76 protein-coding genes, 1 tRNA gene and 4 pseudogenes (2 of these 81 cut by a window edge) are annotated in these 115343 nt (G+C 55.9%); 34 read left to right on the top strand and 47 right to left on the bottom strand.

Annotated elements, in window-relative coordinates; translation table 11 throughout:
- Positions 1-2246, top strand: partial view of an aconitate hydratase AcnA gene (acnA, locus tag ACU6TU_RS02030; RefSeq protein ID WP_447142936.1) — the 3' portion only. It extends 490 nt beyond the left edge of the window; the window shows 2246 of its 2736 coding nt (coding positions 491-2736); its start codon lies beyond the left edge, outside the window; it ends in the stop codon at positions 2244-2246.
- Between the two features lie 58 nt (positions 2247-2304).
- Here the strand turns inward: acnA and ACU6TU_RS02025 are convergent, their stop codons facing one another.
- A complete protein-coding gene (locus tag ACU6TU_RS02025) occupies positions 2305-3984 on the bottom strand; it encodes an NAD-dependent malic enzyme (RefSeq protein WP_447142935.1) in 1680 nt (559 codons plus the stop codon).
- A gap of 383 nt (positions 3985-4367) precedes the next feature.
- Here ACU6TU_RS02025 and ACU6TU_RS02020 point away from each other — a divergent pair, with 383 nt between their 5' ends.
- The 4 genes from ACU6TU_RS02020 to ACU6TU_RS02005 are packed head-to-tail and all read left to right on the top strand — an operon-like array spanning position 4368 to position 11039.
- Positions 4368-6044 carry a GAF and HD-GYP domain-containing protein gene (locus tag ACU6TU_RS02020; protein WP_447142934.1) on the top strand — a complete coding sequence of 559 codons (1677 nt, stop codon included), beginning with the start codon at positions 4368-4370 and terminating at the stop codon, positions 6042-6044.
- Between the two features lie 13 nt (positions 6045-6057).
- Positions 6058-6831: a 3',5'-cyclic-nucleotide phosphodiesterase gene (locus ACU6TU_RS02015; RefSeq protein ID WP_447142933.1), complete on the top strand. Its 774-nt coding sequence runs from the start codon at positions 6058-6060 to the stop codon at positions 6829-6831.
- A 12-nt stretch (positions 6832-6843) separates the two neighbouring features.
- Entirely contained in the window at positions 6844-8268 is a 1425-nt protein-coding gene (locus tag ACU6TU_RS02010; RefSeq protein ID WP_447142932.1) for an outer membrane beta-barrel protein, read from the top strand.
- An 11-nt stretch (positions 8269-8279) separates the two neighbouring features.
- The gene (locus tag ACU6TU_RS02005; protein ID WP_447142931.1) at positions 8280-11039 is read left to right on the top strand and encodes a FecR family protein; all 2760 of its coding nucleotides are present in this window, start codon (positions 8280-8282) and stop codon (positions 11037-11039) included.
- 47 nt (positions 11040-11086) lie between these two features.
- On the opposite strand, the gene ACU6TU_RS02000 is transcribed toward ACU6TU_RS02005, so the two are convergent.
- Positions 11087-13303 (bottom strand): CHASE2 domain-containing protein, encoded by a 2217-nt coding sequence (locus tag ACU6TU_RS02000; RefSeq protein ID WP_447142930.1) that lies wholly within the window; start codon positions 13301-13303, stop codon positions 11087-11089.
- 499 nt (positions 13304-13802) lie between these two features.
- Between ACU6TU_RS02000 and ACU6TU_RS01995 the strand changes: the two genes are divergently transcribed.
- From ACU6TU_RS01995 to ACU6TU_RS01985, 3 genes are all read left to right on the top strand, one after another.
- Entirely contained in the window at positions 13803-15539 is a 1737-nt protein-coding gene (locus ACU6TU_RS01995) for a diguanylate cyclase (protein ID WP_447142929.1), read from the top strand.
- A 237-nt stretch (positions 15540-15776) separates the two neighbouring features.
- Positions 15777-16490 (top strand): transglutaminase-like cysteine peptidase, encoded by a 714-nt coding sequence (locus tag ACU6TU_RS01990; RefSeq protein WP_447142928.1) that lies wholly within the window; start codon positions 15777-15779, stop codon positions 16488-16490.
- Positions 16491-16582: 92 nt separating this feature from the next.
- Positions 16583-18478 (top strand): EAL domain-containing protein, encoded by a 1896-nt coding sequence (locus tag ACU6TU_RS01985; RefSeq protein ID WP_447142927.1) that lies wholly within the window; start codon positions 16583-16585, stop codon positions 18476-18478.
- A 126-nt stretch (positions 18479-18604) separates the two neighbouring features.
- Here the strand turns inward: ACU6TU_RS01985 and ACU6TU_RS01980 are convergent, their stop codons facing one another.
- The 25 genes from ACU6TU_RS01980 to ACU6TU_RS01860 form a co-directional block, all read right to left on the bottom strand.
- Entirely contained in the window at positions 18605-18931 is a 327-nt protein-coding gene (locus ACU6TU_RS01980) for a tryptophan synthase subunit beta like protein (protein WP_447142926.1), read from the bottom strand.
- Positions 18932-19068: 137 nt separating this feature from the next.
- Positions 19069-39840: an Ig-like domain-containing protein gene (locus ACU6TU_RS01975; RefSeq protein WP_447142925.1), complete on the bottom strand. Its 20772-nt coding sequence runs from the start codon at positions 39838-39840 to the stop codon at positions 19069-19071.
- 312 nt (positions 39841-40152) lie between these two features.
- Entirely contained in the window at positions 40153-40809 is a 657-nt protein-coding gene (locus ACU6TU_RS01970) for a response regulator transcription factor (RefSeq protein ID WP_447142924.1), read from the bottom strand.
- Positions 40809-42239, bottom strand: coding sequence for an HlyD family type I secretion periplasmic adaptor subunit (locus ACU6TU_RS01965; RefSeq protein ID WP_447142923.1), 1431 nt, complete (start codon positions 42237-42239; stop codon positions 40809-40811). The genes ACU6TU_RS01970 and ACU6TU_RS01965 overlap by 1 nt, the downstream gene beginning before the upstream one ends.
- The gene (locus ACU6TU_RS01960; protein WP_447142922.1) at positions 42239-44407 is read right to left on the bottom strand and encodes a type I secretion system permease/ATPase; all 2169 of its coding nucleotides are present in this window, start codon (positions 44405-44407) and stop codon (positions 42239-42241) included. Before ACU6TU_RS01960 ends, ACU6TU_RS01965 begins: the two co-directional genes overlap by 1 nt.
- A gap of 119 nt (positions 44408-44526) precedes the next feature.
- Positions 44527-46752: a TolC family outer membrane protein gene (locus tag ACU6TU_RS01955; RefSeq protein WP_447142921.1), complete on the bottom strand. Its 2226-nt coding sequence runs from the start codon at positions 46750-46752 to the stop codon at positions 44527-44529.
- Positions 46753-47194: 442 nt separating this feature from the next.
- Positions 47195-48421, bottom strand: a complete 1227-nt coding sequence (locus ACU6TU_RS01950; protein WP_447142920.1) for a YeeE/YedE family protein — start codon at positions 48419-48421, stop codon at positions 47195-47197.
- A gap of 331 nt (positions 48422-48752) precedes the next feature.
- Positions 48753-49775, bottom strand: a complete 1023-nt coding sequence (locus ACU6TU_RS01945) for a tryptophan--tRNA ligase (protein ID WP_447142919.1) — start codon at positions 49773-49775, stop codon at positions 48753-48755.
- A gap of 189 nt (positions 49776-49964) precedes the next feature.
- The gene (locus ACU6TU_RS01940; RefSeq protein ID WP_447142918.1) at positions 49965-50471 is read right to left on the bottom strand and encodes a pilus assembly PilX family protein; all 507 of its coding nucleotides are present in this window, start codon (positions 50469-50471) and stop codon (positions 49965-49967) included.
- Entirely contained in the window at positions 50468-51013 is a 546-nt protein-coding gene (locus tag ACU6TU_RS01935; protein ID WP_447142917.1) for a PilW family protein, read from the bottom strand. Before ACU6TU_RS01935 ends, ACU6TU_RS01940 begins: the two co-directional genes overlap by 4 nt.
- A 2-nt stretch (positions 51014-51015) precedes the next feature.
- Positions 51016-51432 (bottom strand): type IV pilus modification protein PilV, encoded by a 417-nt coding sequence (gene pilV, locus ACU6TU_RS01930; protein ID WP_447142916.1) that lies wholly within the window; start codon positions 51430-51432, stop codon positions 51016-51018.
- Positions 51433-51494: 62 nt separating this feature from the next.
- On the bottom strand, positions 51495-51932 hold the full coding sequence (locus ACU6TU_RS01925; RefSeq protein ID WP_447142915.1) for a type IV pilin protein: 438 nt from the start codon (positions 51930-51932) through the stop codon (positions 51495-51497).
- Positions 51933-52016: 84 nt separating this feature from the next.
- Complete coding sequence (ispH, locus tag ACU6TU_RS01920) at positions 52017-53006, bottom strand: 4-hydroxy-3-methylbut-2-enyl diphosphate reductase (RefSeq protein WP_447142914.1); 990 nt, start codon at positions 53004-53006, stop codon at positions 52017-52019.
- Positions 53007-53051: 45 nt separating this feature from the next.
- Complete coding sequence (fkpB, locus tag ACU6TU_RS01915; RefSeq protein WP_447142913.1) at positions 53052-53495, bottom strand: FKBP-type peptidyl-prolyl cis-trans isomerase; 444 nt, start codon at positions 53493-53495, stop codon at positions 53052-53054.
- 62 nt (positions 53496-53557) lie between these two features.
- Complete coding sequence (gene lspA / locus ACU6TU_RS01910; RefSeq protein WP_447142912.1) at positions 53558-54097, bottom strand: signal peptidase II; 540 nt, start codon at positions 54095-54097, stop codon at positions 53558-53560.
- A complete protein-coding gene (gene ileS, locus ACU6TU_RS01905; RefSeq protein WP_447142911.1) occupies positions 54090-56921 on the bottom strand; it encodes an isoleucine--tRNA ligase in 2832 nt (943 codons plus the stop codon). The genes lspA and ileS overlap by 8 nt, the downstream gene beginning before the upstream one ends.
- A 7-nt stretch (positions 56922-56928) precedes the next feature.
- Positions 56929-57966, bottom strand: a complete 1038-nt coding sequence (gene ribF / locus ACU6TU_RS01900; protein WP_447142910.1) for a bifunctional riboflavin kinase/FAD synthetase — start codon at positions 57964-57966, stop codon at positions 56929-56931.
- A gap of 124 nt (positions 57967-58090) precedes the next feature.
- On the bottom strand, positions 58091-59668 hold the full coding sequence (murJ, locus tag ACU6TU_RS01895; protein ID WP_447142909.1) for a murein biosynthesis integral membrane protein MurJ: 1578 nt from the start codon (positions 59666-59668) through the stop codon (positions 58091-58093).
- A gap of 109 nt (positions 59669-59777) precedes the next feature.
- Positions 59778-60044 (bottom strand): 30S ribosomal protein S20, encoded by a 267-nt coding sequence (gene rpsT / locus ACU6TU_RS01890; RefSeq protein ID WP_447142908.1) that lies wholly within the window; start codon positions 60042-60044, stop codon positions 59778-59780.
- Positions 60045-60321: 277 nt separating this feature from the next.
- Positions 60322-61077, bottom strand: coding sequence for an amino acid ABC transporter ATP-binding protein (locus ACU6TU_RS01885; protein ID WP_447142907.1), 756 nt, complete (start codon positions 61075-61077; stop codon positions 60322-60324).
- Positions 61074-61742 carry an amino acid ABC transporter permease gene (locus tag ACU6TU_RS01880; RefSeq protein ID WP_447144161.1) on the bottom strand — a complete coding sequence of 223 codons (669 nt, stop codon included), beginning with the start codon at positions 61740-61742 and terminating at the stop codon, positions 61074-61076. The genes ACU6TU_RS01885 and ACU6TU_RS01880 overlap by 4 nt, the downstream gene beginning before the upstream one ends.
- A gap of 121 nt (positions 61743-61863) precedes the next feature.
- Positions 61864-62634, bottom strand: coding sequence for an amino acid ABC transporter substrate-binding protein (locus ACU6TU_RS01875; protein ID WP_447142906.1), 771 nt, complete (start codon positions 62632-62634; stop codon positions 61864-61866).
- A 251-nt stretch (positions 62635-62885) separates the two neighbouring features.
- On the bottom strand, positions 62886-65489 hold the full coding sequence (locus tag ACU6TU_RS01870) for an EAL domain-containing protein (RefSeq protein WP_447142905.1): 2604 nt from the start codon (positions 65487-65489) through the stop codon (positions 62886-62888).
- Between the two features lie 91 nt (positions 65490-65580).
- Entirely contained in the window at positions 65581-66252 is a 672-nt protein-coding gene (locus ACU6TU_RS01865; protein WP_447142904.1) for a glutathione S-transferase, read from the bottom strand.
- A gap of 164 nt (positions 66253-66416) precedes the next feature.
- Positions 66417-66644: a DUF2835 family protein gene (locus ACU6TU_RS01860; RefSeq protein ID WP_447142903.1), complete on the bottom strand. Its 228-nt coding sequence runs from the start codon at positions 66642-66644 to the stop codon at positions 66417-66419.
- Positions 66645-66735: 91 nt separating this feature from the next.
- Here ACU6TU_RS01860 and ACU6TU_RS01855 point away from each other — a divergent pair, with 91 nt between their 5' ends.
- On the top strand, positions 66736-67527 hold the full coding sequence (locus tag ACU6TU_RS01855; RefSeq protein ID WP_447142902.1) for a putative metalloprotease CJM1_0395 family protein: 792 nt from the start codon (positions 66736-66738) through the stop codon (positions 67525-67527).
- Here the strand turns inward: ACU6TU_RS01855 and ACU6TU_RS01850 are convergent.
- The 5 genes from ACU6TU_RS01850 to ACU6TU_RS01830 all read right to left on the bottom strand — a co-directional run bounded on the left by ACU6TU_RS01850 (position 67524) and on the right by ACU6TU_RS01830 (position 72839).
- Positions 67524-68306, bottom strand: coding sequence for a PAS domain-containing protein (locus ACU6TU_RS01850; RefSeq protein ID WP_447142901.1), 783 nt, complete (start codon positions 68304-68306; stop codon positions 67524-67526). The genes ACU6TU_RS01855 and ACU6TU_RS01850 overlap by 4 nt on opposite strands.
- Before the next feature lie 154 nt (positions 68307-68460).
- Entirely contained in the window at positions 68461-70413 is a 1953-nt protein-coding gene (locus ACU6TU_RS01845; protein WP_447142900.1) for an alkaline phosphatase family protein, read from the bottom strand.
- Between the two features lie 9 nt (positions 70414-70422).
- Complete coding sequence (locus ACU6TU_RS01840; protein ID WP_447142899.1) at positions 70423-71790, bottom strand: ATP-binding protein; 1368 nt, start codon at positions 71788-71790, stop codon at positions 70423-70425.
- On the bottom strand, positions 71787-72461 hold the full coding sequence (locus tag ACU6TU_RS01835) for a response regulator transcription factor (protein WP_447142898.1): 675 nt from the start codon (positions 72459-72461) through the stop codon (positions 71787-71789). Before ACU6TU_RS01835 ends, ACU6TU_RS01840 begins: the two co-directional genes overlap by 4 nt.
- 24 nt (positions 72462-72485) lie before the next feature.
- Positions 72486-72839 carry a PepSY domain-containing protein gene (locus ACU6TU_RS01830; RefSeq protein ID WP_447142897.1) on the bottom strand — a complete coding sequence of 118 codons (354 nt, stop codon included), beginning with the start codon at positions 72837-72839 and terminating at the stop codon, positions 72486-72488.
- Positions 72840-73000: 161 nt separating this feature from the next.
- On the opposite strand from ACU6TU_RS01830, the gene ACU6TU_RS01825 reads away from it, so the two are divergent.
- Together ACU6TU_RS01825 and ACU6TU_RS01820 are read left to right on the top strand one after the other, a co-directional pair.
- A complete protein-coding gene (locus ACU6TU_RS01825; RefSeq protein WP_447142896.1) occupies positions 73001-73471 on the top strand; it encodes a PepSY domain-containing protein in 471 nt (156 codons plus the stop codon).
- A 102-nt stretch (positions 73472-73573) separates the two neighbouring features.
- Entirely contained in the window at positions 73574-74629 is a 1056-nt protein-coding gene (locus ACU6TU_RS01820) for a DUF1853 family protein (RefSeq protein ID WP_447142895.1), read from the top strand.
- Positions 74630-74662: 33 nt separating this feature from the next.
- On the opposite strand, the gene proB is transcribed toward ACU6TU_RS01820, so the two are convergent.
- From proB to rplU, 4 genes are all read right to left on the bottom strand, one after another.
- Positions 74663-75796 (bottom strand): glutamate 5-kinase, encoded by a 1134-nt coding sequence (gene proB / locus ACU6TU_RS01815; protein WP_447142894.1) that lies wholly within the window; start codon positions 75794-75796, stop codon positions 74663-74665.
- 130 nt (positions 75797-75926) lie between these two features.
- A complete protein-coding gene (gene cgtA / locus ACU6TU_RS01810; RefSeq protein WP_447142893.1) occupies positions 75927-77114 on the bottom strand; it encodes an Obg family GTPase CgtA in 1188 nt (395 codons plus the stop codon).
- Positions 77115-77263: 149 nt separating this feature from the next.
- A complete protein-coding gene (gene rpmA, locus ACU6TU_RS01805; RefSeq protein WP_447142892.1) occupies positions 77264-77521 on the bottom strand; it encodes a 50S ribosomal protein L27 in 258 nt (85 codons plus the stop codon).
- Between the two features lie 43 nt (positions 77522-77564).
- Positions 77565-77876 (bottom strand): 50S ribosomal protein L21, encoded by a 312-nt coding sequence (rplU, locus tag ACU6TU_RS01800; protein ID WP_447142891.1) that lies wholly within the window; start codon positions 77874-77876, stop codon positions 77565-77567.
- Between the two features lie 288 nt (positions 77877-78164).
- On the opposite strand from rplU, the gene ispB reads away from it, so the two are divergent.
- From ispB to ACU6TU_RS01785, 3 genes are all read left to right on the top strand, one after another.
- Positions 78165-79181: an octaprenyl diphosphate synthase gene (ispB, locus tag ACU6TU_RS01795; protein WP_447142890.1), complete on the top strand. Its 1017-nt coding sequence runs from the start codon at positions 78165-78167 to the stop codon at positions 79179-79181.
- A gap of 98 nt (positions 79182-79279) precedes the next feature.
- Positions 79280-79356: transfer RNA gene (locus ACU6TU_RS01790), tRNA-Pro, on the top strand.
- Between the two features lie 256 nt (positions 79357-79612).
- A complete protein-coding gene (locus ACU6TU_RS01785; protein WP_447142889.1) occupies positions 79613-79966 on the top strand; it encodes a hypothetical protein in 354 nt (117 codons plus the stop codon).
- Between the two features lie 254 nt (positions 79967-80220).
- Here the strand turns inward: ACU6TU_RS01785 and ACU6TU_RS01780 are convergent, their stop codons facing one another.
- Positions 80221-80457 (bottom strand): YdcH family protein, encoded by a 237-nt coding sequence (locus ACU6TU_RS01780; protein WP_447142888.1) that lies wholly within the window; start codon positions 80455-80457, stop codon positions 80221-80223.
- Positions 80458-80719: 262 nt separating this feature from the next.
- On the opposite strand from ACU6TU_RS01780, the gene hsdR reads away from it, so the two are divergent.
- The 5 genes from hsdR to ACU6TU_RS01755 all read left to right on the top strand — a co-directional run bounded on the left by hsdR (position 80720) and on the right by ACU6TU_RS01755 (position 92066).
- Positions 80720-84259 (top strand): type I restriction-modification system endonuclease, encoded by a 3540-nt coding sequence (gene hsdR / locus ACU6TU_RS01775; protein WP_447142887.1) that lies wholly within the window; start codon positions 80720-80722, stop codon positions 84257-84259.
- A 65-nt stretch (positions 84260-84324) separates the two neighbouring features.
- Positions 84325-85509 carry an AAA family ATPase gene (locus tag ACU6TU_RS01770; RefSeq protein WP_447142886.1) on the top strand — a complete coding sequence of 395 codons (1185 nt, stop codon included), beginning with the start codon at positions 84325-84327 and terminating at the stop codon, positions 85507-85509.
- 295 nt (positions 85510-85804) lie between these two features.
- On the top strand, positions 85805-87466 hold the full coding sequence (locus ACU6TU_RS01765) for an N-6 DNA methylase (protein WP_447142885.1): 1662 nt from the start codon (positions 85805-85807) through the stop codon (positions 87464-87466).
- A complete protein-coding gene (locus tag ACU6TU_RS01760; protein ID WP_447142884.1) occupies positions 87463-88821 on the top strand; it encodes a restriction endonuclease subunit S in 1359 nt (452 codons plus the stop codon). The genes ACU6TU_RS01765 and ACU6TU_RS01760 overlap by 4 nt, the downstream gene beginning before the upstream one ends.
- A complete protein-coding gene (locus ACU6TU_RS01755) occupies positions 88818-92066 on the top strand; it encodes a DEAD/DEAH box helicase (protein ID WP_447142883.1) in 3249 nt (1082 codons plus the stop codon). The genes ACU6TU_RS01760 and ACU6TU_RS01755 overlap by 4 nt, the downstream gene beginning before the upstream one ends.
- Before the next feature lie 51 nt (positions 92067-92117).
- Here the strand turns inward: ACU6TU_RS01755 and ACU6TU_RS01750 are convergent, their stop codons facing one another.
- The 3 genes from ACU6TU_RS01750 to ACU6TU_RS01740 all read right to left on the bottom strand — a co-directional run bounded on the left by ACU6TU_RS01750 (position 92118) and on the right by ACU6TU_RS01740 (position 95526).
- Positions 92118-92348 (bottom strand): hypothetical protein, encoded by a 231-nt coding sequence (locus tag ACU6TU_RS01750; protein WP_447142882.1) that lies wholly within the window; start codon positions 92346-92348, stop codon positions 92118-92120.
- Positions 92349-92766: 418 nt separating this feature from the next.
- Positions 92767-94065 carry a 4-aminobutyrate--2-oxoglutarate transaminase gene (gabT, locus tag ACU6TU_RS01745; protein ID WP_447142881.1) on the bottom strand — a complete coding sequence of 433 codons (1299 nt, stop codon included), beginning with the start codon at positions 94063-94065 and terminating at the stop codon, positions 92767-92769.
- Between the two features lie 9 nt (positions 94066-94074).
- Complete coding sequence (locus tag ACU6TU_RS01740; protein WP_447142880.1) at positions 94075-95526, bottom strand: NAD-dependent succinate-semialdehyde dehydrogenase; 1452 nt, start codon at positions 95524-95526, stop codon at positions 94075-94077.
- 233 nt (positions 95527-95759) lie between these two features.
- On the opposite strand from ACU6TU_RS01740, the gene ACU6TU_RS01735 reads away from it, so the two are divergent.
- The 7 genes from ACU6TU_RS01735 to ACU6TU_RS01705 all read left to right on the top strand — a co-directional run bounded on the left by ACU6TU_RS01735 (position 95760) and on the right by ACU6TU_RS01705 (position 102738).
- On the top strand, positions 95760-97187 hold the full coding sequence (locus ACU6TU_RS01735) for an aminotransferase-like domain-containing protein (protein WP_447142879.1): 1428 nt from the start codon (positions 95760-95762) through the stop codon (positions 97185-97187).
- Positions 97188-97645: 458 nt separating this feature from the next.
- A complete protein-coding gene (locus tag ACU6TU_RS01730; protein ID WP_447142878.1) occupies positions 97646-98737 on the top strand; it encodes an alpha-hydroxy acid oxidase in 1092 nt (363 codons plus the stop codon).
- A 23-nt stretch (positions 98738-98760) separates the two neighbouring features.
- Positions 98761-99273, top strand: a complete 513-nt coding sequence (locus ACU6TU_RS01725) for a VOC family protein (protein ID WP_447142877.1) — start codon at positions 98761-98763, stop codon at positions 99271-99273.
- Between the two features lie 57 nt (positions 99274-99330).
- Entirely contained in the window at positions 99331-100251 is a 921-nt protein-coding gene (locus tag ACU6TU_RS01720; RefSeq protein ID WP_447142876.1) for a phytanoyl-CoA dioxygenase family protein, read from the top strand.
- A gap of 3 nt (positions 100252-100254) precedes the next feature.
- The gene (locus tag ACU6TU_RS01715; protein ID WP_447142875.1) at positions 100255-101592 is read left to right on the top strand and encodes an aminotransferase-like domain-containing protein; all 1338 of its coding nucleotides are present in this window, start codon (positions 100255-100257) and stop codon (positions 101590-101592) included.
- Positions 101589-102482, top strand: a complete 894-nt coding sequence (locus ACU6TU_RS01710; RefSeq protein WP_447142874.1) for a DMT family transporter — start codon at positions 101589-101591, stop codon at positions 102480-102482. The genes ACU6TU_RS01715 and ACU6TU_RS01710 overlap by 4 nt, the downstream gene beginning before the upstream one ends.
- Positions 102483-102531: 49 nt before the next feature.
- A complete protein-coding gene (locus ACU6TU_RS01705; protein WP_447142873.1) occupies positions 102532-102738 on the top strand; it encodes a tautomerase family protein in 207 nt (68 codons plus the stop codon).
- A gap of 13 nt (positions 102739-102751) precedes the next feature.
- On the opposite strand, the pseudogene ACU6TU_RS01700 reads toward ACU6TU_RS01705, so the two are convergent.
- The 4 genes and pseudogenes from ACU6TU_RS01700 to ACU6TU_RS01685 form a co-directional block, all read right to left on the bottom strand.
- Positions 102752-103147: pseudogene (locus ACU6TU_RS01700) on the bottom strand (transposase); the annotation flags it as partial.
- Positions 103148-103198: 51 nt separating this feature from the next.
- Positions 103199-103828: pseudogene (locus ACU6TU_RS01695) on the bottom strand (transposase); the annotation flags it as partial.
- Between the two features lie 64 nt (positions 103829-103892).
- Positions 103893-105314, bottom strand: coding sequence for a group II intron reverse transcriptase/maturase (ltrA, locus tag ACU6TU_RS01690; protein ID WP_447142872.1), 1422 nt, complete (start codon positions 105312-105314; stop codon positions 103893-103895).
- A gap of 393 nt (positions 105315-105707) precedes the next feature.
- Positions 105708-106642: pseudogene (locus tag ACU6TU_RS01685) on the bottom strand (transposase); the annotation flags it as partial.
- A gap of 132 nt (positions 106643-106774) precedes the next feature.
- On the opposite strand from ACU6TU_RS01685, the pseudogene ACU6TU_RS01680 reads away from it, so the two are divergent.
- The 5 genes and pseudogenes from ACU6TU_RS01680 to ACU6TU_RS01660 all read left to right on the top strand — a co-directional run.
- Positions 106775-107041: pseudogene (locus ACU6TU_RS01680) on the top strand (transposase); the annotation flags it as partial.
- A gap of 56 nt (positions 107042-107097) precedes the next feature.
- A complete protein-coding gene (locus ACU6TU_RS01675; RefSeq protein ID WP_447142871.1) occupies positions 107098-107280 on the top strand; it encodes a hypothetical protein in 183 nt (60 codons plus the stop codon).
- 243 nt (positions 107281-107523) lie between these two features.
- The gene (dctP, locus tag ACU6TU_RS01670) at positions 107524-108543 is read left to right on the top strand and encodes a TRAP transporter substrate-binding protein DctP (protein WP_447142870.1); all 1020 of its coding nucleotides are present in this window, start codon (positions 107524-107526) and stop codon (positions 108541-108543) included.
- Entirely contained in the window at positions 108536-109078 is a 543-nt protein-coding gene (locus tag ACU6TU_RS01665; RefSeq protein ID WP_447142869.1) for a TRAP transporter small permease subunit, read from the top strand. Before dctP ends, ACU6TU_RS01665 begins: the two co-directional genes overlap by 8 nt.
- Before the next feature lie 71 nt (positions 109079-109149).
- On the top strand, positions 109150-110469 hold the full coding sequence (locus tag ACU6TU_RS01660) for a TRAP transporter large permease (protein ID WP_447142868.1): 1320 nt from the start codon (positions 109150-109152) through the stop codon (positions 110467-110469).
- A gap of 106 nt (positions 110470-110575) precedes the next feature.
- Here the strand turns inward: ACU6TU_RS01660 and ACU6TU_RS01655 are convergent, their stop codons facing one another.
- Both ACU6TU_RS01655 and ACU6TU_RS01650 read right to left on the bottom strand, forming a co-directional pair.
- Entirely contained in the window at positions 110576-112216 is a 1641-nt protein-coding gene (locus tag ACU6TU_RS01655; protein ID WP_447144160.1) for an electron transfer flavoprotein-ubiquinone oxidoreductase, read from the bottom strand.
- A 257-nt stretch (positions 112217-112473) separates the two neighbouring features.
- Positions 112474-112581 (bottom strand): kynureninase/PvdN C-terminal domain-containing protein, encoded by a 108-nt coding sequence (locus ACU6TU_RS01650; RefSeq protein ID WP_447142867.1) that lies wholly within the window; start codon positions 112579-112581, stop codon positions 112474-112476.
- Between the two features lie 84 nt (positions 112582-112665).
- Between ACU6TU_RS01650 and ACU6TU_RS01645 the strand changes: the two genes are divergently transcribed.
- The 3 genes from ACU6TU_RS01645 to ACU6TU_RS01635 all read left to right on the top strand — a co-directional run bounded on the left by ACU6TU_RS01645 (position 112666) and on the right by ACU6TU_RS01635 (position 113845).
- The gene (locus ACU6TU_RS01645; RefSeq protein WP_447142866.1) at positions 112666-112761 is read left to right on the top strand and encodes an HU family DNA-binding protein; all 96 of its coding nucleotides are present in this window, start codon (positions 112666-112668) and stop codon (positions 112759-112761) included.
- A 116-nt stretch (positions 112762-112877) separates the two neighbouring features.
- Complete coding sequence (locus tag ACU6TU_RS01640; RefSeq protein WP_447142865.1) at positions 112878-113276, top strand: DUF4878 domain-containing protein; 399 nt, start codon at positions 112878-112880, stop codon at positions 113274-113276.
- On the top strand, positions 113273-113845 hold the full coding sequence (locus ACU6TU_RS01635) for a YiiX/YebB-like N1pC/P60 family cysteine hydrolase (protein WP_447142864.1): 573 nt from the start codon (positions 113273-113275) through the stop codon (positions 113843-113845). Before ACU6TU_RS01640 ends, ACU6TU_RS01635 begins: the two co-directional genes overlap by 4 nt.
- A gap of 267 nt (positions 113846-114112) precedes the next feature.
- Here the strand turns inward: ACU6TU_RS01635 and ltrA (ACU6TU_RS01630) are convergent, their stop codons facing one another.
- Positions 114113-115343, bottom strand: the 3' portion of a protein-coding gene (ltrA, locus tag ACU6TU_RS01630; protein WP_447141143.1) for a group II intron reverse transcriptase/maturase. 158 nt of this gene lie beyond the right edge of the window; 1231 of the gene's 1389 nt are visible here — the last part of the coding sequence; its start codon lies off the right edge, out of view; the stop codon is at positions 114113-114115.

Raw genomic sequence — 115343 nt, 5'->3', positions numbered from 1 at the left:
CCTTCGATAATTTCAGTGTGGTCCCCCCGGGTACCGGTATCTGCCATCAGGTCAACCTGGAGTATCTGGGCAGAACGGTATGGACCAAGGAAGATAACGGCGACACTCTCGCCTACCCTGACACCCTGGTGGGCACCGATTCTCACACCACCATGATCAACGGTCTCGGCGTGCTTGGCTGGGGCGTAGGCGGTATTGAAGCGGAAGCTGCCATGCTGGGCCAACCGGTTTCGATGCTGATCCCTGAAGTGGTTGGCTTCAAGCTTACCGGTAAATTGCGCGAAGGAATTACCGCCACTGACCTGGTACTGACCGTCACCGAGATGCTGCGTAAAAAAGGCGTGGTTGGGAAATTTGTCGAATTCTACGGTGATGGCCTGAAAGATTTACCGCTGGCAGACCGTGCGACCATTGCCAACATGGCCCCCGAATACGGCGCCACTTGCGGCTTTTTCCCGGTGGATGATGAAACCCTCAACTACCTGCGCCTGACGGGGCGTGAAGATGAGCAGGTGGCGCTGGTTGAAGCCTACAGCAAGGCTCAGGGACTATGGCGTGAACCCGGTGACGAGCCAATCTTTACGGATACCTTGCATCTGGACATGAATGAGGTCGAGGCGAGCCTGGCAGGGCCGAAACGGCCGCAGGATCGCGTGGAGCTGAAGAACATGCCAGCCGCTTTTGCCAAGGTCATGGAAGACGACGGCAAGACGCAGGAAGGTCAGTCAAGTGGCAAGCTGGCATCCGAAGGGGGGCAGACCGCCGTCGGTGTCGAGCGCAGTTACGAACACAACGATAGCCAGGACGTTTCTTTCAAGGGCGAGAATTTCAAACTCGACCCGGGTGCCGTTGTCATCGCTGCCATTACCTCATGTACCAACACCTCAAACCCCAGCGTGATGATGGCTGCAGGCCTGCTGGCTCGCAAAGCCCTCGAGAAGGGTCTGGCGACCAAACCCTGGGTTAAAACGTCGCTGGCACCTGGCTCAAAAGTGGTGACCGAGTACCTCGACGCCGCCAGCCTTAGCGATGACCTTAACGCACTTGGCTTTAACCTGGTGGGTTACGGCTGTACGACCTGTATCGGCAATTCAGGGCCACTGCCTGAGGAAATCGAAAAAGCCGTCTCCGATGGCGATCTCACCGTGGCTTCAGTGCTCTCAGGTAACCGTAACTTCGAAGGGCGCGTTCATCCGCTGGTCAAAACCAACTGGCTGGCATCGCCGCCCCTGGTTGTTGCCTATGCGCTTGCCGGCAACGTGCAGTGCGACCTGACTCAGGACCCGTTGGGTACAGATGATCAGGGGAATCCGGTTTATCTGAAAGACATCTGGCCCACCCAGGCGGAAATTGCCAGCGCCGTCGAGAAGGTCAACACTGCCATGTTCCGCAAGGAATACGGCGCTGTGTTTGAAGGCGACGATATATGGAAAGCCATCAAGGTTGATGAAAGCAAGGTCTATCAGTGGCCGGAATCCACCTACATTCAGCACCCGCCGTTCTTCGAAGGCATGGGCCGCGAGCCGGATGCCATTGAAGATGTCAAAAATGCCCGCGTGCTGGCCATGCTGGGTGATTCCGTCACGACCGACCACATTTCTCCTGCAGGCGCCATCAAGCCGGACAGCCCGGCGGGTCGTTATCTGCAGGAAAATGGCGTCAAGCCGGTTGATTTTAACTCCTACGGCTCACGGCGCGGTAATCACGAAGTGATGATGCGCGGCACGTTTGCCAACGTACGCATCCAGAACGAGATGCTCGACGGCGTTGTCGGCGGTGAAACCCGCCACGTGCCCAGTGGCGAACAAATGGCCATTTACGATGCGGCGATGAAATACAAGGAAGCCGAGACGCCCCTGGTGGTCATTGCAGGTAAAGAATACGGCACGGGTTCTTCGCGTGACTGGGCGGCCAAGGGGACTCGCCTGCTTGGCGTTCGCGCGGTGATTGCGGAATCCTTCGAACGCATTCACCGTTCGAACCTGATTGGCATGGGCGTGGTGCCGCTGCAGTTCCCTGAAGGTGAAAGCCGCAAGACGCTAGGGTTAACTGGAGACGAAGAGGTTTCTATTGCAGGCCTCAGCGATCTCAGCCCTGGCGGCACCGTCAAAGTGATCATCAACAGTGCTGACGGTGAGCGAAGCGTTGACGCCAAGTGTCGAATTGATACGCTAAATGAGCTGGCGTACTACCGTCACGGTGGTATCCTTCACTACGTGCTGCGCAAAATGATCGGCGCAGCCTGATAGGGAAACCTACCAATGCTCGCATCGCCCCCACCTCGGTGGGGGCTTTTTTTTGTTATCAGAACGCCCGCTGACGATAATCCCGGTAGACGGGCAGCCAGCTATTGCGTTCAATCGCGGCATGCAGCTCAGGGCCGCCGGTTTTTAACGCTACGTCGTTCTGCTGGGCCTGCGCCGCCACTTCGAAGGCAATTGACTTGCTGATTTCACCGATTCGCGACAGTGGTGGCAACAAGGCACCTTTACCTTCCTTGACGATTGGTGCCTCGCGGGCCAGTGCACGTGAGGCGCTCATCAGCATGTCATCGGTTATCCGAGTCGCATTAGCGGACACCACACCAAGGCCAATACCCGGGAAAATATACGCATTGTTACACTGGGCAATCGGGTAACTGCGGCCATTGTAGACCACCGGCGCAAACGGGCTTCCCGTCGCCACCAGTGCCTGGCCATCGGTCCAGCGAATAATATCTTCCGGTACGGCTTCCGCCTGGGATGTCGGGTTGGAAAGCGGCATGATGACCGGATTTTCACAAGCCGCGTGCATGGCTCTCACGACCTTTTCAGTAAAGATCCCCTGCTGGCCGCAAACGCCAATCAGGATGGTTGGTTTAATCTGCGCCACGGTTTCTTCAAGTCCCTGTCCGGCCCAGTCTGCTACCAAAGAGTAGTCGTGCGACAAACGCCGCTGAAAATCACGGTGCCACGTCTGATCATTGGTCATCAGACCTTCGCGATCAACCATGTAGATACGCTTTCGTGCATCTTCTTCTAATAATCCTTCACTTATCATGGCCACCACGACTTGCTCGGCAATCCCGCACCCTGCCGAACCACCGCCCACAAACACCACGCGCTGATCAGCGATGGTCTGTTGACGCGCCTGGCACGCGGCCATCAAGGTACCCACGACAACAGAGGCCGTTCCTTGAACATCATCGTTAAAGCAGCAAAGCTCGTTCCGGTAGCGCTCCAGCAAAGGCACCGCATTCGCCTGGGCAAAATCCTCAAACTGCAGCAGAACGTTCGGCCAACGGCGTTTCACGGCGGTGATAAAATCTGCCATGAAAGCATCGTATTCTTCCTGACTGACCCGCGGGTGACGCCAGCCCATGTACATAGGGTCATCCAACAGCGACTGGTTATTGGTACCTACATCAAGCATGATCGGTAACGTATAAGCTGGGCTGATTCCACCGCAAGCGGTATAAAGCGCCAGCTTACCGATCGGAATTCCCATACCACCTATCCCCTGATCACCCAGGCCGAGAATTCGCTCACCATCCGTCACCACAATCACCTTGACGTTATCCTTGGTGGCGCTGCGCAGAATATCCTCCATGTGCTCGCGATCCGGATAGCTGATGAACAGTCCCCGATGGTTGCGGTAGATATTCGAAAACTCCTGACACGCCTTACCGACTGTCGGGGTGTAAATAATCGGCAGCATTTCCTCAAGGTGCTCGGAAACCAGCCGGAAGTAGAGCGTTTCATTGTCGTCCTGAATCGCGCGCAAATGCACATGGCGTTCCAGGTCACTATTGCACTGCTGATATTGCAGATAAGCACGGGCTAGTTGCTCGTTGATGGTTTCAACTTTCTGTGGCAACAGGCCAATCAGGTTGAAATCCAGACGTTCATGCTGGCTAAAGGCACTTCCCTTGTTGAGCAGCGGCATTTCCAGCAGTGCCGGTCCGGCGTAAGGAATATACAAAGGGCGTTTGTTGGTGTTTGTCATCGGCTTTTCTCGCTATCGTCACATGGCGGGCTTCTATCGCGGTTTGGTGCCATTCCGGCTGCATGGTTGCCTGCCAGAATTAGTGCACTGCAACAAAATCCAGCACTTAAATCCGGCACTTACCGCGTTTAGCGTTAATGTAACATGCCTACAGAACAAAGATAGTTACCCGAGTACACGTATCGGTATGGTGGGATAAACAGCATCCCACTCTAAGGCCACCCTAGCGTTGACGACTTTCCTGACTATTTTGCTCGCACTCCGTGACCTTGCAGCCTACTATATTAACAATCAGTTACTTTTCGCCACTTAGCGCCTTGCAATGCTTCAAACGTCATTCAGGTGCTCTGCAGCGATGAACATCTGCACGGGGGAGGCTCAACGTGTGCGCCCTGAACAATCCTAATAGCGATACTGATATTCAACGAATACGTAAGCTTAACGAAATCGGGATTGCCCTCTCGGCTGAGAACAATCACGCGGCTTTACTGGAGCATATTCTGACCAGCGCCCGTGAGCTGACGCAAGCAGATGCCGGTACGCTTTATGTCATCGATAACGAATGCCAGCAGCTGGCGTTTACTATCGTTCAGAACGATACACTAGGTGTGCATCTTGGCGGCCTCAGTGAGCCGGTTGGCCCCGAGTTTCCTCGAATTCCGCTATACCGCTCCGATGGTCAACCTAATCAACAGTTAGTCGTTGCCTGTAGTGTACTGAACGATTGCACCGTCAATATTGAAGATGCTTACACAGCCGTGGGCTTTGATTTTTCCGGCACGCGTAACTTCGACAAGCAGACCGGCTATCGCTCCCGTGCGTTTCTGACAGTGCCCATGCACAACCATGAAGGCGATATTGTTGCCGTCCTGCAACTGCTGAACAAACGCACCGCTAATGGTATTGATGGCACCTTTAATAGCGCCGATCAGCATATCGCCGAGTCACTAGCCTCCCAGGCAGCCGTTGCCATGACCAACCGGCGGCTGATCGAGGAAATGCAGGCGCTGTTCGATAGCTTTATTCGTGTCATTGCCAAGGCCATCGACACCAAATCGGCACATACTGGCGCCCACTGCCGGCGTGTACCGGAAGCCACTTTGCTGCTGGCTGAAGCGGCCCACCGCTCACAGCATCCAGGCGTCGCCAGCTTCACACTCAGCGATGATGATCGCTATGAGCTGAAAACCGCCGCCTGGCTTCACGATTGCGGCAAGATCGTCACCCCGCATCATGTGGTGGAAAAATCCACCAAGCTGGAAGGCCTGTTTGATCGTATTGCCACGATTGAAGTGCGCTTTGCCGCACAGCACCAAGCGCTCACTAATACCTACCTTCGCACACTGCTTGATGCCCATCATCAAGGGCACTCCCCCCCCGCCGACGCCGAGCAGAGTTACCAGCAGCTGTGTCAGCAGCTGAATGATGACCTTGCTTTTATTCGCAAGGCCAACACCGGTGGCGAGTTCATGCAGGATGACGACATTACCCGCTTACAGCAGATTGCCGCCCAACAATGGGAAGATATTGATGGCCTGAAGCACCCGATGCTAACGGCAGATGAGCTGGAAAATCTGAGCATCCGTCGTGGCACTCTAAACCCGGCCGAACGCCGGATTATCGAAGATCACATGGTGGCAACGCTGGATATGTTGGCAGAGCTGCCCTTTCCCAAGCACCTCAAACGCGTGCCCGAATATGCCGGCGGTCATCACGAGCATATGGATGGCAAAGGCTATCCCAAGGGGCTGACCCGCGAACAACTGTCGTTGCCCGCACGTATGATGGGCATTGCTGATGTTTTCGAAGCGCTGACTGCCCCTGACCGCCCCTACAAACCTCCAATGAAGCTCTCCCAGGCGCTAAACATTATGGGTCGAATGGTCGAAGAACAGCATCTGGATCAAGACCTGTTTACCGTTTTCGTGACGGAAAATGTCTATCTCGACTACGCTCAAAAACATCTCGCCAACGATCAGATCGATACCGTCGACCTGACCACGCTACCCGGTCTCAACGTCATGCCCCCTCAGGAGCACCATCCGCCGGTCAACCATTAAGGCGTTTTTTGTTATGCAGATTATTCCTCTCGGCATCAGCGGTGGCCTGGAGCAACATCAAGGGACCAGTGCCTTTCTGGTCTCATCCACCTTGCTGATTGATGCTGGCACTGGCGTTCAGCAACTGGATGCTTTCGCACTTTCCAGGCTACGCAGCATTTTTATCACTCACGCTCACATTGACCATATTGCCAGCCTGCCAATGCTGTTGGACACCCAGTTTGAAACGCTGGCTGAACATCAACAAAGCCTGACAGTGTATGCATTACCCGAGGTAATCACCTCCCTGCAGACCCATATTTTTAATGGGGCTATCTGGCCGAATTTCAGTCGACTGCCATCAGTTGACTCACCGATTTTGCGCTATGAAGCGATTTATCCCTGGCAACGGCTAACGCTGCCCGATGCGCACGGCCAGATGCTGGACATCATGCCCTTTCCGGTGACCCACAGCGTGCCCACTTGCGGTTTCTGGGTGAGTGACGGACACACCCGGATTGCCTTCAGCGGCGACACCGGTTTGAGCAGCACCACCATTGCCTCGCTCAATCAACTAGGCTCATTGGACTGCCTGGTCATTGAGTGCGCCTTTGCCAACTACCTGGATGGTTTGGCGGAAATGTCTCAGCACCTGACACCCCAGCGTCTCGCCCATTTACTGTCAGCGCTTGAAACAGCCCCCAAAGCGGTATGGATTACCCACCTTAAACCTCAGCAACGTACGCGTATCAAACAAGAACTGCACCAGTTGCTGCCTCCCACCCTGAATTGGACGCTGACGCCCTGAGGTGCGTGCCCCATGCTGCAATCCAGACGCTACCCTGCTGTGCTTGTCCTGCTGCTGTCAGTTGCCGTAAGCCCCCGCGCACTGGCAGATACAACTCCGCTTACAACGCCGCTTGAGAAGGCCCAGGACTATCTGGCACAAGATAACGCCAATGCAGCTTATCAGGCACTTCAAGCCAGCGAGCTAAGCAACAGTGGCCAGCCAGATTTTGATTACTGGCTGGGCGTCGCCGCCTTACGGGCGGGCCACCCTAGCCACGCGTTGATAGCACTGGACCGCGTTATCATCCATCAGCCCAACCACGCTGGCGCTCGACTGGAGCGGCTAGCGGCCCTGATACAGCTTGACCAACGGTTAGCCGCCGAAAGTGAAATTGCCCGACTTAATGCGTTGTCGCCACCGCCCGAGGCTCAGGCAGCCATTGAACGTTTCCAGGCGGTCCTCGACCAACGCCAACGTAGTGAAACCGAGCCACAGCACCGCTGGCAACTGGGTGTCGACATAGGCTACGACAGCAACCCCCAGCGTTTCCCCAATGAGATCACCATCGACCCTCTTCAACCGGCGATCCGGGAGGCGCTCGACGCCCTGATTGAGATGGGTCTGACACCTCAGCTCGCGCCCGGCCAGGACCTTACTGACTTTGATGAACGTGTTTTCAGCCGCGAGGCCAGCGCTTACCAGCAATTACAGGGGGGCTATCAGGGCACTTACCCGGTGAACGAAACGTCACGTTGGCTGCTTAATGCCACCGGTCAAGCCCAGCGCTATCAGGATGACGCGGCTCAAGACTTTGATCTTTCATTATTAAACGCCCAACTCGGTTACCAGCAGGATATTGAAGCTCAGCGCAGCGTTACCTACCGTGCCAGCCTGTTGCAGGCATGGAGCGGCCAGCCTCAGGATCATCTGTTAACGCGTTGGGGAGGAGAGGTAGCGTACCGCCACCCTGCCAGCTCAAACAGCACGCTCGACTGGCAACTCGGCATTGAAGACAACGCTTTCGACACTTCCCGTAACGATTACGTTAGCGGGCGGCTAGGGCTGCAACTGACCACTCGCCACGCTAGCGTACATACCCGCATAAATGCCCAGCTTGGCCATGAATGGGCAGATACGCAGCGCAACGGTGGCGATCTGTTATATGCACGTGCTGGAGCGGGTATGGATTACCCGATTGGCGACCGGCAGCTTCTGCGCGCCGACCTTTCTTACCAGCAGCGCCGCTATCAGCAAGATGGCTTTAGCCTTTATAACGACTACGTGGCCGTTGAGCGCCACGACCAGCTCTGGCAAGCACGCTTGATGTGGTTGTATCAACTTAACCCGGACTGGTTAGTGGAAGCCCGCGCCGATATTGAACGCCGCAATTCCAATGTGAACTTTTTTGATACCCATCGCCTGCAAACGCAGCTGGGCCTTCGCTACCTTTTCTGACGGGGTGAGTTATGGGTACTTTTCATACACGACCACTGACGCGATTGGGCACCTTCGGCCTGAGAACCTTCAGGCTAAGCACCTTAGGAATAAGCACCTTTGGCCTTAGCAGCCTGGCGTTATTCCCCTTTGCAGCATTTGCCGAGATGCCTGCCGGACGTATTATGTTTGTGCATGGCAACGCCTTTATCGAGCGTGAAGGCACTCGCCAGCCTGCCGCCCGTGGGGATGAATTCTACCCTGGCGATACCTTCCACACCGCCGAAGCCAGCACGCTGCAACTACGCTACAGCGATGGCGGTATCAAAGCCCTTCGCCCGAGTTCTTCCTATACGCTGACACGCTACGTCCTCGACGAACAAACGCCACAGGATTCGACCAAAAGCGGTGAATTGGTGCGCGGCAGTCTAAGAGCGATTAGCGGAGCCATTGGGCGCCAGACCCCCGACAACGTGTCCTACAGCACCCCGGTAGCCACCATGGGCATTCGCGGCACCAGCTTTCAGCTGCTGCATATTCCCGACGAAGGCTATCGCGGCCTGCCAGGCACTGCACCCGGTAGCTACCTATATGTGGAAACCGGCCTGCTGGCAATGTCGACCACCGCAGGACAAACCCTGGTACAGCCCGGCCAGGTTTTCTTTAGCCCCGCACAGGAGGTAGCTCCACGCTTGCTGCCCGAGGGCATTCAACTGTTCGAGCAGCTTGATGGCGCTCGGCCTGCCATCGTCAGCTCCTTTCTGGATTCGGTGGTACTGAAGCCGCTGGACGATATTCGTGATGACATCGGCGACACGATTAGCGCTGACCAAGTGAACAACGTCCCCGCTCTTGAGATTCCAGAACCCGCAGCACCGGCGCCTGAAACGCCGGAACCTGAAACACCGGAACCTGAAACACCGGAACCTGAAACGCCAGAGCCTGAAATGCCGGAACCCGAAACACCGGAACCCGAAACGCCCGAGCCTGAAACGCCGGAACCCGAAACGCCCGAGCCCGAAAGGCCGGAACCCGAGATGCCAGAGCCTGAAACGCCCGAACCTGAAACGCCGGAACCTGAAGCGCCAGAACCTGAAACACCGGAACCTGAAGCGCCCGAGCCCGAAATGCCGGAAGAACCCGAAGGACCCGAACCCGAAGCACCCGAACCCGAAACGCCCGAGCCTGAAACGCCAGAGCCCGAAACGCCGCTCTCTGGTTTTGATGCGCTGATCAGCAATCAGCTGGGGTTCAGTAGTCTCGAAAGTTTGCGTAACCGCGATGCCAGCGGTACAGACTGGCTGGGCAATGATAATCAGCAAGCGCGCATCGCGCCGTTTGTCAGCGTGGCGTTGAACCGCAACGATGGTAACTTTTCAGGCATACAGGCTAGCGCAACCCGCTGGCGTGAAAGTGACGATACTCTTACCACGATTGAGCGGGCACAACCCATCCATGTCGCTCAAAACGCGATTCCCATCACCCGGGGTAATATCGAGCTTGATGATAATACCCAGCTTTATTGGGGTCGTTGGGCACCCAGCGCGTTACGTATTGTGGATGAGGCCAATGAGACACTGATCGCCATTGAAGGCGACCTTCACTATATTGCCAGTAATGCCACCTTCAACACCGTCACCCAGGCTGAGCTTCTCGACCTGCTCACTACGCCCAGCGCCCTGGGCAATGACATTATTCCCTTCAACCTGGTCGCCAGCAACGGTCTTAGCAGCAATGGCCAACCACTGGTGCTTGATCAAAACACATCACGCTTGACGTTAAGCGCCAGTGACGATGAACTTTACCTGAACGCCGATTTCGTTCTGTTGCGCGAAGATACCGCCTTGCCCCAGGGCGTCGCCCGTTACCATGCCAGCGGAAACGTTCGCCTTACTGACTTTACAGCCTCTAATCCGAATAATTCACGTAGTCCCGTCGTGCTCACCGGGAAGGATATCCAAAGCGGCGCCTTTTTTGGTCGACTGCTTGGCAACACCCAGGCCACCGGCGCCATGGGCAACCTCTACGTAGAAGTCGCCACCAGCCCGGAAACCATCACCAGCGCCTATGGCAACCTAGGGTTCGAACGGGGTAGCCAGGAGATTCGCCACGTGAGTACCGACCTGGAGGATGCGACGGCGACGCTTGCCAACCCAGCGGGTGAGGGTTCGCTATCCGCGCTTTATCGGCACAATATCGAACCAACCGCTCAAGGTCTCGAGACACTTGAAGGCGGCGATATCGTGTGGGGATACTGGGCACCGGGTACGACTTTGAGCCAGCAGGGAAGCCTGTCACTGGAAACCGAACACCCCGTGGCTTTTATCAGCGCATCGAGTGAACTCGCCGACACCCTGAGCTTGTCGCTCAGCCAGCAAGCCTTTGATGCCCTCTCCTCCCAGCTGACTGCCGGTGTCAGTTTCCATTGGGAAGCCGGGACAGGGCTGGTGAGTCATCGTGATGGTCATATCATCCCTGTTCTGGATAGCAGCGTTATCACGCTCAGCAGTACGCCGGCACAAAGTCAGGTCGACGTACAGATTCACCTTGACGCTTTCGGCACGCTACAAGGCCAGGAAAGCATTGATGCCTCTCAGGCCGGTTTTCAGACGTTCATGCTGGAGCGTATTGACCTGAACCATGCCAATTGCGCACCGGACTGCTTCGAAGATGGGTATCTTGAGGGTCGTTACGTGGGTGAGGAAGCCAGCGCCATCATGAGTATCATTGAAGCCTGGGGCGCCGAAAGCGGTGATTACAGCGGTACGGGCCTGTTCAAACGCAATGACTGAGCCTCAGTCAGGTGCCGGGCGGTCAGAAAAATGTGAGAACCGGGGCGTTATTTTTCGTCATGTGTCCACACCCCGTCCCAGCCTGGCGGGGGCGGTGAATGGCGAAAATATTCCAGACGCTCAAGATAGCGTGCCACCAGCGGATCAACCTCTGAAGGGGCCGAGTTGACTGCAAGCGTCTGAAAAGCCACAGCGGCGGTTTCAAAGTCCGCCGCCTGATACGCATCGATGGCCTGTTCGAACATCTGGTGCCACTGGCGTTTTTCCGCACTCAATGCTTCCCAACGGCCTAACGGTTGCATGATCCATAGCGGCGCAGCACGCCCTTTAACACGCACTTTATCCAACCGTCGGCAGCACCAGTCAGGCGCCCGCTGCGCCGTAAATTCACTAATGATCAGATTCACACCATAGGCTTTGGTGAGCCCCTCAAGACGTGCCCCCAGGTTGACGTTATCGCCCATCACGGTATACGCCATGCGAAAGCTGGAGCCCATGTTGCCCACGCTCATCAAGCCTGAATTGATGCCGATTCCCATGGCCAACGGCGGTTTATCTTCCTCCATGAAGGCACGATTGATCTCTTCCAGCGCCTCCAGCATGGCAAACGCACCATCGAGGGCCTTCTCAGCATGATGATCATTGCGTAGCGGTGCGCCCCAGAACGCCATGATGGCATCGCCCATGTACTTGTCGATGGTGCCTTCGTGCTGATGAATGGCCAGCGTCAGCGGTGTTAACAGACGGTTCATGACCTGGGTTAGCTCGGTAGGCGATAACGCTTCAGAAAACGCGGTAAACCCACGCACATCAGAAAACAGCACGGTCAGTTCGCGCTCTTCCCCCGTTAAGCTGATTTCTTCTTCCTGAGCCACCATGTCATTGACCAGCTTAGGCGGAATATACTGTCCAAAACGGTCGGTGACCCAGCGCTTCTGCTGAGTCTCACGCATAAAGTTGAGTGCCAGGTGCCACAGCATCTGGGTAATTAACAACAACAGCAAACCCGCAATGGGAACCGCCAACCCCTGCTGCCATGCCCATAGATTTCCGCCCACCACCAGCGTACCCAGCGCCACACTTATCCCCACCAGCCACAACGCGTTCAGGTGTGGATAAAGTGTCACCATCACCAACCCCAACCCTGCCAGACAGATCAGCTCCACCCCTAACACCCAGGGCGGCGAGGCTTTGATACGCTGATGTAGCATGCCCGCCAATAGACTGAGATTAATTTCCGGACCTGGATACACCGCGCCGACCGGCGTGGAACGCAAGTCCATCAAGCCTGGCGCCGTCGCGCCCAGCAGCAAGGTTTTACCCGCTAACGCGTCCAATGGCAGACGCTTTTCCAACACATCAACCGCCGAGAAGTAGTCAAAATGCCCTCTCGGCCCGTACCAGGGCACCAACGCCGACCCCTCTGCATCCAGCGGAATATTGAACCCGCCTACGTCCAGGGCCTCCAGCTGGGTGACACCGGCACCTTCACCAATTAACGGTGTAATGGGTGGCTGGCCCAGCAAGGTTAGCAGCATGGCCAACGGCAGGTTGGGATACAGCTCACCTTCCCAGCGCTGTAGCATGGGAACACGGCGAAACACACCGTCGGCATCCACATCAGGGTTGTCAAAATAACCTGCCCCAAGGGCGGCTGATTGCAATGCTGGCAGGTTCGCCGTAAAGCGCTGTGGCTGCGGAAAGGGGAGTAACACGGGTTCGTTCACGTCAGCGGGAAGAGGAAGCTGCCCCACCGGAGGCGGGTCACTGTCTATTCGGCTGGACTGAAAGTAATACCCCAACACCACGGGGTAAGTGGCCAGTGCCTTGGCAAGCTGCACGTCACCATCTGCGGGTGGGGCAAATTCTTCCAACGCCGCATTTTCCTTCACTATCGCATTCCAGTGCTGCTGCCATGGCGACGTTTCGGGTTCGGCAAACACAATATCAACACCCAGCAGCCCCGCCTGATAATCCTCGAACAGGGTTTCCATCAGTGTCGCCAGAGTGGCACGTGGCCACGGCCACTGGCCTATCTCGTACAGGCTACGCTCATCAATATCAATAATCGCCAGCGACGGGTCGGCGTAGTCCGGCAGGGTATAACGCACTTTAACGTCATAGGCCAGCCATTCCACTCGCTCCAGCAGGGGCAAGGTCAGCCAGCGCGACGACGCTGCCAACAGCAGCAGCACGATGAAAAAGCCGCCACTGTATTGCAACCAGCGCCAGGCGCGATGCCGTGTCAGTAACACTGCCGCCATTCCCACCTCACCAGAAGACATCAATAGATTATATAAACATGTATCTAAATAACAAAAAGACAATTTTGTAAGCATTTACTTACATGATGCGTAGACAAAGACGTAAAAACCTCTTTTCTTCATATTGGCACTTTTTTGAGTGCTTTGCTTAAGGCATTATCCTATCGCTAAATCAATTTTGCTAAAACGATCTTACTGAAACCATCATTAAATTAGCGTTGTTTTAAAAAAGAAAAGACTGCAGCAACCATTATAGGCATATCGTTAAGGCTAAAAACTCATCCAGGAAGCTTCGGTAAGCCGGGTAATTTATTCATATAATTTAAATACATAAATAATAGAAGGAAAAATAACGCTTTATCAGGCTTTATGCATCTATCAAAGAGCCACTCGTTGCGCTCAAAAACCGCTACAACGCCAATCTTCATACACCCAATGAACACTGAAACTTTTCTGACAGACAGTGTCATGTTTTGCTACTTCAGCTGACGGTAACCATATGTACGCTTTTCGGAGACGCACCTTGTTGATGCGTTTACCTCCACTAGAAGGTATCTATCTATTGGTTGGCTTTTTGCTGATGGGCATGCTTGCTGTTGTTACCCAGGCCAGGGCCGAAGAAACGCCCACCCATCAGCAGACAGTTGCGGCCTACCAGCTTGATTACCCAGGCGACGTATTACCCGACAGAGCACCTGATGGGCTGAGAAAGCATCGTCTCGCTGACACCAATAATTTTAATTTTGGCGTGGTCGATCACCCCTTCTGGATGTTGCTCTCTGTTGATATTGATCAGCCCAGGGTGCTGCATATCAACAACCCCCTGATACATAAGGTTAGTCTTTACCGTTACGATGCAGACAAGGCGCGCTGGAGCGATGCATTACCTCGCATGCCGGTCAAGCCCATCTTTAGCAATGCCCACGCGAACTGGCGAGCCCTATTTGATGTGACATCATCCGGCGACTACCTTTTGCGTCTTGAGTCCTCTCAGGCACTGCGCTTTGATCTTAACCTGAGTTCTGAAAAAGCCATGCACAGCGCCTGGCGTGGTTATTTACTTGGCCAGGGCATGTACTTCGGATTGGTGCTTGGGTTAATGGTCTACAACGCCTTTCTGCTTATTTTCCTGCGCGATCTCAGCTACCTGTGGTACATCGGCTTTATCTGCAGCTCCGCCGCTTATTTCTTTCTGCAGAAGGGGTTACTGTTTGAGCTTCTGCCCAATGCATCCGCGACCATCAATGAAGCTTTACTGTTCACAACGATTTCTACCGGCCTGTTTTCAGCGTTGTCATTCTGTCAGCGGTTTCTGTCTGTGGATCACAGCGACCCACGACTCACCCCCTGGTTTAACGCTTTCCTCTCGCTAAGTGTGATTGGGTTGGCACTTGCCTGGCTATATCCCGGCCAATTAACCGTAATGATGTATTCGCTCATGGGGCTGGGTACCTTGCTGCTATTTACTGTGGCCTCTTTTCGCGCCCTGCAACGTGGGTTTCATCCGGCCCAGTGGCTAATTATCGGCTGGGCGGCATTGCTGGCAGGTTGCGCGACGTTCATCTTTTCTATCTACGGAATCGTCCCTCACACGTTCTGGACCTATTACGGCTTCCAGATGGGTTCAGCATTAGAAGTGATGCTGTTTTCACTCGCACTGGCAGACCGTATCAAGATATTGCACAGCGAACGGGAAACCCTGGTAAAAGACAAACTACGCTTCGTTAATCTGAGTCTTACCGATGGGCTCACGGGGCTTTATAATCGCCGCTACCTTAACCAGCACCTGGAAAAATGCACCGACCGTATCCAGCATTTTCACCCGCTCACGGTCATCATGATTGATATTGACCATTTCAAGGATTTTAACGATCGCTGGGGGCACATACTAGGTGACCGGGCGTTAGTGCATGTGGCGGGTATCATGAAGAGCATCGTCCGCGACAAGGACCCTATCTGCCGCTATGGTGGCGAAGAGTTCACTATCGTGCTGCAACAACAACCCATCCGTAAAGCTTTCGATATTGCCGAGCGCATTCGTCGTGAACTGGAACAGACCCCACTGAAAACAGACGGCGGGAAAGACCTTTATATGACCTGCACCATGGGCATTGCTGAATATCAACTCGGCGAAAGCACTGATACGTTTATCCATCGTGCCGACGAGGCGCTGTACAGAGGAAAATCCCAAGGGCGTAACTGTGTGCTGCCTTATCGTACAATTCCGTCCGTTTAGCCTCCTTGATATCACACTTATCTTCCGATGCGGGAACCTCTATACCGGCTAAGTTCAAAAATGCAGCTAGACGAGGGCCTGAAAAGATTGCAAAAAGTATTTTTCTGGACGTTTTTCAGAACATTTTGCAGAACGCTTTTCAGCGCGTTTTTAAGGACGTTTTTAAGGACGTTTTTAAAAACGGTCATGCATTTTTATCTGCTAAACTAATTGTAATAAATTATTTCGGTGAGTTTTATGGCGCTGCGGCACCCACTTCGCTCCTCACACGCCCCACCCCTTTCCCGGCGCCAGTTTCTGGCGGCGGCAGGTCTTGCGTTGGCGGCGGGAGCCTTGGGTTACTTTCCAACGACAGCGAATGCGTTCAACCCAGCGCGGCTGCGCGACAGCATGAGCCGCCAGTATGGTGCCCGTGGCCTGCAAGCGCTGGAAGAATGGTTTGCGTTATTGGATCGTTTACGTAGCGCCACCGTTGCCGAACAACTGCGTGATGTGAATGGTTTTTTCAATCGCCGCGTGCGCTGGCGGGATGATATTCAAATCTGGGGACAGGAAGATTACTGGGCAACGCCACTGGAAACCCTGGGCCGAGAAGAAGGCGACTGTGAAGACTACTCTATCGCCAAGTACATCACCCTCAAGGAACTCGGTGTGGACGGCAACAAGCTGCGTATGATCTACGTTCGTGCACGCATTGGACGTTCACAGGTCACTCAGGCGCACATGGTGCTGGGGTTCTACCAGACACCTGCTTCGGAGCCGCTTATCCTCGACAACATTGTGGCCTCGATACAGCCTGCTTCGCGACGCAATGACCTTGACCCGGTATTCAGTTTTAACAGCAGTGGCTTATGGGCCGGTGGCAGCAGCAGCTCCCGTGCCGACCCAATGGCACGGCTTTCACGCTGGCGTAACGTGGTGTCACGTATGCAGGAGCAGGGCTTTGTATAAATATGTTTCCAGGCGCGTTTTGAACAGCGTCATTCCTACATGTACCAACGATAATCGTTTTACAGGCCAGATGTCATGAAGAGGATTTTTCCATGTCGTTAATCAAACAACTCTGGCTCACTGTGGTTGCCATTTTGCTGCTGGCTTTTATTGGCAGCCTGGCAATCAGCGTTACCAGCAGCCGTCATTACATCGAACAGGAAGTTCAGATCAAGAACGCGGACAATGCCAACGCGCTGGCGCTGTCGATGACGCAGCTTGAAAAGGACCCGGTGACGATGGAGCTGCTGATCGCTGCTCAGTTCGACACCGGCCACTACCGCCTGATTGAACTGCGCTCACCGGAAGGCGAGATCATGTTTCAGCGTGAAGGCGAGGAGTATATCGGTGATGTGCCCCAGTGGTTTATCAATCTGGTCAGCTTTGATGTATCCCCCGGCCAGGCAGTTATCCAGGATGGATGGAGCCAGTACGGCACACTGACACTGGAAAGCCAGCACAGCTTTGCCTACCGCACACTTTGGCGCAGCAGCCTGGAAATGATCGGCTGGTTTGCACTGGCAGGCGTCATCAGCTTTCTTCTCGCCTGGTGGATTGTGCGCACCATTCGCAAGCCGCTGGTGGAGGTCATTCAACAGGCCAAGAGCATCAGCGCTCGCCGGTTTACCACCACAGAAGAACCTTACACGCTTGAATTACGCCAGGTCGTGCGGGCCATGAACACGCTTTCAGGTGCCGTGCATGAAATGCTCAGCGAAGAAACCGGTAAACTGGACGATCTGCGCCGCCGTTTGCAGGAAGACCCGATCACTCATGCCTTGACGCGTGAAACCGTACTTGACCGCCTGAAACGTAATCTGGCAAGTAACTCTCATCGTGCCAGTGGTGCACTGGCCCTTGTTCGCGTGGACGAGCTGGCAGAACTCAATGAATCGCTTGGCCGACGAGGCGTTGATACCTTGCTGACCTCACTGGTTCAGCATTTGCAAGAGGTCGGCGATCCCTACGGCGACGCCGACGTGGGACGCCTGAACGGCAGCGATTTCCTGTTGATCACCCCCACGGCGACAGACCTTGATACGGTTGCCCAAGCCCTCAACGGTCATCTGGAAAGCCTTCGTGCGTCGGTGAACAGTGAGATTGTCCTTGTCTCTGCACTGGTCGATTACCAGGAAGGCGATACGCTTTCGCAACGGCTTTCCACGCTGGATGATACGCTGGCGTCTGCGGAAGCTCGGGCCGACGGCCAGATAGCGGTCACCCAGGGTGATCAGCGTAATGCGCTCTATACTACCCAGGAAGAGTGGCGGCACGCGATTGATGACGCAATGAAAGAAGGCGTACAACTGGCCTCGTATCCGGTTCGGAATCGCAATGGCGGCCTGATTCATTACGAAGCACCCTCGCGTCTCTATATGAAAGGCAGCTGGCGTAACGCAGGCACCTTTATGCCATGGGTACACCGTTTGCAGCGTGATGATGCGCTGGACATGGCCGTACTGGAAGCCGCGCTGACGCAAATCAGTAAAAGCCAGCAACCGATCGGCATCAACATATCCGCCCGCTCGTTGCGTGATGTTCATTTCATCAGAAACCTGACCCAGAAACTGCGTCAGGCAGGCTCCACCACGGACTGGTTATGGATGGAGTTGCCCGAGCATGTGGCCATTCACGACCTCGCCAGCTTCCGTCTGTTGTGCCGTGAGCTGCAGCCAATGGGCGTGAAGATTGGTCTTGAGCACGTCGGCAGCGAATTCAACAAACTCGCCGACCTGCATGATCTCGGTTTGAGCTTCCTCAAATTCGATTCCTCACTGGTTAGCGGCGTAGAACACTCCACCGACCAGCAGACCATTCTGCGTGGTATGGCCACGCTCGCCCACTCGCTGGGCATCCTGGCCATTGGGGAAGGTGTGAAGCACGAAGCCGAAGCCAATGCCCTGTTTGACCTCGGCCTGGACGGTATTACCGGCCCTGGCGTGAAGTAGAACGCTGATCTGCTTCTTAGCCATTAAATGACCACCACCATTAAATAACCACCAAACAACAGGCGCTTTCGAAAAAATCGAAAGCGCCTGTTGAAAGCTTTTGCTGTATATCAGAGAGACAGCGCCTCAGATTACATCGCTATCACCATCATCGATTAATCCCACGTCGTTCACCCGCTTACGCAGCGATTGGCGATCCAGCAACTTATCCTGGGCCTTCTCCGGCAAGTCGGTAAAGCGCAAGATACCCTTGTCCATCAGCAGCGTAATCACATCCTCCAATACCCGAACAAACTCCATATCGGATTCACGCAGTTTCGCCGCCTCATCCTGCTCAGCCTTGAAGAACGCCGCCAGCTCCGTCGACCCCGGTGCCAGGTGTTCCTCGCATTCTGGCGTAGACGTCTTGCTGACTTGAACAATCACGCCCTTCGCATCACGTTTAACGTACATCCTGAATCTCCTTAGCGATTACCCTGCCATCTTAAAGGCTTTGATGGCACAGCACTGCCTGTCCGTTGGGTTAAGAATAAAAAGCCCCGCCGGGCAAATGCCAGGCGGGGCGGGTTTAGTACATTTAAGAGGCGATGTTACTGGTCAATTTTCAACTGACCCTCCGCAATCAGCTTGCTGATCAGATCCTCGGAATCAGACACACTAAAGTCACTGAATGACTTCCCTTCCAGCGTCACTTTCTGGTCAGCGCCGTTACCGGCCAGCTCGCCTGCTGAGTTGATGTTTAGCACCAGATCGCTTCCCACCTCTTCGGCAGACACATATTTACCGATGTGATCATCCACATTATCTCCCAAATCCAAAAGATCATTTAGCTTTAATGTGTCGCCTTCACTAGCATTAAAGTCTTTAACGGTGTCTTGAGCTGGGTTGCCAGCACTACCTTCATCATTTCCAAAGTTCCAGACAAAGGTATCAGCCCCTGCGCCGCCAAAGAGGATGTCGTCGCCTTCGCCGCCGATGAGGGTGTCATTGTCATCTGTCCCAAGGATTACATCGTTACCCTCTGTACCTTCTAAGCTGTAACCACCTTGTTGCGTTCCAGCAAGATTCACCTCCAAATTCTCTGATATTACATCTCCATCTAGGTCCTCAATCGACAGTTCAAAGCCCAGTTGCTGGCCTTCAACTATTGCCGTGGATGTGAAACCAAAGTTTCCTAGCAAGAAGTTTGAACTCGTATTTTCTGCTACCAGTTCAACTTGATCAAAGTCACCTATACCAGATATCTCGAGAACATCAGTATCTGACAGGTAGCTAAAATCACCTGTACCTACCGGACTAGTCTGTCCGTCTTTGAATGCTTTCCAGCTTATTTTTTCACCACCATTATTTGAAATCCGGCTTCCACCAATACCGAAGAAATTGGTTGATGATGTGAAGTCAAATTCTATCCGATCTTTGCTACTTCCTTGGTTTCTGAAATGATTACCTCCCACCCCAATACCTTGGCCAGACACATTGATAGACCCATTACCACTAATGGTGATATCTCTGCTCGAATCTAATTGAGACACACTTGATCCTGAACTCCATGTACCAAGCGTCTCGCCACCTTTATATCCGACAAAGTTATCGTTACCAGACGGCGGTGCCTCTGAATCAAGGTCAGATTCAAAGCGTGTTGGCTTAGGTGTCACCAACTCAAACTCATACGATCCATCCTCTCTTACAAAAAGCGTGAAGAAAGTGTCGCCGGAGCCTTCCAGAGTCGCCACTAGCAACGTGGCTTTTTCATTTCCGGCGAAAATTCCATCAAACTCAGTTGGCAGATCCAGGCTATCAGCCGTATACGTTTTATAAGGCTCAACACCATCAGGCTGTGTTCCCGCAACAGCAATATTAGCGAGACCATCAGCACCCGGCGAAAACTCCAGTTTCCCTTCAACAGTCCCCAATTCACCCGCAGCCATTATGAGGTTTTGAATTGAGTTAATTATTGGCACATCGTCAATGACATCAACATTGATTTCGCCATCAGTCTTGTTACCTGCGCTATCGGTCAACACCAGATCAATAGCAGATTTCGGAAGAGTGTCAGCGCCTTGCTGCTCGTGATCCAGTATATCTGTCAGCTCATACTCATAGCTGACAACACCAGTAGCATCATCAAAACCTGTAATGCGCAATTTCCCTAGCTCAGTGCCAATAATCAAAGGTTGAGTACTAGCAATAGCTTGTAGATCGTTCTCTGTCAGTACCACAAACCCATTATCTTCCGTCGCAGCCGTGCCTCCCGCATCCTCAAGGCTTCCTGCGATACTCAAAGCCCCGATACTTAAATTACCAGATGCTGTAATGGTAAATTCGCCATCATCAATATTGGCATTGCTATTGCTGTTGGTACCTTCCTCAAGCCCCGCTTCAGATACAGTCACATCTGTATCTGATAGACCGCTGATAGAAGGTGGAGTAGTTGCGATCACGCCGGTGTCAGTGTCAGTACCACTGTTGCCCGCCGGGTCGGTGACCGTGGCGGTCACGCTCACCGCGGTGTCGGTGTTGTCCAGATCCGTGATGGTGACGTCCACGCCGTCATCCAGCATGGCCTGGGTCACGGTCTCGTTGAACAGCTCATTACCCTTGCCGTCGACCACCACCAGGGTGTCGCCCACCTGGGTGCCAGCTTCCAGGGTGACCGTGGCGTTGACGCCGTCTTCGATTTCCTCGGCGCTGTAGATGTCGCCCGTGGCGTCTTCCAGCAACACGCTGACCGCCGGGGCGGTTGCATCGATCACGCCGGTGTCAGTGTCAGTACCACTGTTGCCCGCCGGGTCGGTGACCGTGGCGGTCACGCTCACCGCGGTGTCGGTGTTGTCCAGATCCGTGATGGTGACGTCCACGCCGTCATCCAGCATGGCCTGGGTCACGGTCTCGTTGAACAGCTCATTACCCTTGCCGTCGACCACCACCAGGGTGTCGCCCACCTGGGTGCCAGCTTCCAGGGTGACCGTGGCGTTGACGCCGTCTTCGATTTCCTCGGCGCTGTAGATGTCGCCCGTGGCGTCTTCCAGCAACACGCTGACCGCCGGGGCGGTTGCATCGATCACGCCGGTGTCAGTGTCAGTACCACTGTTGCCCGCCGGGTCGGTGACCGTGGCGGTCACGCTCACCGCGGTGTCGGTGTTGTCCAGATCCGTGATGGTGACGTCCACGCCGTCATCCAGCATGGCCTGGGTCACGGTCTCGTTGAACAGCTCATTACCCTTGCCGTCGACCACCACCAGGGTGTCGCCCACCTGGGTGCCAGCTTCCAGGGTGACCGTGGCGTTGACGCCGTCTTCGATTTCCTCGGCGCTGTAGATGTCGCCCGTGGCGTCTTCCAGCAACACGCTGACCGCCGGGGCGGTTGCATCGATCACGCCGGTGTCAGTGTCAGTACCACTGTTGCCCGCCGGGTCGGTGACCGTGGCGGTCACGCTCACCGCGGTGTCGGTGTTGTCCAGATCCGTGATGGTGACGTCCACGCCGTCATCCAGCATGGCCTGGGTCACGGTCTCGTTGAACAGCTCATTACCCTTGCCGTCGACCACCACCAGGGTGTCGCCCACCTGGGTGCCAGCTTCCAGGGTGACCGTGGCGTTGACGCCGTCTTCGATTTCCTCGGCGCTGTAGATGTCGCCCGTGGCGTCTTCCAGCAACACGCTGACCGCCGGGGCGGTTGCATCGATCACGCCGGTGTCAGTGTCAGTACCACTGTTGCCCGCCGGGTCGGTGACCGTGGCGGTCACGCTCACCGCGGTGTCGGTGTTGTCCAGATCCGTGATGGTGACGTCCACGCCGTCATCCAGCATGGCCTGGGTCACGGTCTCGTTGAACAGCTCATTACCCTTGCCGTCGACCACCACCAGGGTGTCGCCCACCTGGGTGCCAGCTTCCAGGGTGACCGTGGCGTTGACGCCGTCTTCGATTTCCTCGGCGCTGTAGATGTCGCCCGTGGCGTCTTCCAGCAACACGCTGACCGCCGGGGCGGTTGCATCGATCACGCCGGTGTCAGTGTCAGTACCACTGTTGCCCGCCGGGTCGGTGACCGTGGCGGTCACGCTCACCGCGGTGTCGGTGTTGTCCAGATCCGTGATGGTGACGTCCACGCCGTCATCCAGCATGGCCTGGGTCACGGTCTCGTTGAACAGCTCATTACCCTTGCCGTCGACCACCACCAGGGTGTCGCCCACCTGGGTGCCAGCTTCCAGGGTGACCGTGGCGTTGACGCCGTCTTCGATTTCCTCGGCGCTGTAGATGTCGCCCGTGGCGTCTTCCAGCAACACGCTGACCGCCGGGGCGGTTGCATCGATCACGCCGGTGTCAGTGTCAGTACCACTGTTGCCCGCCGGGTCGGTGACCGTGGCGGTCACGCTCACCGCGGTGTCGGTGTTGTCCAGATCCGTGATGGTGACGTCCACGCCGTCATCCAGCATGGCCTGGGTCACGGTCTCGTTGAACAGCTCATTACCCTTGCCGTCGACCACCACCAGGGTGTCGCCCACCTGGGTGCCAGCTTCCAGGGTGACCGTGGCGTTGACGCCGTCTTCGATTTCCTCGGCGCTGTAGATGTCGCCCGTGGCGTCTTCCAGCAACACGCTGACCGCCGGGGCGGTTGCATCGATCACGCCGGTGTCAGTGTCAGTACCACTGTTGCCCGCCGGGTCGGTGACCGTGGCGGTCACGCTCACCGCGGTGTCGGTGTTGTCCAGATCCGTGATGGTGACGTCCACGCCGTCATCCAGCATGGCCTGGGTCACGGTCTCGTTGAACAGCTCATTACCCTTGCCGTCGACCACCACCAGGGTGTCGCCCACCTGGGTGCCAGCTTCCAGGGTGACCGTGGCGTTGACGCCGTCTTCGATTTCCTCGGCGCTGTAGATGTCGCCCGTGGCGTCTTCCAGCAACACGCTGACCGCCGGGGCGGTTGCATCGATCACGCCGGTGTCAGTGTCAGTACCACTGTTGCCCGCCGGGTCGGTGACCGTGGCGGTCACGCTCACCGCGGTGTCGGTGTTGTCCAGATCCGTGATGGTGACGTCCACGCCGTCATCCAGCATGGCCTGGGTCACGGTCTCGTTGAACAGCTCATTACCCTTGCCGTCGACCACCACCAGGGTGTCGCCCACCTGGGTGCCAGCTTCCAGGGTGACCGTGGCGTTGACGCCGTCTTCGATTTCCTCGGCGCTGTAGATGTCGCCCGTGGCGTCTTCCAGCAACACGCTGACCGCCGGGGCGGTTGCATCGATCACGCCGGTGTCAGTGTCAGTACCACTGTTGCCCGCCGGGTCGGTGACCGTGGCGGTCACGCTCACCGCGGTGTCGGTGTTGTCCAGATCCGTGATGGTGACGTCCACGCCGTCATCCAGCATGGCCTGGGTCACGGTCTCGTTGAACAGCTCATTACCCTTGCCGTCGACCACCACCAGGGTGTCGCCCACCTGGGTGCCAGCTTCCAGGGTGACCGTGGCGTTGACGCCGTCTTCGATTTCCTCGGCGCTGTAGATGTCGCCCGTGGCGTCTTCCAGCAACACGCTGACCGCCGGGGCGGTTGCATCGATCACGCCGGTGTCAGTGTCAGTACCACTGTTGCCCGCCGGGTCGGTGACCGTGGCGGTCACGCTCACCGCGGTGTCGGTGTTGTCCAGATCCGTGATGGTGACGTCCACGCCGTCATCCAGCATGGCCTGGGTCACGGTCTCGTTGAACAGCTCATTACCCTTGCCGTCGACCACCACCAGGGTGTCGCCCACCTGGGTGCCAGCTTCCAGGGTGACCGTGGCGTTGACGCCGTCTTCGATTTCCTCGGCGCTGTAGATGTCGCCCGTGGCGTCTTCCAGCAACACGCTGACCGCCGGGGCGGTTGCATCGATCACGCCGGTGTCAGTGTCAGTACCACTGTTGCCCGCCGGGTCGGTGACCGTGGCGGTCACGCTCACCGCGGTGTCGGTGTTGTCCAGATCCGTGATGGTGACGTCCACGCCGTCATCCAGCATGGCCTGGGTCACGGTCTCGTTGAACAGCTCATTACCCTTGCCGTCGACCACCACCAGGGTGTCGCCCACCTGGGTGCCAGCTTCCAGGGTGACCGTGGCGTTGACGCCGTCTTCGATTTCCTCGGCGCTGTAGATGTCGCCCGTGGCGTCTTCCAGCAACACGCTGACCGCCGGGGCGGTTGCATCGATCACGCCGGTGTCAGTGTCAGTACCACTGTTGCCCGCCGGGTCGGTGACCGTGGCGGTCACGCTCACCGCGGTGTCGGTGTTGTCCAGATCCGTGATGGTGACGTCCACGCCGTCATCCAGCATGGCCTGGGTCACGGTCTCGTTGAACAGCTCATTACCCTTGCCGTCGACCACCACCAGGGTGTCGCCCACCTGGGTGCCAGCTTCCAGGGTGACCGTGGCGTTGACGCCGTCTTCGATTTCCTCGGCGCTGTAGATGTCGCCCGTGGCGTCTTCCAGCAACACGCTGACCGCCGGGGCGGTTGCATCGATCACGCCGGTGTCAGTGTCAGTACCACTGTTGCCCGCCGGGTCGGTGACCGTGGCGGTCACGCTCACCGCGGTGTCGGTGTTGTCCAGATCCGTGATGGTGACGTCCACGCCGTCATCCAGCATGGCCTGGGTCACGGTCTCGTTGAACAGCTCATTACCCTTGCCGTCGACCACCACCAGGGTGTCGCCCACCTGGGTGCCAGCTTCCAGGGTGACCGTGGCGTTGACGCCGTCTTCGATTTCCTCGGCGCTGTAGATGTCGCCCGTGGCGTCTTCCAGCAACACGCTGACCGCCGGGGCGGTTGCATCGATCACGCCGGTGTCAGTGTCAGTACCACTGTTGCCCGCCGGGTCGGTGACCGTGGCGGTCACGCTCACCGCGGTGTCGGTGTTGTCCAGATCCGTGATGGTGACGTCCACGCCGTCATCCAGCATGGCCTGGGTCACGGTCTCGTTGAACAGCTCATTACCCTTGCCGTCGACCACCACCAGGGTGTCGCCCACCTGGGTGCCAGCTTCCAGGGTGACCGTGGCGTTGACGCCGTCTTCGATTTCCTCGGCGCTGTAGATGTCGCCCGTGGCGTCTTCCAGCAACACGCTGACCGCCGGGGCGGTTGCATCGATCACGCCGGTGTCAGTGTCAGTACCACTGTTGCCCGCCGGGTCGGTGACCGTGGCGGTCACGCTCACCGCGGTGTCGGTGTTGTCCAGATCCGTGATGGTGACGTCCACGCCGTCATCCAGCATGGCCTGGGTCACGGTCTCGTTGAACAGCTCATTACCCTTGCCGTCGACCACCACCAGGGTGTCGCCCACCTGGGTGCCAGCTTCCAGGGTGACCGTGGCGTTGACGCCGTCTTCGATTTCCTCGGCGCTGTAGATGTCGCCCGTGGCGTCTTCCAGCAACACGCTGACCGCCGGGGCGGTTGCATCGATCACGCCGGTGTCAGTGTCAGTACCACTGTTGCCCGCCGGGTCGGTGACCGTGGCGGTCACGCTCACCGCGGTGTCGGTGTTGTCCAGATCCGTGATGGTGACGTCCACGCCGTCATCCAGCATGGCCTGGGTCACGGTCTCGTTGAACAGCTCATTACCCTTGCCGTCGACCACCACCAGGGTGTCGCCCACCTGGGTGCCAGCTTCCAGGGTGACCGTGGCGTTGACGCCGTCTTCGATTTCCTCGGCGCTGTAGATGTCGCCCGTGGCGTCTTCCAGCAACACGCTGACCGCCGGGGCGGTTGCATCGATCACGCCGGTGTCAGTGTCAGTACCACTGTTGCCCGCCGGGTCGGTGACCGTGGCGGTCACGCTCACCGCGGTGTCGGTGTTGTCCAGATCCGTGATGGTGACGTCCACGCCGTCATCCAGCATGGCCTGGGTCACGGTCTCGTTGAACAGCTCATTACCCTTGCCGTCGACCACCACCAGGGTGTCGCCCACCTGGGTGCCAGCTTCCAGGGTGACCGTGGCGTTGACGCCGTCTTCGATTTCCTCGGCGCTGTAGATGTCGCCCGTGGCGTCTTCCAGCAACACGCTGACCGCCGGGGCGGTTGCATCGATCACGCCGGTGTCAGTGTCAGTACCACTGTTGCCCGCCGGGTCGGTGACCGTGGCGGTCACGCTCACCGCGGTGTCGGTGTTGTCCAGATCCGTGATGGTGACGTCCACGCCGTCATCCAGCATGGCCTGGGTCACGGTCTCGTTGAACAGCTCATTACCCTTGCCGTCGACCACCACCAGGGTGTCGCCCACCTGGGTGCCAGCTTCCAGGGTGACCGTGGCGTTGACGCCGTCTTCGATTTCCTCGGCGCTGTAGATGTCGCCCGTGGCGTCTTCCAGCAACACGCTGACCGCCGGGGCGGTTGCATCGATCACGCCGGTGTCAGTGTCAGTACCACTGTTGCCCGCCGGGTCGGTGACCGTGGCGGTCACGCTCACCGCGGTGTCGGTGTTGTCCAGATCCGTGATGGTGACGTCCACGCCGTCATCCAGCATGGCCTGGGTCACGGTCTCGTTGAACAGCTCATTACCCTTGCCGTCGACCACCACCAGGGTGTCGCCCACCTGGGTGCCAGCTTCCAGGGTGACCGTGGCGTTGACGCCGTCTTCGATTTCCTCGGCGCTGTAGATGTCGCCCGTGGCGTCTTCCAGCAACACGCTGACCGCCGGGGCGGTTGCATCGATCACGCCGGTGTCAGTGTCAGTACCACTGTTGCCCGCCGGGTCGGTGACCGTGGCGGTCACGCTCACCGCGGTGTCGGTGTTGTCCAGATCCGTGATGGTGACGTCCACGCCGTCATCCAGCATGGCCTGGGTCACGGTCTCGTTGAACAGCTCATTACCCTTGCCGTCGACCACCACCAGGGTGTCGCCCACCTGGGTGCCAGCTTCCAGGGTGACCGTGGCGTTGACGCCGTCTTCGATTTCCTCGGCGCTGTAGATGTCGCCCGTGGCGTCTTCCAGCAACACGCTGACCGCCGGGGCGGTTGCATCGATCACGCCGGTGTCAGTGTCAGTACCACTGTTGCCCGCCGGGTCGGTGACCGTGGCGGTCACGCTCACCGCGGTGTCGGTGTTGTCCAGATCCGTGATGGTGACGTCCACGCCGTCATCCAGCATGGCCTGGGTCACGGTCTCGTTGAACAGCTCATTACCCTTGCCGTCGACCACCACCAGGGTGTCGCCCACCTGGGTGCCAGCTTCCAGGGTGACCGTGGCGTTGACGCCGTCTTCGATTTCCTCGGCGCTGTAGATGTCGCCCGTGGCGTCTTCCAGCAACACGCTGACCGCCGGGGCGGTTGCATCGATCACGCCGGTGTCAGTGTCAGTACCACTGTTGCCCGCCGGGTCGGTGACCGTGGCGGTCACGCTCACCGCGGTGTCGGTGTTGTCCAGATCCGTGATGGTGACGTCCACGCCGTCATCCAGCATGGCCTGGGTCACGGTCTCGTTGAACAGCTCATTACCCTTGCCGTCGACCACCACCAGGGTGTCGCCCACCTGGGTGCCAGCTTCCAGGGTGACCGTGGCGTTGACGCCGTCTTCGATTTCCTCGGCGCTGTAGATGTCGCCCGTGGCGTCTTCCAGCAACACGCTGACCGCCGGGGCGGTTGCATCGATCACGCCGGTGTCAGTGTCAGTACCACTGTTGCCCGCCGGGTCGGTGACCGTGGCGGTCACGCTCACCGCGGTGTCGGTGTTGTCCAGATCCGTGATGGTGACGTCCACGCCGTCATCCAGCATGGCCTGGGTCACGGTCTCGTTGAACAGCTCATTACCCTTGCCGTCGACCACCACCAGGGTGTCGCCCACCTGGGTGCCAGCTTCCAGGGTGACCGTGGCGTTGACGCCGTCTTCGATTTCCTCGGCGCTGTAGATGTCGCCCGTGGCGTCTTCCAGCAACACGCTGACCGCCGGGGCGGTTGCATCGATCACGCCGGTGTCAGTGTCAGTACCACTGTTGCCCGCCGGGTCGGTGACCGTGGCGGTCACGCTCACCGCGGTGTCGGTGTTGTCCAGATCCGTGATGGTGACGTCCACGCCGTCATCCAGCATGGCCTGGGTCACGGTCTCGTTGAACAGCTCATTACCCTTGCCGTCGACCACCACCAGGGTGTCGCCCACCTGGGTGCCAGCTTCCAGGGTGACCGTGGCGTTGACGCCGTCTTCGATTTCCTCGGCGCTGTAGATGTCGCCCGTGGCGTCTTCCAGCAACACGCTGACCGCCGGGGCGGTTGCATCGATCACGCCGGTGTCAGTGTCAGTACCACTGTTGCCCGCCGGGTCGGTGACCGTGGCGGTCACGCTCACCGCGGTGTCGGTGTTGTCCAGATCCGTGATGGTGACGTCCACGCCGTCATCCAGCATGGCCTGGGTCACGGTCTCGTTGAACAGCTCATTACCCTTGCCGTCGACCACCACCAGGGTGTCGCCCACCTGGGTGCCAGCTTCCAGGGTGACCGTGGCGTTGACGCCGTCTTCGATTTCCTCGGCGCTGTAGATGTCGCCCGTGGCGTCTTCCAGCAACACGCTGACCGCCGGGGCGGTTGCATCGATCACGCCGGTGTCAGTGTCAGTACCACTGTTGCCCGCCGGGTCGGTGACCGTGGCGGTCACGCTCACCGCGGTGTCGGTGTTGTCCAGATCCGTGATGGTGACGTCCACGCCGTCATCCAGCATGGCCTGGGTCACGGTCTCGTTGAACAGCTCATTACCCTTGCCGTCGACCACCACCAGGGTGTCGCCCACCTGGGTGCCAGCTTCCAGGGTGACCGTGGCGTTGACGCCGTCTTCGATTTCCTCGGCGCTGTAGATGTCGCCCGTGGCGTCTTCCAGCAACACGCTGACCGCCGGGGCGGTTGCATCGATCACGCCGGTGTCAGTGTCAGTACCACTGTTGCCCGCCGGGTCGGTGACCGTGGCGGTCACGCTCACCGCGGTGTCGGTGTTGTCCAGATCCGTGATGGTGACGTCCACGCCGTCATCCAGCATGGCCTGGGTCACGGTCTCGTTGAACAGCTCATTACCCTTGCCGTCGACCACCACCAGGGTGTCGCCCACCTGGGTGCCAGCTTCCAGGGTGACCGTGGCGTTGACGCCGTCTTCGATTTCCTCGGCGCTGTAGATGTCGCCCGTGGCGTCTTCCAGCAACACGCTGACCGCCGGGGCGGTTGCATCGATCACGCCGGTGTCAGTGTCAGTACCACTGTTGCCCGCCGGGTCGGTGACCGTGGCGGTCACGCTCACCGCGGTGTCGGTGTTGTCCAGATCCGTGATGGTGACGTCCACGCCGTCATCCAGCATGGCCTGGGTCACGGTCTCGTTGAACAGCTCATTACCCTTGCCGTCGACCACCACCAGGGTGTCGCCCACCTGGGTGCCAGCTTCCAGGGTGACCGTGGCGTTGACGCCGTCTTCGATTTCCTCGGCGCTGTAGATGTCGCCCGTGGCGTCTTCCAGCAACACGCTGACCGCCGGGGCGGTTGCATCGATCACGCCGGTGTCAGTGTCAGTACCACTGTTGCCCGCCGGGTCGGTGACCGTGGCGGTCACGCTCACCGCGGTGTCGGTGTTGTCCAGATCCGTGATGGTGACGTCCACGCCGTCATCCAGCATGGCCTGGGTCACGGTCTCGTTGAACAGCTCATTACCCTTGCCGTCGACCACCACCAGGGTGTCGCCCACCTGGGTGCCAGCTTCCAGGGTGACCGTGGCGTTGACGCCGTCTTCGATTTCCTCGGCGCTGTAGATGTCGCCCGTGGCGTCTTCCAGCAACACGCTGACCGCCGGGGCGGTTGCATCGATCACGCCGGTGTCAGTGTCAGTACCACTGTTGCCCGCCGGGTCGGTGACCGTGGCGGTCACGCTCACCGCGGTGTCGGTGTTGTCCAGATCCGTGATGGTGACGTCCACGCCGTCATCCAGCATGGCCTGGGTCACGGTCTCGTTGAACAGCTCATTACCCTTGCCGTCGACCACCACCAGGGTGTCGCCCACCTGGGTGCCAGCTTCCAGGGTGACCGTGGCGTTGACGCCGTCTTCGATTTCCTCGGCGCTGTAGATGTCGCCCGTGGCGTCTTCCAGCAACACGCTGACCGCCGGGGCGGTTGCATCGATCACGCCGGTGTCAGTGTCAGTACCACTGTTGCCCGCCGGGTCGGTGACCGTGGCGGTCACGCTCACCGCGGTGTCGGTGTTGTCCAGATCCGTGATGGTGACGTCCACGCCGTCATCCAGCATGGCCTGGGTCACGGTCTCGTTGAACAGCTCATTACCCTTGCCGTCGACCACCACCAGGGTGTCGCCCACCTGGGTGCCAGCTTCCAGGGTGACCGTGGCGTTGACGCCGTCTTCGATTTCCTCGGCGCTGTAGATGTCGCCCGTGGCGTCTTCCAGCAACACGCTGACCGCCGGGGCGGTTGCATCGATCACGCCGGTGTCAGTGTCAGTACCACTGTTGCCCGCCGGGTCGGTGACCGTGGCGGTCACGCTCACCGCGGTGTCGGTGTTGTCCAGATCCGTGATGGTGACGTCCACGCCGTCATCCAGCATGGCCTGGGTCACGGTCTCGTTGAACAGCTCATTACCCTTGCCGTCGACCACCACCAGGGTGTCGCCCACCTGGGTGCCAGCTTCCAGGGTGACCGTGGCGTTGACGCCGTCTTCGATTTCCTCGGCGCTGTAGATGTCGCCCGTGGCGTCTTCCAGCAACACGCTGACCGCCGGGGCGGTTGCATCGATCACGCCGGTGTCAGTGTCAGTACCACTGTTGCCCGCCGGGTCGGTGACCGTGGCGGTCACGCTCACCGCGGTGTCGGTGTTGTCCAGATCCGTGATGGTGACGTCCACGCCGTCATCCAGCATGGCCTGGGTCACGGTCTCGTTGAACAGCTCATTACCCTTGCCGTCGACCACCACCAGGGTGTCGCCCACCTGGGTGCCAGCTTCCAGGGTGACCGTGGCGTTGACGCCGTCTTCGATTTCCTCGGCGCTGTAGATGTCGCCCGTGGCGTCTTCCAGCAACACGCTGACCGCCGGGGCGGTTGCATCGATCACGCCGGTGTCAGTGTCAGTACCACTGTTGCCCGCCGGGTCGGTGACCGTGGCGGTCACGCTCACCGCGGTGTCGGTGTTGTCCAGATCCGTGATGGTGACGTCCACGCCGTCATCCAGCATGGCCTGGGTCACGGTCTCGTTGAACAGCTCATTACCCTTGCCGTCGACCACCACCAGGGTGTCGCCCACCTGGGTGCCAGCTTCCAGGGTGACCGTGGCGTTGACGCCGTCTTCGATTTCCTCGGCGCTGTAGATGTCGCCCGTGGCGTCTTCCAGCAACACGCTGACCGCCGGGGCGGTTGCATCGATCACGCCGGTGTCAGTGTCAGTACCACTGTTGCCCGCCGGGTCGGTGACCGTGGCGGTCACGCTCACCGCGGTGTCGGTGTTGTCCAGATCCGTGATGGTGACGTCCACGCCGTCATCCAGCATGGCCTGGGTCACGGTCTCGTTGAACAGCTCATTACCCTTGCCGTCGACCACCACCAGGGTGTCGCCCACCTGGGTGCCAGCTTCCAGGGTGACCGTGGCGTTGACGCCGTCTTCGATTTCCTCGGCGCTGTAGATGTCGCCCGTGGCGTCTTCCAGCAACACGCTGACCGCCGGGGCGGTTGCATCGATCACGCCGGTGTCAGTGTCAGTACCACTGTTGCCCGCCGGGTCGGTGACCGTGGCGGTCACGCTCACCGCGGTGTCGGTGTTGTCCAGATCCGTGATGGTGACGTCCACGCCGTCATCCAGCATGGCCTGGGTCACGGTCTCGTTGAACAGCTCATTACCCTTGCCGTCGACCACCACCAGGGTGTCGCCCACCTGGGTGCCAGCTTCCAGGGTGACCGTGGCGTTGACGCCGTCTTCGATTTCCTCGGCGCTGTAGATGTCGCCCGTGGCGTCTTCCAGCAACACGCTGACCGCCGGGGCGGTTGCATCGATCACGCCGGTGTCAGTGTCAGTACCACTGTTGCCCGCCGGGTCGGTGACCGTGGCGGTCACGCTCACCGCGGTGTCGGTGTTGTCCAGATCCGTGATGGTGACGTCCACGCCGTCATCCAGCATGGCCTGGGTCACGGTCTCGTTGAACAGCTCATTACCCTTGCCGTCGACCACCACCAGGGTGTCGCCCACCTGGGTGCCAGCTTCCAGGGTGACCGTGGCGTTGACGCCGTCTTCGATTTCCTCGGCGCTGTAGATGTCGCCCGTGGCGTCTTCCAGCAACACGCTGACCGCCGGGGCGGTTGCATCGATCACGCCGGTGTCAGTGTCAGTACCACTGTTGCCCGCCGGGTCGGTGACCGTGGCGGTCACGCTCACCGCGGTGTCGGTGTTGTCCAGATCCGTGATGGTGACGTCCACGCCGTCATCCAGCATGGCCTGGGTCACGGTCTCGTTGAACAGCTCATTACCCTTGCCGTCGACCACCACCAGGGTGTCGCCCACCTGGGTGCCAGCTTCCAGGGTGACCGTGGCGTTGACGCCGTCTTCGATTTCCTCGGCGCTGTAGATGTCGCCCGTGGCGTCTTCCAGCAACACGCTGACCGCCGGGGCGGTTGCATCGATCACGCCGGTGTCAGTGTCAGTACCACTGTTGCCCGCCGGGTCGGTGACCGTGGCGGTCACGCTCACCGCGGTGTCGGTGTTGTCCAGATCCGTGATGGTGACGTCCACGCCGTCATCCAGCATGGCCTGGGTCACGGTCTCGTTGAACAGCTCATTACCCTTGCCGTCGACCACCACCAGGGTGTCGCCCACCTGGGTGCCAGCTTCCAGGGTGACCGTGGCGTTGACGCCGTCTTCGATTTCCTCGGCGCTGTAGATGTCGCCCGTGGCGTCTTCCAGCAACACGCTGACCGCCGGGGCGGTTGCATCGATCACGCCGGTGTCAGTGTCAGTACCACTGTTGCCCGCCGGGTCGGTGACCGTGGCGGTCACGCTCACCGCGGTGTCGGTGTTGTCCAGATCCGTGATGGTGACGTCCACGCCGTCATCCAGCATGGCCTGGGTCACGGTCTCGTTGAACAGCTCATTACCCTTGCCGTCGACCACCACCAGGGTGTCGCCCACCTGGGTGCCAGCTTCCAGGGTGACCGTGGCGTTGACGCCGTCTTCGATTTCCTCGGCGCTGTAGATGTCGCCCGTGGCGTCTTCCAGCAACACGCTGACCGCCGGGGCGGTTGCATCGATCACGCCGGTGTCAGTGTCAGTACCACTGTTGCCCGCCGGGTCGGTGACCGTGGCGGTCACGCTCACCGCGGTGTCGGTGTTGTCCAGATCCGTGATGGTGACGTCCACGCCGTCATCCAGCATGGCCTGGGTCACGGTCTCGTTGAACAGCTCATTACCCTTGCCGTCGACCACCACCAGGGTGTCGCCCACCTGGGTGCCAGCTTCCAGGGTGACCGTGGCGTTGACGCCGTCTTCGATTTCCTCGGCGCTGTAGATGTCGCCCGTGGCGTCTTCCAGCAACACGCTGACCGCCGGGGCGGTTGCATCGATCACGCCGGTGTCAGTGTCAGTACCACTGTTGCCCGCCGGGTCGGTGACCGTGGCGGTCACGCTCACCGCGGTGTCGGTGTTGTCCAGATCCGTGATGGTGACGTCCACGCCGTCATCCAGCATGGCCTGGGTCACGGTCTCGTTGAACAGCTCATTACCCTTGCCGTCGACCACCACCAGGGTGTCGCCCACCTGGGTGCCAGCTTCCAGGGTGACCGTGGCGTTGACGCCGTCTTCGATTTCCTCGGCGCTGTAGATGTCGCCCGTGGCGTCTTCCAGCAACACGCTGACCGCCGGGGCGGTTGCATCGATCACGCCGGTGTCAGTGTCAGTACCACTGTTGCCCGCCGGGTCGGTGACCGTGGCGGTCACGCTCACCGCGGTGTCGGTGTTGTCCAGATCCGTGATGGTGACGTCCACGCCGTCATCCAGCATGGCCTGGGTCACGGTCTCGTTGAACAGCTCATTACCCTTGCCGTCGACCACCACCAGGGTGTCGCCCACCTGGGTGCCAGCTTCCAGGGTGACCGTGGCGTTGACGCCGTCTTCGATTTCCTCGGCGCTGTAGATGTCGCCCGTGGCGTCTTCCAGCAACACGCTGACCGCCGGGGCGGTTATATCAACTAAATAACCCTGATCCGTTTCCGCGGCGTATTCGTTGCCGTTCTCGTCCTCGCCGGTCACTTCGGCAGTGACGCTGCTGTTCTCGGCCAGCAGGCTGCCGGGCACATCAATGGCGTAGGTCAGGTCTTCACCCACCGGGCCGCTGAAGGTCTCCCCACCCACACTCAGAGTGACGGTGTCACCTTCGCGGGCGTCGCCACCCACGGTACCAGTGATGGTGACCTCGTTGCCGTCTTCGGCATCCGCGCCGGTGATCACGCCGATCTCATCAATGGTGATGGTGGCGCTGGCATCCAGGTTGACGGTGTAGTTGCCGGTGGTTTCCGCCGAGTATTCGTTGCCGTTCTCGTCTTCACCGGTCACTTCGGCAGTGACGCTGGTGTTTTCGGCCAGCACGCTGCCGGGCACATCAATGGCGTAGGTCAGGTCTTCACCCACCGGGCCGCTGAAGGTCTCGCCACCCACACTCAGGGTGACGGTGTCACCTTCGCGGGCGTCGCCACCCACCGTGCCGGTGATGGTGACCTCGTTGCCGTCTTCGGCATCCGCACCGGTAATCACGCCGATCTCATCAATGGTGATGGTGGCGCTGGCATCCAGGTTGACGGTGTAGTTGCCGGTGGTTTCCGCCGAGTATTCGTTGCCGTTCTCGTCTTCACCGGTCACTTCGGCAGTGACGCTGGTGTTTTCGGCCAGCACGCTGCCGGGCACATCAATGGCGTAGGTCAGGTCTTCACCCACCGGGCCGCTGAAGGTCTCGCCACCCACACTCAGGGTGACGGTGTCACCTTCGCGGGCGTCGCCACCCACCGTGCCGGTGATGGTGACCTCGTTGCCGTCTTCGGCATCCGCACCGGTAATCACGCCGATCTCATCAATGGTGATGGTGGCGCTGGCATCCAGGTTGACGGTGTAGTTGCCGGTGGTTTCCGCCGAGTATTCGTTGCCGTTCTCGTCTTCACCGGTCACTTCGGCAGTGACGCTGGTGTTTTCGGCCAGCACGCTGCCGGGCACATCAATGGCGTAGGTCAGGTCTTCACCCACCGGGCCGCTGAAGGTCTCGCCACCCACACTCAGGGTGACGGTGTCACCTTCGCGGGCGTCGCCACCCACCGTGCCGGTGATGGTGACCTCGTTGCCGTCTTCGGCATCCGCACCGGTAATCACGCCGATCTCATCAATGGTGATGGTGGCGCTGGCGTCCAAATTGACGGTGTAGTTGCTGGTGGTTTCCGCCGAGTATTCGTTGCCGTTCTCGTCTTCACCGGTCACTTCGGCAGTCACGCTGCTGTTCTCGGCCAGCACGCTGCCGGGCACATCAATGGCGTAGGTCAGATCTTCACCCACCGGGCCGCTGAAGGTCTCGCCACCCACACTAAGGGTGACGGTGTCACCTTCGCGGGCGTCGCCACCCACCGTGCCGGTGATGGTGACCTCGTTGCCGTCTTCAACATCCGCGCCGGTGATCACGCCGATCTCATCAATGGTGATGGTGGCGCTGGCGTCCAGGTTGACGGTGTAGTTGCCGGTGGTTTCCGCGGCGTATTCGTTGCCGTTCTCGTCTTCGCCGGTCACTTCGGCAGTCACGCTGCTGTTCTCGGCCAGCACGCTGCCGGGCACATCAATGGCGTAGGTCAGGTCTTCACCCACCGGGCCGCTGAAGGTCTCGCCACCCACACTCAGGGTGACGGTGTCACCTTCGCGGGCGTCGCCACCCACCGTGCCGGTGATGGTGACCTCGTTGCCGTCTTCGGCATCCGCACCGGTAATCACGCCGATCTCATCAATGGTGATGGTGGCGCTGGCATCCAGGTTGACGGTGTAGTTGCCGGTGGTTTCCGCCGAGTATTCGTTGCCGTTCTCGTCTTCACCGGTCACTTCGGCAGTGACGCTGGTGTTTTCGGCCAGCACGCTGCCGGGCACATCAATGGCGTAGGTCAGGTCTTCACCCACCGGGCCGCTGAAGGTCTCGCCACCCACACTCAGGGTGACGGTGTCACCTTCGCGGGCGTCGCCACCCACCGTGCCGGTGATGGTGACCTCGTTGCCGTCTTCGGCATCCGCACCGGTAATCACGCCGATCTCATCAATGGTGATGGTGGCGCTGGCATCCAGGTTGACGGTGTAGTTGCCGGTGGTTTCCGCCGAGTATTCGTTGCCGTTCTCGTCTTCACCGGTCACTTCGGCAGTGACGCTGGTGTTTTCGGCCAGCACGCTGCCGGGCACATCAATGGCGTAGGTCAGGTCTTCACCCACCGGGCCGCTGAAGGTCTCGCCACCCACACTCAGGGTGACGGTGTCACCTTCGCGGGCGTCGCCACCCACCGTGCCGGTGATGGTGACCTCGTTGCCGTCTTCGGCATCCGCACCGGTAATCACGCCGATCTCATCAATGGTGATGGTGGCGCTGGCGTCCAAATTGACGGTGTAGTTGCTGGTGGTTTCCGCCGAGTATTCGTTGCCGTTCTCGTCTTCACCGGTCACTTCGGCAGTGACGCTGGTGTTTTCGGCCAGCACGCTGCCGGGCACATCAATGGCGTAGGTCAGGTCTTCACCCACCGGGCCGCTGAAGGTCTCGCCACCCACACTCAGGGTGACGGTGTCACCTTCGCGGGCGTCGCCACCCACCGTGCCGGTGATGGTGACCTCGTTGCCGTCTTCGGCATCCGCACCGGTAATCACGCCGATCTCATCAATGGTGATGGTGGCGCTGGCGTCCAAATTGACGGTGTAGTTGCTGGTGGTTTCCGCCGAGTATTCGTTGCCGTTCTCGTCTTCACCGGTCACTTCGGCAGTCACGCTGCTGTTCTCGGCCAGCACGCTGCCGGGCACATCAATGGCGTAGGTCAGATCTTCACCCACCGGGCCGCTGAAGGTCTCGCCACCCACACTAAGGGTGACGGTGTCACCTTCGCGGGCGTCGCCACCCACCGTGCCGGTGATGGTGACCTCGTTGCCGTCTTCAACATCCGCGCCGGTGATCACGCCGATCTCATCAATGGTGATGGTGGCGCTGGCGTCCAGGTTGACGGTGTAGTTGCCGGTGGTTTCCGCGGCGTATTCGTTGCCGTTCTCGTCTTCGCCGGTCACTTCGGCAGTCACGCTGCTGTTCTCGGCCAGCACGCTGCCGGGCACATCAATGGCGTAGGTCAGGTCTTCACCCACCGGGCCGCTGAAGGTCTCGCCACCCACACTCAGGGTGACGGTGTCACCTTCGCGGGCGTCGCCACCCACCGTGCCGGTGATGGTGACCTCGTTGCCGTCTTCGGCATCCGCACCGGTAATCACGCCGATCTCATCAATGGTGATGGTGGCGCTGGCGTCCAAATTGACGGTGTAGTTGCTGGTGGTTTCCGCCGAGTATTCGTTGCCGTTCTCGTCTTCACCGGTCACTTCGGCAGTGACGCTGGTGTTTTCGGCCAGCACGCTGCCGGGCACATCAATGGCGTAGGTCAGGTCTTCACCCACCGGGCCGCTGAAGGTCTCGCCACCCACACTCAGGGTGACGGTGTCACCTTCGCGGGCGTCGCCACCCACCGTGCCGGTGATGGTGACCTCGTTGCCGTCTTCGGCATCCGCACCGGTAATCACGCCGATCTCATCAATGGTGATGGTGGCGCTGGCGTCCAAATTGACGGTGTAGTTGCTGGTGGTTTCCGCCGAGTATTCGTTGCCGTTCTCGTCTTCACCGGTCACTTCGGCAGTCACGCTGCTGTTCTCGGCCAGCACGCTGCCGGGCACATCAATGGCGTAGGTCAGATCTTCACCCACCGGGCCGCTGAAGGTCTCGTCACCCACACTCAGGGTGACGGTGTCGCCTTCGCGGGCGTCGCCACCCACGGTACCGGTGATGGTGACCTCGTTGCCGTCTTCGGCATCCGCACCTGTAATCACGCCGATATCATCAATGGTGATGGTGGCGCTTAACTCTACCTGAATATCAACGGTCGGCGTGCCGCTGTCATTATCTATGGCGCCATCACTGTCAGTGGCGGTCAGACTCACTGGTGGCAGAGTGTCACCGGCGGCAATGGCTTCGACGCCTGCCTGGGTCAGCACCACATTTTCGCCATCAAACGCGTAGAAGCCGTCGTCATTGGTGCCCGGCGTGAAGACGACCTGGCCACCGGCTACCGTCAGTGGTCCGTCTTCTTCGTCATCAGCAACAAAGGTTGCCACCACGGTGCCCACTTCGGCATCTTCTCCGACAATGCCGGTCTCGGCAGTGACTTCAATGATCGGTGGTGTATTTTCAGACGCTGTGTCATAGGTCGGCGTACCGCTATCGATGGCAGTCGCATTCTCGCTGTCAGTGGCGGTCAAGCTCACTGGCGGTAGAGTGTCACCAGCGGCAATGGCGTCAACGCCTGCCTGGGTCAGCACCACATTTTCGCCATCAAACGCGTAGAAACCGTCGCCATTGGTGCCCGGCGTGAAGTCGACCTGGCCACCCGCTACTGTCAGCGGGCCGTCTTCTTCATCGTTGGCCGTGAAGATTGCCACCACGGTGCCCACCTCGGCATCTTCTCCGGCAATGCCAGTGACCGCTGTGACTTCAATCTCAGGAACGGTATTTTCCGGCTCAGGCTCGGGAGTCGGCTCTGGTTCTGGAGTCGGCTCAGGTGTTGGTTCAGGCGTTGGAGCGGGTTCGGGCTCAGGTTCTGGCGTTGGCTCGGGATCAGGTTCTGGCGCTTCTTCAGCGGTGGTTTCTGCGGCTAGATCAGTAAACTCGGCCGTGGTGGGTCCGCCGTCAATGCCGCCATCAAATTGGTATTGAACGCCTTCAACGGGTTCGACGATGCGCGCCAGCTGCACAAAGCTGGAGCCGTCACCGCCACCACCACCGGCAGCACCTCCACCAGCGGCGGTTGCTTCCAGCAGGGCTAGAATGTCACTGTCATCATCTTCTTCCAGCGCGGCCAGGATGGCATCAAGTTCACCATCCTGAGTCGCTGCATCATCCTGATCAGGCGCGCTTTCTTCATCCACATCGCCACTCATGGCGACTTCTTCGTTAGCACCGATAGTCGTCGGCGGGAGGCCATCGTTAAAATCGAGCTGCACTTGCCCGTTGGTGGAAGTGACTAACGTTTCGCCTTCCAGCAGGGTATCCCCGACACTGAGTTCCCGGAGATTTCCATCTTCGTCACGGGCAAAGGCCTGACCGGTAATGGCAACAATGGTAGCAACACTCATGGGATACCCCTTCTTTTCGTAGCCTGGATGACTAAGGAAATTTTGAAATAGTAAATTGGACTGTTAAGAAGTGTATCCAGGCGCGTCAAGAAAAGTATTGGACTGAGGTACAGTTAATAAATGTTAATTTAGCGCAACATGGTGTAACTGCTTTACATGAGGGGGAGACGACAACGGTAGTAAATGCAGCTAGTAAATGCAGATGGGAAATGCAGGAGAGAAGTTCAGATAGGAAACTTCGACAGCTATCGGCAGTGCGGTGACACTGCCGGCGTCCAACGTTTTAGATTAATGCGATGCAGTCGATGTGCCTCAACCTTGCAGGCTGGTCGACGACAGGCTTTCAAAGAGCGGTTCCGTTCTTCCCGTGAGCTTAAGCACCAACTGCATTCGGTCAGTAATTTCCAGTTTCTGGAAAATCGAGGTCAGATGGGCTTTAACCGTCCGCTCAGTAATATTCAGATCACGAGCAATATGTTTATTGCTACCGCCTTTGACGACGGCCAGCGCCACACTACGCTCGCGTTCGGTCAGCTTTTCCAACATGGCCTGATTGAGGCGTTTATCGCCATTGAGTGCCTGCCAGGTGTTACCTACGACCTGGGCCATCAGGTTTGCCGGCACCCAAATACCGGCATTGGTGACCACCGTCGCAATCTGCTTGAGCGTCTCAACCGGGCTAAGTGCGTGAGCATAACCGCGCGCACCGGCCTGAAGTGCCTGCATGGCTTCAGCCTGGCCTGGCGTATTGGAAAGCACGACAACGGTGGCATTGACAGAAAGCGCCTTGATACGCGCCATTGCATTTTCCGTTAATGCAGGCTGGGAAGCTTCACAGACAACCCATATGACATCGACGCTTTGCGCGGCATCATCAGCGGGAAAATCTTCTTGCAGCGTTGCTTCGGGAAACGCTGCCTGCCAACGAGGCTGAAAACGCGCAGCAGGGGTTATAAAGAGGTGTTTCATCAACGTTCTCCCAATGAATTATTCCAGGCACGTAGCACCGGTTTAAGCAGGAATTCCATCACCGTTCGCTTCCCTGTCATGATGTCAACCTGAGCGGTCATGCCTGGTATCACCGCCATTTCTTCAGCGTTTATCTGCCCTTCAAGTGTGCGAACCCGCACTTGATAGAACGTATTGCCTTCTTCGTCAGTAATGGTGTCAGCGCTGATATGCTCAAGCTCTGCTTCCAACCCACCGTAAACCGCAAAATCATAAGCGGTTAACTTGACGGTAGCTGGCTGGCCTGGACGCAAAAAGGCGATGTCCTGCGGTGCAATGCGTGCCTCAACCAGTAATTGCTCATCGCTGGGTACGATGTCGATGACCTCCTGACCTGGCTGAACGACACCACCACGGGTGTTGATATAAAGGCGCTGCACCACCCCGTTAACCGGCGAACGAATTTCTGATAGCTGAACGCGATCCTGAAGGCCGGTACCTGCTTCGCTTAATGACTGGATTTCACCAATCGTATTGGCCAGGTCATTGCGCCATTCGCTTTGTCGTTCGGCACCCAGCTCACGCAGTTGGGATTCACTTTCCTCTACGGCTGCCTGCAAACGTTCGATAGCGGCATTCGCCTGATCCCGCTCCCCACGATTACGCGAGACTTCCCGTTCCAGACGCAGTATTTCCACCTCGGAGACGGCACCAGATTGCAGGAGAGGTCGCGTCAGTTGCAGTTCCTGGCTGGCCATACTCAACTCCCTTGACGCGGTATCACGGCGCAGTCGGGCTTCAAGAAGCTCTGCCTGGCGTTGTCGAATACGGTCACGCAATACGGTTTCCTGCTCGCGCAGCTCTTCACGACGGCTTTGGTAAACCTCACGTTCCTGAGCCACGGCGGAAGGTGCTTCAATCAGCAGATCCTCATCCGGTGCAAACGCCGTGTCTGTCACCAAAGCACGTAACCTTTCCGCTCTGGCACGCAGCGATTGAACCTGCGACAGGTTTTCACGGAAATCCGACACGAACCGGGTCGGGTCGATTTCCATCAATACCTGCCCCGTTTGAACCATATCCCCTTCACGCACTTTAATTTCCTGAACAACGCCGCCATCGAATGACTGCACGCGTTGCAATTGTTGAGCAGGAATAACACGGCCCTGGCCACGTGTTACTTCATCGATTTCTGCAAAGTAGGACCAGACAATCAGCGCAACAACACCGAGAAATACAGTGTAGAGAAACAGCTTGGCACGTAGCGGATCCTGCTGCATGCGTGCCCAGTCAGCGTCACTCGCCCAATCGCGATTCAAGTGTGCAGAAGTGACACGCTTGGAAAACAGCCGGTCCATAAACGGGCGAAATACTTTCCCACCCTTGGCGGTAAACCGGCCAAGGTTTTCAAAGCTTTTCTCTTCGGCGGTTTTGGAAGGTTTCTTAGCCATTAGCCAGCCCTCCCGATCTGCCCTTTGCGAAGCGCTTCCACCACTTGTTCACGTGGGCCATCAGCCACCACTTTGCCGCCATCCATAACAATAATGCGATCCACCAGTGAAAGGAGAGACGTGCGATGGGTCACCACAATCAGAGTTTTATCTGCCGCATATTGCGTCAGCTGCTTTTTCAGTCGGTCTTCACTGGCATGGTCCATGGCGCTGGAGGGCTCATCCAATAGAAGAACTTTAGGGTCATTGACCACCGCTCGCGCTATCGCCACCGCCTGACGCTGCCCACCGGAAAGCAGGCCACCCCCTTCACCTACCTGTAAATCCACCCCCTGCGGGTGCGTTCTGACCAGGTCCCCCAAGCCGCTGAGGTTGATCGCTTCAAGCAATTTTTCGTCATCAACGCCATCGATGCCGCCCCCGGCCACAATATTGTCGCGCAGGCTGCCGTAAAACAGGGTGATATCCTGAGGCACGTAACCGATATGCCGACGCAACTGCATGGGGTCGTACTGACGAATATCGACATCATCCAGCAGCACGGCACCACTGGTTGGCTGATAAAAGCCCAGCAAAAGCCGGTTCAGCGTTGATTTTCCCGAGCCAATACGCCCAATCAGCGCCACTTTCTCGCCGGGCTTGAGCCGGAAGCTGATGTCACGCAGTGCATCACGCTCTTCGTCCGGGTAGCGCAGCGACACTTTGTCGAACTGTACGTCGCCCTGCACCACCGGGCGATCAATGTAGCGTTTACCTTCGGTGCGCTCCTGCGGCTTATCCATCACCCCGTTGAGGGCTTCAAGGGCAGTGGCTGACTGGTGATATTGCGCCATTAACCCGGCCGCCTGGCTGATAGGTGCCATGGCTCGCGATGACAACAGATAAGAGGCAATCAACCCCCCTTGGGTAAGATCACCTTCGATGATCATATAAACACCGATGATGATGATAACCACCGAAACCGTGTGCTGTGCCCACAATGCAACGCTGGTAACCGAGGTACTGACCAGCCGCAGCTGAGCGGACGTGCGCGATAGAAACGCCGATGCCCGTTCCCAGTTGCCCTGCAAGCGGCTTTCACCGCGCAACGCCTTAACCGTTTCCAGACTGCCGACTGACTCAACCAGGGTGGAGTTACGCTGAGCGCTGATTCGCCAGGTTGTCTCTGAAAGCTCATGCAGCTTGCTTTGCGCCGCCATGGCATAAAGCAACACAAACACAGCCCCTATCACGATGGGAATCACCAGCGGCACCCCGATCATGGCAATAATCGCCATAAACAGCAGCACAAAGGGAAGATCAACCAGGCCAACAATGGTGGCTGAGCCAATGAAAGCCCTGACCGACTCAAATGACTGCAGCGTGGAAGTGAACGACCCCGTAGAGGCGGGCTTGGCTTCCATGCGCATGCCCAACACCCGCTGCATGATAGAGGACGTCAACTTGACGTCCGCCCGGCTAGCAGCCAGATCAACAAAGGCGTTACGCATCAAACGCAATGCCAGATCAAAGCACAGCACAATGAAAATACCCGCTGCCAGTACCCATAAGGTTTCTGTCGCAGCATTGGGCACCACGCGGTCGTAAACATTCATGACAAATAACGGCATGGCCACCGCAAACAGGTTGATCAACACCGAGCCGATGATGACATCCCGATACAGCTTGCGGTTTTCACGAATAACGCCCCAAAACCAGTGACGTTCGCGCTGTTTTTTGACTTCTGGCCCGCGGGCATCAAAGCGAAATTTCGGCCGCACATAAATCGCCTGACCGCTATAAGCTTTATCAAGGCCACTCAGGCTTATCTCGGTGGTGGCATCAGTGAGTTCGGGGAAACTGGCAATGGCTTGCCCCGTTTTGATATCGACCTGATGCAACAGACAGGCACGTCCGTCCTCCAGCAGCAGGATGACGGGAAAAAGTGCGGGGTTCAGCTGACTCAGCCGACTTTTGACGATGCGTGCGGTCAAGTCAGCGCGTGCCGCCGCGCGCCCCACCACACCCGGCGTCAGCTTGCCATCTTCAAGCGGAAGCCCTGCTCGCAAGGCTTCGCGTGTCGTGTCATGGTGGTGTACATCGGCAACGGCCAGTAAACACTCGAGGAGCTCATCCGTCTCGGATAACGTCGACGACTTACTTAGCGTTAGGTGACTTTCGTTAGACACACATACCTCAAATCAATAGCGCGGCCTGCGCCGATTAGAGCGCTCATGATGGTGTTTCACCTTCTCAAGAAGATGACCTCAAGAGAAGGCGAAACGACCTGCTAGATGCTTGTTTCTAATCAGCTACTCACAGGAAAACTGTCCTGATACCCCATTGCGTTAAGCTGCCGCCGTAAACCTGATGCATCCGCTGTTGCATCAACCTGCACACGATGAAAACCGCCACCACTGACAATTCTCGTCGGTTCGCTCAGTTGACGATCAAGCAGTGCCTGAAGCTCCCGTGCACTCGCTTTGCTATTTAAAGCAGCGACCTGAAAGTAGCGTTCTGCCTGTGACTGAGTTGCCGGAGCTGCCGGGGTTGCCGCCAAGGCTTTCTGATCATTGACTGTATTGAGTGAGCCATAGCGCTTGTTCTGACTGCCCTGCTGCGCGTCTGAGAACGTCGGCACCGCTTGTGAATTGCTGTTGGATGGCCAGTAACCCGCAGCTTCCTGCCGAGTCTCCAGGGTAATTTCGACACGGCGGTTCAGGCGACGTCCTTCAACCGTGTTGTTGGTAGCCACCGGCTGGCGGGAGCCAAAACCTTCCGTCTGAATCAAGGCACTGTTTACCCCCTGACTGACCAGAAAAGCAGCAACACTTTCTGCGCGACGACGCGACAGGGGTTCGTTGATAGCATCGCTACCGGTGATATCCGCATGCCCTGAAATGTAGATGCGAGCCAGATCGGAACGGTTGAGGATATTGCCCGCCAACTGCATTAATTCCTGCTGCGAACCCGCATTCAGCTCTGCACTATTGATGGCAAACAACGCATCCGCCGACAAGGTGACATCGGGTGCCCGTGTGGGCGCTTCTCGCATGCCGCCTACCAGATCATCCAGCGTAAAACCTGATGGTCCGTCGGTCGGGCAGATGGCTTCAGGGTCAATCTCCACACCTTGGCTATCCAGCTCGGCAAGGCTCGGAATATCCGCATTCGCCACATCAAGGGTTTGCAGCAATTGCCCCATGGAAGCCATGGTTCGTGCATCCGCTATCGCGACGTCATACACTGCATTCGCATAGGCACGGCTGGCTTCGAAAAATTCATTTTCACTGTCGAGAACATCCAGCAGAGTACGCTCACCAATATCAAACTGCTGCTGATAGGCCCCACGCACACGGTCGATGGATTGGCGGTGCTGGTTGAGATATTCCATCTGCTCACGCAGGCGCTGGGTATCGTTATAGGCAATCTGGGTCGTCTGACGGATGTTATGACAGATTAATTCACGGTTACCGACCGCTTCATCAATGCGTTCGCTGGCGGCCCGGAAAGATGCCAGGTCAGAGCCACCGCGGAACAGATTAACGCTGGCCACTAACTCGATGCTGTTTTCATCGCGGCGTCCTGGGAGCCCCGCATCACTGTTATTGTTAGAGCCTGCACGCCCTACAATATCCAGACGAGGCTGAAAACCAGCGCGGGTAACATCGCGCTGTGCACGGGTAGCTTCGATGTTCTCAATTGCCGCGTGAAATTCAGGATTCCCTTCAAAGGCCATATTGACGGCATCAGTGACAGAGGGCGGCAGGAATTGTGCCATTTCCGGTGCAGGTGCGAGGTTTTCCGCCGGCAGATCACCGACGATACGCTTGTACCGGGCAGACACATCATGAAGGTTGGACGCTTCGGTCATCAGATTGGATTCTGCCAAGGCGAGACGACCTGAAATCTGCTCAAGGTCAACACCACGGCCAGCGCCCGACAGCGTACGTTCTTCAATCTGGTTGTACACCCGCAGGTGCTCGGCGTAATTATCCTGAGCCAGACGCACAAGCTCACGATGGCGCTGCACATCTGCGTAGGCACGGGCCGCTTCCAGGGCCACCTGTTCGCTGGCATTCAGCAACTCGTAATAACGCACCAGGTGCGCGCTATTCAGGCGCTCAACCTCGTTGGCAGTGGCAAAACCGTCATACACCATCTGATTGAGTTCAATCTGCATGAAGTCAGTATCAAAACTGCCTCGGCCATCGCCTTCTATACTTTCGCGCCCCATTCCCGCCGAGGCATCCAGGGTAGGCAGAAAGCCGCCCCGCGCTTCGTCAGTATCGTACCCTGCTGCAGTAAAAGCCCGGAAAGCCGATTTTACTTGAGGATTTTGCGTGATCGTTTGCTGTACTACCCCGCGCAGGTCAGCAGACCCAGGCGCTGACATGCCGCTAGGTAACGACTGAGCGACTGCCTGAGCCAAAGGCAACAGGGTCAACCCTCCTCCCAGAAAAGCCGTTGTCGAAAGCAATGCGATCTTACGCCTTGCGGACTTAACTAGCGTATACATTGGTTGCGTATCCATTTCTAACCCCTTGTATGTCACTCAGCCGGGCCATTAATCAGCAGGACTGTTGATGAAAACCGTGTGACGAGCACACTTTACGTTTTAGCCATCAAGTTTTTTATCGTTTTATTGCCTAAATACTTGTTACTTTCTGTGCATAGCGCTAACTTAAAAACAAATTCAAGTTAATTTTTAATGCACGGCATCTTGGTAACCTGATAGCTATTACACCTTTTTATTGAGAAGCGTTGTTGATTAGCATCATGCAATTAACCAGGAAACATCAGCCTTTTTCCTTACGCCTCCCGCATGACCACTACGTCATGCAATATAACGTAACTTAATTTAACATTCCAACCAACGCCAAAAAATAATTCCTTTACGCACGGATTATTGATTTGCAGCACAGTTTTTGACCTCTAAAAAAAGCCTCGATTAAAAAATCGAGGCTTTTGAGGCATTAACAGCTTTTGCTAACGGGTATTTGCCGGGACTCACCGGAAAAAAATATAGGTCGTAACCTGACGCCGACCATGTTTCCGGCAAAGGCTGCCACCAACCATACCCAGCCATGCAGGCTCCCCGACGCAATCCCGCTGAAGTAAGCGCCAATATTGCAACCAAATGCCAAGCGGGCACCATAGCCCAGTAAAATGCCTCCTATCACGGCCGCTATCACTGAGCGCAGTGGGATCTTCAGGCTCGGTGCAAAACGTCCGGCCAAACTCGCCGCCATTAAAGCCCCCAGAATGATTCCCACATTCATCACGGTCGTAATATCACTCCAGATACTGGCTTCAAGTGCGTTAGCATTCCAGGACGACTGCCAGTAGCCCCACTGGGTCACATCACCACCGATCAACTGAAAAACCTTGGCGCCCCACAATGCAAACGCGGAGGTGATTCCCCAAGGGCGACCAGCCAGCGCCAAGGTGGCAAAATTCAATAGCGCCAGTGCTACCGCGCCAAATAGCAACGGCCAGGGGCCAGTTAACCAACGCTCGACTCCCTGCTTATTAACAGCCGTTGCCCGCTCAAGCTGGCCATGGCGACGCTTTTCCATCACCACAGTAAATACCGTAATGGCGGCAAATAACGCCAGACTGATAGCGATCCCCCCCTCGGCTCCCGCAAGCTTGACCAGCGAAACTGGGGAAAACGCTGGCAGACTTTGCCACCAGGTAAAATGCGCCGAACCGATCACCGAGCCCACAATAAAAAATACCAGCGTGATCATCATCCGGGCATTACCGCCGCCCGCAGTAAACAGGGTACCTGAAGCACAGCCCCCGCCTAACTGCATGCCAACACCAAAGATAAAAGCGCCAACCACAACTGATACGCCAATAGGCGCGACAAACCCATACACTGAGGTGCCAAATAGTGACCCCGCGCCCAGTGCCGGAAAAAACAGCACCACCGCTAACGCCAGCATCAGCATTTGAGCGCGCAACCCGCGCCCCTTGCGTTCGGTGATAAAAACCCGCCAAGCGGCGGTAAAACCAAAGGCCGCATGGTAAAGCACCACGCCCAGGAGGCCGCCCACCAGCATCAGCAGACCATTATTGGCATCAAATACCATCCCGACCAACAGCGAGCCGAGAATGATCAGAGCCCCCGCGATGAGTGCCACGCGCGACGACGGCGATGCCGGAGTAGAAAAAACAGAGGAAGAGGCAATCGACATGACAATGACCTTGGGCAATACCACTAAGAATCACCGGTTGAGGAACCGGTGCTAAAAGAAAGATTTCTGCCAGACTACCGCGAGGGTTAAATAGCGTAAAATTACTTATTCAAAGGACGTTATGCGAAAAAAGAATTAAAAATTCACCTTTTCTTTGGTGGATATCTCTTTGCTCGCTGCTACTTGCGTTTAAAAACCTGATAGAGCAAACCGCTTCCAGGGTCTGGCGGCCAGAAACAGCGGCTATCACTCCAAAGCGCTGCCTTATTTTTTAAAGCAAAAGGCCCTCCTGTCCAGAAGGGCCTTTCCATATCGCTCAATACTGATCTGATTAAATAAACCGCCCCAACCCCACCACATCACGCAGTTTATCCATGGTGACGGCGGCTTCTTCACGGGCACGCTCCGCGCCCTTCTGAAGCATGGCTTCGATATGCGCCGGATCATCCATCAAGGCATTGTAGCGCTCACGGGGTTCGCTTAAGTGCGCATTCAGATACTCAAACACCTGATTTTTAGCATCTCCCCAGCCGATACCCGCTGCATACTGATCGCGGAATGCTGCGGTTTCTGCGCTGCTGGCAAAGGCTGAGTAAATCTGGAATAGCGTGCAGGTGTCAGGGTCCTTGGGCTCGCCGGGCTCCAGGGAGTTGGTTTTGATTTTGCGTACCAGCTTCTGCAGTTTTTTCTCAGAGACAAATAGCGGAATCGTATTGTTATAGCTTTTGGACATTTTGCGACCGTCCAGGCCTTTCAATACTTCGCCCTTCTCATCGACAACCGCCTCAGGTTGAACAAAATACTGGCCTTTAAACATATGGTTGAAACGCCCTGCGATATCGCGGGCCATTTCAATATGCTGAATCTGATCACGCCCAACCGGTACTTTATTGGCGTTAAACATCAGGATATCCGCCGCCATCAGCACCGGGTAGCCGAACAGCCCCATGGTGATACCTTTATCAGGGTCCTGATTACCGGCTTCTTCATTTTCAGCAACGGCTGCTTTATAAGCATGGGCGCGGTTCATCAGCCCCTTGGCACACACGCAGGACAGCATCCACATCAGCTCAGGGATTTCCAGGATATCCGACTGGCGATAGAACATGGCATTGTCGGTATCAAGCCCCAATGCCAGCCAGGTCGCGGCAATTTCCAGGCGAGATTCCTGCACACGCTCAGGGTCCTGGCATTTGATTAACGCGTGATAATCCGCCAGAAAGTAGAATGACTGAACATTGGGATCCTGGCTGGCTTCAATCGCCGGTTTTATTGCGCCGACATAGTTGCCCAAATGCGGCGTACCGGTAGTGGTAATGCCAGTGAGAACGCGGGTTTTGCTGGTTGAATTCATGCGCTGAAGGCTCTTGGTCAAATGGCGTCATGATAACGCGACGCCTGCGCCAAGGCGACCTTACGCGCCTTTAGTAAATGACTGCCTTGCGTATTTTTTTCAAATACACCTTCTCAAATACTTCTTCTCAAATACGCTTTCGCAAGTGCGTTTTCTCAATGGCGTTTCTCAAGGGCCATCTGATCTGCGTTACAGGGAATGCCAGCGAAGTATCGGGGTGGCCGATTCGTTATCGGTCAAGGTGGTAATCACCAGGGTGCGGCTGGCCACCACCTTTTCTCTCGCCGGGTCTACCAGTTGGCTACGTAGGAGAATTACCGTGTCGACGGTGCCTGCAATCAAGGCGCCGTCTTCCACAGCGCTGAATGTTTCCCCTGGTGATGAGCAACTCCGCGCGACGCCGCTGCCATCACATTGGCGGCACTCAAGTTGAATCGCCGGATGCACTGCGCTCAAAGACGTGACAGCGCGCCAGTTGTTGTTTGCTGAGCAATCATTGATGGCGTTGTGAACCGGGCTGGCCAGCAGCTCAACAGCAGCGTCTTCGCTAGCCATCTGCACCAACGCCATCGCACGGTAGCTGGCTGCCTGCTTGTCATCCAGCAAGGTGGCATGCATCGCCGAGAGGCCAATCATGACGGCACTCGCCAGCATTACCATGACAATCACCAGTGCCACGCCACGCTGAGCGTTCATTCTTCACTGCCCGTACCAGCATGCGCCAGCGCAGCCAGTCTGTTTTGAACGTTAACCACAAAGGTTTCATAGCCTGCGCTGTTATCTGCGGTTAGGTGCAACGTCAGCTGATAACGCCCGTCACTGTTACCTTCCACCGAAAAAGCATTCGCACTGTGAAGCCCTTGAATTAACGGTTGGCTACTCACCCAACCGCCAGGCTCAATGCATTCGCTAACGTTTAGTGAGTAGCGCCCTGTCTCACTGCCGCTCAGGTAGTAGTTTTTTTGTAGCAGGGTATCCGGGCAATTCGACCAGGGGTCCCTGGGCACCGCCAACTCAAGACTGTGGGTTCCCGGCACAATGGACTGGGCATTACGCAGGTCACGAATCAGTGTATCGGCAATAAAAATCAGCACTTCCTGACGACGGCTAAGTGCTTCTACCTGTTGGAAAGTGGTCAGCATGGACAGATAAAGCTGCCCGGCACCAAGAATGATGATCCCACCAATGGCAAGCGCCACCATCAGTTCAATGAGGGAAATCCCTGTCTGGCGACTCATGGTTAACGCTCACCGAGATCAGGCAGCTGAAAGGAATAGGTGTAAGGAGCGTCCGCCTCGTTCAGCATCACTTTGATATCAAAACGACAACCAGAAGCACTGAGACTTCCCGTCAGAGAAGCCAGCGGCGTTTGACTGCCCGCAAACCAGGCGCTTTGCCAGTCAGCGCGAACGCGCGAAGATAATCCCTCGCAGTTATCTGAATCAGACGCGGCAAGTGCTGCCCAAAGCCGTTCCTGAGCATCCACTGCCGCGAGGGTCGCAACACTGCGCTGATAACTCAGCGAGGCGCTTTTTAATGCATTCAGCTGAAGTGCGGCCATTCCCAGCAGCCCGAAAGCAAGCACTACCAGAGCAACCAGCGCCTCTATCAGCCCAAAACCTGCCTGTTGTTGATGTCTTGTTGAAGACTTCGCCATGCTGCCTCCCTGCACATAGCTTTCAACCCCGCTTATTGATCCAAGCGTTGCTTATTCAACCGTTACCAGCACGCCTCAGGCCCCCGCTCACCTAAGGCATTCAAGGTAATTCCCTGAGAGCCGCCCTCTTCATTGTTACAGCCATCGCTTCGGCTGCTATCATCAAGTGTAGCGGTTAACGTGTAACCACTACCATCGCTGGACCCGATAATAGTGTAGTTGCCATCCGGCGATTCTTTTCCATCCGACGACTCCCCTGTGTAAGGAGCGCAGTCAGCGTAGGAATACTCACGCGAATAGCAGCGTTCCATTTCCGATGCGGCCTGTAACAGACCTGAATGCGCGTCGCTACGTAGCGAGCGTTCCACATAGGCGGTATAACGGGGGTAGCCGATGGCTGCCAGCAGGCTGATGATAGCCACAACAATAAGCAGCTCGATCAGCGTGAAGCCGCGCTGAGAATGCTTAATACGGCAGGCGGGAGGGAGTAAGGATGACACAGGGCACTCCATAATCTGCTTGATAGGGTGCTGGCAGTATGTCGCAAAGCCATACGCTTTGCATCATGCCCCGTGTTGGCTGGTTTAACTACTGGCGATGACGCGTTCACGCAGCTCACTCGGCATGGAAAACGTGATATTTTCTTCACGCCCCTGCAGTTCAACAGGCACCTCGGCGCCCAGTGCCTGCAGCTTTTCTATCACGCCTTTTACCAGCACTTCCGGTGCGCTGGCACCCGCAGTGACACCAATGCGGCTAACGTTTTCCAGCCATGCCGGTTTGATCTGGTCAGCATTATCGATGAGATAAGCCGGTGTGCCCATGCGTTCGGAAAGCTCACGCAAACGGTTGGAGTTGGAGCTATTGGGGCTGCCGACGACCAGGACCAAATCGCTATCTGCCGCCAGTTCACGCACCGCATCCTGGCGGTTTTGCGTGGCATAGCAGATATCATCTTTGCGTGGGCCCTGAATGTCCGGGAATTTTTCCCGCAGGGCATCAATCACCTTGGCGGTGTCATCCATGGAAAGCGTGGTCTGGGTGACAAACGACAGCGTTGATGGATTATTGACCACCAGATTGTCCACATCCTGCTCATCCTCGACCAGGTAGATATGGCCGCCGTGCGACGTATCATAACGCCCCATGGTACCTTCAACTTCCGGATGGCCTTCGTGACCGATCAGAATGCACTCCTGGCCGCGTTTGGCGTAACGCAACACTTCCATATGCACTTTTGTCACCAGCGGGCAGGTCGCATCAAAGACCTTGAGACCACGCTGCTCGGCATCCTGCTGCACGGCGCGTGAAACCCCGTGAGCCGAGAAAATCACGATCACGTCATCCGGCACTTCATGCAACTCTTCAACAAACACCGCGCCACGTTCGCGCAATGTTTCCACGACAAAGCGGTTATGAACCACCTCGTGGCGCACGTAGATTGGCGGGCCGAAGACATCAAGCGCGCGATTGACGATGTCGATGGCGCGATCCACACCTGCACAGAAACCGCGCGGATTGGCCAACTTGATCTGAACGGGTTGTGTTGGCTGAGATGACTCTGATGACTGCATAAAAGTGCCTTGATGCAACATGCATCGCCTGTTAAATGAAACGAGCTAGTGTTTAGTGGAAGGTGTCACGTTCAGCACTTCCACTTCAAACGTCAAGGTGCGACCCGCCAGCGGATGATTAAAGTCTACCTCAACACGGTCGCCCTCAATCGTTTTGACCACGCCAGGCAATTCCGTTCCCGCTTTATCGGCAAATGACATCACCATACCGATTTCGGGTTCTTCATCACCGAAGTCTTCACGCTTGAGCGTTTGAATATTCTGCGAATTATGCTGGCCAAACGCATGTTCCGGGGTAATCTGGAACGTTCCGCTCTGGCCCGACGCCATCCCTTTAATCGGGTGCTCAAACCCAGGCGGCAAGTTGCCATCGCCATACTGAAACGTTGCAGGGGCTTTCTCTTTAGTGGAATCCACTACCGTGCCATCTTCCAGCTTCAGCGTGAAGTGCAGGGTAATTTCCATACCGTCGTCGATCAGGTAATCCATGGTTGCTCACTCATCACTTGTTGGCCTGGTGTTGGCTAGGGGCTGTTGACACTTCATTCGCGCTACTGGTGCGCGGCGTTCCTGCGACGTCGATCTCCCATCACCGATTCCCATATCAGCCCGATAGCGCCAAGGGTAATGCCGATATCCGCAATATTAAAGGCGGGGTAGTACCAGCCAGCGACATGAAAGGATAAAAAGTCCACCACATAGCCATGTACCAAACGGTCATACAGGTTGCCTATGGCGCCGCCAATTATCAGCGGCAACGCCACAGCCAGGAGTTTTTCGTCTGCCTTTATACGCGAAAGCCAGACGGTTAAACCAATGCTCGCACCCACAGCAATAATGGCAAAAAACCAGCGTTGCCAACCAGGATGATCGGCCAGAAAGCTAAACGCAGCACCAGTGTTATGCAGCAGCGTCAGGTTGAAAAACGGCAGCACCTCAACCGGCTGTGCATAACTTAAAAAGTGGCTGGCGGTATATTTGGTCAGCAGGTCCAACACAATCACTGCCACTGCCAGCCACAACCAGCGCAGCGGCCGCCGCATGGGCGGCTGCTGGTGTGGTTCATGGGTGGTTGACGCTGCCTTAGGCATAGTAACGAATCTCGCCGCTGCCTTCGGGCAGGTTACTGATGCAACGACCGCACAGGTCCGGATGTCCAGCATGAGTGCCCACATCGGCACGATGATGCCAGCAGCGCTCGCATTTCTGATGCTCACTGCTGCTGACCGCCACTTTCAGGCCTTCAAGCTCGGTGCTTTCTGCGTTCGCGGCATCCGCGAGCGGCGCGAGATGCACGTCACTGGTGAGCATCACAAAGCGCAGTTCGTCGCCCAGCTTGGCAAGCATGGCATTCAGTTCATCGCTGACGTAAAGCGTGACTTCTGCCGCCAGGCTCCCCTTGATGACCTTGGCATTACGCGCGTCTTCCAGGCACTTGTTTACCGAATGCTTGACTTCCAGCACCTGCTCCCAGAAGGCACGGCCCATGTCGGCATCATCCGCCAGGGTTCCAAGGCCCGTGTAGTACGTTTCCAGCAATACGCTATCGCCACGTTCACCAGGGATATGCTCGTAAATCTCTTCGGCGGTGAACGACAGAATCGGCGCGATCCAGCGGCTCAATGCTTCAACCACATGATAAAGCGCGGTTTGCGCGCTGCGGCGAGCGAGCGAATCCGTTTGGGTCGTGTACTGGCGATCTTTGATGACATCCAGGTAGAAGCCGCCCAGCTCCCGAGCGCAGAAACCATGCACCTGCTGGTACACGTCAAGGAAACGGTACTCCTCAAAGGCTTTTTCGATACGCCCCTGCAGCTGTGCGGCCCGATCGACCACCCACTGATCCAGCGCGAGCATATCGCCAAAGGCGACTTGATCTCTGGCGGGATCAAAGCCATTCAGGTTAGAAAGCAGAAAGCGCGCTGTGTTACGGATACGGCGATACACATCGGCGGTGCGCTTGAGGATTTCATCGGACACCGCCATTTCACCGGAGTAGTCGGTCGAGGCTACCCACAGACGCAGAATGTCGGCACCCAGCTTATCCATCACGCTTTGTGGCGCGACCACGTTACCCAGCGACTTGGACTGTTTACGGCCCTGTGAGTCGACGGTGAAACCGTGGGTAAGCAGCTGGCGATACGGCGCATGACCATCAATGGCCGCGCCTGTCAGCAGCGAGGAATGGAACCAGCCACGGTGCTGATCCGAGCCTTCCAGGTACAGGTCGGCACGCGGTCCACTTTCATGCCCATGAGAGTGCGAGCCGCGCAGTACATGGCGATGGGTGGTACCTGAGTCAAACCACACATCCAGCGTATCGGTGACTTTGTCGTAGTCGGCGGCTTCTGCGCCTAACAGCTCAGCCGGGTCGAGTTTGAACCAGGCGTCAATGCCCTCCTGCTCGACGCGCTTGGCCGCTTCTTCCATCAGCGCAACCGTATTCGGGTGCAGCTCGCCGGTTTGTTTATGCAGGAAGAACGGAATCGGCACGCCCCAGTTACGCTGGCGAGAGATACACCAGTCTGGGCGGTTAGCGATCATGCTGTGCAAGCGCGCCTTGCCCCAGGCGGGTGTGAATTCTGTGGCTTCAATGCCTTCCAGGGCACGCTCGCGCAGGGTCTTGCCGTCTTTACCCTTAATATCCATGCCCACAAACCACTGGGCGGTGGCACGGTAAATCACCGGCGTTTTATGACGCCAGCAGTGCATATAGCTGTGCGTGATCGGCGTATGCGCCATCAGTGCGTTGACCTCACGCAGTTTCTCAACGATATGCGGGTTGGCTTTCCAGATCATCTGGCCGCCAAAGAACGGCAGGTCATCGGCGTAGACACCATTGCCCTGCACCGGGTTGAGCATGTCGTCAAAGCTCATGCCATGCTCGCGGCAGGTGATAAAGTCATCCATGCCGTAGGAAGGTGCGGAGTGAACGACGCCAGTGCTACCCACTTCTGATTCCACGTAATCCGCCAGATACACCGGCGAAAGACGGTCGTAAAACGGGTGACGGAAATTGATCAAGTCCAGCGCCTTACCTTGCGCGGTGGCAACCACGCTGCCTGTCAGCCCATAACGCTCTAAACAGCTTTCCACCAGCTCTTCTGCGAGCAGCAGCAGGCGTTCACCGGTATCCACCAGCGCGTAGGTAAATTCAGGATGAACGTTCAACGCCTGGTTAGCGGGAATGGTCCAGGGCGTGGTGGTCCAGATCACGATCGCGGCAGGCTTCGTCAGCTCGCTCAACCCGAAGGCAGCGGCCAGCTTATCGGCATCTTCTACCGGGAAAGCGACGTCGATAGCATCGGACTTTTTGTCAGCGTATTCGACTTCCGCTTCAGCCAGGGCCGAGCCACAATCAAAACACCAGTTAACCGGCTTTAAGCCTTTGAACACATAACCCGCATCGACCATTTGCGCCAACGCACGGATTTCACCCGCCTCATTGGCGTAATCCATGGAACGGTACGGGTGATCCCAGTCACCGATAATCCCCAGACGCACAAAGTCGGCCAGCTGGGTTTCGATCTGAGCACCGGCATATTCACGACACAGATCGCGGGCTTTATCGGCCGCGAGATGTTTGCCATGTGTCGTTTCCACCTTGTGTTCGATCGGCAGGCCGTGGCAATCCCAGCCTGGCACATAAGGGGCATCAAAGCCTGCCAGGTTCTTTGACTTGACAATAATATCTTTAAGAATCTTATTGAGGGCGTGACCGATATGGATACTGCCGTTGGCATAGGGAGGGCCATCGTGCAGAACAAACAGCGGCGCGCCAGCGCGGGTGTCGCGCAGGCGCTGATACAGGTTCATATCCTGCCATTTTGAAACGCGCCCTGGTTCCTGCTTCGGCAGCATGCCGCGCATGGGAAAGTCGGTTTCTGGCAAGTTCAGCGTGTGCTTATAATCCATAGTCCGGTCAGCCGTCGTTAGCATCGGCGGCGTTATCCGCCGAAGAGAAATCAGAAAAAGCCGTCTCACGCCCAAGCGGGGCCGAGGCCAGCGGAAGAGAATTCATGCTGCCAGCATTCGCCGCCGCAAAGTAACGGTGCGCCCTGGCTTGATCGTGTTCAATTTGCGTTTTTAACGCCTCAAAATCGTCAAACTTCACTTCCCCTCGCAACTTTGCGCAAGGGTAAGCGGTCAGCCGTTGGCCATACAGATCACCTGAAAAATCAAACAGATGAACTTCCAGTGTGGGGCGCTCTGCCCCTACCGTAGGCCGAAACCCGACATTCGCCACCGCCGGGTAACGCTGCCCGTTTGAAAGCTCCGCGACCACCGCAAACACACCGCGCAGCGTTAACGGCTGGGGCAGCAGAGGCAGGTTAGCGGTAGGCACGCCGATGGTGCGCCCTAGCTGCTGGTCACGAACCACACGGCCATGCAGCGAATAAGGCCTGCCCAGCAAACGTGCGGCGACTTTAAAGTTGCCGCTGGCCAGCAGAGTGCGCACCCGCGAACTGGATACCCGTTCGTCATCGACCTTAAAAGTCCGCGTATTTTCGACGCCGAACCCTTGTGCCTGCCCGACGTTTTCAAGCAAGTTGAAATCACCACGCCGATCACAACCAAAGCGGAAATCGTCGCCCACCACCAGGTGTTTGACGCCCAGACCCTTAATCAGCACCTGGTCGATAAACTCTCGGCCCGTCAGGCTTCGCAACGCATCGTTAAACGGCAGGCAAAGCACCTGTTCAGCGCCGTGATCGCGCAGCAGGCGTACTTTTTCACGCAGGCGAGTCAGCCGCGGTGGTGCCTGATCACCGGCAAAAAACTCCCGCGGCTGAGGTTCAAACACCACCACGGTCAAGGACACATTCAGGCGTGCCGAATGCTCACGGCACTGCTGCAGGATCGCCTGATGGCCGCGGTGCACACCATCAAAATTACCAATGGTAGCAACGCAGCCACGATGAGCCGCTCTCAGATTGTGCAGACCTCGTATGACGTGCATGGCACCTCTTTTTTAAAAGCCTTTTTTAAAAGCCTTTGCCGTTTAAAGCACTTGCCGTTTTAAAGGCGTTTGATTATAACGAACGCACTGCTCAGGTGCAGGCAAAGATTATATTCGCCTGGCCTTAACTGTTCATCTTAAAGTGGCGAAGCCGCAGGCCAAACGCTGCCAGCCAGACAAAGTAAAGCCCGCCACCCAGCGCAATCAATCCTGTGACCCAGTAAATTCGCTGCCACAGCCCAAAATCAAGCCATGCCTGCCAGTCAGGGGACACGTTATACAGCGCAATACTCATCAGTGCACTCCCCCCCACCAGCTGAACGGCATAGCGCCCCCACCCCGGCTGGAAAATCAGCACTTTTTGCCGGTAAAGCAGATACCCTAATAGCCCGGCATTCAAAAAGGCGGATAGCGCGGTGGCAAGCGCCAGACCGGCATGGGCTAACGGCCAAATCAGCAGCAGGTTGAACACCATGTTAGCGACCATGGCAATAATGCCCACTTTGACGGGCGTTTTCGTGTCCTGACGCGCAAAAAAGCCCGGTGCCAACACCTTGATCAACATAAACGCCACCAGCCCGAAGGCGTAGGCGCGCAAACTCATGGCTGCCATCTGGATATCGTTGTCGGTCATTGCCCCGTAATGGAACAGGGTAATCAGAAACGGCTCGGCCAAAACGGCCAGCGCCAGCGCAGCGGGGACACCCAGCAGCAGTACCACGCGGATGGCCCAGTCCAGCATCGCGGAAAAGTGCTCGGTGGATTGCTCCGCATGACGCTTGGAAAGCGCTGGTAGAATAATCGTGCCAATTGCCACGCCAAACACCCCAAGCGGCAGCTCAACCAGGCGGTCCGAATAGTAAAGCCAGGAAACGCTGCCCGCCGTCAGCAGCGAGGCCAATACCGTATCCAGCAGCAGGTTAATCTGCGATACCGACACCCCAAACAGCGCCGGAGCCATCAGTTTTAGAATCCGCTTCACCCCGTCGTGGGCGAAATTAGGCCACGGGGTTGGAAGCAGCCCCAGGCGCAGCAGAAACGGCACCTGAAACGCAAGCTGCGCCGCGCCGGCAATCAGCACACCCCAGGCCAGCGCCATGGCGGGCTCTTCCATCAGCGGCATCAGCAGCAGGGCTGCACCAATCAGCGAAATGTTCAGCAATACCGGGGTAAAGGCAGGCACCGCAAAGCGGTTCCAGGTGTTCAGCACGCTCCCCGAAAAGGCGGTTAACGAGATCAACAGCAAATAAGGGAACGTCAGGCGTAGCATATCGGCGGTCATCGCCAGTTTTTCAGGGTCGCGCCCGAAACCGGGGGCGAACACCCACACCAACCAGGGGGCGCCCAGCATCGCTAATGCCGTAATGAGCGCCAGAATGGCCGTCAAACTGCCCGCGACCGCATTCAGCAGCTCGCGAATCTCCTGCTTGCTACGTTGGGTAGAATACTCCGACAACACCGGCACGAAGGCCTGGTTAAACGCCCCTTCGGCAAACAAACGACGCAGAAAGTTAGGGATCTTGAACGCAACAAAGAACGCATCCGAGCCGTCGCCCGCCCCGAGAAACGTCGCCACCACCACATCGCGCACCAGCCCCATCACACGCGATAGCATGGTCATGGCACTGACCACTAATCCAGAACGCATCAGCCCTCGGCGCGGAGGCGATATATTGGTTTGCGGTGGTGTGTTAGCTGTCATCATCCATTCCATGCAGACTAAAAAAGAGACCCGGGAAATCACCGTGGGCGGCGTTTATCAGGCACAAAAAAACCGGCCGTAGCCGGTTTTTTTTATGGCGCCTGCCGACTTACGCCGCCAGAGCCTTAATGCGCTTGTTCAAGCGGCTTTTAAGACGTGCTGCTTTCTTTTTGGAAAGAACGTCTTTATCAGCAATGCGGTCAACAACCGGCTGCATTGCCTTGAACTCTTCCATTGCCTTGCCATGATCGCCGGTGCTGATCGCTTTGATCACACGCTTGATATAGGTGCGGACCATGCTGCGCTGGCTGGCTTTCAGGACGCGACGGCTCTCGGCCTGGCGGGCGCGCTTGCGTGCTTGCTTGCTGTTCGCCACAGGTATCTCCTTGGAGAATAAAGGTTGCCAGTAAATGGCAACGGATTAACTATGTGTCTGTCGGTGGGCGCTAACCACTGCCCGACATTTCCGTAATTATCTTTCCACAACAACCGATTGATTTGAAAGCGATTTTCACACTTCCAAAAAAGTGTAACGTGCAGTTTAAAGCCTGCCCGTTCACGGGTCTTGTCTGAGAGGATGAGATAGTCTATCACGCGTTAGATGGGCTTGCCAGCGCTTGTCAATGCTTTTCCGCCCGCCCCGTACTTGCTGATCAAGGCAACGCCTGCCCTGTCGGCGCAAGAATCTTGCGTAAGAATCGCCGTGTCCGCTCATCTTGAGGATTGGTAAACAGCTGTTCCGGCGGTCCCTGCTCGACAATCCGCCCTTCATCCATAAACACCACACGGTCGGCGACGTCGCGGGCGAACTGCATTTCGTGGGTGACCACTATCATGGTTTGATGCTCGGCGGCTAATTGCTTCATCAAGCCCAGCACTTCTTCCACCCATTGCGGGTCCAGCGAGGATGTCGGCTCGTCAAACAGAATCACATCCGCGTTGGCGGCCATTGCGCGCCCAATGCCTACCCGCTGCTGCTGGCCGCCAGAAAGCGATGCCGGATAAGCATCCGCCTTATCCGCCAGACCAATGCGTTCCAGTATCTCTCTTGCCCGCGCGTGAGCCCGGGCTTTGGGCAGTTTATCCACCACTATCATGCCTTCGCTGATGTTCTCCAGCGCAGTTTTGTTGGCAAACAGCCCATAGTTCTGGAACACAAAGGCGGTGCGACGGCGAAGTGCCAGAATATCCGCGCGACTGGCGTGCTGTGCATCGACCCGTAAATCTCCGACCGTGATATGTCCGGCTTCCGGGCGCTCAAGAAAATTAATACAGCGCAGCAAGGTTGACTTGCCAGTGCCTGAAGGGCCGATAATGACGATGATTTCACCCTGTTCCAGATGTAGATCAACGTCGGAAAACACCGGCTGCTGGGCGAATCGCTTGGTGACAGATTCAAGGGTAATCATCGCTGGTACGCCTTATTCAGATAGGTTTCCAGACGACGCTGACTCCAGGACAGCGCTTCCACCACGACCCAGTAAATAATCGCCACCAGCAAAAACGCTTCCAGATAGAGAAAGCTTCCCGAGGCTTCTTTCTGCGTCGCCCCCATCATTTCGGTGACGCCCAGGGTAAACGCCAGCGAGGTCGCTTTAATCATATCGATGAAGTAGTTCATCAGCGTTGGCGTGGCGACACGGGTTGCCTGGGGCAGGATAATCCGGCGCATCAACTGGGATTGCGTCATGCCAATAGACAGCGCCGCCTCAGTCTGGCTGCGATCAATGCCGATAATCGCGGCGCGAATGGATTCTGCCATGTAAGCGGAAAAGTGCAGCGTCAGACCCAACACCGCTGCCGTCACCCCATTGATGGAAATCAGCGCGTTGATCAGCTGGGGTAAGCCGTAATAGAACAGGAATAACTGAACCAGCAACGGCGTACCACGAAAAAATGAGATAAACAGCAGCGCCGCGCCGTTCAGCACTGGCACCCGCGAAACCCGCACGACGGCCAACAGACAAGCAATAATCAGCGCTAACACCATGGCAATACCCGCCATCTGTAGCGTTAACGGTAAATAGCTTAACAGGACCGGCAACAGGCCCCACATGTACTCCAGATTCAGCATGATGATTCCAAGGTCAGCAGGTTGTTCCAAACAGCATCCAGCAATATCGCAATAAGCAAAACGGCCGTGGCATTGCCACGGCCGCCATCACTTGCTGGGCGCTTGCAGGTAAACGTCGCGCTTACGGCTGGGTGATATCAGTATCGAACCATTTTTGCGATATTTCACTTAGCGTACCGTTTTCACGCAGCTCTTCAAGAGCGGCATCGACACGGTCGCGCTGGGCACGGCCTTCTTCATCATCGCGGAACGGCAGCGCATTTTCGATAGAAGTAAACGGCTGGCCCGCCAGCGCTAGCGGCAAACCGCGCTCGCTGATTACCTGGCTTGCGCTGACGCGATCCATTACAAACGCCTCCACACGGCCAAGCGCCACATCCTGCTCTACGTTGGACTCGTAGGTGCGGATATCAATTTCATCAGCATTGGGCTGCTCACGCAGTAACTGCTCATAGTTAGAGCCGAGGTTTACTGCCACACTTTTACCCGATAAATCTTCAACACCGTGAATGGTGTCATTTCCTGCCCGTACAACCACCTGAGCACCATCGTAGACATAGGGTGCGGTGAAAGCGTACTTCGCTTTACGTTCATCGGTAATCGTAATCTGGTTGGCAATGGTATCAATACGGCCAGATTCCAGCATGCCCGCCAGACCAGAGAAGCTTGCTGTAATGAACTCGATCTCGTCGCCCGTTACGTCACCCACCGCGTTCATGACATCGACTTCAAAGCCTTTCAGCTCATCCTGTTCAACAAAGGTGAAGGGGAAATAACCACCGGACATGCCCACACGCAGCGTATCCGCGTAAGCAGCGGCAGACAGCACACCGCCTACAACGCTAAGTGAAAGAACGGCAACGGCTTTTTTCCAACGGCTTACATTCGCCATATTCATTATCCTCTCTATGGTACTTAACTAGCTAGAGCACCTAACTAAAGTACCTAACCAGAGCACCTAACTGAGGTACCTAAGTACCTTGATTTAAACGTGGGCGCTGGCTGCGACGTTCGTCGAATAGTTACCAGCGCGATGCCGCCAAGATACCATCAAAAAAGAAATAATAAACCGGTTTTTTAGTATTTTTTGGAATCAAAGATCAACCAATGGTGCTATCGATAGTGGCGTGCCAGATGCGCTTATCAAGCCTGACGTTGCGGCGAATCACCTTCAGATACGACCTCTATCGGCGCTGGGCGACCCAGCAGATAGCCCTGATAACGTGTACAGCCATGCGCTTTCAGCCAGACCAGCTGCTCGGCAGTTTCCACCCCTTCCGCCACCACACTCAAACCCAGGCTATCCGCTAACAGAATCGTCGTTTCAACAATCGCCGCATCAGCCTTGTCCGCTAATAGCTCACGAATAAAGGATTGATCAATTTTCAGCTCGTCCAATGGCAGCCGTTTGAGATAACTCAGCGACGAATAGCCTGTCCCAAAGTCGTCCAGTGCAAAGCGCACACCGTGGTCACGCAGTTGAAGCATGGTGAGCCTGACGCGTGAAGGGTCGTGCATCAGCAGGCTCTCTGTAACTTCCAGCACAAGACGTTTCGGGGGTGCCTGGGTCTGATGCAGAATATGCTCAACATCACGCACAAATTCCGAATGCTGAAATTGCACGGAGCTGACATTAACGGAGATTGTCAGGGTTGAGTAGGCGGTATCGCGTGACCACAATGCGAGCTGTCGAGCGGCGGTTTCCAGCACCCAACGGCCTATCGGCACGATCAAACCATTTTCTTCTGCCAGTGGAATAAACATCCCCGGCGACACCTGACCACGTTCAGGGTGCTGCCAGCGCAATAGGGCTTCCACTCCCGTCGTGACGCCGTGTTCATCCACCTGGCGCTGGTAGAACAGGACTAATTCGTCTCGCTCAAGCGCCTGATGCAGATCCGCCTCCAGACTTGCCCGCTCCAGCACACTGGTCTGCATATCGGCATTAAAAAAGCGTAAGGTATTCCCCCCTGCAATTTTAGCTTGTTGCAGTGCCATATCCGCCTGCTGCAGCACCACATCAACCTGCTCAATCACCTCATGAAACAGCGTAATACCAACACTTGCCCCGATGGGCAGGGTAGCGCGTCCGCTGAGTTTATTGACGGCTTCTATCAGCTGCCGTGCCAGGCGCTCAATGTGATGCGCGGCGGCCTGTAAGTCACCTTGCACATTGTCAATCAGCACGACAAATTCATCGCTACTGAAACGGGACAGTGTGGCAACATTATTGACATTGACGCTTTCCGATTCACCTCTCACCGACCAATCCGTTTTTGATGCTGTACCGAAAAAGTCATCCAGGCAGTTTTGCAGGCACTCTGCCACGCGTATAAGAAGCTGGTCACCACACTCATGCCCCTGGATATCATTCACCAGTCGAAAGCTATCCAGGTTGACAACAAGAAGCGCCGAGAAACGATCATCCATGGCTTTGTTAGCAACCACAGAGGTCAGTGACTCAAACATCAGGCGGCGATTGGGCAGCCCCGTCAGGGCATCATAAAACGCCAGAAAATGCGTGCGCGACTGCATTTCCTGGTAATCCGTCAGGTCAGTCGAGATACCACACAGCGAAGGCGCTTCCCCCGGCGCCATGACCAGTGGCATTTTGATGGAAAGAAACGTACGCACAGTGGGATCGTTCTTAAGCGAAAGGCTTTCTTCCGTCGTGACCTTCTTGCCACTGGCCAACACTCGTTTATCAATCTCATTCCACTCGGCAGTGGTTGCCGTGTCAAAGAAAGCCTCATCACGGCGGCCCAGAACATTTTCGGCGGGCTGCTTGAGCAAAGAGCATATTTTCCGGTTCACATAACGGTACTCAAGTGTTGGCGACTTGATATACACATGAGCTTCCAGATTATCCAGAATCGTCTCAAGCATTTCCCGGTTTGCGACCAGTTGTGCGTCGCTATGCTCACTGCGTTTGCGCTGAAAACAGTAACCTAAGAGCGCCGCCAGCAACATTAATAGCAATGCCCCCAGGCTCCATAACAGCCAGGAAGGCACGTTAGACATTTTGGCAGGGTCGGCGCGCCATTGGCGCAAGGTAGCGTAATAGGGTGAACCCGTTTCCGCTTTCCACTCACGCAGGTGATGGTCGATCCTGGGCAAAACCTCGCTGGGTGCCAGAAAAGAAGTTGCATAATAAAGACGAACCGGCTGAAAAATGATCGGTGTTTCCTGCAGGCCAAGCTCAGCCGCATGCCAGCCACCAAAGAGGTGATTCGCGACGGCAGCATCTGCCTCCTCGCTGGCTACCGCCTGGAAGCCATCAGCAAAGCTGTTGACTCTCAGCCAGTCGACCTCGATAGCGAAGCGTTCCGTCAACTCCGCCAGATAATGTTGCTGGATTGAGCCGTTGATGACAGCGACCGTGGTGCCTTCCAGGTCAAGAATGGCATCCAGGCCGACACCTTCATGCTGATAGATCTGTGACCAGCTATGCAACGCCGGTTCTTCATGAAAATGCATATACTGAGCACGCTCGGCGCTCCACGCCACATCTGGCAGCAGATCAATGTCGCCTGTTTCCAGCCATTCCAGACACTGCTGCCATTGGCACGCCACACTTTCCAACTGCCAGTTTTCCTCCTCGGCGATATCAACCAGCAGTTCACCCAGAATACCGCCAGACTCACCATCAGCATCCATAAATATCTTGGGTGGGTTGTAATAGACACCGACTTTAAGAGAGAGCGTCTGTGCAAAAGTGGGCGAAGCGAACAAGAGCATCAACGCCATTAACACCCGCCAGACAAGCGCCTGACGGCATCGCTGACCAAAAAGGGCCAGCCACTTCCTCAACCGCTGCTCACCAATCACTTTCACAGCATTAATTAGCCGGCAGCGCCAGTGGTCCGGCGCGCTCAACAACGCGCTGCCAGGCCGAGTCAGCCTCAATGCGTTCTACAAAGCGGCGGATGGCCGGGTAGTCACCCAAGGCACCAGACAGCGCCAGCATCTGTAGCGGAAAACTCATCTGCACATCTGCACCACTCGGCCAGGCACTGGAAAATTGGCCACGCGGCTCCAGATGGTTTTCGATCATGGCCAGGTGCTCAGCAAGCTGCGGCGCCAGAAAACGCTTATTGACGGTAGTGCTGATGCCATTGGCTATCGGTTTGATCAACAAAGGGGATTGCTTGGGAAGCTGGGAAAACACCAAACGCATCACCAAAAGAGGCATTAACGAGCCTTCGGCGTAATGCAACCAGTAGCGCTCATTGGTCCAGGCCGCGATATTATCCGTCTGAGGTTGCGATAGCTCCTGCCCATAGCGCATCAGCAGGTAATCAATAATGGCGCCTGATTCGGCAATCGTTGCGTCACCATCCGTCAAGACCGGCGACTTACCTAAAGGATGTACTTTTTTGAGGGCTTTTGGTGCCAGCTGGGTTTTTCTGTCGCGCGGATACGTCTCGATCTCGTAATCAAGCGCCAGTATCTCCAGCAACCACAGAACCCGATGAGAACGAGATTTTTCTAAATGGTGAACGCGAATCATAAAAGCTCCTTTATTAAGGGGAAGTGCTGTCAGCTTAACCCGTCAGACACACCCTTATCCTTTTGTTAATTAATGTTAATCAGCATACATATTTAAAGCGTTGAACCCTACTGATAGCTGTACTTAGAGCTGCTTTGCTCACAGGAGCCTGTTTGCTCGACGATTTAACGCTGGCGTAAGGGTGTGATGCTGATAAATTTTCCCTCATCGGAAAATACCAACCGAAACACACCATGCACGCCGTCACGGCCCACCACCCGACGAATGGCTTCGGCAGGAAATATCACCCAGCGCCCATCCAGGCTCCGGGTACGCACGTTGCCTATTCGGCCTTCATAGTGGGCCAGACATTCATCATGAGAAAGATGCAATACGATATCAATTGAAGGCATTAGAGGGGGTTTTTCCACCTTGCAGTCTTTTAACAGGTCAACGATACTTAATTGGAATGTTACTTTATCGTTTACCTTATCGGTACTGCTTATGCCCATTTCATCTGTCAGTAGTTCAGCATTACCGCCGACCTACTGGTCGGTCACTGCCTCTGCGACTAGCCGTGTGGGCGGAGCAGAACGCGCTGCCAGCGCAACGCTTTCTCAAGCCGACCAACGCCCGATTACCGATAGTAGCAACAACTACGCACGGGTTGCGTCTTCCAGTGCTACCGCAACGGAGGATTACAGCGGCAGCAGACGGGCAACGGAAAGGGCCAGCGATGCAGCGTCGCAAGAAGACAAGACAGAGAAAAGTGTTAAAGATGAAGGTACTGACAACAAAAGCACTGAAAACCCGCTTGGCAACACACCGACTCGCCCGGATGGCACCCCGTTAAACGAGCAGGAAGTTCGCCAGGTCGAGCAACTCAAGCAGACCGATCAGGAAGTTCGTCAGCACGAACGCGCCCATGAGATCGCAGGTGGCCCCTACACCGGCAGCGCCAGCTATGACTACCAGTCAGGCCCGGATGGCAAACGCTATGCCGTGGCAGGCCAGGTACCGATTGATTACGGCCCTGTCAAAGGCGACCCTCAAGCGACAGTAGAGAAAATGCAAACCGTGATTGCCGCCGCTCTGGCACCTGCAGAACCGTCATCCAAAGATCTTCAGATCGCCGCGCAAGCGCGTCAGTACCTGCTTGAAGCCAAGCTGGAAGCGTCCAGATTACAAAGCGAAATGAACAATGCTCGCGCAGCAGGTAATCCGTCAAGCGAACCCACTACGGATAAGGCTGACCCTACTGCTGAGTCTGGTAATACGCCACCGCGTGCCGCTTAAGGCGTGTGCTGCTGTATTGCGTGAAACACCGCCACATAATGGCTTACCTGCCCTTCATTATTACTCACAGCGGTAATTGACTGCCAGACCAGGTGGTCATTGCCGTTTTTGTTACGATTGTATACTTCACCTTGCCAGCGCCCTGTCGAGCGCAACGATTGCCACATCGCCCGATAAAACGCCTGGTCATGGCAGCCTGACTTGAGCAGTTTCGGCGTCTGCCCAATCACTTCATCGCGCGGGTAGCCGGTCATCTCAACAAAGGCCTGGTTAACACGCTGAATGATGACATCCGCGTCAGTGATCAAAGTCGCCAGCCCCGACTCAAAGGCGGCGCTCATTAAGCGCAGCTCTTTGGCTTGCTGATACCGGTGGGTAATGTCTTCCTTAACGGCGACGTAATTGACAATCTCTCCGTCTGCCCTCTTGACCGGGGTTATGGTTTGTTCTTCCCAGTAAAGCTGACCATTTTTGCGCTGGTTGAGAATTTCCCCTTGCCAGACATTACCGGCCTTCAGCGTTGCCCACATCTGCTCATAAACAATACTCGGCGTCATGCCAGACTGAATCAAGGCCGGTGTCTTGCCCAGCAACTCATGTCGGTCAAAGCCGGTAACATCCAGAAAACGCTGATTAACATATTCAATATGGCCATCTGCATCGGTAATAGCGGTGGCCACAGGACTCTGCTCAAAGGCCACATAAAATTGCTCGAAGCGTAAGCCTGACAGCGTATTCACGCTCGATGTCTTGTTGTTTTCCATGGACGGTATCGTCATCGCCGTCGGCCTCCTGGCTGCGAGTATCGTCGTGACCTTGCCTCCCGTTATCATGAGGGCTATTTACAGGCAGGCGCAAGCGGTGCGTTTAAACCGGAGATTCTCGTGACACTGGCGTGACAGCTAGTCTCGAAACGTCAGACGACACCGTGGCTCAGCGTTTTAATGCGTCCGGCGGTGGAAAGATCACATCCATACCTCGTGCATCGAGCTGGCGTATATCAGTCGGTCGGCCTTTTTCATCCAGGGTGACCAGCCCGATACCGCTACCGTTCCACATCCGTTCGCCAGCCTTTGCCTGCTCAGGGTCGCGTGGGTACACGCTGAACTTACGGCGCTTGGTCAGCCAGTTGAGCGGTGACCAGGGCGCATATAACCACCGATTGAGTCGGTCAAACGTATCCAGCAAGGTATCCGGAAAGGTGTTCTTGATACCACTTGAGGTAATTTGCCACAGCTGTGGTGCATTTTTTCGGCGGCTCACCACAATGTCGTAGGCAAACGAGTAATGCACATCTCCGGAAAGAATGACGAAGTTACCGGGGGTTTTGGAATGCCGCCAGATCTGTAGCAAGACGCTGGCCGCCCCACGGTGAGCCATCCAGTTTTCGGCATCTACCACTAGCGGTTTGCCCAGCCAGGTGAATATCTTCTGGATACCTTCAATCAGTTTGACGCCGAACATGGGTGCAGGGGAGATAATCACCGCGCCCGGCGCGTCAATCAAAGCCTGCTGCATTTCCATCAAGGCTTCCCAGTCCATTAGCCCGGAAGGACGATTCGGGCTGCTTTCACTGCGCCAGCGGCGGGTACGAGTATCCAGCACAATCAGCGGCGGGCTACCTGGCACCTGGTATTCCCAGCCTTGAAACCGCAGCAGCGTCTCGATCAAGGCGTCATGCGCTTTCTGCGCCAGCGGCTCAGGTTTGTCCTGGTGTTGGGGCAGCAAGGCCTGAACGGCATCAATCAGAGGGTTCAGCTTTTCGGGGGCATTTCCCCAGCCCTGGCAGAGCAGATACGCCAGTAGTGCATTGCCAATGATCCGCTTGGAAAACGGGTGGCCGTAGGCGGCCCTTTCCCAGTCAGCGGTCAGGTTCCAGTCATCGGTGACGTCATGGTCATCAAAAATCATCAGGCTGGGGATATGCGCCATGACTCGAGCACACTGCGGTAAGCCATCAACAAAAGCATCAATAACACCTTGTTCCTGCTGGTAGAGTTGCGCCTGGGCGTCTTCCAGGTCAGGGGCCGTCAGGTTGAGCAAACGCCAGGGTGTTGGCGACCATGCCAGAAAATACATCGCCAGCACTTCTGCCAGGGTCATCAGGTGGTTTTGGGCGTTCGCCGAGGTAAATACCGGCTTTTTAACGCCGCCGAAAAAGCGCTCACGTAGCACCGCGTTGCTGGTCACATCAGGCAGCAGGTCTTCACGCCGATAATAGGTACTGGAAGACTGATACAGCGCCTGGCTGTCGTCGACGGTTGCGCCTTCCAGCACTTCATCGACCAGCCCCAGGCGCTCAATCAATGCATGAATCGCGCGCAGCATCGGCCCTGCCACATCATCAACGTAAACCTGATCACCGGTCATCAGTAGCCAGGCAGGACGCTCTTTGACGTCGGCCACACTGCCTTCCAGCCAACTGTCTGCACGCACCAACCCATCCGGGCAGTCATGATGTGGCTTGCGGCACGAGCCATGCAGCAGCCGACGATGATGCGAGGTAATCACCATATTTGGGCAGTCTGCGCCGTCATAACACAGCCAGGGCGCCCACTGGCGAATGCCTGACACCTCACCATCTGTGCCTTCGACCAGCAGGTCATACTCAATCAGAGTATCCGTTGGGAGCGGTGATGCCAGCTCAAGGTCAACCAGGTACAGGAAAGCGTGTTGGCCCAACCGCAGGCATTGCTGCCCCTCTGCCAGTGGATACGTCTGCGCTGGCTGCTGTGCCGCTTGCAGCTTGAGGTGCATACTCACTTCACGGGAAGCCACCAGCCACATCACCCAGCGCGTCGGGGTGATCCGGCGCAACAGCGGCCCGACCAGAATGTCTGGCAGGGGCTGGGCAGAAGCAGGTGTCTGTTCTGACCTTTCAGACATGCGATCTCCTTAACGTTGCGCCACCACAGGCAGTATCACGGTTACCATAAGCCCTCCCTGCACGGAGCGACTGAGCTGGAGTTCTCCCTGATAGAGTGCCACCAGATCCACGACAATAGAAAGCCCTAATCCGCTTTGCGAGCGCTGTTCATCCAGGCGTCGCCCGCGTTCGAGCGCAGCCTGACACTGCTCATCCGACATGCCTGGGCCGTCATCGCTGATGGTCAGGGTGAGCCGGTCATGGTTAAAACGGCCCTGCAGCGTCACTCGCTGGTTCGCCCAGCGCAGTGCGTTATCCAACAGATTCCCCACCAACTCCTGAGCGTCCTGGGCATCCAGGTACACAGAGCGCTCATTGTGCCAGTCCACTTCCAGGTGTAATCCGCGCCGCTGCGCCAGCTTCCCCAGGCCTGACAGCATAGGAGCCAGCGTTGCGCTCAACGTCAAGGGGGCGAGCCGCGCGCCTTCACCTGCTGCCGAGGCTCGCGCCAGATGATGACGCACCGCGTTATCAATGCGCGTCAACTCTGCTTCCCAGCGGGGCTTTTGTGCTTCAGGCAACTGGGTTAGCTGCAAACGCATCACACTGAGCGGTGTTTTCAGCGCGTGGGCGAGGTTGCCCGCCGTATGCCGACCACGCTCAATCAAGCGTTGATCCCGTGCCAGCAAGGCGTTCATGCCCGTCGCCAGCGCATTCAGCTCATCGGGAAAATCACTCGGCAATTGCTCGGAACGCCCCTCTTCAATGGCCTGCAAAGCAGTGCGCAAACGTCGCAAAGGCGACAGCCCCCAGCGTATCTGCAGTGCCAGCACGCCAAGCAGAACGGCCCCCAGCACCGCCAGCCCGCCCCACAGCCATTGGGTGAAGGAGCGAATATCCGCGGTCAGCTCTGTGTCACTGGCGGCAATGCTGACATGCAGCGCCGTCGGCAGCGAAGGCAGATAAATATCACGCTCCACGACCCGTAGCGATTGCCCGCGAGGCCCCTCAAGCGTGCGGGTCTTTTCGTCAGTCGCGCCCAGCGGCAAACGCTGATCCCATAAAGAACGCGAGGTCAGCGCGTGTTCATCAGCGTCGCTGACCTGCCAGTACCAGCCAGAAAAGACCTGCTCAAAACGCGCATCCCCCAGGGGGCGATCCATCACCAACTGCCCGGTCTTTGCGTCAACACTGATGCCTGCCAGCAACACGTTCAGCATTGCCATCAGGCGGTTATCAAAGCTTTGCGTGGCTGATTCACGGTAATGATGGGATAAAAATGTCCCCGTCACCGGCAACGCCAGGCAAACAATCAGCAGAACGGCCAGTAGCAACCGTGCTGCAATGGAGCGGCGTGCCCAACGGCGCCGGTATTCAGCCAGGCGCTGACGGATCATGGTGTGTCAGATTCCTCAGCCAGTAACCGGTATCCCTGGCCACGCAGGGTAACTATCCGCCAGGCACCAAGCTTGCGACGCAGGCGGCTGACCTGAACATCAATCACATTGGATTCCGGTTCGTGGTCGCGGTCATAGACATGCTCGGAAAGCTCAGTACGGCTCACCAAACGAGGGGCAGCCTGCATCAGATAGCGCAGCAGACGGGTTTCCTGAGCGGTTAGCGCGATCGGGCGACCTGCCAGGGTGACGTGCTGAGTGTGCGTATCCAGGCTCAGCTCGCCAGCGTTGAGCACCGGATGGGCGTGGCCGTGGCTACGCCGAACCAGCGCATGCAGACGAAACAGCACCTCGGCGGCTTCAAACGGTTTGGTCACATAATCGTCCGCACCTGCGGAAAAACCGGCCGCTTTATCCGCCCAGCGTTCACGCGCGGTCAGAATCAACACAGGCAGATTAATGCCATCTTCCCGCCAGGCGCTCAGCCAGCGCACGCCGTCACCATCCGGCAAACCCAGATCCAGAATCACCGCATCGTAGGTTTCCGTGCGCACCAGGAAATCGGCGTCCTGGCCGGTGGCAGCCGATTCGGCCAGCCAGTCGCCTTCACGCAGCACATCCAGCAGTGCATTGGCCAAAGGCACATCATCTTCTACCAGCAAGCATTTCAAATCGTCGGCTCCTGCATTCGCCCATTATGGCTGGCGACGCATCGCATCAATGCGCAGCCCCTCGATCTCCATCAGCAGGCCAGTGTGGCCATCAAACTCGAACTCAACGATCTGCCCCTGCTCCCCCAACAGCTTGATTTCATACTCGACCCCGCCATCGTCACGCTCAACCTCCACTTCCAGTACCTCACCGATATAGTGAGCCTCCAGCCAGTCCAGGATGCTTTCCAGCGGCACGACCTCGCCGCGCTGCACATCACTGTGCAGCGATTGCCATAGGGGTTCAGCAGCCAGCGGGCTGGAAAGCAGCACAACCAGCAAAAAAGCCAGCCGCCCCTTCAAGGCGCGATACGGCAAATAGCGTTTGAGCATTGTCATACCGACAGCATGCCAAAACGTACATGAACCGTCGATGAACCGGATCGTCAGCTTAAAGCAAGCTAGCCAGTGATATAACGTTAATCAGCGTCACGCCTAGCTCGGATAAGTATGCGACTTGCCAACACCAGCGTGACGGTTCACATGTAAAGGAGACGATGATGAAATCTATTAAAAAAGCTCTACTAATTCCTGCTGCTGCTCTGCTATTTGCTGGCACCGCCCAGGCGGACGACCCGCTGGACATCAATCGTATCGACCGCGTCCTGGAGCACGCTTCTGCCTATGGGTTTAACCATTATGAAGAAATTGAAACCAAAAGCCGTGGACGTGTTGAAGTAGAAGGCTGGCTCGACGACGAGTGGAACGCCGATGTTCGTTTTGACGTGGAAAGCGGCGACACCCAGCGCGAAAAACGCGAGCGCTTGATCACCGGTGCCTGGGGCATGAACGATAGCGATATACGTCAGGCATTTGAAATTGCCCAGTCAGAAGGCATGACCGCCTTTGAAGAAATCAAGATTGATGAAAGCGGCATGATCGAAATTGAAGGCCAGGATGCCAATGGGCGTGATATCGAAATCAGCCTGCGTCAAGGCAGTGATCAGGTCAGCCACATTGAACGTGACTGAAATACGCCTTGATTGATGGCAAGATGGCCTTAGCAAGTGACTCAACTGACCGGCGTTGCAGACCTGCAACGCCGGTCACGTTGTTACAGGAGGCCACCGCGTTTGAGAGACTGCTTTTTGAACCAGTACGGCGCTGACAACCCGCATCACCACCCGGAACCGGGCACCCTGGAACGTGATAATCGGGAACTGGAAAGCGTATCGGCCGCTTGGCCAAGTGCATTAATGCGTGACATGGTCTGGCTATTAAACACGCCCGACCTGGTGACGCTACCCGACATTCCCGGGCGCCCAACGCTGACAACGCTGGGATTTCAGTCACCGGCTGAAATTGCTGCCTGGCTGCGTCGGCAAGAGCGTGTTCTGTCATCGTTACCGCTAAGCGAATTACGTCATGCCCGTATGGGGCATTATCATGAACGCCTGTGGCACTACCTGCTGGACAACGCCCCCAACACTCGTCTGCTGGCGCGCAACGTGCGCATTTATGCGCAACGCACGACACTTGGCGAACTGGACATGCTGTATCGCACCCGCCAGGACCCAACTCCGATTCATCTTGAAGTGGCTATCAAGTTTTATCTTGGCTTGCCGGAAGGCCCCGGTGAGAACGCCAGCCAAAGTCGCTGGATCGGGCCTGGCGGGTTCGATAGCCTCGATATCAAGCGCTACCACATGCAGCATCGTCAGCTGCCGTTATCGACAACGTCTGACGCCCGGCAGACTCTGCGCCACTGGTTAACGCCACGCGACAGCATGGCGAATAACGGCCCCGAACCTGCGGTGATTGATCATCAGATGGCCATGCCCGGCATTCTTTACTACCCGTGGCATGCCGACTTGCCGCCGCCGGAAGGGGCCACAGCGGAACACCGTCGTGGCCTTTGGTGCCACGCCAGCGACTGGCCAGCACTGGCGGCCACCTTTCCCGCCGGCACCCTTGCCACCTGGTTAGCCAAGCCCCACTGGCTGGCACCACCGCCGTTTGAACAGTGGCAGGCGTTACACCAGATCACAGAGCCGCAGACGCTAAAGGCGATCTCACTCAGGTGGCCCCAGCAGCTGATATGCTTGACACCGAATGACGGCAAGACACAGCGGATATTTATCGTTGCCGACCACTGGCCAGCGCATATCCCACTGCCTGCGCCGCGTTGACCGAAGTCTTCAGTGTTGACACAACAACGGGTCTTACACGACAACCAGATTATCGCGATGAATCAGTTCGTGGGCTTCGACATAACCCAGAATGGCTTCGATCTGATGACTCGGCTGCCCCGCTAGCTGACGGGCTTCATCGGCACCGTAGTTGACCAGTCCTTTCGCCACCAGCCCGCCCTGTTCATCCACGCAGGACACCATATCGCCACGCCGGAAGGTGCCTTGAACGCTGCGCACCCCCACGGCCAACAAACTGGAGCCTTTATCACGCAATACCTTGACGGCACCGGCATCCAGCACCAGCGAGCCGCGCACTTGCAACTGCCCCGCCAGCCAGCGCTTACGCGCCGCCATGGGTGCCTGCTCAGGGCGTAACAGGGTACCCAGCGCTTCGCCGTCCATCAGGCGCGTCAGCACATCCGGCTGGCGACCACTGGCAATTACCGTGACCGCACCGGAGCGTGCCGCCAATTGCGCAGCACGCACCTTTGTTGCCATACCGCCCCGCCCCAGCGCGCCGCCACTACCCGCCACCGCTTTCAGGCGCGGGTCATCCGCTCGGCCCTCGGTAATCAATTGAGCATCCGCATGATGACGTGGGTCGGCATCAAACAGCCCTTCCTGATCGGTCAGCAGAAACAGCGCTTCGGCTTCCAGCAGGTTGGCCACCAGAGCACCAAGCGTATCGTTATCGCCAAAGCGAATCTCGTCCGTGACAACAGTGTCGTTTTCGTTGATCACCGGCACCACGCGCATTTCCACCAGGGTACGCAGCGCCGAAAGCGCGTTCAGGTAACGCTTGCGGTTGGAGAGGTCATCATGGGTCAGCAGGATCTGGGCGGTAAGAATGCCATGGCGGGCAAAATGCTGCTCATAGCACTGGGTCAGGCCATTCTGGCCCACGGCGGCCGCTGCCTGCAGCTCGTGCACCGCACTGGGCCGTGCCTGCCAGCCAAGGCGCACCATGCCCGCAGCCACCGCACCGGAAGACACCAGCACCACTTCCACGCCGCGCTGATGCAGCTCGGCAATCTGGTCGACCCAGCCGCCAATTCCTTCTGCATCCAGGCCACGCCCGTCATTGGTCAGCAAGGCGCTGCCGATCTTGACCACCACGCGGCGCGCGCGACGAAGGCTGTCGCGTCCCAGTTCCTGCTCGCTCACATCATGTCTCCCGCACCCTTACGCCCATTACCTTTACGCTCCCTTTACGCCTGTAAACTCACGCACATTCCCTTTTACGCCCGCAGACTCACGCTCATACGGCTTAATCAAACGTGATAAAAGTGCCGTTTCAGGGAGCGTATTCCACCTCGACATCATAATCATCATCGTCGAAGTCATCATCATCTTCATCACGCGGTTTGCGCTTACGACCCAGCCGCGCTTCCGTCCGCGCGACTGATTCATCTTCCATGCGCCGACGCATTTCCTGCTCCCGCTCGTGCGCCTCTTCGTCTTCGTTTTCAAGACGCTGCTGTTCCGTCAACCAGCGGTGAGCCGCCTGCACCAGCGCATCGGTTCCGTCGCCACTGATCGCAGAAATGCGGAACACCGGACCTTCCCAGTTCATCGCATCGATAATCGACTGGGCACGCGCTTCGCGCTCGTCTTCCGGCAGAAGATCGAACTTGTTCAACACCAGCCAGCGCGGGCGCTCCGCCAGAGCAGGCGAGAACTGACCCAGTTCATGCACGATGGCCTGTGCGGCTTCAATCGGGTCGGATTCATCAAACGGCGCCACATCAACCACGTGCAACAGCAAGCGGGTACGAGTCAGGTGCTTGAGAAAGCGCAGACCCAGGCCAGCGCCGTCGGACGCGCCTTCAATCAGCCCCGGCACATCCGCCATCACAAAGTGCTCATGCATCCCCAGCTTGACCACGCCCAGGTTCGGCACCAGGGTGGTAAACGGGTAGTTGGCCACTTTCGGCTTGGCCGCCGACACCGCACGAATCAGCGTCGATTTACCGGCGTTGGGCATGCCCAGCAGGCCGACATCCGCCATTACCTTCATTTCCAGGCGCAGGTTACGGCGGTCACCCTCGGTGCCCGGCGTGGTGCGACGTGGCGCACGGTTGGTAGATGACTTGAAGTGAATATTACCCAGCCCACGACGGCCACCCGCCGCGACCAGCACGACCTGACCAATATCCGTCACATCAGCAATCACTTCCAGCGTGTCTTCATCAATCACCGTGGTGCCCACCGGCACCTTGACGTGAAGGTCTTCACCCGCCTTGCCACTCATCTGGCGGCCCATGCCGCCCTGGCCGTTTTCAGCTTTATAAAAACGCTGAAAACGGAAATCAATCAGGGTGTTAAGCGCATCGTCACCAATCAGGTAAACGCTGCCACCGTGGCCGCCATCGCCGCCATCAGGGCCACCCTTGGGCACGTACTTTTCGCGGCGAAAGCTTAAACAGCCATTACCGCCTTTGCCGGCCTCAACAATGATTGAAGCTTCATCGACAAACTGCATGGAATATTCTCCTGGCCGCTTTCGCCGCCGGTTGCCTCGCAATGTCTGAACGCCCGGAACGTCAACTCAACGTCAAAGGCGCTATGCAGACAAAAAAGCCCCGCCGTAGCGGGGCTTTTCTTGTTCGACGCGTTGCCTAGCAAAAACGCTTAGGCAGAAACAACGCTGACGAACTTACGGCTTTTCGGGCCTTTGGTCTCAAACTTGACCACGCCTCCGTCAAGAGCGAAAAGCGTGTGGTCACGACCCAGGCCGACGCCTGCGCCCGCATGGAACTTGGTGCCACGCTGACGAACGATGATGTTGCCCGGCTCTACAGCCTGACCGCCGAAAAGCTTCACACCCAAGCGTTTGGATTCGGAATCGCGGCCGTTACGCGTGGAGCCCGCTGCCTTCTTATGTGCCATGGTAAAAACCTCCTACTAAGGAAATAACCTGGAAAATAACTGCTTACGCAGAGATTCCGGTAATTTTAACTTCTGTGAACCACTGACGGTGGCCCTGACGCTTCATGCTGTGCTTCCGACGACGGAACTTGATGATGTTGATTTTCTTGGCACGGCCATGATCGACGATTTCAGCCGATACTTTAGCGCCTTCAACCATCGGAGCACCAACGGTAACATCGTCGCCATCAGCGACCAGCAGAACTTCATCAAACTCGATCGTTTCGCCGGTTGGAATTTCCAGCTTCTCGAGTTTCAGCGTCTGACCTTCTTCAACGCGGTACTGCTTGCCACCGCTTTTAATGACTGCGTACATGTTTCTCTCCGAGACGGATCATAAATGCCGTGACCTATTGCCACGGCGCTCATCGGCTTGGCTCTTGATCGACCTGCTGCGAGTAGCGCCCCTTTCGGCAGCCATCTGACAGGGAGCATGATGAGCGGGTCGCGAATTATAGCGACTTTCCTTACATACCACAACCACTCTGGCCATTGTCAATCCCCGAACAGTTGTTGTGGCTTGACGGCCAACAGACCGCCCCATAGCATGGCATCAACTTTATTCAGCGCTATTGCCGCTTCCACCTGCCGCGATGAACAGACCATGACTGCCAACGCCTCTCCTACGCCAGCTTCAACCCAGCCTGACAGCGCGTCACCTTCTCCGCTGCATGCTGTGGTGGCGGACGACTTCGCTGCCGTCAATCGCACCATTGTCGAGCAACTGAATTCGAGAGTCCCCCTGGTGGAAACCATCAGCGGCTACATCATCGAAAGCGGCGGCAAACGCCTGCGCCCGCTACTGGTATTGCTCGCCGCTCGCTCACTTGGCTATCAGGACGACAAGCATATCCTGCTCGCCACACTGATTGAGTTCATGCACACCTCTACCCTGCTGCATGACGATGTCGTGGATGAATCCCACCTGCGGCGCGGCAAAAAAACCGCCAATGATGCCTGGGGCAATGCGCCCTCCGTGCTGGTCGGTGACTTTCTTTATTCGCGCTCTTTTCAGATGATGGTGGATGTCGGCTCAATGCGCATCATGGCCATCTTATCCGCAGCCACCTGTGTAATTGCCGAAGGCGAAGTGCAACAGCTCACCAATATCGGCAACCCCAGCATTTCCGAAGCCGATTATTTCGAAACCATTCAAGGCAAGACCGCCATGCTGTTCGAAGCCGCCTCCCACAGCGGCGCCGTGCTGGCCGAGGCCACAGCGGAGCAGGAACAGGCCCTGAAACTTTACGGCCGCTACCTGGGGCTGGCCTTCCAGCTGATTGATGACCTGCTGGACTACGAAGGCAATGCGAATGCCATGGGTAAAAATGTCGGTGACGACCTGGCCGAAGGCAAGCCGACACTGCCCCTGATTCATGCCATGGAAAAAGGCACCCCCGAACAGGCCAAACTGATTCGTCAGGTCATCCGCAAAGGCGGGTTGGACCAACTCGACGAGGTGCTGGACATCATCCACGCCACCGGCGCACTGGACTACACCCGCGCCCGTGCCGTTGAGATGTCCGACAAGGCCCTGGCGCAGCTCGACGTTCTACCGCCCAGCCCGTTCCGCGACACCATGGCCCACCTTGCCCGCCTGGCGGTGGAACGCGATACCTGAAGGTTCACCACGGGCAGCATTTACTAAACGGGACTTGAAAAAAACCAAGCAGCCCCGTATTATCTGCCCTCGTTGAACGGTGCATGCCGCAACATATTCGGAATATAGCTCAGCTTGGTAGAGCGCTGCCTTCGGGAGGCAGAGGTCGTAGGTTCGAATCCTGCTATTCCGACCAAGAATTTCATGAAAACGGCCACTTAGCTCATTGAGCAAGTGGCCGTTTTTTGTTGGGATGGCGCTAGGTGACATATAGGCCACACCCCAACTGTGACAAAACATTAACCAATCCTGGACATTTGGTATAAGAATGTATTGACTGTTTAAGTGACGCCTATCCTCAGAAGAGCTTTACGATAGCTCCTATTCTCTGATGAGACGTCTCCCTGACAAACAGTCCAATCCATTGAACGTTATCAGCCAGGAGATATTTGATGACCTTATCCATGATGACTCGTAGCGCTTTTGCCGCTGTTGTTATAATGGGCACGATGACCACGACTGCCATGGCTGCTTCAAGTGAAGATGAAGTGCGCTCAGCGCTCGTTGGCAATACTTTCAAAGGTGGCATGGGAGGAGGCGTTTATAATAGCTACTTCGCCGAGGACGGCACCTACGAGGATGCCACCGGTGGCGGTAACTATGAGATTACGGAAGACGGTGTCTGCTACCCCGACACTGATTACGGCTGCTACGCCGCCGAGATCGATGGCAACCAGCTGGAATGGTTCCAGGACGGCGAAAGCGTTGGCACAGGCGTGATCGAAGAGGGCAATACCCTGAGGTGATCGCTATCAGGCAGGCACTTTAAGGCAACACTGAAAATGACTTACCGATGCTGCCCATTGGTCTCGGCATTTACGCTGGGCTATAACTCAGCGCTGCCTTCGGGAGACAGTGTCATTAGGTTCGAACCCTGCCATCCGGATCAAAAAAACGGCCACTTAGCTCATTGAGCAGGTGGCCGTTTTTGGTTGCGTTGGTTTTAGTTTTTTGTGTCAGTGCTAATCGGCAACAGTGTTTCGCTATCCAATGCTATCTCTTAAGTCGTAAGCATGTGATGGAGTTCGTCCTTCAACGCGAGACGCTCTTTTTTCTTTTCTTCGATCGCGGAATCCGAGACTGGCAAACCCTCTTTCTCCAGGCGCTCGATATCCTTGGTCACCGTGTCATAGCGTTCGAATTGATTACGGAAGTGGTTGTCGTGCGTCTTTAACTCGTGGATGCGTTCCTTCAGCTCGGGGAACTCGTGAGCCAGGTCGTGATGTTCGATATCCATGCGTGCGCTCCGTCTGTTGCTCGAATGGGAAAACTTAAAAAGTGTTAACACAGTAATGACAAGATTCTTGTATATCAAGCCAGGAAAACGTGCGGGTAAATGCGTCTGAAACAGACCGCATGCACTTCCCCGCCGCGAGGGCACCTTAAGTCGTATTTGGGCTGCCCGTTTCACGCTATCCTGATAGAGTCTCAGGTTAGCCACATCCACTGGGGGCTGAGCCTTCGGTAATGGACCAATGCCATAGGAAATGGAGCCGTGTGTGCCAGCCAGCGAACCGACATCACAAAACTTTGCCTTTCTCGCCGAGCATGACGCCCTATTGGTAGAACTGGCCGAATCCTCCGAGCGCGCCTTTTCCAGTGACCCCAACACCGCTCTGATCAAACTGCGCCAACTAGGCGAAGCCATGGCCCAGCATCTGGCGGCTCTTTCCGGTATCGAGTTTGATGAGCAGACCAGTCAATCCGAGCTGCTCTACCGCCTGAACCGTGAATTACGTCTGGAACCGCAGATCAAAGAGCTATTTCATATTCTGCGTATTGAGGGCAACAAGGCCACTCACCAGTTCCGCACTCAGCATAAAGAAGCCATGAGTGGTCTCAGGGTCGCCCGCGACCTGGCCATCTGGTTTCATGCCTCTTTCGGTAAAGCCAGTAACGGCTTCAAACCCGGCCCGTTTATTCCGCCTACTGACCCCAGCGCCGAGTTAATTCAGCTGCAAAGCGATATCGAAAAGCTTCGTCACGAGCTGCAGCAGGCCAGCAAGGAACTCGACAGCAGCCAGCAGCTCAGCCAGCTGATCGAGAAAGAAAAAGCTGAATACGAAGCCCTGGCCGTCGCCATGGACGAGGAATCCCGCGCCCTGGCCGAACAGGCCCGTCAGCACGAACAGATACTGGCGCAGCAGCAACAAGCCTACGAGCAGAAAATCAGCGCCCTGCAACAAAAGCTCGCCCAGCAGGACGAACAAAACGTTAGCCAACAGCGCCAGCAGGTCGCCAGAAAAACCCAGGCCGCCGCGGACACTCTGGTACTCAGTGAAGAAGTCACGCGCATCCTGATTGATCAGCAATTGCAGCAAGCCGGTTGGGAAGCCGATAGCCAGGACATCACCTTCCAGAAAGGCGCCCGCCCGGAAAAAGGCAGCAACCGGGCAATTGCCGAATGGCCAACAAACCACAATGGCGGCTCTTCACAAAAGAAAGAAAGGGGCCGGGCCGACTACGTTCTATTTGCAGGCTTAACGCCGATTGCCGTGGTGGAAGCCAAGAAAGAAAACACCAACGTGGCGGGCAAGATTCGCCAGGCCGAACGCTACAGCAAAGACTTCAAGGTAGAAGCCCCGCTCGTCGGTGCCTGGGAATTGATGGGCCGCACCATCGCCTGGCCTGCCGATGACGAGAGCCACTACATGGTGCCTTTTGTTTACTCCTGCAACGGGCGCCCCCACATTCCGCAACTGGCGGAATATTCCGGCACCTGGTTTCGGGATGTACGCGACCTTGGCCACCTGAGCCGAGATCTGCAGGCCTTCCACAGTCCCAGTGGCCTGCTGGATATGCTCCAGCGCGACAGGGAAAGCGCCGAGCAGCGCTTACAGGCGGAGCCCTTCGGCTACCTGAAACTGCGCGACTATCAACAGAAGGCCATTATCGCCACCGAGGAGGCGCTGGCCCGTAACGTGCGCACGGCGCTTTTAGCCATGGCTACCGGCACCGGCAAAACCCTCACCATCACCGGCCTGATGTACCGTTTTCTGAAAGCCGAGCGTTTTCAGCGCATTCTGTTTCTGGTTGACCGTACCGCGCTTGGCCAGCAAGCCAACGATACCTTCAAGGAAGTACCACTGGAGCAGAACCACCCCCTCAGCAAAATCTACAATGTTACGGAGCTTGGGGACATGGCGGCGGAAGCGGAAACCCGCATTCAGGTCGCTACCGTGCAGGCCATGGTCAAACGCATTTTCATGAGCGATGAGCCGCCACCGATCGACCGGTTCGACTGCATCATCATTGACGAGGCTCACCGCGGTTACACCCTTGATCAGGAAATGACCGAAGGCGAACTGGCCACCCGTGACACCCGCCAGTACCTGTCCAGTTACCGCCGGGTGCTGGATTACTTCGACGGGGTGAAAATCGGCCTCACCGCCACCCCAGCCAGGCACACCAGCGAGATTTTCGGCAAACCGGTTTACACCTACGCCTACCGGGAAGCGGTGGCGGACGACTGGCTGATCGACCACGAGCCGCCCATCCGCTATGAAACCCTGCTGACCCAGAGCGGCATCACCTTTGAGAAAGGCAAGCCGGTAGACGTCATCAACACCCGCACCGGCGAAGTGGACACCACTGAGCTTGAAGACGAGCTCAACTTCGAAGTAGATGCCTTCAACCGCCGGGTGATCAGCGAAAACTTCAACCGGGTGATCTGCGAACAGCTGGTTCAGGAGCTGGACCCCTTTGGCGATGAAAAGACCCTGATCTTCTGCGCCACCGACCTTCACGCGGATATGGTCAAACGCCTGCTGGATACCGCCTTCAAGGCGCTCTACAACGGCCAATACAACGAAGCCGCCGTGGCCAAGATCACCGGCCAGAGCGACAAGGTGGGCCAGCTGATCCGCCGCTACAAGAACGAGCGCTACCCCAATATCGCCATCACCGTGGACCTGCTCACCACCGGCATCGACGTGCCGCGCATCTGCCATCTGGTGTTCATGCGCCGGGTACGTTCACGCATCCTGTACGAACAGATGATCGGCCGCGCCACCCGCCGCTGTGATGAGATCGGCAAGACGGTGTTCCGCATCTACGACCCGGTGGATATCTACGCCGCCCTGCAGGATGTCAACACCATGAAGCCCCTGGTGAGAGACCCCAACATCACCCTGGAGCAACTGACCGGTGAGCTGACCGACGACGAACAGCTGGAAAAAGCGCTGGCCAGCCCCGGCGAACAGGCCGATGAAAGCCAGGCGGATGTGGTACTCAGCCAGCTCAGCCAGAAAGTCATGCGGGTATTGCGCAAGGCAGATAACAAAGCCGAAAGCCGCCCGAAGCTAAAGCAGAAACTCGATGAGCTGGAGCAGAGTTGGGGCGTGGAGCCGAAAACCCTGCACAGCCACCTGCACCAGCTTGGCCCGCGCCAGGCCTCAGCCTTCATCAAGCAGCACAGCGGCCTTCTGAACCAGCTGGCCGAGGTGAAATCCCTGGTGGGCAGCGACCACCTGCCGATCATTTCCGAGCATGAAGACGAAATCCGCGAGCGCACCCAGAGCTATGGCAAACATGCCAAACCGGAAGACTACCTGGACGCGTTTAACCGCTTTATCAAGGAACAGCTCAACCAGTCTGCCGCGCTGGCGGTGGTGGTCAACAAACCCCGCGACCTCACCCGGGAACAGCTGCGGGAAATCAAACTGCTGCTGGATAACCACGGCTATTCCGAAGCCCGCCTGCAAAGCGCGGTGCGCAACCAGACCAACCAGGACATCGCCGCCAGCATTATCGGCTATATCCGCCGCGCCGCCCTGGGTGAAGCGCTGATTCCCTTCGAAAAGCGCGTGGCCAACGCCATGGACGCCATCCTCACCCAGCACAACTGGACCCCCAACCAGCGCAAATGGCTGGAGCGCCTGGCCAAGCAACTGGTGCACGAAGTGATCATCGACCGGGAATTCGTCAACCAGCGCTTTGCCGATAACGGCGGCGCCAAACAGATGGACAAGATACTCGGCGAGCAGCTGGATAGCGTGCTGGAGGAATTGAACGAAGCAATGTGGCCTAATACTGGCTAACCAACGCTTGAAGGGTCAGGCATAAAGGCGCACAATCAACAAGATTCCGTTGATTTGGCATTTATATGATAAAAAATCTAAGCTTCAGCAATTTTTATAGCTTTGCCGATGAGACGATGATTGATTTTGGTCTAGGCAAGAAGCCCACGCCTTCAGGTTATGACATCAGCGTAGATGGCGAGCGCTTCAACAAGGCCATCGCCATCGTCGGCGCGAATGGTTCGGGCAAAACCCAATTTTTGAAGCCACTGGCTTTTCTGAGCTGGTTTATCGACCAATCCTTCCTGGGTGGCGACCCTGAGGGGGATATCCCCTTTGCAGCACATCTTCTCCATACCGATTCCCCAAGCCATTTTGAGCTTGAGTTTATGTTGGATGGCGTCGACTACCGTTACCAGCTGCAACTGACTCCTCAAGCGGTCATTTCCGAGGCGCTCTATAAAAAAACAAGCGCCCAATACAGCTATTTGTTCAAGCGTGAAAAAAACCAGCAGGGGTACCGCTTTAAACATAAAGGCTTCCCGTTTCCCAAGGCGCAGGCTGAAAAACTGCGTGGTAATGCGTCACTGATCAGCGCTGCGCACAGCTACGATATTGCTGAAGCAAAACCTTTTGTTGAGTTCTTTGAACATATAAAGAGCAATGTGGTGAGCACAGGACGCCAGCATTTCCAGCATGGCGATATTTTGGGCGCAGCTGAAAAGTATCAGAAGGCACCTGACTTGCTCCAACGGATGTCAGGTGCCATGTGTGAGCTCGATCTTGGGCTCAGCAGTGTTGAAATAAGAAAGCTCACAGCACGCGATAAAACCGGACGGGAAGAGCCTGTGTTTGTTCCTTTTGGGTTGCATGCCACCGACAATGGCCAAACCTTTGAGCTGCCCTTCTTTGAGGAGTCCAGCGGTACCCAGTCGGCGTTCGTTTTACTGGAGCCTATTTTGCGTACCTTGCAACATGGCGGCGTAGCGGTGATCGATGAAATCGACAACGACCTGCACCCACACCTGATCCCGCATCTACTGGAATGGTTTGAGTTTGACCATACCAACCCGCATCAGGCGCAGCTGATCTTCACCTGTCATACCCCTGAGGTACTGAACCTGCTGCAGAAACATCAGATATACCTGATCGAAAAGCGCAACCAGCAAAGTGAAGCCTGGCGCCTGGACGATATGGCAGGCCTTCGAGCCGATGATAACCTTTACGCCAAATATATGGCGGGAGCGCTCGGCGCTACGCCGGAGCTGTGACGCCTATACCGCGCTGTTTCCCAGAGCGGTTCTCGAAGAAACTACCAATCCATCAGTGGTCGCTGTAAGGAGAGCACTAGTTCCGCACAATCCATAAAGCGAACAGGCGCTATGTTTATGCCATCGACATAGCGTGAACCTATGTCGATTTTTTGGGCTTTTTTCGACATAGGTCAGCCGACATGTATAGAAAATCGGCTTTTCTATACATGTCGCCCACAACGTGCAAAGATTTTGCCACTTTTTATACATGTAGCGCTGTTCCTTGGGCGCGCTTAAAAAACACCGGAACCCCATGACCCACAACGATATCGTCCAGAAACTCTGGAACCTGTGCGACGTGCTGCGCGATGAAGGCATCAACTACTCGGATTACGTCACTGAGCTGGTGATGCTGCTGTTTATCAAGATGGTGCATGAGAACACCGAAGCTGGCACCCTGAAAAAGCATCCGCTGCCGGAGGGCTGCCGCTGGAGCGATCTGAACGGCAAATCCGGCGTCAATCTGCTACGAGATTATCAAGATATCCTGCGCGCACTTTCCACCGGAAAGCGAACAATGGCCGATGCCAAAGACCCCACTAAAACGATCGAGGTACAGGTACATAACGACCCGCTGATCAGCGCCATCTACGCCGATGCCCAGACCCGCCTACGCGAGCCGCGCCACCTGGAACAGATGATCAAGACGCTGGATCAGATTGACTGGTTCAGCGCCCAGAAAGATGGCCTGGGGGATCTCTACGAAGGCCTGCTGGAAAAAAACGCCAACGAGACCAAATCCGGCGCGGGGCAGTATTTCACCCCACGCGCCTTGATCAACACCATGGTCAACTGCCTGAAACCCCAGCCCGGCGAGCGCATTCAGGACCCCTCAGCGGGAACGGCAGGCTTTCTGATTGCCGCCCACGAGTACATCAAGGCCCACACCGATGACCTTTACGACCTGACCAGCGAGCAGAAAAACTTTCAGGCCACCCGCGCCTATGTGGGCATTGAGCTGGTGCCCGGCACCCGCCGCCTGGCGCTGATGAACTGCCTGCTGCACGGCATGGAAGGCGACGACGAAGGCGTGGTGCATCTGGGCAACGCCCTCGGCCAGGCCGGTGCCGGGCTTGAAAAGGCCGATATCATCCTCGCCAACCCACCCTTTGGCACCAGCAAAGGCGGCGATGCCAGCATTACCCGCGACGACCTGACCTATAAAACCAGCAACAAGCAGCTGGCCTTCCTGCAGCATATCTACCGCAACCTGAAACCCGGTGGCCGCGCTGCCGTGGTGCTGCCGGATAACGTCCTGTTTGAAGCCGGTGTGGGCACCGAGGTGCGCCGCGACCTGATGGACAAGTGCAACCTGCACACCATCCTGCGCCTGCCCACCGGCATTTTTTACGCCCAGGGCGTGAAAACCAACGTGTTGTTTTTTACCAAAGGCAGCGCGGCAGACAAGTATCAGGAAGAGCGCTGCACGGAAAACGTCTGGGTGTATGACCTGCGCACCAATATGCCAAGCTTCGGCAAGCGCACGCCCTTTGGCGAGCAGCACCTCAAGCCGTTTGAGGTAGTGTTTGGCGAAAGCCCCAATGGCGACAACCCGCGCCAGGAAGGCGAATACAGCTTTCATTCAGACAAGATAGAACTGCCGGAAGCCACCAAAGCCACGGATGAAAACCAGGGCGTGGATGAGCGCATGCTGCACAGCCGCTGGCGCTGTTTCAGCCGAGAATGGATTCGCGACACCAAGGGCGATTCGCTGGATATCAGCTGGCTGAAAGACAGCGACAGCGTGGATGCCGCCAACCTCCCCGCGCCAGAGGTGCTGGCTGGTGAAGCCATGGGCGAGCTGGTGCAGGCGCTGGGCGAACTGGATGCCCTGATGCGGGAACTTGGGGCTGAGGAAGAGGCTGATGGGGCTAGGGTGCTTTCTCAACAAGTGCTTGGAGGAGGCAACTCATGAGCTTTTCTGTTGTTCAGAGTTATTGGCGCAACACCACCCTAGAAGAATGCGTTGACATCCTGGACTCAAAACGAATTCCAGTAAATAACAAGGACCGTCAGAGGCGAATTGAAAACAAGTCGCCGAATCAACTCTACCCGTATTTCGGTGCAACTGGTGAAGTTGGAAAAATTGATGATTACTTGTTTGATGAAGAATTAGTTGCACTTGGCGAGGACGGCGTACCATTTTTAGATCCAAGAAAGCCTAAAGCCTACATGTTGTTCGGTAAAACTTGGGTAAATAATCATGCCCATGTATTAAAAGCTGCTGAGGGGGTGACGAGCAATCGTTTCCTACTGCATTTCCTGAATCAATTTGACTATCAGGAATATGTTAACGGAGGGACACGCTTAAAGCTGACGCAAGCCAACATGAGACGAATGCCGTTTCCACTCCCTCCCCTCGCCGAACAAAAAGCCATCGCCGATAAGCTCGATACCCTGCTGGCCCAGGTGGAAACCACCCAAGCCCGCCTTGAGCGCATCCCGCAGAGCCTCAAACGCTTCCGCCAATCCGTACTGGCAGCGGCAGTGAGTGGGAAGTTGAAGGAGGATGGAGAACTTGATGATAGAAGCTGGCCGCTGACAAAACTTTCCAACCTCTGCGCTACCGCTTTCGATGGGCCTTTTGGCTCAAAACTGAAATCATCAGATTACACAGATGATGGTGTAGGTGTGGTTCGGCTAGAGAATATTAAGCATCTTAGTTTTGACCAATCTAAGGAGACTTTCATAAGTGAGGAAAAGTACCTGACGCTGGAAAAAAATAAGCTTCAGAAAAATGACCTATTGTTTTCGTCGTTTGTGGACGAGGAGATTCGCGCCTGCCTATTCCCATTTGAGACACTTCGGTTCATAAATAAAGCAGATTGTTTCTGTTTAAGAATTGATCAGGAAAAAGCATTGCCAGAGTTTGTCTTGTATCTGCTCACTTCACAATATTCCTATGCGCAAATTAAAGAGCATGTGCAAGGCGTCACTAGACCCAGAGTCAATCTAAAAATCCTGAAGTCGTTAGAATTTCCAATCCCTCCGGTTCAAGCACAGTCGGAGATCGTCCGCCGCGTGAACCAACTCTTCGCCCACGCTGAGCGCATTGAGCAGCAGGTGAATAACGCCCTGGCGCGGGTCAACAACCTCACCCAGTCGATACTAGCCAAGGCCTTTCGCGGCGAGCTGACCGAGCAGTGGCGCAAGGATAACCCCGAGCTGATCAGCGGCGAAAACTCAGCCGAGGCGTTGTTGGAGCGAATTAAGGAAGAACGTGCGGCAAAAGCGCCTATAAAACGGACAAGGAGGAAGGCCACGACATGACGTCCCACTCTACGATCTCAACCACGCAGGCTGAGCGTATACTGCCGTTCTGGCACAAGGTCGAGTTTTTTGTTTCCCCGGATTTGAAGGAGCTGGAAGAAGGTGCCAGAAGCGCGATCCAGTACTCACACGAGGAGCTTGCAACGTTTCCTGCGTGCCTGCCGTGGTTGAACCGAGAACAGTTAAGACGTGCGAGCACATCGCACGAGCCCACCAAACCCTATATGTTCAGGCTGTATCTGGGGGTGTTTCCTCGAAGCGAGATATTTCGTATCGCGCGTGACTATTACCCGGAAAGCGCCGAGGGCTCGGAGGAACGCAACGCCGATGAGGGTCAGAGTTGCTCGATGACGGTGATGGTCGATGAGTATGGCTACATTGACGCCGAAAGCTTCGAGTTTTCCACCGCGCCCTGGGCGCTGGGCGAGGTAATGCAGAAGCGGCTGGATGCAGTGACCATGCAGGCATTCGAAATGGCTACCCGGCAATTTCAGGACAGGCTGGCCGCGATCGTGACCGTAGCCAACAACGTCAAGCACGCCTACGACCTGCCGCCAATGCTGACGACCTTCGAGCTGATCGAAATGCTCAAGACAATCAGCAGTTGGACACCGTTCACCGCCTGCTCGAGCAGTATGCCTGCAGTGTATGTTCAACCGTTTGAGATATGGGGCGATCGCGCCAAGGCCTGGGAAAAAGCACAACGCCCACCGATGACGCATGAAAGGCTGGACAGGCTGGCTGAGTCGTTGCCTGCGGCCTTCGAGTCTGAGATAGCGTCTCGACAGGCGCCACCCGAGACCAGCAAGGCTGATCAGAGGCGTGAGGTTGATCGCTCCGATGAAATAGCCATCCTGAACAGCTTTTTCATTCGCGATCTCGAGCGGGTCACTGGCGCGCTGGCCCCCGATGGACTTGCCTCAGGCTCGCCGCTGGCGCGCTACTTGTCGGGTGACGCGCAGCGCCACCCCGATCTATTGCTGCCCGAAGGCCGCTCGCTATTGATGACGCGGCTCATGCCCGAACGTATGCCTGCCGGGCGCTGGCCGGGCGAGGATGATCGCTCGATGAGCCTGATGCAGCAGTTCGCCATCAACACCATCGACCAGGAATTGGCAGACGGCGGCCTCTATTCCGTCAACGGCCCGCCCGGTACCGGCAAGACCACCATGCTGCGCGATTTGGTCGCTCGCAACGTGGTCAAGCGCGCCGAAGTGCTGGCCTCACTCGCGTCACCCGAAGCGGCTTTCGGCGAGGACCTGAAGGCCAAGGTCGATGATCAGATGACGTCGATCAAGACGCTGATTCCCGAGCTTGCCGGGTTCGAAATGGTGGTGGCGTCCAGCAACAACGCCGCGGTGGAGAACGTCACTCAGGAGCTGCCGCAAACCGAGGCGCTGGGCGCGGCGTACCGTGAGCTTTCGTATTTGAAGCCGGTGGGCCAAAAACTGGCGGCTACCCACGAAAGCCGCGAGGGCGATCTGCACGTGGATGCACTATCGCCGGAAAAAGAGTGTTGGGGACTGATCGCCACGGCGCTTGGTAACAAAAGCAACCGCACAACCTTTGGCGAGCGGGTCTTTTTCAAGCCTATAGCTCAGTGCGAGGCCGAAGGTGAGGCCGAGCACTACAGGACGTTGGTGCCCGCGCTCAAGGCGCTCGCCGACGGGCGCGATACGCTTGAAGACTTTCGCGCCGCACAGCGTGCGTTCAAGGCGGCAGAGGCGCACATCGAGGCAATCCATCAGGATATCGCCCGGCTACAAGCACTGAACCAGTTGGCGCGTCAAACCGAGGAGTGCCGCCGCCGGACGGAAATCGACCGCCGTCTGGCAAGCCGAGTGGCGCTTTGGCGAGGCAAGCGACAGGCGGCCAAGGTGGCGCTTTGGCCCATCACGGCGTCTTGCCGCCACCGCGCCCAACTCAAACAGCTTGCCCAGCGAGAGCGGCGTGCCGCTCAACAGGCCGAGGTGAGTGAACAGCGCCTGGCATCGCTCGAGAAACGGCTGAACGCTGAGCGGGAGGCGTGTCACACCCTTGAAATTAGGTATCAGGACGTGCTGCTGCCCGATGAGACGCTGGATCTGGACACGGCCGAGGTGCAGCGCACGTCCTTTGGCCACTGCAAGGCACTCAACGAGGCCCGAGGACAGCTGACCGCGCGCGCGTTCGAACTGCATCAGGCGTGGCTTGTGGCCGCCTACGCCGACAAGAAAAATCAACTTTGGCTAACGATCAGCTCAGTGATGAAGCTGCTGAACGGCAAGGTCGATGACCACGCCGGGGTGAAAGCCTTGTGGCAGATGATTTTCATGATCGTGCCGGTGGTATCGTCGACGTTTGCCTCCTTCGCCAGCCAGTTCAAGGCGCTCAATGAAGGAGATCTCGGCTGGTTGTTTATCGATGAAGCTGGGCAGGCCTCGCCGCAGCAGGCTGTAGGTGCCCTCTGGCGCGCCAGGCGTGCGGTCGTGGTGGGCGACCCGCTGCAGATCGAGCCGGTCTTTACGGTACCCGCGCCATTGGTCGAGGCAATGGCGGATACGATGCTGGGTGATGACTGGTCTATATGGTCTCCCACGCTGACCTCGGTTCAGGTTGTCGCTGACCGTGCCAACGCCTACGGCACGAACGAAATTTCCGAGGAACTCTGGGTCGGCAGTCCATTGCGGGTACACCGCCGGTGTGATGAGCCGATGTTCAGCATTGCCAATCGCATCGCCTATAACGACAAGATGCTACATGGTAGCGAGGGCCTGGCACCCGGGCCGGGGGACAGTCGCTGGTTCGATATCGTCGGTGAGAGCAAAGAGAAGCACTTCGTTCCCGCTCAGGCGGCAAAGGTTGCCGATATGCTCAAGCGCCATATCGACAAAACCGGAGAGCTCCCGAGTGTCTATGTGATCTCGCCTTTCAAGGCAGTGGCTCGGGGCGTAAGGACGGAGTTAGAGCACTCTTTGGACGCCAACGCGTTCGGTGGCAAGAGCAAACTCCGTAGTTGGCTCAAGGCACGTGTAGGAACGGTCCATACCTTTCAGGGTAAGGAAGAGGACAGCGTTATTCTGGTGCTGGGGCTATCGAGTGCGTCACCCGGCGCTGCCGAATGGGCATCTAGCAAGCCCAATTTGCTGAATGTAGCTGTGACACGCGCCAAAAAGCGAGTATACGTAGTAGGCAGTACTGATATATGGGCAGGTAAGAAGTACTTTTCCGATGCTCAGGAGCTGCTTGTCCAAGAAACGGCATAACGCTCAGAGTGCAACTCTATTGAACACTTGCAATGAGTCGCTACGATCATCTTACTGCGGGAAAGGCAACACATCCGCTCGCCTCGCCCGGCCAGACCTTGCCGGATCACGCTTGGGTTTGAGAGGCACTACGTTGTCTGCAGCGTCAGGCTGAACGCTTAGGTAACCTGGAGGTAAGTTACACAGCATCTCAATCGTCTCTAGCGGCAGGCCAATCTGGTGAACCAGCTCAGTGCGTTCAAAGATGCCGCTGTCTACCAGAAGGTGTGCGCCGCGCATCATCAGCTTGGGTTACTCGAGAGCCAGGGCATCATCACCTGGCTCGCCTTTCGTCCATTTACGCCTCGAACGCCCTTTCCACAGTCTTAGCTGTAACTGTTCTTTCAGCAGTGATAAATCTCAGCAACGCACAATCATCTGAAGTTACTGAGACTTTCCAGCGCGACTTAAGCGAAAGCAGATTATCCAGGGTTGGCCAACGCCAACCCTGTCAGGATGAAACGCACCCATGCAAATCGCCCAGCCGACGTGGATCCCGGTGTCAACAACAACGCGTAAAGCAAAGCACCCAATCAAATATACGCCTAGCAGCGACGCCCATTCCTGGCGTTTGAACATGGCGTTCTCCATCAAAACATGCACTGAGGAAGAAGTATGTCCAACAGCAGGAAGGGCGTCGACTCAGGCGCACTACCTACGATCAGGCTTCCAGCGCTTCTTCCTCACGTACGGTGAGGGCTTCCAGCGAGGCTTCGATAATACCGAGACCTTCTTCCAGCACCTCCGCCGATACCGTCAGCGGCACCAGAATACGGATGCTGTTGCTGTAGAAACCGCAGGACAGCAGAATCAGGCCGTGCTCACGAGCCTTGGCACACAGCGCCTGGGTCATGGCGGGGTCAGGCTTGCCGTGCGCATCTACCAGCTCGAACGCGGCCATGGCACCCAGGTGGCGGCCATGGGCAACAGCGGCAAAGCGCGCTTCCCAGCTCGCAAAGCGTTTGCCCAGCAGCTCACCCATTGCCTGGCTCTTGGCCAGAATGCCTTCTTCTTCAATCGCTTCGATCACGGCCAGTGCCGCTGCGCAGGAAAGCGGGTTGCCGCTGTAGGTACCGCCCAGCGAGTTGGCACCGGAGGCATCCATCACCTCGGCCTTGCCGACCACAGCAGAAAGCGGCATACCGTTGGCCAGGCTCTTGGCGGTGGTCAGCACGTCGGCTTCAACGCCGCTGTGTTCCAGCGCGAACAGCTTGCCAGTGCGCGCAAAGCCAGACTGCACTTCATCAACAATCAGCAGAATGCCGTGCTCGTCACACAGGGCGCGCAGGGCGGCCAGGTAAGCGGGTGAGGCAATGTAGAAACCGCCCTCTCCCTGTACCGGCTCGATCACGATAGCGGCAGTGTGATGCGGTGCGATATCAGTCTTGAACAACTTGCGCAGGCCGTTGAGGGAGTCTTCTTCGCTGATGCCGTGGATCGGGTTGGGGAACGGCGCGCGGAAGACATCACCCGGCATGGGGCCGAAGTCGTTCTTGTAGGGCAGCACCTTGCCGGTCATGGCCAGGGTCATCATGGTACGGCCATGGAAAGCACCGTCAAAGGTGATGATGCCGGTGCGGCCAGTGGCGGCGCGGGCAATTTTCACGGCGTTTTCCAGCGCTTCCGCACCGGTATTGACCAGCATGGCTTTGCGTTCCGGGCCGCGTACCGGCGCCAGTTCACAAAGCTTCTGGCACAGCTGCACGTAGGGCGCGTAGGAGATTACCGTAGCGCAGGTGTGCATGACTTTTTTCAGCTGTGCTTCTACAGCAGCAACCACTTTGGGGTGGCGGTGACCCAGGTTAAGCACGCCAATACCACCAGCGAAATCAATCCAGCGTTTGCCATCTTCGTCCCACAGCTCGGCATTTTCGGCGTGATCAACAAACTGGGTGGTGGCGGTGGCTGCGCCGCTGGCGACAAAGCGGTTTTTGAGTTCGTTCAATTCTTGATTGGTCATTTTCAACTCTCAGAGTCCGCCGACGCAGACGTATTTAAGTTCAGTAAACTCTTCCAGGCCGTGGTGGGAACCTTCACGCCCCAGCCCTGACTCTTTCACGCCGCCAAAGGGCGCAAGCTCAGTGGAAATAATGCCTTCATTGACGCCCACCATGCCGTACTCAAGCGCTTCCATGGTGTGCCAGATGCGCCGGTAGTCGCTGGCATAGAAATACGCCGCCAGGCCAAAGGGCGTATCGTTGGCCATTGCAATGCCTTCTTCATCGCTGGTGAAGCGGAACACCGGTGCCAGCGGGCCAAAGGTTTCTTCACTGGCAACTAACATGTCCGGCGTCACATCGGCAAGCACGGTGGGGGTAAAGAAGCGCTCCCCTGCCGCGTGGGGCTTGCCGCCGCACATCAGGCGCGCGCCCTGGCTAACCGCGTCATCCACATGGCTCTGAACCTTGTCGATCGCCGCCTGGTTGATCAGCGGGCCGATGGTGTTGCCATCTTCAAGGCCACTGCCCACTTGAAGGGCTTCAACGCGCTCGGTCAGCTTGGCAACGAACTGGTCGTAAATGCCGTCCTGAACCAGGAAGCGGTTGGTGCACACGCAGGTCTGCCCGGCGTTGCGGTACTTGGATGCCAGGGCCCCTGCAACAGCGGCATCCACGTCGGCATCATCAAAGACGATAAAGGGTGCGTTGCCGCCCAGCTCCATGGCGGTTTTCTTGACGGTGCTGGCGCACTGAGCCATAAGGAACTTACCGACCGGCGTTGAACCGGTGAACGACACCTTGCGAACGCGTGGGTCGGTGGTCAGCACTTCGCCCACGGCGGCAGGCTGGCGCGAGGTCACCACGCTAATGGTGCCCGGCGGAAGACCCGCTTCCAGCCCCAGATAGGCAGCGGCCAGCGCGGTAAGTGGCGTAGCTTCGGCAGGTTTGATCACCACGGTGCAACCGGCGGCCAGGGCCGGGCCACATTTGCGGGTGATCATGGCCAGCGGAAAGTTCCAGGGCGTAATGGCGGCCACGACACCCACCGGCTCACGAAACACCAGCAGGCGTTTGTCGGCGGCGTGATTGGGCAGGGTTTCACCGGCCATGCGTTTGGCTTCTTCCGCGAAGAATTCGATGAAAGACGCGCCGTAGGTCACTTCGCCACGCGCTTCAGTCAGCGGTTTGCCTTGTTCCAGCGTCATCAGGCGAGCGAGATCATCGGCGTGCTCCATGATCAGCGTAAACCAGCGGTGAAGCACGGCGTGGCGCTGCTTGGCGGGTGTCTTGCGCCATGCGTTGCCAGCGTCGTAAGCGGCAGCAACCGCGTCGCGTGCGTCATCGGCGCTCATATCCGCTACACGGGCAATGATTTCGCCGGTTGCCGGGTTGTCTACGCCGAAGGTTTCGCGGCCCTGGCGCCACTCACCGCCTACCAGGCCTGGAACGTCGTCTTTGAGCCACTGATCGATAAATCCCATGGTGCTCTCCTGTCAGATTATTTTATTCATGTGTTTGGTCAGCGTTAGCGGCGCGGAACAGCGATTCATTTACGCGCTCGCTTTGTGATGCATAAACGTATGCGGCAACGCTAGCACTCCTGAAGGCAAAGGCGAATGAACCACTTTCCCGTTCAACCAGACCACTTTTGGTGGTTTGGCTGGAACGGATTACACTGATGTGGCAATCGCGCGCATCGCAGCAGGTTCGGCCCATGAAATCCATCACGCCTTCGGCAGCTCTCCTGCCGCTTGAGCAGCACTACGCTCAACAGTCCCGCCACTTGAGCAAACAGGTTCGCCTTGAACAGACTCTACGCCACGCGGCAATTCAGCAGTGGCCGGACGGTACGCGCCTGCCCTCGCATCGCCAGTTGGCGGCGGCGTTTGGTGTGGCGCGGCATACCCTGGCCCAGGCCATTGCCACTCTGGTGGAGGAAGGTTTGCTGACCACGGCGCATGGGCGCGGCACCTGGACACGCCAGCCGGTAGAGCCGGTTAGCCTGCCGCCTATCAACACTCAGCTTTCCGAGCGCGCCAAACAGGCATTGGAAGGGCCGGGCGCCAGCCTGGTGCAAACCGGCTCCTTCATGCCGGGCGTGCCGGATATTGCGCAGTTTCCGATGCGTAAATGGCGGGAGCTGTATGCCAGCGTCACCGTGCCGCAGAACACTCTGCTGCTGACCTACTCCACCGGCGGCTATGGCCCGCTGAAACGCGCCATTCGTGATTTCCTGCAGCGTTGGCGACACCTTGACTGCGATATCGACCAGATCATCATTACCGACGGCACTCATAACGGGTTGCAGCTCTGTGCCATGGCGCTCACCGACCCCGGCGACCGGGTGGCCATTGAGTCGCCCAGCTATTGGGGAGCCCGCAAGATTTTCACCGCCTTCGATTGTCAGCTGGAGATGATTCCCTGGTGGCCGGGCAAAGGGCATGAACTGCCTGAGTCGCCGTTGCCCACCCAGATCGCCTACCTGATGGGCGGGCATCATTATCCGCTCAGCGTGCCGACCCAGTTGGAAGAAAAACGCCAACTATGCCAGGCGTTAAGCCCGGCGTATGTGATCGAGGATGATTACGAGTTCGGTCAGCAGGCACACAACAATCTGTTATATGAAACACGCTCTGAGCGCCATATTCTGGTGGGCTCTTTTTCCAAGATCATGTTTCCCGGCCTGCGGCTGGGCTATCTGGTGGTGCCCAGGCACCTGGCGCCGTCGATCAACCGCCTGCGCAGCGAGCTGTTCCGCGAAGGCCGAATGCTGGATCAGGCGGTGCTGGCACGTTTTATGTTTGATGGCCATCTGGACAGCTGGTGCCGCCGTATTCACCGTGAATATCTGGGCCGCCAACAGGTCGTGCATGACCTGTTAAGCAGCCTGCCCCAGGTGAAACGCATTTCTCTGCCCAGCCACGCCATCAGCCTTTGCGTTGAATTTGAAGATGGCGTCAACGATGTGGCGCTGGTTAACGCCTTGATGAAAGAACAACTGGTGATGCGCCCATTGAGCATTGCCTGCACCCCCGACGACCAGCGTACCGGCCTGATCATGGGCGTTGGCATGCTCTCGGGGGAGACACTGCTGCACGAAGTCCGCCGCCTGCGCCAGGCGCTGAAAAAAACACTTAATTGAATATTTTTATAGCATAAAAAACGCGTTACTCGCCGTGGAATCATTAATCAATCATTGAGCATCTGAACTGCGGCAAGAACAAGACAGTTACAGTGGTGGCTGGTAGACATGGCAGCCCTGATGACGGATATCAATGCCACGATATTATTAATAGCGAAGATAAACGCTGCACTTTGGCATCGGTCAGCAGAGCCTAGCGCCAAACATACAACTGCCGAAGACCGATGCCAGCAGGCAACTCAAGGTACTAACAGCTCAACAATCACCATTATGAATAAGCCGAGTTTAGTATATTTCTACCCACACTTTGTAAGAAATAACTTACATATTTTTAAGAAATATAGTACAGACCAATAAGCAAGCACCATTTATCATTAAAAAATAAATTAGCATTTTTTTATTTAAAGTTTTTTTCGAAAAACAAATTTAACAATTACTGTAATCAAAAAAGGAAAAACATGGAGCCAGTTTGTATAGAAGACTGGGAATTGCTTGCAAAGCGCCGCTTACCAGCAGAGGTTTATGACTTTATCGCTGGAGGAGCAGGGAGTGAGCAATCACTACGAGAAAACATTCACGCATTGAAACGTGTGAAATTTATTTCCAGAGTCTTACGGGGCGTATGTAGAGTAGATTCTCTCACTACTCGTTTGGCCCCAATACTTGGAGAGGGATGCCCAGTGCCTCCTCTTCTTGTAGCCCCAAGTGCACATCACAAACTTGTTCACCCTGAGGGGGAACTCGCAACAATAACAGCTGCGAATCAAGCTGGAATACCCTTTGTTCTCAGCACTATGTCAGATATATCTTTGGAAGCCGTGTGTGAGCATTCAGTCACGCCGGTTATGTTTCAATTTTATCTATATAAAGATCGCCAGTTTAGTAGAGATATTATGCAGCGAGCACAAGACTCTGGCTGCAGCGCTTTTGTTTTTACTGTAGATGTTCCACTCATGGGGGCGCGGCTGCGTGATCGACGAAATAGATTCGAGGTAAGTAAATATAGAAATGAAAGTTACTTCCAAGCAAAAACACGGCATCAGCGTACCCAAGTTATAGAAGCATCAGGAGTAGAGTCCTTCGTCGCAGAAAAGCTGGAATCTACGATTTGCTGGGCAGATGTAGAATGGATCAAGAGCCATTCTAATATTCCACTGATATTGAAAGGAATATCGCACCCTTTGGATGCGGAAATTGCTCTGCAGCACGAAGTTGATGCTCTTTACCTTTCTAATCATGGTGGGCGCCAACTCGACCACCATGTTTCCGCTATTAGTATGTTGCCACATATTCGCCAACGGCTAGGTAGCGCAATACCGATTATCGTAGATGGTGGTATTCGCAGTGGCACAGATGTTCTTAAGGCTCTGGCTTTAGGTGCTGATGCTGTAGGCGTAGGCCGTCCAGCTCTCTGGGGCCTTGCCGCTGAAGGAACGCAAGGAGTAACGCGAATATTAGAACAGCTTATAGAAGATTTAGAACTCAGCATGCACCTCTGCGGATGTTCCTCTCTTGCAGAAATCAATAATGAAATTATTTGGACCGAATAAGCCACGTGTTATGGAGAACACTTATGATTAATAGCTGCGACACCACTTCAAGCCTAATGCTTAAGCATAAAGCGCGAAAGATTGATCATGTTGCGATTGCAGTACTAGATCTTGAGAAAGCCATTAGCTATTACAGCATGATCGGATTTACGCTCAGCGACCGTATGACTACGACTGGAGCTCGTAGTGCAATGAATTCTGCAGTAATGGAAGCTGGTCCGATTAAGTTTGTGTTACTGGAAGGCGCAGATGAAAATTCTCAAATAACTCGATTTATTAAAGAATACGGAGCTGGTCCACAACATATTGCCATTGAGGTGGATAATGTGGAAGGTGTATGCAAAGAGTTAGAAAGCGAAGGTTTATCTTTCAGCACCGAAGTTATCAAAGGGCCTGACCTAATTCAGCGCTTCACCGTTCGCTGCATTAACTCTGGAGTTATGATTGAGTTCATTGAAAGAAATGAGGAAGAGGGTTTCTCGGAAAAAAACGTCGAAGATCTTTTCCGGCAACTTGAAGCAAGTAACTCTTATTAATTATTTTTGCAACATGCAAGAATTTTATCGAAATTAAAATATGCAAGGGATTGCGATATGCTTACAAATAAATTCACACTAAGTGAGCAAGAAAAGGCTCTCTTACCCAGTGACGAAGACGTACTTTTTTATCAAAAGCACGGTTGGTTCATAACAGATAAGGTTTTCACCGATGACGAGCTTGAAGCCTTCGTTCAGGAAAGCCGTGATTACTATAACGGAAAAAGAGATAGACACTTACCAACAAAACCTCCCACCTTAGCTTATTGGGTTCCAGAAGATGGTAATGTTGCCCGCAATAACGACTATGTTCACTATGAAAGCTACACCTTTCGAAAACTATTAACAAAACCAATCATTGGGGCTATCGCAGCACGCCTAGCACAAACAGACGAAATAAGAATATGGAATAGTGCCCTCATCACCAAGCCAGCTCGAGGAGAGTTTCAGGCAGAGGGAATGTTCCGTCCTGTGGTGCCATGGCATAAAGATGCTCACTATTGGTCCACCTGCACTTCAAACAATCTTCTTACGGCATTTATAAATTTTCATGACTGTTATGAAAATATGGGCGCGCTGCAAATGATTGATGGAAGCAATCGTTGGCGAGAGCTTGACGCCGATGACAGCATAACTCAACATTTTGGGAGCCGCAGCGTAGATGAACTACAAGCCATGCTGAAAGAAACTGCCCAACTCAATGAAGACGCAGTAAGAAAAATTCCTATGATTAGCAAACGCGGTCATATCAGCTTTCACAACTGTAACACCTTTCATGGTAGCGCTCCAAACTACAGCGATATAGATAGAGTCTCTATTTCTCTGCATTTACAAGACGGGAGCAATAGTTACAAGCAACACATGTTGGCCGATGGCTCAAAACTAAAATATAATAACGATTATTTCTGCCGTATAGACTATGAAGGCAACCCGGATTACACCGATCCAGATTTCTGTCCACAAATCTGGAAGGGTTAAGATATGAGTGCATTGACTCATCAGGGCAGTCAAGAAGAACTTATACTGCATTCTTCTTTAACCGACCCATGTTTAAACACTATGACTTTTCTTAATGATATTGCTAGTCAATATCCTGAAGCTATCTCATTCGCCCCTGGCCGTCCTATAGAAAAAGAACTTCAAACCGATGACATCAATTTTTACATAGACCTATACATCAATCATCTTTTACAGAACGAGCACCGCTCTAAGAAAGATATAATTACTCAACTGTATCAATATGGCCCATCGGAAGGTCATATACGTGCACTCATTACCGACATGCTGTATAAAACAGAGGGCTTTACTTGCTGTCCAGAAGATATTGTTGTTACTTCTGGCGCCCAAGAAGGAATGATACTATTATTACGTGCCCTTTTTTCAAACACCCTCGATGTTTTACTCGTTCCGCAGCCTGTTTATGTAGGCATTGTTGGCGCTGCAAGATTACTGGATATTCGTATTGAAACATTTGGTATTTATGAACATGGTGTTGAAATAAGCGAAATTAAGGAAAAAATTGAAGCCATAGAAGAAGAGGGAAAAAAAGTAAAAGCAATTTATATTAATGCTGACTTCTGCAATCCCACCAGCGTATCGCTACCACTGAATCAGCGCATTGAGCTGGTCAGCCTTTCTCGTACTTACAACGTAACCTTATTAGAAGATAACCCGTATGGAATTTTCGGATCAGAGAGCGCCCTCAATCCAACTTTAAAATCATTTGACACATATAACGATCACGTTGCGTACATAGGCTCATTTTCTAAAACACTATTTCCTGGAGTACGCGTAGGTTTCATTGTTTCTAAACGATTGGCTTTAGCATTAACTAAGATAAAAAGCATGTTGACACTTAACACCTCGCCAATCAGTCAAGCGATTGTAGGCGGGGTAATATTGGAGTGCCGAGGTGATCTTCGACATCACTGCAAAACACAAATAAATTTTTACCTTAACAACTTGAAGCATTTACTACACCAATTAGAAGTAAGTTTTCCTGAGGGCTCGTGCTTACGATCAAAAATATCATGGAATCAACCTTATGGTGGATTTTTTCTAGTACTGAAACTTCCGTTTATAGTTAATTTGGCGATGCTCAAAACCTCCGCTGAGGAGCATGGTGTTCTTTGGTCACCAATGGAAATATTTTACACACCACCTAAAGAATCCAATGAAATAAGGCTTTCCTTCAGTTATTTAACACCAGAGGAGCTCAGCGAAGGTGTTATTAGATTGAGCGGCTTTATAAAAGAATGCATAGCTACACACTCACTTAGTGATGCTTGCTTGCAGGGTAAAGGAGATAAGTACATATGACCATTTTTCTTTACTTTTCTTGCATTATGGTTTGGGGAACGTCATGGATTGCTATTCAAATGCAGTTGGGGGAAGTACAGATACTAATATCCATTTTATATCGTTTCATAATTTCAGCCCTTATAATTTTATCAAGCTTAATTTTTTTAAAAAAATTACAAAAAACCGAACCTATTGACCATTTTTGGTTTTTTGGACAGGGATTTTGTTTTTTTTCTTTAAACTTTCTATGCTTTTATCATGCCACACAATATATACCCAGCGGTATTGTTGCTATCATTTTTTCCACTGTTTTGCTTTTTAATAGTATCAATCGCTGGATTTTTTTAAGACAAAAAACTTTAAAAAATGAATTTTATGGAATGTTTTTTGGAGTGGCGGGCATTATTCTTTTATTCTCGCGTGAGATGGCTGAGCTAACCTTCGGTGAGGATTTTTTAACTGGCATGCTATTCGCTTTATTAGGCACAATGATTTTTTCATTTGGTAATATGATATCTATTCGAAACAGCGCTAGGGGAATTACTCCTCTAACCAGTAACGGCTACTCTATGGTATATGGGGCTCTGGTACTTTTGCTAGCTGTCTTCGCCATAGGCACGCCTTTTAACTTTAATTTTACTTATCAATATATTCTAAGTTTACTATACCTCTCGATTTTCGCATCCGTACTCGGGTTCACGATCTATTTGACATTGATAGATAAAATTGGCATCAATAATGCTGCGTATTGTATGGTGGCTTTCCCCGTCGTAGCGATGCTAATTTCCACAATATTTGAAGACTTTCACTGGGATGCAACTACTTTCTCTGGCGTTGGCGTTATCATCTTCGGAAATTTTTTGATGCTTTCCAAGTCAGGGTGGCGACCGTGGACACAACCAAAATAGAAAGTCTAACAACTTTTCCCTGTATCTAACATGAATTAAGGAGCAACTTATGCCCGTAGTTACTATCGCTCAATCTCCAGGCCGTACGTTGGAGCAAAAGCGTGAGCTCATCAAGAAGATTACTGAAGCATTTATCGAAAGCTATGGCGTCAAACCAGAATCTGTAACTATTTTTCTACAAGATTATGACGATCAAAGCTGGGGTAAAGCAGGTCTGCTAAACACAGATATAAAAAAAGTTAAAAGCAAACTCTAGGTTAATTAAGTGCTTATTCAAAATTAATCGCATGACAAACTCCGTAGCTGCTGAGTAGGCGATGGACCTCATTACAGAGGCGGTCAAACGAAAGATAGGCGCTTAACGGCAGCTATGCGTACCTCATCTGCTTCCACAAAACCTCAATTAGGTTCAGCTCCGACGAATAAGCTGATAGTTAGATCAGGTACACACGATGCGACATCTATTCCACTATTTTTCTTCTGAAGGCCATGGAGCGATGCATACTGGCATTGTCGAGCACCACAACGGCGAAGGTGTCGGGGGCTTTCTGAGCCACAAACTTGTCAAAGGCTTCGATGACGGTCTCGGCCGTCACCGATTTCTTGGTGCTAGGGTAAACAAGCTTTCCGGCTCGGCTGAGGAACCCTAATACGTTTAGTCTTCGGCCGACCTCACCCCGGTGTTTGTCAACGTAGTTGTCGCGTAGACCATTCATTTATGCCGCTTCCTTCTGCGCTACCTGAAGCCTTTCAGGGTTGAGTGTCACAGGCCCAACAGGCTGCCAGTTTCTCGTCTTTTTTGACCAACGTTCCGGCTGGGCGGCTCGGGCCTTCTGATACAAGGCATGACGTTTGGCCAAAATATCCTTATCAAGCCCTTGATGGCGTTCTGCTGGCGTGACGAAGCCTATCCGACTGTGCCGGTGCTCGGTGTTGTACCAACAGATGAAGTCTCTTACCCAGGCCCTCGCATCGTCCAGATTTGCAAAGCCGTTTGTCGGCCACTGTGGGCAGTATTTCAGCGTCTTGAACAATGCCTCTGAGAAGGCATTATCATTACTGACCCGCGGCCTTCCCCGTGAAGGCGTCACACCCAAGTCATGCATCTTGCTTAACAAGGTGACCGACTTCATAGGAGCACCATTATCAGAGTGCAGCACCAGCGGAGTGTGTAGGCATTTCTCGCCAAGAACACTGCGTTGTAGCAAGGTCGCTGCCTCGTCGCCAGACTCTGCCGTGTGTACTTCCCAACCAACGGCTTTGCGGCTGTAAATATCTTCGATCAGATACAGATAGTAATACTGACCTCGCACCGGCGAGGGTAAATACGTGAGGTGAGTAGACCAAGGGGATTTCACCCTCAGCCTCTCGCAGAACGGTGCGTGAACCTCTCAGCTCACACCGCTCCCATCAAGCAAACGCACCCGACATTCCTTGCGACCAGTGCGCGAACAGCTTCGGGCGCACTTTCACCAGCCGCTCAAGTGTGGCAATCGTTTTCTTCTTCCGTCCTCGAAGATGCTTGAACTTTCGCATAGCCCACCTGACCAGTCGTTGGTTTACGTAGCGCGCCACCCGATACATCAATGACCGATAGTAACGCCCATAGTAATTCCACCAACCGTGCAGGTAAGGGTTAATAAAGCCAGCGATATCTGTGATGGATAGGTCTGTTCGCTGCCCTATTCGCCATTTCCGTACTTTCTCAATGATTCCCTGGATGGAAGGCCGACTGATTCCCGGACAAAATCCCAGGAAGAGTTCTCCAGAACGACCCTTCACTACTCGTTTCTTGAACGTGTAGCCAAGGAAGTCAAAAGATGTGTGCGTATGGTTACTGGCTCTACGGTGGTCTTGGCAGTAAACAATCTTGGTTTTCTCTGTATGTAGCTCAAGCCCACACTCCCTGAACCGCTCATGCAGACTATGCAGCAGGAATCGAGCCTGCCTTTGAGTGCTACAGTGAAGCAGTCCATCGTCAGCATACCGACACCATTCAATGGCTGGAAAATGCTGACTGATCCACCGGTCAAAGGTGTAGTGCAAAAAGAGATTGGCCAATAAAGGGCTGATAACGCCACCCTGCGGCGTGCCCTTGTCACGCTCATCCGTTCGACCGTCCGCGTGTACCAATGGTGCTGTTAACCATCGTCGGATGTATAACTTCACCCAGGGATTCGCAGTGTGACGATCAATCGCCTTCAGCAGGAGTTCATGCGGAATGTTGTCAAATAGACCACGGATATCAAATTCCAGCACCCACGGATGACGCCAGCACCGTTTTCGAGTAACTCCAATCGCCTGTATCGCCGATTTTCCCGGCCGATACCCGTAAGAGTCCTCCAAAAAGTGTGGTTCTACCTCGGGTTCAAACTGAAGTTTGACGACCATCTGGGCGATTCTGTCCGTTACGGTCGGAATGCCCAGTATCCGCTCACCTCCTGATTTCTTTGGGATTGAGACGGCACGAACCGGGGGCGGCATATAGCTGCCCGAAGACATTCGGTTCCAGAGTTTATAGAGATTATTCCTGCGATCACGGTCAAAGTCTTCCAAGGACTGTCGATCTACACCGGCAGATCCCGCATTGGCTTTGACCCGATTGTAAGCTTCTACAACTAACCACTTATCAATGTCGTATGGTTTTGCCTGACACCGACCCTCCTCCTGCCTTTGCAGTTGAGACCGACGCTCAGGCGGCTTGACGCTGCCCCTTCGCTCCACCTCCATTACAGAAGCTTCGTCACTACTACGAGCAGCTCCGTCCCAGTATCGTGCCTCGGTACTCTCGGCCTTGTGGTGGTCGCCACTTGTACCTTCTCCCTTAAACATCACGATGACTGGTTCCCGCAGTTCCCAGCAAGAGCCTGATATTGAGTCGCGCCCACTTTATGCCGGACACCACTTGCGCAGCATTCGGAATACACCCGCAAGCTCATCCCGAGGATGGGACACGCCCCCGGTTTTGATGTCACGTATGGTTTTCGGCACGTCATCATGGGTTCGCTCTCGCTCGCCTCTCAATATCACACCTGACTGCATCACTGTGCAGCCTTTTGACCCAATGCTCACCACAAGCACTCTTAATGCCTGCAGCTTGGGCTGGTTTGGAGCCTGCTTCCGACAGCCGACTCCGGTGGGCCCTCCACCATCTCTTGCTGAGCTTATGGCTCAGTAAAACTCCCGCATCCTTGCGGTCATTCTCCGGTGCCTCTGCGGCACACTGTCCCATGACCACACTTGATTAGGATGGCTCGCTTTATGTGTTGTCGGCGCCGGGTGCCGATGAGGCGGCTGGCAACGACCCCGACGGTGCTGTTGATCAGCCGCACGCAGTACCCGATAGAAGCTGCTCTCGGATCCAATGTATCGGCCCTGATCCGCTAAACGAGGCACTATCTGACTCGGGGGCAAGTGGGCAAATTCCTGACTGTTACAGAGGGCTAAAATAGCCTGACGCTCTTCCTCAGACAGCGCATTCGCCGGTGCTGGGCGAAGTGCGGTTGTGCGTCCGTCGGGCCTTACCTCGCCCTCAGCCGTCCAGCGCTGGAACGTCCGCAAGCTAATACCCAGTTCGCTGCACGCAGGTTTCTTGCGAGCCCCATGAGTGATGGCTTCAGTGAGCCATTCGACATACATTTGCCGTTCTGGCAACGAAGTTAACTGTCCTCGCTGTCGTCGTCCCAGTAGGCATTGAGCTTTTTTCTCAGCACCAATAACGCAGCCGCTTCCGCTAACGCCTTCTCCTTACGATTAAGTTCACGCTCGAGTTGGCGAATGCGCTTCTTGTCAGCTTTGGCTTGGTCTCGCTCTGCCTGCTGTTGTACCTTGGTAGTTTGCTGGCCCGCCAAGCAGGCAGCCTTCCAGGCCTTAACCTGCTGAGGATAGAGGCCTTTGCGACGACAGTATTCACTCAGCTCTATCTCGGAAAAGGTGGCTGTTTCGATGACCACTGCTAGTTTAGCTTCAGCCGACCAGTTGTCGGTTAATGTTTGATCTCCGGGCACCGCAGCGCCTCCTGACTTAGCCTGTTTACGCCAAGCATACAGGGTGGCATCGGAAATACCTTCTTGCCGAGCTACTTCAGCAACAGATAAATTGTGTGGAGGTAACAGCTTCTTCAGCAGTGCCTCTTTGCGCTCTGGGGAATAACGTGGCATCACAGTACTCTAACCGCCCTCGGGACTTCGTTAGGGTAAAACCAATCAGGCGACAACTACCCTGACACCGGGGGACCCCCTGATTGAGTAGCGCTACACTTTAGAGTCCGGTCCTACGAAAGGAGATTGGACATGAAAAAGCGTTTCTGTGAAGAACAGATCATTGGGTTCCTAGGCGAAGCCGAAGCGGGGCTCCCCGTCAAGGTGCTATGCCGTCGGCACGGCTTCTCGGAAGCCAGCTATTACCTTTGGCGCAGCAAGTTTGGCGGCATAAGCGTGCCGGACGCCAAACGACTTAAAGAACTCGAAACTGAAAATACCCGATTAAAGAAGCTGCTCGCCGAGTCGCTACTGGAGATGGAAGTCACTCGCGAGGCGCTGAGAAAAAGTGGTGAGCGCCCTCCTCTCTGCTCGCCATTAGCCTTTGCGTTGAATTTGAAGATGGCGTCAACGATGTGGCGCTGGTTAACGCCTTGATGAAAGAACAACTGGTGATGCGCCCGTTGAGCATTGCCTGCACCCCCGACGACCAGCGTACCGGCCTGATCATGGGCGTTGGCATGCTCTCGGGGGAGACACTGCTGCACGAAGTCCGCCGCCTGCGCCTGGCGCTGAAAAAATGGCTGAACAGCGTGTGAAGGTGCTTTCAACGGTACAAGCGCTTAATATAAATTTACAAATAAAGGCATTACCAAGCATTTCGATACTATCACTCGTTATTTAGCAAGCTAGCTCTATTATTGTTGACATTAGTCTATTTTATAGAAATTTTTATGGAATGATGACTTTCTGTGTGATTAACTCAATAGGCAGCTTGATGATCGAGTGACTTGATCATCATTAAATCAACTATAACGTCCAACTGCGTGACAAGAGGTCATATGAAGCTCTCAACATTCGTTAAAAGTGCTCTGGCAACATCCGTGGCGGCATCTGTAATGGCGAGCCAGTTTGCCTACTCCGATACCGTGCGGTTGCGTATGCACACCTTCTATGGAACAGAAGTTGATCAAATGGCCGAAGACCTGCAGGAACGGGTTGAAGAGGCTAGCGACGGTTCTATCCGCATTCAGATGTTCCGCGGTGGTGAGCTGGTTGACAGCGATCAGTTCGTCGACTCTGTTGCCCGCGGTACGATTGATCTGGCACACGGTGTCGGCAGCTACTGGCCGGGCACCGTCGAGATCGGCACCATTGAAGGCGGCCTGCCGGGCGCTTGGGTCAATGTTGAAGAAGCTCGCGACATCTTCGCCAATCAGGGTCTCGAAGAGCTGGTTTCCGAGGCCTACGCTGAGCAAGGCGTTAAAGTCATTGGTCGCGGCTTCGGCAGCGATTACGGCTTGCTGACACGTGAGCCGGTTGAAACCCTGGAAGACGTACAGAACATGCGTATCCGCGCGACCAGCTCTATTGCTACCGTGCTGAGCAAGTTTGATATTCCTACCACCTTCCTGCCCGGTGAAGAACTTTATGTCGGCATTTCCACCGGCGTTATCGATGGTGCGGTCTATGGCGGCCCGGTTGAGTACGAACAGCTCAAGCTTCAGGAAGTCGCGGAATATTACACCGACCTCAACCTGCTGAACCCGGGCTGGACTGAAATTGCCTTTGTTAACCCGCGCACATGGGAAAGCATGACAGAAGAGCAGCAGCAGATTCTGACCGACGGCATTGATCAGTACCTGCTGGACGTTCACAACTGGTTGGAAGAAGGCAACCAGCGCATTATCGACGAAGGTGAGCTGTTCCAGTTCTCTACCCTCTCGGAAGAAGATTCCCGCCGCCTGGCAGAAGCCTCGCTACCGATCTGGGAAGAAGAAGCCGCCCGCTCTGAGCGTAACGCCAAAGCGATCGACATCCTGATCGAAAATGCCAAAGAGAAGGGACGCTTGAGTGAGTAAAATCACCCGCTATCTACGTTTTCAGGATGGCCTTTCCGACTGGGTCGGACGGGTCATCTCATGGCTGACGTTAGGTATCATCGGCGTTCTGCTGTATGAGGTCGCCGCCCGCTATATCTTTAATGCCCCCACGGTGTGGGGGTACGAGCTGGCCACCATGTTTTTTGGTGCGCTTAGCGTTCTGGCGGGAAGCTACACCCTGCGTCATCAAAGCCATGTCCGCAGCGACGTCATCTATCGCCTTTTGCCGAATCGCGGCCAGGCGTTGTGTGACGTCATCGTATTCGCGTTAGGGATTCTGGTGCTGGCTGTGGTGTTCGATATGGCCGTGGATTTTGCCTATCGCGCCTGGGAAATCGGCGAATATTCCAACCGCAGTAGCTGGCGTCCGCCTTTGTGGCCGATCAAAGCGACTATCCCGCTAGCCGTGGGTCTGTTGATTCTGCAGTGCGTGGCCGAATTTGTGCGTGCCGTGCTGAGGTTATTTAGCGTGCCTTTCGAGGATCCGCGTAAAGATCCTGAAGACGCTGCCTGACAACACACCACACTTTCACCCATTACATTCCGACATGCTGACGCAACGCATGTCGCGCAAAGGGTTTTCTTATGGCTAGCTTAGATCCCCTCGTAGTAACCGGCATCATGTTTTTCTCCATGATCGTGCTGATGGCCATGGGCGCACCGCTGGCGTGGGCCCTGATGATTTCAGGCATGAGCAGTGCCTATATGATGTTTGGCCCTGGCGGTCTGGATCTGCTGCTCTCCTCGGCTTACAGCGCCATGGATAACTTCCTGCTGGTGTCGTTACCGCTGTTTATCTTTATGGGGCTGGTGCTCGAACGCTCGGGCATCACGGATGATCTTTTCGAGATGATCCACCGGCTGATGGGTAACATACCCGGCGGGCTGGGTGTCGGCACCGTCCTGATTTGCGCGCTGATTGCCGCCATGGCCGGGGTTTCCGGTGCTGCCACCGTCAGCCTGGGCATTATCGCGCTACCGGCGATGCTCAAGCGTGGCTATCACAAACGGCTGGTTACCGGCACCATCATGGCCGGTGGTGCCCTGGGTTTTCTGATTCCCCCCAGCGTGCTGATGATCGTTTATGCGTTTCTGGCCCGTGAATCGGTCGGCAAACTGTTTGCCGCCGGGCTGATGCCAGGCTTGATGCTGGCAGGCATCTATATGATCTACATCCTGATTCGCTGCCGTATTAATCCGGCGCTTGGGCCAGCGGCACCTGATGACGAGCGTTTTACAACCCGCGAAAAGCTCGAATCCCTCAGACACATCATTGCACCCGGCATTCTCGTGGTCACCGTGCTTGGCTGTATCATCGGCGGGGTAACCTCACCGTCAGAGGCATCGGCCGTCGGTGCCGGTGGTGCCATGTTACTTGCGGCGCTGCGCGGTAAGCTCAACTGGAATCTATTGCGTTACGTGATGCTCAGCACCACCAAGATCACCGGCATGCTGCTGTGGATAGCCATTGCGGCAGTGTTCTTCAGCCGTATCTACATGGGGCTTGGTGCAGGCATGGTGATTGAAGATCTGATTCAGAGCTTCTCGTTATCGCCTTACGTGGTCATTATCTTCATGCTGGTCAGCTTCTTTGCCTTAGGCATGTTTCTGGATGACTTTGCGATTCTGTTTATCACCGTGCCGCTTTATGTACCGATCGTGCGTGAACTTGGTTTTGATACCACCTGGTTTGCCGTGCTGTTCATTATCAGCATGCAATCGGCGTACCTTACGCCACCCTTTGGTTACAACCTGTTCTACATGCGCTCGGTGGCTCCCGCATCGATCACGATTGTGGATATTTATCGATCGGCATTGCCTTATGTGGCGCTGCAGATTTTCGGGCTGGCATTAATTCTGGCCTTCCCGCAAATCGCCCTGTGGCTGCCTAATCTGCTGTTCTGAAGCCTATTGATAAATCCGCGTTAAAGCAGGCAGACGTGAAAAGCCCCTCATCCGTGAGGGGCTTTTTTCTACCTATTCAGTTTGTTCTTACCTATTCGGCCCGTTCTTACATATTAGGATAATTAGGCCCGCCGCCGCCTTCCGGTGCCACCCAGGTGATGTTCTGGGCCGGGTCCTTGATATCACAGGTCTTGCAGTGCACGCAGTTCTGGAAGTTGATCTGGAACCTGGGGTTGCCTGCGTCGTCTTCCACCACTTCATACACGCCTGCCGGGCAATAGCGCTGGGCGGGTTCGGCGTAGGCCGGCAGGTTATCGCGAATCGGCAGTTCCGGGTCACTTAACTGCAGGTGGCAGGGCTGGTTTTCTTCGTGATTGGTATTGGAGAGAAATACCGACGACGACTTATCAAAGGACAGTTTGCCGTCCGGCCTGGGGTAGTCGATCTTCTCGAACTCGGCAGCGGGTCTGAGCGCGCCGTGGTCGGTGGTGGTGTCGTGAAGGTTGGGCAGTTTATTGCCCAGCAGCTGGTTGGCGAAGTTATAGGCACCGCCGCCGATTGTGCCGTATTTGTGAATCGCCGGGCCAAAGCTGGCGCTGGCCTTGAGTTCTTCATAGGCCCAGCTGGCTTCCCATTTCCCGGTGAAAGACGTCAGCTCCTGGCCACCTTCGTCGCCGTTCTGGATGGCTTCAAACACGCTTTCCGCCGCCACCAGGCCGGATTTCATCGCCGTGTGCAGGCCCTTGATCTTGGAGAAGTTGAGCGTGCCCGCGTCACAGCCAATCAGCAGGCCACCGGCGAAGGTCATTTTCGGCAGGCAGTTCAGGCCGCCCTTGGTAATCGCCCGCGCGCCATAGGCCACCCGCTTGCCGCCTTGCAGATGCTGGCTGAGCACCGGGTGGTGCTTCATGCGCTGGAACTCGTCAAACGGCGATAGCCAGGGGTTCTGGTAGGCAAGATCCATGATCAGCCCGACCACCACCTGCTGGTTCTCTGCGTGATAAAGAAACCAGCCGCCGTGGGTTTTGCTGTCCAGCGGCCAGCCGGAACCGTGCAGTACCAGGCCGGGTTCGTGCTGCTCGGCGGGAACATCCCATAGCTCTTTCAGGCCGATGCCGTAATGCTGCGGGTCGCGGCCTGCGTCGAGGGAAAACTCGCTGATCAGGCGCTTACCCAGGTGGCCGCGGGCGCCTTCAGCAAACAGCGTATATTTGGCGCGCAGCTCCATGCCGGGCATATAGCCATCTTTGGGCTGGCCATCCGCGCCAACGCCCATATCGCCAATCAGAATGCCGCACACGCTGTCGTCTTCGATGATCACGTCCTGAGCGGCAAAGCCGGGGAAGATTTCCACGCCCAGTTCCTCAGCCTGCTCGCCCAGCCAGCGGGACAGGTTACCGGCGCTGATCACATAGTTAGGCAGGTCGCCACCGGTGTTGTGCATGCTTTTCGGCACCAGGGCATTGGGGATCTGCTGGCTTTTTTCGGCATCCTTGAGCAGATAGACCTCATCGCGGGTCGCCGGGGTGCTCAAGGGCGCGCCGCGCTCTTCCCAATCGGGGAACAGCTCAGCCAGCGCGCGGGGTTCGAACACGGCGCCAGAGAGGATGTGAGCGCCGACTTCGGAGCCTTTTTCGACCACACAGACCGTCAGTTCCTGCTCGGCCGCGTTGGCCTGCTGCATCAGGCGGCAAGCCGCCGAGAGTCCGGACGGCCCGGCCCCCACGATAACGACGTCAAATTCCATGACATCACGTTCGATCTCATCACTCTCTACGGCATTGTTATTCACAGTGTTTCTCCCACCCGTTTTGCTTGCTCGGCGTTACTTATCATCACAAAGATAAAATATATAAATTATTATAAAATGTCTATATTTAATCACTTATTCAGGCTTCCCAGCCCTTCTGTTCCCTGAATCATTCACGCGCACATCGGATCGGGCAACCTATCAGGTCAACTCTGAGCGAACCTGAAGCCTTGCCTCCAGGTACTCGCGGCTTTCTACCACGTCACGGCAATGCTGAGCGGCCAGCCAGACATCACATGGCTCAGATAAAGCGGTGCAAACCCAAAGCGCATTAACCGGGGTTCACGATAGTCGCCGATCACGCTACGGGGTCGTCACGATCCAGCTCGCTGACACTTTCGAGAATAAGGGGCATGGATATCTCCAGTTGACTACAACCTGAATCCGTGAAGCCGACGCAGACAGGGAAAGAGCTCCAGACCCCGGCTGCAACAGTGCCTGCCTTCAAGCCTGACAAGGAATTGAAAGAAGCTGTCAATTAAATATAATTATACTAATGTTTATTTTCATAATATAATGCAGAAATGAGCAATCATCCCTGAATGATTACTTAATCACTGGTTGCTTAAAAAAGGATTTTCTACTAGAAAGGACTAACATGAAAAAATATTTATTTTATCCGCTTTTCCTGATGTTGGCAGTGTTAACACTCACTGCTTGCGCAGATGAAAAACCAGAAGACACACTTGAAACATTCTTTAATGCTGTCGCTGAGGGTGATATTGACACAGCAATTGAACAAATATCGTTTGAAACCGTTAGTGTCAATGAAATGGCTCAAGCTAAGGGAAAAATTCAAATGATGGTAGGTCAGTTTAAAAACCATATAGATGCTAATGATGGCCTTGACTCTATAGAAACAATTAACACCGACATATCAGAAAAAAACGACGAAGTTAGAATTAAAAGTCAACTAAATTTTAGTAACGGTAAAACCTCGACTGAAAATACACGACTAAGAAAGTTTGATGGGGGTTGGAAAATAGTGCTGGAATGATGCTAAAGAACTCTTGGGTTAGTACGACTGTTGCCATTTTTTTGCTGTGCATTGATATTCCCCTTGCAGCAGCAAATTTACCCACAGATGCTCGCCCAGGAGATCTTATTTTTCGAGAAGGTACCGAGCTGGTCAGTAACGCAGTCTTAGCTCTGGACAATGGTACCTACAGCCATGTCGGGATACTGGATAAGCAAGATGACCAATGGGTTGTGATCCACTCAGCGCCTGCTGAAAACTCTGAACGAATAGATGGGGTTGTCGTTGATCCGCTGGATTTTTTTATTTCGCCTGAACGCTCTCAACGCTTTTCAGTTTATCAAGTTCTAGCTGAAGATAATCAGAGGCAACTCGCTGTTCAGTGGGCCATGGCACAAAAAGGCACACCGTTTAGGATCATCGGAAAAAATGCGATTTACTGTACTACGTTAGTTTGGAAAGCTTGGCAAACTGCTGGCGTAAATCTAGAGGTGAATTTTACAAAAATCTTCCTACCCTTCGCTACAGACGATTACCTTCTTCCAAGCGGTCTCTTATCCTCTCCTAGGCTTACACAACTAATGCATTAACCGTGCTCATACTCAATAGACGAGCACATAGTCCAGACTGCCCCCAGAAACCGCGCTAGGTTTGCCACTCTGGCGCCGTATGCTATCTTAATATCTATAAATGCAGTCGCCAAAGGAGTGGGTGGCACCGGGCATGCTATATCACGACAAAACAGATGACTAAAATGACGGCTGGCACGCCCAACGCTGTAAACAATCGAGTAGGAAGGGGAGTTGCCTCCCCTGTCCTCTCACACCACCGGGCATACGGTTCCGTACCACGGCGGTTCATGAAGAACGGTTAAGCCATCTTACTGTATCGAGTATCGAAATCAGGCCCTGATCGTAGAACCATTTCCTCGGCAGGGCCTGATTCATGTGCGAAGCACCGGCGTTCCACCAAGGGCCTCGCCCGTTGCCCGCCGATTTCCAAGCCCGGGACGCATCCAGTCCTAGTCCTCGGAGTTTCCGCCGTCGGGTCGCCGAGCGCTTCCATTGCCGCCAGATTAGGCCGCGTAAGCGGCGGCGTATCCATTGATCCAGCGCTTCCAATGGGCGTTTCACATCAACAAGGCTGAAGTAGTTGGCCCATCCTCGCAGGACTGGCCCCAACCCTTCGATTACCCGTTGGATGTTACGCCCCCTGCCACGCTTCAGGATCTCGCGGACACGCTGCATTAGGCGCTGCAAGCTGGCTTTGACCAGCGTCAGCTTCGGCCGCTTGTGCCGGGTCAGCGTGTAGCCCAGATAGCCACATTTCCATGGTCGATCCACCGTACTTTTCATGCGATTGACCGTCAGCCGAAGTGAGCTCTCGAGATACTCACTCAAGCTGTCCATGACACGCTCGCCTGCCCGCCGACTTTTGACGTACACCTGGACGTCATCGGCGTAGCGGCAGAAGCGATGGCCTCGGCGTTCCAGCTCCTTGTCCATGTCATCCAGCAGGATGTTCGCCATGAGTGGGCTAAGTGGCCCACCTTGGGGCGTCCCCAACCGTCGTGGCATGGGCAAGCCGTCCTGGAGCATGCCCGCTTCCAGATAGCGACGAATCAGGCGCAGCACGCGTTTGTCGTCAACGCGCCGCGCGACTCGTGCCATCAGCAGGTCGTGGTTGACTCGGTCGAAGAAGGCTTCCAGATCAAGGTCGACTACCCAGCGGTGGCCGGCGGTGACATGGGCCTTCATGGCTGAGACGGCCTGCTTGGCGCTGCGCTTGGGGCGGTAGCCGTAACTCGACGCTGAGAACGCTGGGTCGAAGATCGGCATGAGCACCTGGGACAGCGCTTGCTGGATTAGGCGGTCGGTCACCGTGGGAATACCGAGCTGCCGCGTCCCACCCTTGGGCTTGGGGATCGTGGCGGCTCGGACCGGGCTAGGGTGATACTCGTCAGCCAACAACCGCTCGCGCAGCGTTGGCCAGTACTGCTTTAGATGGCCCGCTAACTGATGCACCGTCATGCCATCGACACCCGGTGCGCCTTTGTTAGCCACCACCCGACGGTAAGCTCGTTGCATG

This window comes from Halomonas sp. LS-001, assembly GCF_052983955.1.
The sequence above is the reverse complement of the archived record's forward strand: the minus strand, read 5'-3'. Positions and strand labels throughout refer to the sequence as shown.

Excerpts from the sequence above, each read along its gene's own strand:
- ACU6TU_RS01750 (WP_447142882.1), bottom strand. The coding sequence starts at position 92,348 with ATGATGCGCGGCGCACACCTTCTGGTAGACAGCGGCATCTTTGAACGC.
- ACU6TU_RS01735 (WP_447142879.1), top strand. The coding sequence starts at position 95,760 with ATGAAATCCATCACGCCTTCGGCAGCTCTCCTGCCGCTTGAGCAGCAC.
- ACU6TU_RS02010 (WP_447142932.1), top strand. The coding sequence starts at position 6,844 with ATGCTGCAATCCAGACGCTACCCTGCTGTGCTTGTCCTGCTGCTGTCA.
- ACU6TU_RS02000 (WP_447142930.1), bottom strand. The coding sequence starts at position 13,303 with ATGGCGGCAGTGTTACTGACACGGCATCGCGCCTGGCGCTGGTTGCAA.
- ACU6TU_RS01730 (WP_447142878.1), top strand. The coding sequence starts at position 97,646 with ATGGAGCCAGTTTGTATAGAAGACTGGGAATTGCTTGCAAAGCGCCGC.
- ACU6TU_RS01980 (WP_447142926.1), bottom strand. The coding sequence starts at position 18,931 with ATGTACGTTAAACGTGATGCGAAGGGCGTGATTGTTCAAGTCAGCAAG.
- rplU (WP_447142891.1), bottom strand. The coding sequence starts at position 77,876 with ATGTACGCAGTCATTAAAAGCGGTGGCAAGCAGTACCGCGTTGAAGAA.
- ribF (WP_447142910.1), bottom strand. The coding sequence starts at position 57,966 with ATGCACGTCATACGAGGTCTGCACAATCTGAGAGCGGCTCATCGTGGC.
- ACU6TU_RS01950 (WP_447142920.1), bottom strand. The coding sequence starts at position 48,421 with ATGTCGATTGCCTCTTCCTCTGTTTTTTCTACTCCGGCATCGCCGTCG.
- ACU6TU_RS02005 (WP_447142931.1), top strand. The coding sequence starts at position 8,280 with ATGGGTACTTTTCATACACGACCACTGACGCGATTGGGCACCTTCGGC.
- cgtA (WP_447142893.1), bottom strand. The coding sequence starts at position 77,114 with ATGCAGTTTGTCGATGAAGCTTCAATCATTGTTGAGGCCGGCAAAGGC.
- ACU6TU_RS02025 (WP_447142935.1), bottom strand. The coding sequence starts at position 3,984 with ATGACAAACACCAACAAACGCCCTTTGTATATTCCTTACGCCGGACCG.
- ACU6TU_RS01975 (WP_447142925.1), bottom strand. The coding sequence starts at position 39,840 with ATGAGTGTTGCTACCATTGTTGCCATTACCGGTCAGGCCTTTGCCCGT.
- ACU6TU_RS01870 (WP_447142905.1), bottom strand. The coding sequence starts at position 65,489 with ATGGCGTTGATGCTCTTGTTCGCTTCGCCCACTTTTGCACAGACGCTC.
- ACU6TU_RS01760 (WP_447142884.1), top strand. The coding sequence starts at position 87,463 with ATGAGCTTTTCTGTTGTTCAGAGTTATTGGCGCAACACCACCCTAGAA.
- ACU6TU_RS01705 (WP_447142873.1), top strand. The coding sequence starts at position 102,532 with ATGCCCGTAGTTACTATCGCTCAATCTCCAGGCCGTACGTTGGAGCAA.
- ACU6TU_RS01875 (WP_447142906.1), bottom strand. The coding sequence starts at position 62,634 with ATGGCGAATGTAAGCCGTTGGAAAAAAGCCGTTGCCGTTCTTTCACTT.
- ACU6TU_RS01850 (WP_447142901.1), bottom strand. The coding sequence starts at position 68,306 with ATGACGATACCGTCCATGGAAAACAACAAGACATCGAGCGTGAATACG.
- ltrA (WP_447142872.1), bottom strand. The coding sequence starts at position 105,314 with ATGTTTAAGGGAGAAGGTACAAGTGGCGACCACCACAAGGCCGAGAGT.
- ACU6TU_RS01860 (WP_447142903.1), bottom strand. The coding sequence starts at position 66,644 with ATGCCTTCAATTGATATCGTATTGCATCTTTCTCATGATGAATGTCTG.
- ACU6TU_RS01740 (WP_447142880.1), bottom strand. The coding sequence starts at position 95,526 with ATGGGATTTATCGATCAGTGGCTCAAAGACGACGTTCCAGGCCTGGTA.
- ACU6TU_RS01770 (WP_447142886.1), top strand. The coding sequence starts at position 84,325 with ATGATAAAAAATCTAAGCTTCAGCAATTTTTATAGCTTTGCCGATGAG.
- lspA (WP_447142912.1), bottom strand. The coding sequence starts at position 54,097 with ATGCCTAAGGCAGCGTCAACCACCCATGAACCACACCAGCAGCCGCCC.
- ACU6TU_RS01840 (WP_447142899.1), bottom strand. The coding sequence starts at position 71,790 with ATGATCCGTCAGCGCCTGGCTGAATACCGGCGCCGTTGGGCACGCCGC.
- ACU6TU_RS01635 (WP_447142864.1), top strand. The coding sequence starts at position 113,273 with ATGATGCTAAAGAACTCTTGGGTTAGTACGACTGTTGCCATTTTTTTG.
- ACU6TU_RS01660 (WP_447142868.1), top strand. The coding sequence starts at position 109,150 with ATGGCTAGCTTAGATCCCCTCGTAGTAACCGGCATCATGTTTTTCTCC.
- ACU6TU_RS02015 (WP_447142933.1), top strand. The coding sequence starts at position 6,058 with ATGCAGATTATTCCTCTCGGCATCAGCGGTGGCCTGGAGCAACATCAA.
- ispH (WP_447142914.1), bottom strand. The coding sequence starts at position 53,006 with ATGCAGTCATCAGAGTCATCTCAGCCAACACAACCCGTTCAGATCAAG.
- ACU6TU_RS01715 (WP_447142875.1), top strand. The coding sequence starts at position 100,255 with ATGAGTGCATTGACTCATCAGGGCAGTCAAGAAGAACTTATACTGCAT.
- pilV (WP_447142916.1), bottom strand. The coding sequence starts at position 51,432 with ATGGCGAAGTCTTCAACAAGACATCAACAACAGGCAGGTTTTGGGCTG.
- ACU6TU_RS01880 (WP_447144161.1), bottom strand. The coding sequence starts at position 61,742 with ATGCTGAATCTGGAGTACATGTGGGGCCTGTTGCCGGTCCTGTTAAGC.
- ACU6TU_RS01985 (WP_447142927.1), top strand. The coding sequence starts at position 16,583 with ATGTCGTTAATCAAACAACTCTGGCTCACTGTGGTTGCCATTTTGCTG.
- ACU6TU_RS01945 (WP_447142919.1), bottom strand. The coding sequence starts at position 49,775 with ATGAATTCAACCAGCAAAACCCGCGTTCTCACTGGCATTACCACTACC.
- ACU6TU_RS01965 (WP_447142923.1), bottom strand. The coding sequence starts at position 42,239 with ATGGCTAAGAAACCTTCCAAAACCGCCGAAGAGAAAAGCTTTGAAAAC.
- ACU6TU_RS01780 (WP_447142888.1), bottom strand. The coding sequence starts at position 80,457 with ATGGATATCGAACATCACGACCTGGCTCACGAGTTCCCCGAGCTGAAG.
- ACU6TU_RS01785 (WP_447142889.1), top strand. The coding sequence starts at position 79,613 with ATGACCTTATCCATGATGACTCGTAGCGCTTTTGCCGCTGTTGTTATA.
- ACU6TU_RS01825 (WP_447142896.1), top strand. The coding sequence starts at position 73,001 with ATGAAATCTATTAAAAAAGCTCTACTAATTCCTGCTGCTGCTCTGCTA.
- ACU6TU_RS01990 (WP_447142928.1), top strand. The coding sequence starts at position 15,777 with ATGGCGCTGCGGCACCCACTTCGCTCCTCACACGCCCCACCCCTTTCC.
- ispB (WP_447142890.1), top strand. The coding sequence starts at position 78,165 with ATGACTGCCAACGCCTCTCCTACGCCAGCTTCAACCCAGCCTGACAGC.
- ACU6TU_RS01845 (WP_447142900.1), bottom strand. The coding sequence starts at position 70,413 with ATGTCTGAAAGGTCAGAACAGACACCTGCTTCTGCCCAGCCCCTGCCA.
- ACU6TU_RS01995 (WP_447142929.1), top strand. The coding sequence starts at position 13,803 with ATGTACGCTTTTCGGAGACGCACCTTGTTGATGCGTTTACCTCCACTA.
- dctP (WP_447142870.1), top strand. The coding sequence starts at position 107,524 with ATGAAGCTCTCAACATTCGTTAAAAGTGCTCTGGCAACATCCGTGGCG.
- ACU6TU_RS01885 (WP_447142907.1), bottom strand. The coding sequence starts at position 61,077 with ATGATTACCCTTGAATCTGTCACCAAGCGATTCGCCCAGCAGCCGGTG.
- ACU6TU_RS01655 (WP_447144160.1), bottom strand. The coding sequence starts at position 112,216 with ATGGAATTTGACGTCGTTATCGTGGGGGCCGGGCCGTCCGGACTCTCG.
- murJ (WP_447142909.1), bottom strand. The coding sequence starts at position 59,668 with ATGACAGCTAACACACCACCGCAAACCAATATATCGCCTCCGCGCCGA.
- ACU6TU_RS01855 (WP_447142902.1), top strand. The coding sequence starts at position 66,736 with ATGCCCATTTCATCTGTCAGTAGTTCAGCATTACCGCCGACCTACTGG.
- ACU6TU_RS01865 (WP_447142904.1), bottom strand. The coding sequence starts at position 66,252 with ATGATTCGCGTTCACCATTTAGAAAAATCTCGTTCTCATCGGGTTCTG.
- ACU6TU_RS01955 (WP_447142921.1), bottom strand. The coding sequence starts at position 46,752 with ATGGATACGCAACCAATGTATACGCTAGTTAAGTCCGCAAGGCGTAAG.
- ACU6TU_RS01830 (WP_447142897.1), bottom strand. The coding sequence starts at position 72,839 with ATGACAATGCTCAAACGCTATTTGCCGTATCGCGCCTTGAAGGGGCGG.
- ileS (WP_447142911.1), bottom strand. The coding sequence starts at position 56,921 with ATGGATTATAAGCACACGCTGAACTTGCCAGAAACCGACTTTCCCATG.
- ACU6TU_RS01970 (WP_447142924.1), bottom strand. The coding sequence starts at position 40,809 with ATGAAACACCTCTTTATAACCCCTGCTGCGCGTTTTCAGCCTCGTTGG.
- ACU6TU_RS01640 (WP_447142865.1), top strand. The coding sequence starts at position 112,878 with ATGAAAAAATATTTATTTTATCCGCTTTTCCTGATGTTGGCAGTGTTA.
- ACU6TU_RS01765 (WP_447142885.1), top strand. The coding sequence starts at position 85,805 with ATGACCCACAACGATATCGTCCAGAAACTCTGGAACCTGTGCGACGTG.
- gabT (WP_447142881.1), bottom strand. The coding sequence starts at position 94,065 with ATGACCAATCAAGAATTGAACGAACTCAAAAACCGCTTTGTCGCCAGC.
- ACU6TU_RS01935 (WP_447142917.1), bottom strand. The coding sequence starts at position 51,013 with ATGAGTCGCCAGACAGGGATTTCCCTCATTGAACTGATGGTGGCGCTT.
- ACU6TU_RS01725 (WP_447142877.1), top strand. The coding sequence starts at position 98,761 with ATGATTAATAGCTGCGACACCACTTCAAGCCTAATGCTTAAGCATAAA.
- rpmA (WP_447142892.1), bottom strand. The coding sequence starts at position 77,521 with ATGGCACATAAGAAGGCAGCGGGCTCCACGCGTAACGGCCGCGATTCC.
- ACU6TU_RS01710 (WP_447142874.1), top strand. The coding sequence starts at position 101,589 with ATGACCATTTTTCTTTACTTTTCTTGCATTATGGTTTGGGGAACGTCA.
- ACU6TU_RS01755 (WP_447142883.1), top strand. The coding sequence starts at position 88,818 with ATGACGTCCCACTCTACGATCTCAACCACGCAGGCTGAGCGTATACTG.
- ACU6TU_RS01720 (WP_447142876.1), top strand. The coding sequence starts at position 99,331 with ATGCTTACAAATAAATTCACACTAAGTGAGCAAGAAAAGGCTCTCTTA.
- fkpB (WP_447142913.1), bottom strand. The coding sequence starts at position 53,495 with ATGGATTACCTGATCGACGACGGTATGGAAATTACCCTGCACTTCACG.
- ACU6TU_RS01940 (WP_447142918.1), bottom strand. The coding sequence starts at position 50,471 with ATGAACGCTCAGCGTGGCGTGGCACTGGTGATTGTCATGGTAATGCTG.